The following is a 113111-nucleotide window of genomic DNA, read 5'->3' on the forward strand; positions in this document are numbered from 1 at the left end:
AAGCTGACGGGTGGCGGTTGCCAAACGCGGAAAACGGTCGCATCCTGCCGGCTGCCTGGCTCGGCCCGCGCGGCGGACGGTCGGGTGCCCTCTTCCCTCCGCACAAGAACGCTTTTCATGACGTCATCCGATCCGACACCGCGGCAGATCATCGTCTTCGTGCTGTATTCGGTGCTGTGCCTGCCCGCGAGCACGACCGTCGCCGGGTATGTCGCGACCCGGATCACGCGGAACGTATCGAACTTTGAAGGCGGGGCGGGCTATGCGGCGCTGTGGTGGATCGTCATTCTGACCTGCGCGTTCTGCGGGCTGTCGATCGCCCTCTGCGCGCTGCTGCGGAAGAGGACCGCGGTGCTCGCGGCCATGACGGTGGGGTTCGCCGTGTTGTCGGTGCCGACGTTCAGATTGATCCACGCGCTGGCGACTTAGCGCGTCGGTCAAGGTCACGCGAAAAACAAAAAGGCCCGATCTCGCGATCGGGCCTTTCGAATTCCGTTGGTGGAGCGGAGGAGGATCGAACTCCCGACCTTCGCATTGCGAACGCGACGCTCTCCCAGCTGAGCTACCGCCCCAACAGTCGATCATCATACACACGCATTTCCGCGCTTGGCAATAGGGGTTACGTCACCCCGACGCGTTATTTTGACGGCGCGCCGGCCAGCACCCATTCGACCACCGACCGGACGTCGGCGTCGCTCATGCGCGGATGCGCGGGCATCGGAATCGCGCCCCAGACGCCCGAGCCGCCGTCCTTCACCTTCTTCGACAGCTTCGCGACCGCCTGCGGATCGGACTTGTAGCGCGCCGCGATGTCCTTGAACGACGGGCCGACGAGCTTGCGGTCGACCGCGTGGCAGCCCATGCACGCGTTGCTGCGGGCAACCTTCAGGCCGTCGCCGACGTCCGCGTGCGCGGCGCCCAGCGTGCCGGCCACGAGCGCCGCGGCCGCCGCGCCCTGCGCGATCCATCGTTTGATCTGCTTCATCTGCCTGCCCGTCATTGCGCCTTCGCCTTCGGATTGCCCGGATGCACGCTCGACGAATTCGAGATCGGCGCGGGCGGCTGCAGCGGTGCGGACTGCACCGACGCATCGGGCACCGCGCCCACCGTCGCGCTGTCCGCCGGGGCGGCAGCCGCCTGCGCGCCGGATGCGCCGCTCGCGGGCGACGCGTCCTGCAGCGCCTGCGCATCCTGCGGCTTCACGTACTGGAACACCTTCACGACCTTCTCGACGCCCGGCACCTGGCTCGCGGCTTCCGCGCCGCGATTGCCTTCGTCCACCGTGACGAGCCCCATCAGGTAAAGATTGCCGCGTTCGCTGACGACCTTGTAGTAGTTCGCCGAGATGCCCTTCGTCGCGATCAGCTCCGACTTCACGCGCCCTTCGAGGTACGAGTCGTTCGCGCGCGACGACAGCGACGACGCCGGCCCGACCGACAGCTCGTTGACGATGCCGTTCACGTTGTTGATGCCGCGCACGATTTCCTCGGCGCGCTGCTTCGACGCATCGTTCGGCACTTCGCCCGTCAGCAGCACGCGGCGATTGAACACCGTCACGTTCACGTGCGACTGGTCCGGCAGCCCGTTGTTGATCTGCGTGAGCGACTTGACCTGGATCTCGCGATCCTCGGTCTGCGCGCCGAGCGTGCGGCGATCGGTCGCGATCAGCGCGCCGCCGCCGGCCGCTGCGCCCACGACCCCGAGCACACAACCCTGCAGCGACACGGCGAGGCCCGCCGTCAGCGCGGCGAGCAGCGTGGTTCTGACGAGCGTCTGTTTGACGCGGCTTTGATTCATCGACGGCTCTCCTTCGTTCAATCCTCACCCAGCAGCATCGCGTCGATGCCGTCGCACAGGCAGTGGATGGTCAGCAGATGGACTTCGTGGATGCGCGCCGCGCGAACGGCGGGCACGCTGATCGGAATATCGGTATCGGACAGCGCGGCCGCGACCGTGTGGTCGTTGCCGCCCGTCAATGCGACGACGGTCATCTCGCGCTCGTGCGCCTCGTCGATCGCCGCGAGCACGCGCGGCGATGCGCCGAGCGCGTCGAGCACCAGCAGGATGTCGCCCGTCTGGCCCAGCACGCGCACCTGCTGCGCGAACAACTGCTCGGCCGCCGCCGCGCCCGCGAGGCCGGCCTGCGATGCGTCAGTGGCCAGCGCGATAGCGGGCAGGCCCGGACGCTCGCGCTCGAAACCGCCGACGAGCGACGCGGCGAGGTACTGCGCGGCGGCGGCCGACGGGCCGTCACCGCACGCGACGATCTTGTTGCCGTTCGCCAATGCGGCGAACATCGCATCGACCGCGGCTGCGATCGGCAGCGACAACGCGTCGGCCGCTTCGGCGTGAAGCGCGGCGCTGTCGCGGAATTGTTGCTGAATACGTTCGACTGACATCGATTCCTGGTGAACTGGGCGCGCGGCACCACGCGCGCGACATCGTGGGTGCGGCGAGTTTACCGTACTCCGGCGCCCTCTCCGGGGGTCCGGCGAGAACTCTTTACATCTCGTCACAGCTCGCGGCTATGCATCGTCGGTACGAAATGCGTCGCGCAGCCACGCAAGCCGTCCGGCCTCGAACGCGACGACGTCGAAACGGCACGCGGCGCCGCCGCCGTGCCGCGACCAGAACTGCAGCGCGGCCGCGACCAGACGCCGCCGCTTGCGCCAGCCGACGCTCGCGGCCGCGCCGCCATGCCGGGTGCTGCGCCGCGCGCGCACTTCGACGAACACGAGCATGCCGTCGGGCTCGCGCATCACGAGATCGAGCTCGCCGCCGCGCATCGTCACGTTCGCGGCGACGAACGCGAGGCCGCGGCGCTCGAGAAACTGCCGCGCGCGCTGCTCGAACGCGGCGCCGACCGGTTTGGATCGCGCCGCGCCGGAAAAGTTGTCGCCCGAATGCGGCCGATCGCGCGCGCTCTCCGGCCGCGCCGGCGCCGCGTGGCACAATGCCGTCCTTGTTCCGCTCGTGCCGCGCTTGCGTGCATTGCCTGCCATGACTGCCCTCCTCGAACTCGCGCATACGCAGCACTACCCGGACGCCGCGCTCTACGTGGTCGCCACGCCGATCGGCAATACGGCCGACATCACGCTGCGCGCGCTGCACGTGCTCGGCCTCGCCGACCGCATCGCGGCCGAAGACACCCGCAACACGGGCCAGCTGCTCGCCCGCTACGGGATCTCGAAACCGCTCGTGGCCGTGCACGAGCACAACGAACGCGAGGCCGCGCAGCGCGTGATCGAACTGCTGCGTGGCGGCGAACGCGTGGCCTACGTGTCGGACGCCGGCACGCCAGGCATCTCGGACCCCGGCGCGCGGCTCGTCGACGCCGTGCGCGCGGCCGGCTTCGCGGTGATTCCGCTGCCGGGCGCGAGCGCGGCCGTGACCGCGCTGAGCGTGGCCGGCGACTGGGCCGGCGCGTTCACGTTCGCGGGCTTCCTGCCGCCGAAGGCAAAACAGCGCGCGACCGCGCTGCAGGCGCTGGCGTCGCACCCGTACGCGCTGGTGTTCTACGAAGCGCCGCACCGGATCGCCGAAACGGTCGACGCGCTCGCCGACGCGTTCGGCCCCGCGCGCCGGCTGCTGATCGCGCGCGAACTCACCAAGCTACACGAGCAGTTGTTCCAGGGCACCCTGGCCGAAGGACAGAGCTGGCTCGCCGGCGATGCGAACCGGCAGCGCGGCGAGTTCGTGCTGGTCGTCGAAGGCGCGCCGGCGACAAGTGGCGAAGCCGACGACACCGCGCACGACGCATTGCTCAGGCTGTTGCTGGAAGAGGTGCCGGTGAAGAGCGCGGCCAAGCTCGCGGCCGCGCTGACGGGCGCATCGCGCAACATGCTGTATGCACGTGCGCTCGTGCTGAAGGAAGGCAAGGAAGACTGACGCGACGACACCGCGCGGAAACGACAAAGGGCTGCCGGAAGGCAGCCCTTTGCGCATGAGCGGACGAGCCGCCGGGTGGTTACGCCGGATTGTTGCGCCGCGTTACTTCGCCGAGATCGACGCGAACATTTCGTCGCGCGCCTCGCGCGCTTCCCGCGGCGACAGCCCTTCGATCTTCACGCGGCCCGTGCCGGCGTGCACGAGGCCGATCACCTTGGCCGCCGCATACGACAGGTCGAGCACGCGGCCGCGCTTGAACGGCCCGCGATCGTTGACCTTCACGACGACCCACTTGCCGGTCGATGCGTTCGTCACCTTGATGTACGACGACAGCGGCAGCGTGCGGTGCGCGGCGGTGAACGCGTTCATGTTGAAGCGTTCGCCGTTCGCGGTGCGGCGGCCGTGGAAATCCCGCCCGTACCACGATGCGCGGCCGCTCTGGCGGAAATCGGACACATCCTTGCCGTCGATCGGCTCGGCGTCCGCCAGCGACGACTTCTTCGCGTCCTTGCTGTCGGCAGCCGGCATCGATGCCAGCGCGGAATCGAAATTGAGCGGCTGCTTGTCGTCGTCCGCCTTCGCGGCAGCGGCGGTTTTGTCGACCGCCTTCTTCTGGCTCACGCTGCCGGTGGTCTGGCTGGATGGCACCGCACAGCCCGTCAGCGCAAAAAACAATGCAATGGTTCCGAATCGGCTCGGAAAACGTAAATTCATCGACGTGTCGCCTTCTGGTTCGGGCCGCATCGATACAACGCTGCTTCACAACGCAGACACAGCGGCCCGGACGGCAAATGCGTGCACGCCCCGCTCGAATGCGAGCAGGCGGCTAGCATGGGCGCGGCGTTCGTCTAGGCCGCAACCGTCCTGATTAGCTTTCACGTCTGGCGCAACCTGTCCCCAACAGCCTGACCAGACCCCACATGCCGCCATCGAACATGGCTCCACGTTCGCGCGCGTCGCTACGACCAACGCACAGGAACGGCGGCACAGGCCTCATCCGGCGGCGCGGCAGCAGGGCCGCAGGCGGGCGCGCAGCACCCGGCCGGACAAGACGTGAGCACCGACTGCTCGGTGCTGGATACACCGCCGGACTCCCCGGCGGCTGATGCTTGACGGTGAATCGGACGCCTCGTTTAACGGGGCCAATACACCAGCGAATGGCGTGAAATTCACGCGCAATGGGGCGCATTATACATAAATCAAAACCTTGTCTCGAAAAGGGCCCCCGGCGGGCCATTGATTCTCGCTATGGTTGTAACAATCGGCATGCTCCGGGAATGCCCTGATCCGCGTGCCGCGGCATGCATCGCACGCCCGGCAGGCCGCGCGCGCGACCGGTACAATCGCTCCTTTTAGCCGCCGGTGCCTCCATGAAAGTCACGCTCATTCCGGTCACGCCGTTCCAGCAGAACTGCTCGCTGCTCGTCTGCGAGAAGACGGGCCGCGCCGCCGTCGTCGATCCGGGCGGCGATCTCGACCGGATCGAACAGGAAGTCGCGCGGCAGAACGTGCAGGTCGAGAAGGTGCTGCTCACGCACGGGCACATCGATCACTGCGCGGGCGCGAAGACGCTCGCGACGCGCTACGGCGTGCCGATCGAGGGGCCGCAGGAAGAAGAGCGCTTCTGGATCGAGAAGCTGCCGACGCAGAGCGAGCGCTTCGGCTTTCCGGCCGCCGACGTGTTCGAGCCCGACCACTGGCTGAACGACGGCGACACCGTGCGGTTCGGCGACGAGACGCTCGAGGTCTATCACTGCCCGGGCCACACGCCCGGCCACGTCGTGTTCTTCAGCCGCGCGCATCGCCTCGCGATCGTCGGCGACGTGCTGTTCGCGGGCTCGATCGGCCGGACCGATTTCCCGCGCGGCAATCACGAGGATCTCGTCCGTTCGATCAAGGAAAAGCTGTGGCCGCTCGGCGACGACGTCACGTTCGTGCCCGGTCACGGCCCGGTGTCGACGTTCGGCGACGAGCGCCGCACGAACCCGTTCGTGTCCGACAAGGTATTCGGATGAACCAGACCGCCATCCCGGAGATTTACGTCAGCACCGACGTCGAAGCCGACGGCCCGATTCCCGGCCCGCATTCGATGCTGAGCTTCGCGTCGGCCGCCTATACCGAGGACAAGCAACTGATCGCGACGTTCTCCGCGAACCTCGAGACGCTGCCGGGCGCGCACGCGCACCCGGTGCAGGAAGCGTGGTGGAAGACCGAGCCGGAAGCCTGGGCCGCCTGCCGGCGCGACCTGCAGGCGCCCGACGCGGCGCTGGTCGCCTACGTCGAATGGGTCGAGGCGCTGCCCGGCAAGCCGGTGTTCGTCGCGATGCCGGCCGGCTTCGATTTCACGTTCATGTTCTGGTACATGATGCGGTTCGCGGGGCGCTGTCCGTTCTCGTGGTCGGCGCTCGACATCAAGACGCTCGCGTTCGCGATGACGGGCCTGCCGTACCGCAAGGCGATCAAGCCGCGCTTTCCGAAGCACTGGTTCGACGATCATCCGCACACGCACGTCGCGCTCGACGACGCGATCGAGCAAGGCGCGCTGTTCTGCAACATGCTCGCCGACCTGCGTCGGCAGCAGGCCGCGCTGGCGGGCCTGGCGGTGTCGGATACCGATCGGTCGGAAAGCGCGGGGGCGGGACAAAATCCCACGGATCCGCGAGCAAATTAGCGAATCTCGCTCAACGGCGCGTCGCCAGATTGCCTTTCCTTCCCCGGCCCTCTAACATTCAGCGTGTTGTAGCTGCCGCATGGAGGCGCAGGTGACGCTCGATTCCTTTTCGCAAAAAATCCTTCGCCTGTTGCAGCTCGACGCGCGCCGCTCCGTTCAGGAAATCTCCGACCAGGTCGGGCTGTCGAGCACGCCGTGCTGGCGCCGCATCAAGGACATGGAACAGTCGGGCGTGATCCAGCGCTACACCGCGCTGCTCGATCGAGAGAAACTCGGCCTGCACGTCTGCGCGCTCGCGCATGTGCACCTGACGCGGCACAACGAAGGCGGCGTCGAGCAGTTCGAGCGCGAGATCGCGACCTGCCCGGAAGTCACCGAGTGCTACAGCACGACCGGCGAAGCCGATTACATCCTCAAGATCGTCGCGCCGGACATCAAGGCCTACGACGTGTTCCTGCACGAACGCATCTTCAAGATCCCCGCCGTGTCGCAGGTGCGCACGAGCGTCGTGCTGCGCGAAATCAAGTTCGACACGCAACTGCCGCTATAACGCGCGGACCTGCCCTGCGGCGGGCCGCGTTCGCGGCCGTCACGTCTGCACGGGCAGCGTGCGCGTGAAGCCGATCCGGCGCGCGCCGAACTCGCGCTTCAGCGTGTCGATGTCGAGCCGGCCGGCGAGCGCCGCATCGGTGTCGCGCGGGTCGCCGTCGAGCGTCACGTCGACCTCGAGCCCGGTACTCAGGTAATGCAGGTTGATCGCCGCCGCATGCAGCCCGCGCTGCGCGAGCGCGGCCTCGAGCCGTGCCGCGAGCTCCCCGCGCGGCGGCAGCGCGAGCGCCGGACGGCGCGCCGCATCGTTCTCCGGATCGACATGGATCAGCGCATCGAGCACGCGCGGGTCGGACAGCACGCGCGCCCGCGCGGTCTCGGCGATGTAGTGCCCTTCGGAGACGGAGATCTTCGGATCGACGAGGATGTGCGCGTCCACGAGCGCGGCATCGCCCATCTTGCGCGTGCGCAGGTCGTGCACGTCGCGCACGCCGGGCGTCGCGACGAGCAACGCGCGAATCTCGGCCGTGTCGGCCGTGTCGAGCGCGCGGTCGGAGAGGTCCTGCAACGCGTCATAGCCGAACGTCCAGCCCATGCGCGCGACCATGAAGCCGACGATCGCCGCCGCGATCGGGTCGAGCAGCCGCACACCGGCCAGGCTGCCGACGATGCCGATCGCGACGACGAGCGACGACGCCGCATCCGAACGCGCATGCCATGCGTTGGCGACGAGCATCGCGGAGCGCACGCGCCGCGCTTCGCGCAGCATGTAGCGAAACAGCGCTTCCTTCGACACGAGCACCGTCAGCGCAACGATCAGCGCGGAAAAATGCACGGCCGGAATGTTTTCGAGATTAACGAGGCGGTCGCCGGCACGCCAGAGCATGCCGATCCCGACCGCGATCAGGATCGCGCCGAGAAACAGCGACGCGACCGTCTCGTAGCGGCTATGGCCGTAATTGTGGTCGGCATCCGGCGATGCGCCGCTGTGCCGATTCGCAACCAGCACGACAAAATCCGAGATCAAATCGGAAATCGAATGCACACCGTCCGCAATCAATGCTTGCGAATGCGCAATCACACCGACGACGATCTGAAATGTCGCAAGTACGACATTGAGGACAATACTGACGAGCGTGCTCTTGCGCGCAACAGCGTGCTTATCTGCGCTCTGCGCGTCGCCGGAAAACGTGGACATGAAATATGAGATATCGGTGTGCGGTACGCAATTCTATCAAAGGCGCCCCGCAAGCCCTTCCAATACCCACAAATTTCTCATTTAAATCAATCGCTTATGCGAACGTGTCGCATTTTCATTCACTCGACATGCTTACAGTTTCATGACGGCGCGGCCGGGCCCGCCGGTGTCCGGAAAACAAAAAAGCCGCGCTCCTCGACGGACACGCGGCTCTTTCGAAGAGCGGGCAACCTAAACGAACGTTTAAATCGCAAACTGGTCGCGGTTCTTGCCGGCGATCCAGCGCGGCGGCTTGCCACGCCCCGACCACGTCGCGCCCGTTTCCGGATCGCGGTACTTGGCCGCCACGCCTGCGCGCGGACGACCGACCTTGCCGGCCTTCGCGCGGCTGAGGCCGAGTTCGGCGAGCGAAAAGCCGTAGTCGGCAATTTTCTGCTTCACGTCATTCAGCACTTCAGCGTATTCACGCGACTTCGCTTCTTCGATTTGCTTCTCCAGCTTCTCCCGCTGGGCCAGCAGGTCCTTGTAAGAAGACATAGTTTCCCTTTCTATCTATCTGACCAATGGCGCCGGTCTGCAGCCAGCTCACCATTCATGAAATATATGTGCCTCGGATTTTTGAAGGCAGAGATTAGCACAAAAAAGATTTGATAGAAGCGGGATTCATGAAAATCCCGAGGTCAATTGAAATTCGTACATGTCATTTTGACCGGCCGCGGCCTTTTCTCAAATTTTTACGCTCCTCCATAGAGATTAGGACATTAGCGATTGGCTATTAGGTCTTTCAACATACGCAATTACCCTGCATTCAAAAAATCAAAGCTTTCATCGGACGAGAGTTTCGCGAAAACCGCATGACGCGGTTTGCTAAACGAACAAATCACTGACCCGTGACGTCACGTCACATCCGTTGCGCCGGCGATCAGCTGTTCGCGCAGCGCACCGATGTCGGTCGACGGCGCGTCGAACGGCGTGCGCACGCGGCGGCCGTTGCATCGCCAGTCCGCGCCATGGCGATCGACGCCAAGCAGGTCGAGCCCGTCGCGGCGTGCGTCGCCCGTGTCGTATGCCGCCCACAGCGCCCGTTCGTCGTCGAACGCGAGCGGCGGCAGCGCATCGAGCTGCGCGCCGTCGACCCAGCCCATCCGCCCGAACCCGACGATATGGCGCAGCCGCTCGATCTCGAGCGCCCAGAACGCGAAATCGCCGAGCGCGAGATAGCGCGCGGCGTCCGGTTCGTAGCGCAGGTAACGCGCGGTGACGTGCGGATCGTCGCCGAGCGGCGCGAACCGGCCCAGCAGCGTCGCGCGCTCGGCGTTCAGCACATCGCCGTCGCTGGCGTCGACGACGAGGAAACCCGCACGCGGATCGGCAGCGAGATTGCGCGTGTGCTCGGCCAGGCCGCTCACCAGGATCACCGGCCGATGGCTCGCATCGGGTGCAAACGGCACGACCGTCGGATACGGAAAGCCCTGCGGTTCGCGCGCATGGGTGGCGAGCGTGCCGAACGTGCAGCGGTGCAGCAGATGCAGGGCGAGGGCGGGATCGATGTTCAAGGTGACTCCTGCGGTCGAAAGGCGGCGCGTCGGCCAGGGTTTCGATGTTACCCGCGGGCGCCGCACGCCGCGCATCGGCCAAACGGCCAATGCGCCACGGGGCCGCTGCCGCGGGACGGCCCGATCGCTCGCGCATCGGCCGAACGGCCATCGCCGGCAGGATCGTAAGCGGTTCGATAGAATCGGACAAATCCGACGGCGCCGCGTGCGCCCGCGCATTTTCCTGACGAGCCCCTTCCCGTGTCCGAATCCTCTTCCTCCGAATCGCCGTCCCCGTTCGCCGCGCCGCCCGACGCGCATCGCGTGCTGCCGCTGCCGGCCCGCCAGCGCGCGCGCACGGCGTCGATGGCGCTGTTCTTCGTCGCCGGCATGATGTACGCGTCGTGGGGCGTGCACGTGCCGACCGTGCGCGACAAGTTCGCGCTGAGCCCCGGGTTGCTGTCGATCGCGCTGTTCGCGGTCGCCGGCGGGTCGATCGCCGCGATGCTGACCATCGCGCGCTGGATCGCGCGCGTCGGCTCGCGCACCGCGTGCCTCGCCGGCGGGCTCGTGATGTCCGCGTGCGCGGCGCTGATCCTCGTCGTGCCCGACTACTGGATGCTGCTCGTGGTGCTCGCGCTGTTCGGCTTCTCGATGGCGACGCTCGACGTCGCGATGAACGCCGAGGCCAGCGCGGTCGAGATCGCGCTCGGCAAGCCGATCATGTCGTCGCTGCACGGGATGTTCAGCATCGGCGGGATGGCCGGCGCGGCGGCCGGCGGCGCGCTGCTGTCGGCCGGCATGGCGCCGGTCGCGCATCTCGCGCTCGCGGCGGCGGCGAGCGCCGCGGTGCTCGTGGCCGCGAGCCCGGCCGTGCTGCCGCACGTGCCGCACCACGAACAGGCGCACGGCGGCGGCAACCGCTGGCGCTCGCCCGCGTTGTGGATGCTCGGCGGCATCGCGCTGATCGCGCTGATCGCCGAAGGCGCGATGTACGACTGGGCGACCGTCTACATGCGCGACGTCGTCGCGGCAAGCCCCGCGCTCGCGAGCGCCGCGTACGCGGCGTTCTCCGGCGGGATGGCCATCGCGCGCTTCGCGGGCGACGCGGTGCGCGCCCGCTTCGGCGCGCCGCAGCTCGTGTTCGCGAGCGCGTCGCTCGCCTGCGCGGGGATGATCGGCGCGCTGCTGCTGCCGAATCCGGTCGCGGTGCTGACCGGTTTCACGCTGATGGGCCTCGGGCTGGCCAACATGATGCCGGTACTGTTCGCGGCCGCCGCGCGCGTGAAGGGCATCCACGCGGCCGAAGGGCTCGCGCACGTGGCCGGGCTCGCGTATTTCGGACTGCTGTTCGGTCCGGTCGTGATCGGCGCGGTCGCACAGGCCGCGAACCTGACGATCGGCCTGTCGGTCGTCGCGCTGTGCGCGGCGCTCGTCGCGCTCGTCGCACCCCGGGTGCTCGCACACCTGAAGATCTGACGGCGCGGCGGCACAAGCCGGGCCCAAAAAGAAAGCGCGCATGCGTTGCCGCATGCGCGCTTTCACCCCTTCTGTCGACCGCTGGTGCGTTACATCTTCACTTCGTCGAGCAGCGACTTCTTGCCGCTCTTGTAGTTGTACAGCGAAATCACGCCGTGCTGCAGGTCGCCCTTCGAGTCGAAGGTCGTCGTGCCGATCACGCCCGTGTACTTCGTCGCCGGCATCGCCGCGAGGATCTTCGCCGTGTCGGTCGAGTTCGCGCGCTTCATCGCGTCGGCGATGATGTACACGGCGTCATACGTGAACGGTGCGTAGATCTGGATCGGCTGGCCGAAGCGCTTCTCGTACTTCGCCTTGAACGCTGCGCCGCCCGGCATCTTCTCGAGCGAGGCACCGGCTTCCGAGCACACGATGTTGTCGGTCGCGTCGCCGGCCAGGTCGGCCAGCTTTTCCGTGCACACGCCGTCGCCCGCGAAGATCTTCGCGCGCAGGCCGAGCTGCTTCGCCTGTTTCGCGAACGGGCCGCCGGTGGCGTCCATGCCGCCGTACATGATCGCGTCCGGGTTTTCGCCCTTGATCTTCGTCAGAATCGCGCGGAAGTCGACCGCCTTGTCGTTCGTCGCGTCATGCGACATCACCTTCAGGCCGAGCGCCTTCGCCTTCTTCTCGAACTCGTTCGCGAGACCCTGGCCGTACGCGGTCGAATCGTCGACCACCGCCACGCTCTTGATGCCCTTCGAGTGCGCGTAGTTCGCCAGTGCCGGGCCCTGCTGCGCATCGGTCGCCACCACGCGGTACGTGGTCTTGAAGCCTTGCTGCGTGTAGGCCGGGTTGGTCGCCGACGGCGAGATCTGCACGATGCCCGCGTCGCTGTAGATCTTCGAGGCCGGGATCGACGTGCCCGAGTTCAGGTGGCCGACCACCGCGACGACCTTGTCGTCGACGAGCTTCTGCGCAACCTGCGTCGCCTGCCGCGGGTCGGCGGCGTCATCCTGCGGGTCGAGTTGCAGCGTGATCTTCTGGCCGCCGATCGTGAGACCCTTGGCGTTGATCTCCTCGACTGCGAGACGCGCGCCGTTTTCGTTGTCCTTGCCCAGGTGTGCAATGCCGCCCGTCAACGGCGCGACGTGGCCGATCTTGACGACTTGATCGGCGGACGCGTTGCTTGCAGCTGCAGCGCACAGCATTGCCGCTGCGGTGATCGGCAACAGCTTTTGCATCTTGATATTCATGTAAGTCTCCAGTTCGGTCCCAAAAAACGCCATCGCCCGGTGCCCCGCTGCCATCCCCGTGTTTGCAATCACTGGACGATTCGCCGGTTGCATCCTTCATGCACTTGGCCTCAAGCACGTGAAAACCGCCGCTTTTAGCAGCCGCCCGCTCGTACTTGCGCGCAAGTGTAGGTGATCAAATTAATTTGTGGGACTTTTTTAGGATAGTGGTAACACTACCGATATGCGCGCGCTGGAAGGATGTCTCGAATCGCGCTGTAAGCCCCGGCGGATAAGGGTTTCCGCTAATTTCGACACACTGTCGAAAGGTTGTTTCAATCGATTCGCGCGGATATTTCGATTCGGTATTTTGTGACCTGGATCATTGAATGAAACGCGCGTGACACCCCCGCGCGTTTCGTCGCCCGACATGGACGGTTCAAGCGGCGGACACGGTGTTCAGGCAGCCGATGCGCGCCATTCCGCATCGAGCGCGGCGACGAGCTGCGACGTCGTCAGCGCATCGCCGCGCCGCCGCGCGAGCGGCGCGCCCTGGCCGGCCCACAGCGACAGGTAGTCGCCGTCGTTCGCGCGCGCGGCCGCCTGGCGCAGCGGCTGGGTCAGTGCATTCTGCACCGGATACGGTGGGACGTCGGCCGCGTGCTCGCCGAGCCGCGCCATCAGCGTGTTGCGCAGCCCGCGTGCGTGACGGCCGGTGATCGCGCGCGTCACTTGCGTCGACGTATCGGCGCTCGCGAGCAGGCGCGCCTTCCAGTCCGCCGCGATCGCGCTTTCCGCGCACGTGAGGAACGCGGTACCGAGTTGCGCGGCCTGCGCGCCGAGCGCGAGCGCGGCCGCGATCCCGCGGCCGTCCATGATGCCGCCCGCGGCCAGCACCGGAAGGCCCGTCGCGTCGACGAGCTGCGGAACGAGCGCGAGCGTGCCGATCAGCGCGTCGTCGGCGGCACCGATGAAGGTGCCGCGATGGCCGCCCGCCTCGGCGCCCTGCGCGGAGATCGCGTCGGCGCCGGCCGCCTGCCACGCGAGCCCTTCGGCCACGTGCGTCGCGGTGCCGATCACATAGGTGCCGGCGGCTTTCAGGCGTGCGACGTCGGCCGCGTCGAGCACGCCGAACGTGAAGCTCGCGACCGGCACGCGCAGCGCGACGAGCGCATCGAGTTGCGCGCGGAAATCGGGGGCGTAGCGCGCGGGCGCCGTGCCCGGCGGCAAGCCGAGCGTGGCATTCAGCGGGTCGATCGCCGCCAGCGCGCGTGCGACGGTCGCCGCGTCGGGTGCGACTTCATCGGGCAACACGAACAGGTTGATCGCGAACGGGCGACCGGTCGCAGCGCGGATCGCGGCGACTTCGGCCTCGATACGTTCGGGTGCGAGCGCGCCGGCGCCGAGGCTGCCGAGCGCACCGGCATTCGACGCGGCGGCGACCATCGCGGTCGTGGTCGCGCCGACCATCGGCGCCTGCACGAGCGGCAGGCGCAGGCCGAAGCGTTCGGAAAAGGGGGTGGAAAACGAGCGGGCAGACATGGCGAATCCTTCGATGACGATGCGCGAAAGCGCTTTGTAAAGGCCGACGCATCGACTCTATCGAAGCGGCGCGGCGCCGAAAAATGAAAAATCGAGATCGAAACGATCGCTGCGCGAGAAGTGCCCGCGTGCGCTGCAGCAGCGGGCGATTGGTGGCACACTAGGCCGCCTCTTTTCACCTCGGGGCGCCTCGCGCACCCCGCACGCCAGGAGTTCAGAACGTGACTGCCCAATGGATCGACATCCCGACCGGTAACGACAGCTTCGGCGGCTATCTCGCACTGCCCAAGCGCGGCAAGGGCCCTGCCGTCATCATCATCCAGGAGATCTTCGGCGTGAACGCGCACATCCGCGCGGTCGCCGACCAGTACGCGGCCGACGGCTTCGTCGCGCTCGCGCCGGACGTGTTCTGGCGCACGCAGCCGCGCGTCGAGCTGACCTACGAGGGCGCGGATCGCGACAAGGGCATCGAGCTGCTGAAGAAGACCGACGTGGGTCTCGCGGTCGCGGACATCGTCGCGGCGGCCGACGCGTTGCGCGCGCGCCCCGAAGTGGCCGGCAAGCTCGCCGCGATCGGCTACTGCTTCGGCGGCCAGCTCGCGTATCGCGCGGCCGCGACCGGCAAGCTGGACGCGGCGGTGGCCTATTACGGCGGCGGCATCCAGAACGCGCTGGACCTCGCCGGCCAGGTCACGCAGCCGATCCTGTTCCACTACGCGGAAAACGACCACGGCATTCCGCTCACGGCCGTCGACCAGGTGAAAGCCGCATTCGCCGGCCGCGGCAACGCGTCGTTCCACGTGTACCCGGGCGCCGAGCACGGCTTCAACTGCACGGATCGCGCCTCGTACAACCAGCGCGCCGCGGCGCTCGCGCACGGCCGCACGCTGACCTTCCTCGCCGAGCATCTCTAAACAGGCCCTGCCGCGGGCCCGCCACGCCGGGCCCGCGTTATGCTCGCACCATCGCCACGAGTCACAACGGGGGTGACCGCGATGCACTCGGACTATCTCGCGCATGACGCAATCGGCCTCGCCGCGCTCGTGCGCGACCGCCACGCCAGCCCGCGCGAACTGCTGGACGCCGCGATCGGCCAGGCCGAAGCGGTGAACGGCGCGATCAACGCGATCGTGCTGCAGGACTACGAAGCCGCGCGCGCGCGTGCGGCGGCCGCGCCCCAACCCGGCGCCGACGCGCCGTTCGCGGGCGTGCCGTATCTCGTCAAGGATCTCGGCGCGGCGGTCGCCGGGCTGCCGCTGTCGATGGGCAGCCGGCACTACCGGTACTTCGTGCCGGCCGACGATTCGCCGGTGATCGCGCGCAGCCGCGCGGCTGGCCTGAACGTATTCGGCAAGACCAACACGCCCGAGATCGGCCAGATGCCGTACACGGAACCGGAACTGTTCGGCGCGTGCCGCAACCCGTGGAATCTCGACCACACGCCCGGCGGGTCGAGCGGCGGCGCGGCGGCGGCCGTCGCGGCCGGCATCGTGCCGCTCGCGCATGCATCCGACGGCGGCGGCTCCATCCGCATTCCGGCGTCGTGCTGCGGGCTGTTCGGGCTGAAGCCGAGCCGCAACCCGGTGCTCGTCGACCTGCCGTCGAACGGCGAACTCGTCGTCCAGCACGCGGTGTCGCGCAGCGTGCGCGACAGTGCGCTGCTGCTCGACGTGACGACCGGCCAGACACTGCCGCCCGGCGCGCCCGGCACCTTCCTCGGCGCGCTCGATACGCCGCCCGGCCCGCTGCGGATCGGCCTCGTCGTCGATCCGATGCTCGCGCCGGCGCTCGCCGACGACACGCGCGCGGCGCTCGACGACGCGGCCGCGCTGCTCGAATCGCTCGGCCATCACGTCGAGCCGGCGACGCTGCCGATCGACTACGCACGCGCGGCCGAAACCTTCCTGACGCTGTGGGCGACGATCGCCGAGGACATGGTGCTCGGCGCGCGCGCGCTGACCGGCCGCACGCCGCGGCGCGGCGAATTCGAGGCGGCGACATGGGCGATGGCGGTGGTCGGCCGGCGTCTCGCGCGCACGCGGCTGCCGGACGTGCTCGAATGGCAGCGCCAGCTCACCGTGCAAGTCGCCGGTCTCGTGTCGCGTTACGACGCGATCCTGTGCGCATCGCTCGCGGGGCCGCCGGTGAAGATCGGCGAACTGCAGCCGACGCCGTTCGAATCCGCGCAGATGAAGCTGCTCGCCGCGCTGCCGGTGAAGCCGCTGCTGAAGGAAATGCTCGCGAAATCGTCGGAGAAGGCATTCGCGTGGGCCGGCTGCACCGAGCTGTTCAACCTGACCGGCCAGCCGGCGATGTCGGTGCCGCTGTACTGGAATGCGCGCGGGCTGCCGATCGGCGTGCAGTTCGCCGCGCGCCACGCCGACGACGCGTTGCTGCTGCGGCTCGCGCGGCAGCTCGAACAGGCGCGGCCGTGGTTCGACCGCCGCCCGCCGCTGATGCAGGCGCAGCGCTGATTCAGCGGCTTGCGCCACGCGGCATGCGCGGCGCTTCACGATAAAAAAGCCCCGCCGGCGCAAACCGGCGGGGCTTTCACGCATGCAACCGCGTGACGGCGCTCGTTACACCGCGAGCCGTTCGCAGATCGTCCGCGTCGCGACCGCTGCGTTCAGCGTGTAGAAGTGCAGCCCCGGCACGCCCGCGTCGATCAGGCGCTGGCACAGGCTCGTGACGACGTCCGCGCCGAACGCGCGGATCGACTCGCGATCGTCGCCGAAGCTCTCGAGCCGGCGCGCGACCCAGCGCGGCACTTCGGCGCCGCACATCTCGGAGAAGCGCATCAGCTGCGAGAAGTTCGTGATCGGCATGATGCCCGGCACGATCGGCACGTCCACGCCCAGCTTGCGCGTGTCGTCGACGAAGCGGAAATACGCATCCGCGTTGAAGAAGTACTGCGTGATCGCGGAATTCGCGCCGGCCTTCACCTTGCGCGCGAAATTCTCGAGATCGGCCTTCGGCGAGCGCGATTGCGGGTGGTACTCCGGGTAGCCGGCGACTTCGATGTGGAACCAGTCGCCATGCTCGGCGCGGATGAAGCTGACGAGCTCGGACGCATAGCGCAGCTCGCCGACCTCGCCCATCCCCGACGGCAGGTCGCCGCGCAGCGCGACGATGTGCCGGATGCCGTGCGAGCGGTACTGGTCGAGGATCGCGCGCAGGCTGTCGCGCGACGAGCCGATGCACGACAGGTGCGGCGCGGCCTCGAGGCCGTCCTTCTGCATGTCGAGCACGGTATCGAGCGTGCCCTGCTGCGTCGAGCCGCCGGCGCCGAACGTCACGGAGACGAATTTCGGCTTCAGCGGCAGCAGCTGCGCGCGCGTGGCGCGCAGCTTTTCGACGCCGTCCGCCGTCTTCGGCGGGAAGAATTCAAACGAGAGTTCGATCGGTTTCATGATTCGATGGGGTTGGGCCCGCGCCCGCCCGCGTTCAGCCGATGTCGCGCTGGCCGAAGATCAGGGCGGACAGCAGCCACGACACGATGCTGTACAGGATCGAACCGAAGAACGCGGACCAGAACCCCGACACCTCGAAGCCCTTCAGCAGCGACGACGCGAACCAGAAGCACAGCGCGTTCACGACGAGGATGAACACCCCGAGCGTGACGATCGTGACGGGCAGCGTCAGCAGGATCAGCACCGGCCGGATCACCGTGTTGATCAGCCCGAGCACGACCGCGACGATCAGCGCGGTGCCGAAGCTCTTGATGTGGATCGACGGCACGAGGTACGTGATGATCAGCAGCGCGAGCGCGTTGATGACCCAGGTGAGGATGACGCTCATGGAGGGCTCCAGTTCGGTTGTCGATCGGTACGATCGGTGAGCGCCGCCGCGCCGTGCGAGCGCAACGGGCGCGCACGGTGCGGCGGCGGCCGCGCATCAATAGCGGTAGTGGTTCGGCTTGAACGGGCCGTCCTTCTGCACGCCGATGTACGCAGCCTGCTCGTCCGACAGCACCGACAGGTTCGCGCCGATGCGCGCGAGGTGCAGGCGCGCGACCTTTTCATCGAGATGCTTCGGCAGCACGTACACCTTGTTCTCGTACTGCTCGCCGCGCGTGAACAGCTCGATCTGCGCGAGCGTCTGGTTCGCGAACGAATTCGACATCACGAACGACGGGTGGCCGGTCGCGCAGCCGAGGTTCACCAGGCGGCCTTCGGCCAGCAGGATCACGCGCTTGCCGTCCGGGAAGATGATGTGGTCGACCTGCGGCTTGATGTTTTCCCACTGGTACTGGCGCGTCGACGCGACGTCGATTTCCGAGTCGAAGTGACCGATGTTGCAGACGATCGCGTTGTGGCGCATCGCCTTCATGTGATCGTGGTTGATCACGTGGTAGTTGCCGGTCGCCGTCACGAAGATGTCGGCCTTGTCGGCCGCGTATTCCATCGTCACGACGCGGTAGCCTTCCATCGCCGCCTGCAGCGCGCAGATCGGATCGATTTCGGTGACCCACACGGTCGCGCCCAGGCCGCGCAGCGATTGCGCGCAGCCCTTGCCCACGTCGCCGTAGCCCGCGACGACCGCGACCTTGCCCGCGATCATCACGTCGGTCGCGCGCTTGATGCCGTCGACGAGCGATTCACGACAGCCGTACAGGTTGTCGAACTTCGACTTCGTGACCGAATCGTTCACGTTGAACGCCGGGAACGGCAGGCGGCCGTCCTTTTCCATCTGGTACAGGCGGTGCACGCCGGTCGTGGTTTCTTCGGTCACGCCCTTGATGTGCGCGAGGCGCTTCGAGTACCAGTTCGCGTCGACGTCGAGGTGCGCCGCGATCGACTTGTACAGCGCGACTTCTTCCTCGTTGGTCGGCTTCGCGATCACCGAACGGTCCTTCTCGGCCTTCGAGCCGAGGATCAGCAGCAGCGTGGCGTCGCCGCCGTCGTCCAGGATCATGTTCGCGAATTCGCCGTTCGGCCATTCGAAGATGCGGTGCGAGAACTCCCAGTACTCGTCGAGCGACTCGCCCTTGAACGCGAACACCGGCGTGCCGGCTTCGACGATCGCGGCCGCCGCGTGATCCTGCGTCGAGAAGATGTTGCACGACGCCCAGCGGACGTCCGCGCCGAGCGCCTTCAGCGTCTCGATCAGCACGCCCGTCTGGATCGTCATGTGCAGCGAACCGGCAATGCGCGCGCCCTTCAGCGGCTGCTGCGCCTTGTATTCGTCGCGGATCTGCACGAGGCCCGGCATTTCGGTCTCGGCGATGTTCAGTTCCTTGCGGCCCCAGCCGGCCAGCGCCATGTCGGCGACGACGTAATCGCGGGAAGCCTTGGAATCGATAATGGCGTTCATCACGCCCTCCTTTCTAAAAAGTTTCTAGATTGGTGACGTGAGCGCCGTTCAGGAAGCGGGGCCGGCGCGACGGTCGCTAAAAACGATCGACGCACGGCTGCTTGGTGAAGCCTTCCGAGCCTGGCGGACGCAGACGGTCCGTCGCAACGCTCCTCGGAAAACGGAGGGGATTGTAGCAAATCGGCGCGCGAAATGCGCAACGACGATGCGTCGGCCCGAGACGCGCGCGGCGCGGGCGCGGGCGGGCCGTGGCCGAAGGGGCAGGACGTCGGGGTCAGGACTCCGCGCCGACCCACGCCTGTTCGCGCAGCCGCGCGCGCAGGCGCGCGACGGCCTGGCTGTGGAGCTGGCACACACGCGATTCGCTCACCTCGAGCACCGCGCCGATCTCGCGCAGATTCAGACCCCGTTCGTAGTACAGCGACATCAGCAGCTTCTCGCGCTCCGGCAGCCGCTCGATCGCCTCGACGAGCGCCTCGCGCAGGTGCTCGTCGAGCAGCGCCGACAACGGATCGGCATGATCGACGCGATAGCGGTCGAGGAACGGCTCGTCGTCGGCCGCGCGATCGAAATCCTCGTAGTAGATGAGCTGGCTGCCGTGCAGGTCCTGCAGCATCCCCTGGTATTCGTCGAGCGGCATGTTCAGGTGCTGCGCGATCTCGGTCTCGCTCGCCGAGCGGCCGAGGTGCTGCTCGACCTGGTGCACCGCGTGCTCGACCTCGCGCGACGTCTTGCGCAGGCTGCGCGGCAGCCAGTCGTTGCTGCGCAGCTCGTCGAGCATCGCGCCGCGGATGCGCTGCGTCGCGTAGGTCTCGAACTGCGCGCCCTGGTCTTCCTTGTAGCGACCGGCCGCGTCCATCAGGCCGATCATGCCGGCCTGGATCAAGTCGTCGAGATCGACGCTCGCCGGCATCTTCGCGACGAGCTGCAGCCCGAGGCGGCGCACGAGCGGCGCATATTGCGCGAGCACGTCGGCCTGGGACATCTTTCCTTGAGCGTTGTACATCATGGCTCCCTCCTTCGGGTGGCGCTCACGCGGCGTGTGCCGCGCCCGCCTCATACGACGGCTTGCCGCCGGCGTGGACCGCGCGGCCCGCGCCCGAACCCGGGCGCATCGGCCAGTACAACAGGTCGGCGGCAATCTGCCGGTAGTCGCGCGCGGCAGCCGACGACGGAAACGCGTCGACCACCGCATGCATCAGTTCGCGGGCGTGCTCGACGAGCGGATCGGCGCTCACGCAACCCGCGTCGGCGATCGACACGGTCAGGTAGCGGCTCGCGACGCCCGCGAGGTTGTCGAAGGCCGTCTTCGCGTCCGCGTGGCTGCCGACCTGATTGGTCAGCACGCGGAACTGCGCGAACGCGTGCGCGAAATGCAGCCGCTTCATGCACGCATACGCCTCGGTGATCGCCTGCACGGCGACCCGCGTGACGATCAGCACGTCGTGCGCTTCGCGCGCGAGCGCCGAGAACGATCCGTCGGCGCCGAGCTGCGCGTCGACGAGGACGATGTCGGCCGGGCCGTCGATGAAGTCGCTCAGCTGCGCGTCGCTGTAGCCGGCGCGCGCGAGCCGCGCGGCGCCGCACAGCCCGAAGCCGGCCGCCACCCGCGTGCGTTCGCCGTCGCGCAGCCACGCGCCGGCGAGCGTCGCGCTGGCCGAATGCACGTCGGCGCGCTCGTCGACGACGAGCACGTCCTTGCCGAGCGACGCGAGCGCCGCCGCGAGGTTCACCACGGTGGACGTGCAGCCGACGCCGGCCGGCCCGCCCGTCACCGCGACGATGCGCGACGCGCGCCCGGCCAGCAGGCGCCGCAGCCCTTCGGCCTGGTCGATGATCCGTTTATCCAAATCGCACCTCGTGCAGCTCGGCGGTGGAACGTGCGGTCAGTGCGGAAAGCAGCGTCGGCATGTCCTCGTCTTGCGGCACGAAGGGCGAGCCGTCGCGCGGCACACAGAACGCGCTCTTCAGCAGGAATTTGGTCGACGCGACGTACAGGTTCTCCGGCACCTTCTGGCCGGTCGACACGTAGTGGACCGGCAGCTTGTAGCGGATCACCGTGTCGAGCACGCTGCCGAGGTGGGTCGCCTCGTCGAGCTTCGTGAGGATGCAGCCCGCGAGATCAGGGTGCTCGCCCGCGCTGCGGTACGCCTGCACGACTTCGTTCAGCGTGTCGCCGTGGCTCGTCGCGTTCAGCAGCAGCAGGCGCTGCACCGGCGCGTTCGCGCCGTGCAGCATCGCGATCTGGTCGGACACCGCGCGGTCGCGCTGGCTCATGCCGATCGTGTCGATCAGCACGATGTGCTTGTTGCGCAGCTCGGACAGCGCGAGCGCGAGATCGCCCGCATCCTTCACCGCGTGAACCGGCACGCCGAGGATCTTGCCGAAGATGCGCAGTTGCTCGTGGCCGCCGATCCGGTAGCTGTCGGTCGTCAGCAGCGCGACCTTGCTCGCACCGAAGCGCATCACGCAGCGCGCGGCCAGCTTCGCGGTGGTGGTCGTCTTGCCGACGCCCGTCGGCCCCATCAGCGCGAACACGCCGCCGCGCTCCATCAGCGCGTCCTCGCTGTCGAGCACCGGCAGGTTCGATGCGAGCACCGACTGCGCCCATTCGGCGGCCTGCTCGAACGTCTGCGCGCCGTCGCCGGACGGCAGGTTGTCGACCAGCATCCGCACGAGCTGCGCGGAGAAGCCGGCCGCGAACAGGTGTTTCGTCAGCGCGCCGTGGACGGGGCTGCGACGCTGGCGGTCGTGCCACATCAGGCTGTCGAACTGCTCTTCCATCATCCCGCGCAGCTCGCCCAGCTCCTGCATCACCGTGTCGTTGACGATCCGCTCGATGCGCGACTTCACCGCATCGGCCACCACGGCGGCCGCGTCGGCGGACAGGCGCGTGCGTTCGGTCGCCCTGGCGCCGTACGCGGCGCCCGTGTCGGCCGCGCGCTTCGCCGCGGCCGGCGCTGCCGCGGCCGGCATCCGGCGTTCGGCGTCGCGCACGATGTCGCGCGCCCATTCGGGCGGCGTCGCGCGGGCGGCGGCTTGCGGCGCGGGCGCGGCCGCCTGCGGCTCGGCGGGTGCCTGCGCACGGGCGATCAGCGCGTCGCGCTGTTGCGTCAGGCGCTTCGCGTGCTCGACCAGCCACGGCGCGGGTTCGGAAGTGGCGGCCGGCGATCCGGCGGCCGGCGAACCGGCGGCCGGCGACCCGGCGGCACGCGATCCCACTGCGACGGATGCCGCGCTCGACGGCGCTGCCGCCGCGGGCGCGTCCGCATCGATCGACGCAGCGTGCGCATCCGCGTCTTGCGTGTCGGCGCTCGCGCCGAACACGGACGAGAACACGTCAGGCAGCCCGCCTTCGTCCGCCGCATATGGATTGACGGCCGGGCGCGAAGCGATGCCCGGGCGCGACATGATGCCCGGCACGGCGGCGGCCGGCACGGATTCCGGCACGCGCGACGTGGCAAGGCGCGAACGCGCGGCCGGCGGCGCCACCGCGGCGAGATCCGAATCGGCGAGTGCAACGATTTCGACGCTGCCGTCATCGAGCGTGCGGTTCGACAGCACGACCGCGTCGGCGCCGAGCGCCTCGCGCACGAGACGAAGTGCGTCGCGGCTCGTTGCGCCGGTGAATTTGCGAATGTTCAAGCGGAACCCCCGATGACGTTAACGACTTTGATCGTGCGTGTGTCCGGCACTTCGGCGTACGACAGCACTTTCAGTTGCGGCAGGCTGCGGCGCAGGAAACGCGCGAGCATCGCGCGCAGCGCGTGCTGCACGAGCAGCACGGGCGGCAGCCCGAGATTCTGTTGACGCAGCATCGCTTGCTGCGTGCCGGTCAGAAGGTTGTGCGCGAGGCCGGGTTCGAGGCCCGGGTTCGCGCCGGTGGCGAGCGCTTGCGACAGCACGCGCTCCAGGTTCGCGTCGAGGCCCATCACCTGCATTTCGCCGTTGCCCGGATACCACTGCTGCGTGATCGCGCGGCCGAGCGAGAGCCGCACCGCGGCCGTGATCTCGAATGCGTCGCCGCGGCCCGCATGCTCGGACACGGCCTCGAGGATCGTGCGCATGTCGCGGATCGGCACGCCTTCCTCGAGCAGGTTCTGCAGCACCTTCTGCAGCGTGGTGAGCGAGATCGTCTTCGGCACCAGGTCCTCGACGAGCGACGGCGCGTCCTTGCCGGTACGCTCGACGAGCGCCTGCACTTCCTGGCGGCCGAGCAGCTCGGCCGCATGCTGGACGACGAGATGGTTCAGGTGCGTCGCGACGACCGTGCTCGCGTCGACCACCGTGTAGCCGTACACCTGCGCCTGCTCGCGCAGCGCGACGTCGATCCACACGGCCGGCAGCCCGAACGCCGGATCCTGCGTGACGGCGCCCGGCAGCGCGGCCGTCACCTGGCCCGGGTTGATCGCGAGCCACTGGCCCGGGAACACTTCGCCGAAGCCGATCTCGACGCCCTTCAGCGCGATCCGGTACGCGTTCGGCCGCAGTTCGAGGTTGTCGCGGATATGGATCACCGGCGGCAGGAAGCCGATTTCCTGCGCGAATTTCTTGCGGATGCTCTTGATGCGCTTGAGCAGCTCGCCGTCGCTGTTCTTGTCGACGAGCGGGATCAGCCGGTAGCCGACTTCGAGGCCGAGCGGGTCGATCAGCTGCACGTCGTCCCAGGTCGCTTCGTGGCTGTCGGCCGGCAGCACGGCGGGCGGCGCGATGTCGGTCACGTCGCCGGCCGCCTTGCGGGCCGCCGCGCGCTTGGTCTGCGTGCGCGCGAGCCAGATCGCGCCGCCGCCGAGCGCGAGGAACGCGAAGTGCGGCATGCCCGGGATCAGCCCCATCAGCACGATGATCGCGCCGGTGATGTTCAGCACGCGCGGATTCGTGAACAGCTGGCCGGTGATCTGCGTGCCGATGTCCTCGTCGGTCGCGACGCGCGACACGATCACGCCGGCCGCGGTCGAGATCACGAGCGACGGGATCTGCGCGACGAGGCCGTCGCCGATCGTCAGCAGCGTGTAGTTGGTGCCGGCTGCGGCGAAGCTCATGTCGTGCTGGACCATCCCGACGATCAGCCCGCCGATCACGTTGATCGCCATGATGATCAGGCCGGCGATCGCGTCGCCGCGCACGAACTTCGACGCGCCGTCCATCGACCCGTAGAACTCGGCTTCCTGCGAGACGGCGAGGCGGCGCTTGCGCGCCTGTTCCTCGTTGATGAGGCCCGCGTTCAGGTCGGCGTCGATCGCCATCTGCTTGCCGGGCATCGCGTCGAGCGTGAAGCGCGCGGACACTTCGGCGATCCGCCCCGCGCCCTTCGTGATCACCATGAAGTTGATGATCATCAGGATCACGAACACGACGATGCCGACCGCAAAGTTGCCGCCGACGAGGAAGTGGCCGAACGCCTCGATCACCTGACCGGCCGCGTCGGGCCCGGTGTGGCCTTCGAGCAGCACGACGCGCGTCGACGCGACGTTCAGCGACAGGCGCAGCAGCGTCGAGAACAGCAGCACGCTCGGGAACGCCGCGAAGTCGAGCGGCTTCATCGTGTACATGCTGACGAGCAGCACCATCACGGACAGCGCGATGTTGAACGTGAACAGCAGATCCAGCAGCATCGGCGGCAGCGGCAGGATCATCATCCCCAGGATCATGCAGATGAGGATCGGGCCCGCGAGCGCGCGCAGGTTCGTGCCTGCCAGCAGGTTCGGGCGCTTCGCGAACAGGCCGGTGGTCGGGGTGCTCATGCTGCGTTCCCTTGCTGGCCGAGGGCGTCCTCGGCTTCTTCACGTTCGTCGTCGGCGGCGACCGACGTGCCCTTGTCGAGTTCGGCCGGCACGTCGAGATCGACCGGCATCGCCGGGAACGCGCCGCCTTCCGAGCGGAAGCGCTTGAACTGGTAGACCCACGCGAGCACTTCGGCCACGGCCGAGTACAGCGAGCCGGGGATCTCGCGCTCGAGTTCGACGTTGTGATACAGCGCACGCGCGAGCGGCGGCGCTTCGAGCAGCGGCACGTTGTGTTCGGCCGCGAGTTCGCGGATGCGCGCGGCGACGAGGTTCACGCCCTTCGCGACGACCTTCGGCGCGCGCATCTCGCCGTCCGTGTATTGCAGCGCGACCGCGAAGTGCGTCGGGTTCGTGACGACCACGTCGGCCTTCGGCACGGCCGCCATCATCCGGCGGCGTGCGATCGCGCGCTGCTGCTGGCGGATCCGCCCCTTCACGTGCGGATCGCCTTCGTTCTCGCGATGCTCGCGCTTCACTTCTTCCTTCGTCATGCGCAACTTCTTGTTGTACTGCCAGAGTTGGTAAGGCACGTCGAGCCCGGCGACCACCAGCATCCCGGCGACCGTCGTGCCGCAGCACACGGCGACCAGATGCAGCGCATCGGGCAGCGCGGCGCCGAGCGGCTGCGTCGCGAGGCCGAGCAGTTCGTCCTTGCTGCGCCAGATCGCGATGCCGCCGATCCCGCCGACGACCAGCGTCTTCGCGATCGACATCCCGAGCTGGATCGGCCCCTGGATCGAGAAGATCCGGCCGAGGCCCGAGATCGGGTTCAGGCGGTCGAACTTCAGCTCGAACGTCTTCTGCGAAATCAGCCAGCCGCCGAGCGCCATCGGCGCGAGCAGCGCGGCGACGCCGGTGAGCGCGAGGAGCGGCAGCAGCGCGGCGAAGCCTTCGAGGCTCGCGCTGCCGGCCGCCGACAGCATCCGGTGGGTGTCGAACGCGGTCGCGCGATCGAACGTGAACGCGCCCCGCAGCATCGCCTGCAGATGCCCGCCGGACGGGCCCGCGAGCAGCCACGCGCCGTAGAAACCCGCCGCGAGCAGCGCGAACGAAGCCAGCTCGCGCGAACGCGCGACCTGCCCCTCCTCGCGCGCCTTCTCGCGGCGCCTGGGAGTGGCGGCTTCGGTCTTGTCGAGATCGCTCTCGTCTGCCACGGGGCCTCCAGTCGGGTACGGCGGAATGCCGCTTTCCAGTGACACCGATTATTCATGGAGGCGTCAAACGCCGATCGGTCGAGCAAAGCCGGGAAAGGGGGGTATTTCGGGGAATCGGGCGAGCGCCCGCGAACGCGGCTGGAACGGGGGCGGAACGACGCGCGGCGTGGCGAAATACGGGGCCGGCCGGCGCATTGGCGAGACGGCGGCCGCAAGCGGGACGGCAGCGGCGGCATGCGCGGGGAACGGTGAAACGACGGGCGGGAAAAACGAAGAAACGCGAGCGGCGGGAGAAACGCGAGAAGCGCGGCAAGCAGGCCCCGACGCAACGACGTCGCGCGTCGGTCGGGGCAGGCGGCGGTCAGGCCGCCGGGATCGGGTCCGCGCCGAAACGGTTCGGGCCTTCGGTGCCGCGCGAGCACATCCACACGAGCAGCAGGATGCCGCCGACGATCGGAATCAGCGCGAGCAGCAGGAACCAGCCCGAGCGGCCCGTATCGTGCAGGCGGCGCACGCTGACCGCGATGCCCGGAATGATCAGCGCAAGCGACACCAGGAAGATCACGCCGAGCAGCAGCAGCGTGATCAGGCCCGCATCGCGGCCGGCCGCGCCGACGATCTGACCGGCGACCGACAGCACGGAGGTCAGCAGCGCGAAATACCAGTATTCGGCACGACGCGCACGGCCTTCGAATGTCGCGTATTTATTCAGTGCGGTACGAACGGCTTCGGAAAAATTCATTTTATTACCCTCCTGTTTTATATTGGCGCCCCGGAAACAACGCCGGAATTATATGATTGAATTTCGGCGGACTCCATCTCTTTTCGCAGCCCCGACAATACGCGCACGTGGCCGCATCACGCGCCCATATGACGCAGGAACAGCTGCAAGAACGGATTTCGGCGTGCCCGACTTGCATGCCGCGTCATTTTAATAATCGTGAAGATCTGACAGAAACGACTGCCGCGAATAATCCGGCCTTGATTACACCCGAATGAAATCGCACGAATCGATAATCGACTCGAGTGTCCGGCATTCGATTAACCAACCGGCCGGCGATACGCAGGCGCGCCGGCCGCGGCGCCTGTCGGCATCGCCATTCCGTCCGAATCGCACGCTACGGCGTCGGGACGGGCCGGCCGACCCTCGTCGGCCCGAATGGCCCGACCGTCCGGCGACCTAGCCGGCCGCCGCCCGCTGCAACGCGCCGAGGTCGAGCTTCTTCATCGTCATCACCTGCGCCATCACGCGCTCGGCGCGGGCCGGGTCGCCCGTCATCAGTTCGGCCATCTGCACGGGTACGACCTGCCACGACACGCCGAAGCGGTCGCGCAGCCAGCCGCACTGCTGCGCGCGCTCGTCGCCGCCTTCGGACAGGCGCGCCCAGTAATGGTCGATCTCGTCCTGGTCGCGGCAGTTGACGACGAACGACACGGCCGGCGTCATCTGGAACACGGGGCCGCCGTTCAGCGCGACGAACGCCTGCCCGTCGAGCTCGAACGCAACGGTCATCACCGCGCCCTCGGCGTTGCCGGACGCGTGCGCGCCGGTCTTGCCGTAGCGCGCGACGTGCACGATGCGCGCGTTGTCGAACACCGATACGTAGAAACCGGCCGCCGCCTCGGCGTCGCGGTCGAACCACAGGAACGGCGTGATGCGCTGGATACGCGGGTTCATGCGCTGTCTCCTTCGATGTCGTGCCGGCACCGGTGCCGGTCTTACATCGTAGGCGCTATGCCGGCGCGTGGCAGCGATCCGGTCCGTCGCGCGCGCACGGCGCGCCGGAATAAAAAAGGGGGCGATCGCTCGCCCCCTCGTTCCCGCGTCCGGCGACGCCGCGTCAGAACGCGACGAACGGCTGCGCGCCGCCGCTCGCGGTCTTGTCCATCCCGAAGTAGATCGTCTTGCCGTAGAAGTGCGGCATGCCGATGTCGAGCCAGTTGGACGAGCCGAACGGCCCCGCGATGTCGTTGAACGCGAACGTCGACGCGTTCGAGAACAGCGAATCCGCGTTCGCGACCGGCAGCGACACGGTGCCCGACGCGCCGTTCTGGCCGCTCAGCGTGGCCGAGTAGGTCGTCGTCGCCGACGGGCAGTAGAACTCCGTATTCCTCGAACAGACCGTCTGCGCCGAATCGTTGAAGAAATACGCGTTCGAGCCCGTGTCGAAGAACGCGGTCACGTTGCGCCCCTGGAACGTCGCGCTGACGTCGCCGGTCGTGGTCGACGTCAGCACCGTCTTGCCGCTCAGGTTCGGCAGGCCGAACGTCAGCGTGCCGGTCGCGCTTGCCTGCCCGTTGTTCGAGATAGCCGGCATCTGCACGCTCACGCCGTCGCTGTTCGCGAACCGGTGCACCGGGTTGGCCACCTGCTGCGCCAGCGGCACGAGCGCCACCGTGCAGCTCGCGTTGTCGCCGTTCGGGCACGCGTAGTAGTTGTTGCTCGTCGACGTCGACGTCGCGCAGGTCGTGCCGCAGTCGTACGGCGCCGGCCCGATGCCGAGGATCCCGTTCGCGCCGAGCGCGCTCGTCGAATTGGCCGATGCGCCGCCGTTCGTGCACGAGCTCGGCACGTTCGTCGTGCCGAGGTCGCCGATGATCTGCACGGGCAGCGACGCGGCCTGCTCGGTGCCGATCGACAGGTCGACGGTGCGCACCGATCCCCACGTGTAGCTCGACACGAACTTGCCGCATTCGGCGACCGGCGCGCCGCCGCTCTTCACCTGCGGCAGGCTGTCGTGCACGCCGGCCACCGCGCTGCCGACGAGCCGCAGCCCGTAGGACGCGGTATCGACGAGCACGTTGTTGACGATCTGGCAGTTCGACGTGCCCGGCACGCAAACCTTCACGCTGATGGTCGGGATGTTGATCACGTTCGCGGCGCCAGCGGCGACCGTGACGACGGCCGTGTTGCCGCTGTTGCCGTCGGATCCGCCCGAGCCGTTGTTGCCGCCATTGCCCGAACTGCTGCCGCCGTCATCGCCGCCGCCGCAGGCCGTCACGAGCACGGCCGTCGCGGCCAGGAGGCCCAGCACGCCGAACCAGCGCTTGAATGTACGAGTCATGCTCAAGATCGCTCTCCCGCTGTCACTGGATATCGGTGCCGGCCACGCCGGCCGGCAGCGCCGACGGCAGCCATGCCTGGCCGGAGAAGGCGCCCATGTGGCCGCCCGTCCGGATCACGAGGCCGCTCGTCTCGACGGCCACCGGCGCACGCCAGCCGCGCGCCCGGTGCGCCGCCTGGACCCCGGCGGTGTACTGCGGGAAATAGCTGCCGAGCAGCGACGCGAGATCCGGCATCGTCGGCCCGCGCCACGCGAGGCCGAACACGCTGCCGGCGGCCGACGTGTATTCGTGGATGACGGTGCCCGATCCGAGCGTGATCTCGCGCACGGTATAGGCGGCCGTGCTCGCCTGCACGCCGTCCGCCGAGCGCATCGCGCGCTGCAGCGCGCGCACGGTGGCGGCCTGATCGTCCGCCGGCGGCGACATCGGCGCGCCGCCCAGTTCCGCGTGTGCGTGGACGGCCCACAGCACACCCATTGCAGCCGTCGCCTGCGCGACGGTCCAGCCCAAGCGTTTCAGCTTCACGTTCCCCCCCAAGGGACTGGCTTCGGTGCCGACGGCGCCGCCATCGGCCCGCGCCGCCTGCCCACTTATGAATCGTACGAATGACGCCACATTGCTGCTGACGCGTAGTATGCCTGCGGAGTGTGTCGAAGTGTCAATTCGGCGCAGGATCACGCTGCGCCGCGCAGCGGCGGCGGGCGGAGGAAACGAGACCGCGACGGGGATGCGCGCATCGGGCTGCCCCGCGGAACGGGGCGCCCGGCAATGGGGCGCCCGGCAACGGGCGCGCGGATGCGCGGCGGCAGGATCAGAAGCCGAGGCTCGCGAGCAGGTCGTCGACCTGCCCCTGGTCCTGAACGACGTCGGATTTGCCTTCCGGCGCGATCTGCGGGCCGTTCAGCAACGACTCGGGGCTGCCGGTCGCGCTCATCGCTTCGGCCGCGAATGCCGCCGCGGTGGCCGCGAACTGCTCGCGCCGCTCCGGTGCGATGTTCTCGACGAGCACGGTGAGGAGCTGCTGCTCGATCAGGTAGACCATGTCCATGATCTTCTTGATCACCTGCCCGGTCAGATCCTGGAAATCCTGCGCGAGCATGATCTCGAGCAGTTGCGCGCGGGTCGCCGCCGTCGATTCGGGCAGCGTGCGCAGGAACGCGCGCGTGTCGTCCATCAGCTCGCGCACTTCCGCGTGCTCGATCGGCGCGGCGTACCACTGCGCCCAGCGCGCGTCAAGCGCCTCGGCCTCGTTCTGCACGCGCTCCTGCATCGGCTTCGCGATCTCGATCGCATTCAGCACGCGCACCGCGGCCTGTTCGGTCATCGTCGCGACGTAGCGCAGCCGGTCGCGCGCATCGGGCACGGCTTCCGCCGCGCGCTCGACATGCTTGTCGAGCCCGAGTTCGCGCATCGAATCGCGCAGCGTGCGCGTGACGTGGCCGATGCGCGCGAGGATCCGGTCGCTCGCGTAATCGGCGCCTTCGGCATGGCCGTCGGCATTGACCGCCGCGCCGGCGAGCGCCGCATGGATCGGCTCGTTCACGTTCAGCTCCCGGCCTTGGCCATCTTGTCGATGATCTTGTTCAGCTTCTCGTCGAGCGTCGCGGCCGTGAACGGTTTCACGACGTAGCCGCTCGCGCCGGCCTGCGCGGCCGCGATGATGTTCTCCTTCTTCGACTCGGCCGTGACCATCAGCACCGGCAGGTGCGTGAGCGTCGCGTCCGCGCGGATTTCCTTGAGCATCGCGAGACCGTCGAGGTTCGGCATGTTCCAGTCCGAGATCACGAAGTCGAAGCCGCCGCCGCGCAGCCGCGCGAGGCCGGCCGCGCCGTCCTCGGCCTCATCGACGTTCGTGTAGCCCAGTTCCTTGAGCAGGTTGCGGACGATCCGGCGCATCGTCGGGAAATCGTCCACCACCAGGATTTTCATGCTCTTGTCCATCGTCGTTCCTTTCCAGATTCGTTTCCGTCGGGACGCGTATCGTGGCACGCGCCCCGTGACAGTCCATTCACACGCGCTGCACGCGGTCGCCCATCGTCGCCAGGCGCGCCATCACGCGGCGGCTCATGTCGGCGAGCGGCACGACCTCGTCCGCACCGCCGAGCGCGATCGCCTCGCGCGGCATTCCGAACACGATGCAGCTCGCCTCGTCCTGCGCGAACGTGTAAGCGCCCGCGCGTTTCATTTCCAGCAGGCCGGCCGCACCGTCGCGGCCCATCCCGGTGAGGATCACCCCGATCGCGTTCTTGCCCGCGTGCGTCGCCGCCGAGCGGAACAGCACGTCGACCGACGGGCGGTGCCGGTTCACCGGCGGCTCGTCCGACAGTTGCGCAATATAGTTCGCGCCGCTTCTCGCGAGCAACAGGTGCGCATGACCCGGCGCGATGTACGCATGGCCCGGCAGCACGCGTTCGCCGTGCTCGGCTTCCTTCACCGCGATCCGGCACAGGCCGTTCAGCCGCTGCGCGAACGATTTCGTGAAGCCCGGCGGCATGTGCTGCGCGATCAGCACGGCCGGCGCGTCCGGCGGCAGCGGCGTCAGCACTTCGCGGATCGCCTCGGTGCCGCCCGTCGACGCGCCGATGATGATCAGCTTCTCGGTACTGACGAGCGGGTTGTTGATCATCGGCGCGGCCGCGGCGCTGTCCGCCGTGCGGGCAACGGCCTGCGGCTGCGGCGCCTGGCGCACGCGCGCGCGCGACGCCGCGCGGATCTTGTCCGCGAGCTTCTCCGCGTAGTCGAGCATCCCGTCGCGAATCCCGACGCGCGGCTTCGTGACGAAATCCACCGCGCCGAGTTCGAGCGCGCGCAGCGTGATTTCCGAGCCGCGCTCGGTCAGCGACGACACCATCACGACCGGCATCGGCCGCAGGCGCATCAGCTTCTCGAGGAAGTCGAGCCCGTCCATGCGCGGCATTTCGACGTCGAGCGTGAGCACGTCGGGGTTGTGCTGCTTGATGAGCTCGCGCGCGACGAGCGGATCGGGCGCGGTCGCGACCACCGTCATGTCGGGCTGGCTGTTGATGATCTCGGTCATCAGGCTGCGGATCAGCGCCGAATCGTCGACGCACAACACTTTGATCTTCTGCACTGCGGTCATGCCTCCTGCTTTCTTGATAGGTTCGCCGTCCGCGCGGCGCCGGCGAGCGCCGCGCTACCGCTGCCGGCCGGCGCGGCGCCGCGCCCGCCGAACAGCTCGATGCGCGGGCGCGCCGGCTGCGGCGCGGCAGGCCGCTTCGCGGCAAACAGCTCGACGTGCGCGCGGCGGGCGCGCTCGGCCTCGCGTGCGAGCGCGGCCTCGCGCTCGGTCACGCCCGGCACCTGCAGCCGCAGCTTCTTCACCATCGCGCGCCCGCTGCGCGGCATGAACGCGACCTTGCGCGGATGCACGCCCTGCAGGTCTTCCGCGGTGATGCGGATGCGCTCGAGCGCGAGGTAGCGGCGCACGAAATCCGCGTTGCGATCGCCGATGTTGATCGTCGTCATCCCGGCCAACACGGCCGCGCCGCCGAACACCTTCGCCTCGAAGCGCTCGCGGCGCCCGCCGGCCTTGATCAACTCGTTGATCAGCACTTCCATCGCATACGCGCCATAGCGCATCGATTCCGACGCGGCCGCGCCCGGGTCGGCGCCGTCGTCCGGCAGCATGAAATGGTTCATCCCGCCGATGCCCGCGTACGGGTCGTGCAGGCACGCGGCGACGCACGAGCCGAGCACGGTCATCAGCACCATGTCCTCGGCGGTCGTGTAGAACTCGTTCGGCAACAGCTTCACGCCGGGGCGCTCGAAGTGATTGTCGAAGTAGCGATTGGTCGCGATCGGCAGTGCGCTCATCCGCGCTCTCCATAGGCGGGCGCGCCGCCCACGGCCCGCGCGCGGCCGGGCGACGGCATCGCGGCCGCCGCGCTCGCCTGCGCGCCGCGCGAGCGCGCACCCTGCTCGGCATCGCGCGTCAGTTCGTACACTGTCTGCCCGCGCAGCCGGAACGCCTGCGTCACGTACGTGAAGTTCTCCGAATGGCCGGCGAACAGCAGCCCGCCCGGCTTCACGAGCGGCTCGAAGCGCGACAGCACCTGCCCCTGCGTCGGCTTGTCGAAATAGATCATCACGTTGCGGCAGAAGATCGCGTCGAACGGCTTCGCGATCCCGTAGTCCGCATCGGTCAGGTTCAGCTGCTCGAAGCGGATCATCGCGCGCAGCTCGGGGCGCACCTTCACGCGGCCGGCCTGCGCGCCCGTGCCCTTCAGGAAGAAGCGCTTGAGCCGCTCCGGCGACAGGTGCTTGACCTGGTCATACGTGTAGATGCCGGCTTCGGCCTTCGCGAGCACCTGCGTGTCGAGATCGGTCGCGAGGATCGTCGCGTTGCGCGCGGCCGTTTCGCCGAGCGCCTCGATCAGCGTGATCGCGATCGAGTACGGCTCCTCGCCGGTCGACGCCGCGGAGCACCAGACCGAGACCGGCGCCGGCCGCGATTTCACGAATTCCGCCAGGATCGGGAAATGGTGCGACTCGCGGAAAAACGCGGTCAGGTTGGTCGTCAGCGCATTGGTGAACGCTTCCCACTCGAGCGGGTCGTCTTCCTGCTCGAGCAGGTCGAGGTAGTCGCGGAACGTGTCGAGGCCGCGCGCCCGCAACCGCCGCGCGAGCCGGCTGTAGGCCATGTCGCGCTTGTGCTCGGACAGCGAGATGCCCGCGCGTTGATGGATCAGCGCGCGGATGCGTGCGAAATCCGCGCCGGTGAACGCGAAGTCGCGCCCCGGCTCGCCCGCGCGAGGCGAGGCATCCGGTGCATCGGGTCGAAACGGCGCGCGCGCGTGCTGCATGGCTTAGAAGGTCTCCCAGTCGTCGTCGGACGCGCCGGCGGTCGCCGGCGCCGGCTTCTCGCCGTTCAGCGCCGGGCGCACGAGCGCGGGCTTCACGGCCGGCTTGTCCGCCGGCGCGGCCGTCTTCGCGAGACGCGGGCCGTAGCCGCCCGCGGCGGTGCCGCCACGGGAGGCCGGTGCATCCTTCTGCGTCCGCGCGGCGGCATCGGTCGCACGCGTCGGTTCGGACGCGGCGGCCGCGGCGCCCGAGGCAGCCGCACGCGACGCCGGCGCGGCGCGCCGTGCCGCCGGTTGGGCCGCAGGCTGCGGCGCCGGCAGCGCGGCGACCGGTGCATCGTGGCGCGACGCCGACGGCAGCGCCGCCGGTTCGTGCGCGACCGGCCGCGCGACGCTGCGCGCCGGCGCGAGCGCGATGCCGCCCGCGACACGCCAGCCCGACACGATCGCCTTCATCTGGCGCGTCTGCTCCTCGAGCGACGCGGCCGCGGCCGCCGCCTGCTCGACGAGCGCCGCGTTCTGCTGCGTGACCGCATCCATCTGGCCGACCGCGCGATTGACCTGCTCGATGCCGGTCGACTGCTCGTCGGACGCGGCGCTGATCTCGCCCATGATGTCGGTCACGCGGCGCACGGCCTGCACGATCTCTTCCATCGTCGAGCCGGCGCGCGCGACGAGCGCCGACCCGCTGTCGACCTTCTCGGCCGAATCGCCGATCAGCTGCTTGATTTCCTTCGCGGCGCTCGCGCTGCGCTGCGCGAGCGAGCGCACCTCGCCCGCGACCACCGCGAAGCCGCGGCCCTGCTCGCCGGCCCGCGCCGCCTCGACGGCCGCGTTCAGCGCGAGGATGTTGGTCTGGAACGCGATGCCTTCGATCGTGCCGATGATGTCGACGACCTTGCCCGAGCTCGCCGCGATGTCCTGCATCGTCGACACGACCTGGCCGACCACGTCGCCGCCCTGCGTCGCGATGTCCGACGCGTTCACCGCGAGCTGGCTCGCCTGCCGCGCGTTCTCCGCGTTCTGCCGCACGGTGCCCGTCAGCTGCTCCATGCTCGACGCGGTTTCCTGCAGCGACGCGGCCTGCTCCTCGGTGCGCTGCGACAGGTCGATGTTGCCGGTCGCGATCTCGCGCGCGCCGACGTCGATCGATTCGGTGCCGCGATGCACGGCCTGCACCATCGTCGTGACGGCTTCCTGCATCCGTTTGATGCCGCCGAACAGGCGGCCGATCTCGTTCGTGCTGGAAACGTTGACCGGCTGCGTGAGGTCGCCGCCGGCAATGCGCTCGAAATGCGCGATCGCGTCCTCGATCGGCTGGACGATCAGCCCGCGCAGCACGAAGCGGATCGCGATCACGACGACGAACGCGATCGCGATGCCGGCCGCGATCAGCGCGATCATCATCGAGATCTGCGACTGCGTCTCGGTCTGACGGTCCTGCGCGCGCTTCTGCAGCGCGGCGATCACGGCCGCCGCCGTCTGGTCGAACGCGACGAACATCGGGCTGATCTTCGTGTCCGCGACCGCGTGGTACGCGGCCATGTCGCCCGCGCGCGCCGCGGCGAACTCGGGCTCGACGCCTTCCTTCACGATCGTCGTGTACCGTGCGGCGAGTTCGTCGAGCAGCGCCTGATCGACACCGAGCTTCGGCGTCGACTGGAACGCCTGCCAGTTCTGGTTCGACTTCGCATACAGCTCCTGCGCGCGGTCGAGCACCTTCGTCGCGTCGGCCGCATTGCCGCCTTCGGTCAGCGTGCGAAAGCGATCGAGCGCGACGCGCGAGCGCAGCAGCTGCGCGGCCGTGTCGTCGAGCGTGTGGATCGCCGGCAGGTCGACGTGCGCGATCTCGTCGAGCGAGCGGCTCGCGTGATCGAGCGCGTAGAGGCCGAGCCCGCCGACCGCGGCGGTCAGGCACACGAGGATGAGTCCGACCGCCGTGAGCGTCGTGCGGATCGACCAGTTATGCAACATTGCAGATTCTCCCGAAATTGCTGCGCGCGCGGCGCGCTTACCCGCCGAGCGTCTCGATCAGCGCCATTTCACGGCTCGACATCAGCTTCTCGATGTCCATCAGGATCAGCATCCGGCCATCGACCGTGCCGAGGCCCGTCAGGTACTCGGTCGTCAGCGTCGCGCCGAATTCCGGCGCCGGCATGATCTGGTCGGTCTGCAGCGTCAGCACGTCCGACACGCCGTCGACCACCATCCCGACCACGCGGTTCGACACGTTCAGGATGATCACGACGGTCTGGTGGTCGTATTCGACGCGGCCGAGGTGGAACTTGATCCGCATGTCGACGATCGGCACGATGATCCCGCGCAGGTTGATCACGCCCTTGATGAACTCGGGCGCGTTCGCGATCCGCGTGACGCTGTCGTAGCCGCGGATTTCCTGCACTTTCAGGATGTCGATCCCGTATTCCTCGTCGCCAAGCGTGAAGACGAGAAATTCCTGGCCCGTCGCATCGCCGTGTTCGGCGTCACGGCGGCTGGTCGCCGCCGCGTTCGCCGCGGCCGTATTGATCATTTGGACTTCAGCAGACACGTTTGCCCCCAATCGGTTGAATGGCGAGAGTCAGAAGACGGCGAGCTCGGCGCCCGCACGGGCGCCGTGCGTCGCACGGGTTTCGCGGTTCAGCGCCGCGACGTCGACGATCAGCGCGACGCTGCCGTCGCCGAGGATGGTCGCCGCCGAGATGCCGTGCACCTTGCGGTAGTTGGTTTCGAGGTTCTTCACGACCACCTGCTGCTGGCCGACCAGCTCGTCGATCAGCATCGCGAAGCGGCGCCCCTCGGTTTCCATGATCGTGACGATCCCCTGGGTCGGGTCGGTGCGCGCGTCGTCGACCGAGAACACCTCGTGCAGCGCGACGAGCGGCAGGTATTCGCCGCGCACGCGCACCACGCGCTCGCCGTTGCCGACCGTGTAGATGTCGTCGTTCGACGGCTGCAGCGACTCCATCACGAAGTTCAGCGGCAGGATGAAGATCTCGCTGCCGACCTTGACCGACATCCCGTCGAGGATCGCGAGCGTGAGCGGCAGCACGATCCGCGTGGTCGTGCCGCGGCCGGCCTGCGACGAGATCTCGACGTGGCCGCCCATCGACTGGATGTTGCGCTTCACGACGTCCATCCCGACGCCGCGGCCCGACACGTCGGTCACCGTCTCGGCGGTCGAGAAGCCCGGCGCGAAGATCAGTTGCCACACTTCGTCGTCGCTGATGTTCTCGGAGATCTGCATGCCCTGCTTCGCGGCCTTCGCGAGAATCCGCTCGCGGTTCAGGCCCGCGCCGTCGTCGCTCACCTCGATCACGATGTTGCCGCCGTGATGCGCGGCCGACAGCACGAGCTGGCCGACCGCGTCCTTGCCGGCGGCGACGCGCTTGTCGACGGTTTCGATCCCGTGGTCGAGGCTGTTGCGCACCAGGTGCGTGAGCGGATCGATGATCCGTTCGATCAGGCTCTTGTCGAGCTCGGTCGCCTGGCCGAACGTCACGAGCTCGACCTGCTTGCCGAGCTTGCCGGCGAGGTCGCGCACGAGCCGCGGGAAGCGGCTGAACACGTAGTCCATCGGCATCATGCGGATCGACATCACCGCTTCCTGCAGGTCGCGCGCATTGCGCTCGAGCTGCGCCATCCCGTTGAACAGGCGGTCGTGCAGCGCCGGATCGAACGCGCTGGCCGTCTCGGCCAGCATCGCCTGCGTGATCACCAGTTCGCCGACGAGGTTGATCAGCTGGTCGACCTTCTCGACGCCGACGCGGATCGAGCTGCCTTCGGCGCCGCCTGCCGCCGCAGCGGCCGGGCGCGCGCGCTTGTCGTCGTGATGCGCGGCGGCGGCCGGCGCCGCGTGTTCGGCCGGCTGCGGCTGAGCGGGTGGTTGCGGCTGCGGCTGCGCTGCGGCGGCCGGCGCCGGGGCGGGCGCCGCGGCAGCCGGTTGCGGCGCGGCTGCCTGCGGCGCGAACACCTCGACGCGCGCGGGCTGCGGGGCGGCGGCCGGTTCAGGAGCTTCGGCCGCCACGGCTGCGGCGGCCGGCGCGACGGCCGGCGCCGCCTGGGCAGCCGGCGCCGTGCCGCGCGCGACGCGGATCTGGCTTTCGTCGATCACGAAGCAGCACACCGCGACGATGTCGTCGGAAGGCACGTCCGATTCGACCCACAGCGTCAGGTCCGCGCCCACTTCCTCGCGGCCGACGATCCGGCCGAGATTGCCGAGTTCTTCGGTGAGCAGCGCCTGGTCCTTCGCGTCGATGCCGACCAGCGTGATCTTCAGATGCGGGCCGTCGGCATCGGCATCGGCATCGGCGTCGGCCGCCGGATGCGCGGCCGCGACGGCCTGCTCGACCACATGGTCGGGCGCACGGTCGCCGCCGACGGCGGGCGCGGCAGCCGGCGCGACGGCGGCGGCAACCGGCGCGGCCGGTGCAGGCGCGGCGGCGGCAGGCGCGCCTGCGCCGCTTTCGGCCTTCAGCCGTTCGAGCTTCGCGCAGATCGCCGCGGCGGCGGCGGCGTCCGGCTCGGCGCTCGCGCGGTAGTCGACGAGCTGGTCGGACAGCACGTCCTTGGTTTCCAGGAACGCGTCGACCATCTCCTTGGTCAGCGTCAGCTCATGGTTGCGCGCACGGTCGAGCAGCGATTCGAGGATGTGCGTCGTATCGGTCAGCGCGGAAAAGCCGAACGTCGCCGCGCCGCCCTTGATCGAATGCGCGGCGCGGAAGATCGCCGCCAGATCCTCGGGATCGGGCGAATCGACGTCGAGGTTCAGCAGCAGCTGCTCCATCTGCGCGAGCAGCTCGTCCGCTTCGTCGAAAAAGGTCTGGTAGAACTGAGTGATGTCGAGAGTCATGCCCGGTCACCGGTTGAAATCGTCGCGTTCATGTCAGGAGGCAGCCGGCTCGGACAGCGTGGCGACCAGGTCGACCAGCACGCCCGGGTCGATCGGCTTTTCGATCCAGCCGGTCGCGCCCGCGTCGCGTGCGGCGTCCTTGAACGCGTCGCTGCCTTCGGTCGTCAGGATGAGGATCGGCGTGTCCGCGTACGCGGTCAGCTTGCGCAGCGCGGCGATCACCTCGAGCCCGCTCTTGCGCGGCATGTTCTGGTCGGTCAGGACCAGGTCGTACGGCGTCGTGGCCGCCATGTCGAAGCCGGCTTCGCCGTCCGGCGCCACCGTCACGTCGTAGCCGGCCTGCGCGAGCGTGGCCTGCAGCAGCGCACGCATGGTCGCGGAGTCGTCGATGGCGAGAATGGTTCGGATCATGTCTGTCTCGGAAACGTCAGGGTTTCGGCGCCACGGCGACGGCGCTCGCCACGACCGGACGCGCCGCCGGCGTCGGGCCGCCGAGCTGCTGCGCGAGCAGCTTCGAGCCGGCCGCGTCGGCGGACAGCGTCGTCGTCGTCGCGTCGTCGCGCATCAGCGCTTCTTCGGATTTGCGATTCAGCACGATCACGCTGATCCGGCGGTTTTCCGGATCGAGCGGATCGGCCTTGTTCAGGTTCTGCGTCGACGCGAGGCCCAGCACGCGCAGCACTTTCGCCTCGTCCATGCCGCCGGAGATCAGTTCGCGGCGCGATGCGTTCGCGCGATCGGCCGACAGCTCCCAGTTGCTGTAGCCGCCCTCGCCGCCCGCGTACGGCACGGCGTCGGTGTGGCCCTGGACGATGATCCGGTTCGGCACGTCGTTCAGCGTCTTGCCGATCTCGCGCAGGATGTCGCGCATGTACGGCTCGACGTGGTCGCTCGACATCGCGAACATCGGTCGCTTCTGCGAATCGACGATCTCGATGCGCAGCCCCATCAGCGTCGAATCGATGCGGATCTGCTGCTTGAACTGGCGCAGCGTCGGATTGGCCTCGATCGCGGCCATCAGCTTGATCTGCAGGTCGTGCAGGCGCGTCTGCTCGAGCCGGTCCTGCGCGCCCTGTGCCTGCGACCGCGAATGCTCGTCGCCCGCCTTCGCGAGGCGCTCGGCGAGCGACGTCGTGCCGTCGGTGCGGCGCAGCGTGCCGGCATCCGTGCTCGACAGGTCGCGGCCGCCGCCGTTGATGATGCTGGAATCCTGCGAGCTGCGGTCGCCGCTGCCGAGAATCGCGGCCTTCAGCGGCATGTTGAAGTATTCGGCGATCCCCTTCAGCTGCACCGGCGTGACCGAGCTCAGCAGCCACATCAGCAGGAAGAACGCCATCATCGCGGTCATGAAGTCCGCGTACGCGAGCTTCCATGCGCCGCCGTGGTGGCCCTTCTTCGCCGGGGCCACCCGCTTGACGACGATCGCGCGATCCTTGCTCTTGCTCATCGGTGGCTCCGCATCACTTCGCCTTCACGCGGCGCACGTGCTCTTCGAGCTCGGAGAACGACGGACGCTCGGTCGAGAACAGCACCTTGCGGCCGAACTCGACCGCGATCGCCGGCGCATAGCCGTTCAACGTCGCGAGGATCGTCACCTTGATGCACTGGAACATCTTGGTCGACTCGGCCACGCGCTGCTCCGCGAGGCTCGCGAGCGGCCCGATCAGCCCGTACGACAGCAGGATCCCGAGGAACGTGCCGACCAGCGCCTGCGCGATCATCGCGCCGAGCACCGCGGGCGGCTTGTCGGCCGAGGCCATCGTGTGCACGACGCCCATCACGGCCGCGACGATCCCGAACGCCGGCATCGCGTCGCCGACGCGCATCAGCGCGTGCGCCGGGCCTTCGCCTTCCGTGTGGTGCGTCTCGATCTCCTCGTCCATCAGGCTTTCGATCTCGAACGCGTTCATGTTGCCGCCCACCATCAGGCGCAGGTAGTCGGTCAGGAATTCGACGATGTGATGATCGGCAAGGATCTTCGGGTATTGCGTGAAGATCGGGCTCTTTTCCGGATCGTCGATGTCGGCTTCGAGCGTCAGCGTGCCTTCCTTGCGTGCCTTCGCGAGCAGCACGTAAAGAAGCGCCATCAGCTCCATATAGACGTCCTTCGTGTATTTCGAGCCCTTGAAGAGCGTCGGCAGCACGCGCAGCGTGGCCTTGATGGTCTTGCCGCCGTTGCCGAGGATGAACGCGCCGACGCCGGCACCCACGATCATCAGGATCTCGATGGGCTGGATCAGGGCGCCCAGATGCCCGCCTGCCAGCGCATAACCGCCGAAGACGGACAACAGCGTCACGAGTGTTCCCACGATAATCAGCACTGCCTGTCCCTCACGAAAGACCGGCGGGAAGACCGCCGTTAAACAGGTTTACGGCAGTCGGCAGGAAAACTTTCGCGGCCGCCCGGCGGCGGCCCGACGGTGTTTACCAGCAATGCGCGGACGATTCGCGCGGCCCGCGGACGTCGCTCGCGCGCCGCTCGCGGCCCGTCCGGCCCTGCCCGGGCCGGCGCTCAGGCCACGGCGGCGGCCAGTTCGGCGCGCGCGGCGGCGGCCTTGCGGGTCTTGCCGGCGCGCGACGGCGGCTGGCACAGGCCGCACACGAAACCTTGATGCGGATCATGCGCGTGGGCGACGAAGTGGCCGCCGCAGCGCGTGCACGGCGTCATCTGCAGCATCCCCGAATCGAAGAAGCGCACCAGCGTCCATGCCCGCGTGAGGCTCAGCGCGGCCTCGTCGCCGGACAGGTTCACGTGCTCCAGATACAGCCGGTACGCCTTCACGATCGACTGGATCGGCTCGCAGCGGCCGTGGTCCTGCATGAACCGGTACATGTTGTAGAACAGCGACGAGTGGATGTTCGGCTGCCACGTCATGAACCAGTCGGTCGAGAACGGCAGCATCCCCTTCGGCGGCGACACGCCCTTCAGTTCCTTGTACAGCTTGATCAGACGGTCCCGCGACAGGCTCGTCTCCGCCTCCAGCAGCTGCAGCCGGGCGCCCAGTTCGATGAGTTCGATGGCGAGGGTGATTTCCTTCACCTCGATCACGACGCTTTTGCTTGCCATGGTGATAACCGTCCGCTTGACGTTATGCGAATGAATGGCCAATACGCTGCCGGCCGGCGCGGCACGCCGGGACACACGCAAGGCGGGATGGATCAGCGGACGCCTTCGACCTGCTGCCCGGCCATCAGGATGGCCGAGTGGGCGTGCGCGACGACATCGCTGCGGCCCTTGTCGGCGAGCGACGAGAGCAGCGCGTGATCGTCGAAGCGGAAGCGGCACAGCATCTGGTTCGACGCGGCCAGCTTCACGGTCTGCGCGAGCGTGAGGTTGGCGAGCACGTCGGCGAGTTCCTGGGAAATGCCCATGCGAAACATGCCCATCGCCTTGTCTTCCCGCAGCAGTCGCTGCGCGAGGAGGAGGTACGACAGGTTGACCTCTTTGATCTCACTGAGCATTTCACTGGTAGCGCTCATGATTCCCCCGTTAAAAAGCTGTGCTTTGGCCATTCATGTTATGAAAACGTTTGCTCGATCAGCGCGCACCGGGCGCTCAGTCGGCTCGTTTATAGTCTTACAGGGCGAATTTTGGCCAAACGGGATTTATGTCGGTATCAGCGAAGTGGCGTATGCCATGCAGGATTTGTCTGTAAACCGTGTAGGAATTTTTCCGACAAGGCGAATTGAAAGGGGCCATCGGAAAAACGGGGTGCAACGCGGATTCGGTTGCGAGGGGAGCCCGATCGCCGCCGCGCCGGTGGCGGAAGGCTTGCCGGCAAGGCGCCGGCAATCGGATCGGTAAAAATTATAGTGGTTTTTCACGATAGCGCAACAATAGTTATGGCTGTCGCGATTCACGATTCCGTGCCCTTTTTCTCGGGGTTTTTGCGTATTTCATCGTGTAACAAGCCTTAAGTGTTTGAAAAAACACTCGAACCCCTCAGGGCGATATCGATAATGGACTCCAATGGGCGGCGGCGCGAGCCGTGCCGGCCCGCCCCGCAGCTTGCCGTCCGGCGCTCCGCGCAGCCCGCCCAGGGCCCGGCCACGTAGCGCGAACCGCGTGCGTCGGCAAGTTCCGCAACCTTGTACGGGATCCGCATCGGCGCCGTCGCGCGCTCGGATCGACACAGGAGAACACCCATGCGAATTGCCCAGATCGCGCCGCTTTACGAAGCCGTTCCGCCGAAACTCTACGGCGGCACCGAGCGAGTCGTGTCCTACCTCACCGAGGCGCTCGTCGAACTCGGCCATGACGTGACGCTGTTCGCCAGCGGCGACTCCGTCACGTCGGCCCGTCTCGAGGCGGCGTGGCCGCGCGCACTGCGGCTCGACCCGTCGGTCCGCGATTCGATGGCGCCCCATATGCGGCTGCTCGAGCAGGTCGCCCGGGTCGCGCACGAATTCGACGTGCTGCACTTCCACCTCGACTACCTGCCGTTCCCGCTGATGTCGCGCCTCGACACGCCGTACGTGACGACGCTGCACGGCCGTCTCGACCTGCCGGAGCTGCAGCCGGTGTTCGACGCGTTCCCGGATTCGCCGGTCGTGTCGATCTCGAACAACCAGCGCAAGCCGCTCCCGCAGGCCGCGTGGGCCGGCACCGTGTACCACGGGCTGCCCGACACCCTGCTCATGCCGCAGCCGGACGTGAAGCCCGAATACCTCGCGTTCCTCGGCCGGATCTGTCCCGAAAAGCGTGTCGACACCGCGATCCGGATCGCCGCGCAAAGCGGGCTGCCGCTGAAGATCGCCGCGAAGGTCGACAAGGCCGACGCCGACTACTTCAAGGAAGTGATCGAGCCGCTGCTCGGCCAGGCGCATGTCGAATTCATCGGCGAGATCAACGAAGCGCAAAAGCCCGCGTTCCTGTCCGGCGCGAAGGCGCTCCTGTTCCCGATCGACTGGCCGGAGCCGTTCGGCCTGGTGATGATCGAGGCGATGGCCTGCGGCACGCCGGTCGTCGCGTTCAACCGCGGCTCGGTGCCGGAAGTGATCGAGGACGGCGTGACCGGCTTCATCGTCGAGGACGTGCAGGGCGCGGTCGGCGCGCTGCACCGGATCGACAGCCTGTCGCGCCCCGCGATCCGCGCGCGTTTCGACACGCGGTTCAGCTCGAAGGCAATGGCGCAGCGCTACGTCGAGACCTACGAATCGCTTTGCGCGGCAACCAAGCAACCGGCATTGCGCCGGGTCGCGGGCGCCTGACACGGAAATCCGCGCGGAAATCGGTGGTAAATCCGCGCGGAAATCGACGCGCAAAACAAAAGAGCCGCATCGTCGATGCGGCTCTTTCCATTTGGCTTTCCGTCACTCGATCAGGAAACGATCGCGGTTTTTGCCGACGATCCAATTCGGCGGCTTGCCGCGCCCGCTCCAGGTTGCACCCGACTTCGGATCGCGGTATTTCGGCGGCAGCGGCGCCTTCTTCGGCGGACGCCCGCGCCGCGCTCGTTCCGCGAAGCCCAGATCCTGGGCCGTCAGGCCATATTCGGCAATCATTCGCTGGACATCGGCGATCACCGCCGCCACTTCCTGGCGCCGCACGTCGTCCGCCTGCGCTTGCAGATCGGCGATCTGCGCCTTGAGTTTCGCGTATTGAGACATTTTTCGACTCCCCTTTTCGATGATGCGGCCCCGGCGAATCCGGCCGGGACACCAACATCCGTTACGTCATCCGCACTGCCGCCCTGCCCTTCGAAATTAATGCTGCCATCTTTAACCGAATCGCCTATATCGAGAATGCGGACTTATTCTAATAAAAGGCATTCGTCAGCCATTCAAATTTAACAATCGTTTACCCTCCCGCGCCCGATTCATTTCCTATAATCCAGACCAATTCCCGGTAGCGCAATAAATTCGGTGCGTCGCCCCGGGTCTTCAATCCACTTGGACGAGGTCCTTACATGAATCTTTCTCAGCGTCTCGCTGCAGAGGTATTCGGCACGTTCTGGCTGGTGCTCGGCGGGTGCGGAAGCGCCGTGCTGGCCGCCGCCTTTCCGGGCCTCGGCATCGGCTTTGCCGGCGTCGCACTCGCCTTCGGCCTGACCGTGCTGACGATGGCATTCGCAATCGGCCACATCTCGGGTTGCCACCTGAATCCGGCGGTCAGCGTCGGCCTGACGGTCGCCGGCCGCTTCCCGGTACGCGATCTCGCGCCGTACATCGTCGCGCAGGTCGTCGGCGCCACGCTGGGCGCATTCGTGCTGTACCTGATCGCAACCGGCAAGCCGGGTTTCGACGTGGTCGGCAGCGGCTTTGCGACGAACGGCTTCGGCGATCGCTCGCCCGGCCACTACTCGCTCGCCGCATCGTTCATCTGCGAGGTCGTGATGACGGGCTTCTTCCTGTTCGTGATCCTCGGCGCGACCGACAAGCGCGGCGTGCCGGCCGGCTTCGCGCCGATCGCGATCGGGCTGTGCCTGACGCTGATTCACCTGATCTCGATCCCGGTCACCAACACGTCGGTGAACCCGGCGCGCTCGACCGGCCCGGCGCTGTTCGTCGGCGGCGACGCGATCGGCCAGCTCTGGCTGTTCTGGGTCGCGCCGCTGATCGGCGCGGTACTCGCCGGGATCATCTACCCGCTGGTCGCCGGACGTGACGACGCCGTCGACCTGCTGCCCGCATCCGCTCGCACAAGCGAATAAAACACTACGGGGTCAAGCGAGCAGAGCAGCGAGCCTCACGCTGTCGAAGAACACGAGGCAAGTCATTTCGACGGGCGCCCCTGCGGCGCCCGTTTTTCATTTCCGCGCACGGAAACAGCGCCGGGGCGGGCGCTCAGGACGCGACGACGTCGTCTTCGAGCGAGAACAGCGTGCGCAGGTGGCGGGCGACGCCCGCGTCGAAGTTGTTGCCGATCCGCGGGACGTGCGGCAGCCGCGCCACCAGGTCGGGGTTCGCGTTGTTCATCATGAATGCATGACCGGCGGTTTCGAGCAGGTCGATGTCGTTCATGTTGTCGCCGAACGCGATGCAGTGGCCGGTATCGACGCCGAGCCGCGCGAGCACGGTGCGCAGCGCGCGCCCCTTCGACACGTTCGCGGTCATCACTTCGAGGCAGTCAGGCAGCGAGTACGTGACGTACAGCGTATCGCCGAACCGCACGCGCATCTGCTCGGCGACGAGCGCCAGATCGGCCGGTTCGCCGATATACAGCACCTTCGCGATATTCGCGCCGTCGTGCGCGGCCATGTCGATCACGTCGTACCGGAAGCCCGAATCCTGGTGGAATTCGAGCAGGTGCGGCGCTTCGCGGTCGATCAGCCAGCCGTCGTTGGTGAACAGGTTGACGATCACGCGGCCGTGCGCGCCGACGACTTCCGGCTGCACGAGGCGGCGAACGATCGCTGCGTCGACGTCCTGCGAATGGATCGTCGTGTCGTCCGGCGCATGCACGCGCGCGCCGTTCGACGTGATCAGGTACGGCCGGATGCCCAGCACGTCGCGAATGCCGGCGACGTCCGCATAGTGGCGCCCCGTGGCGATCACGAACTGCACGCCGTCGCGGTCGAGCCGGCGAACGGTGTCGATCGTGTACGGGTCGAGCTGGTGGTCGCTGTTCAGCAGCGTACCGTCGAGATCGGTGGCGATGACTTTGTACATGGGACGGGAGAGCGGCGCTCGCGGCACGGAGGAAGCGTCATTTTAACGTCGTGCCCCGCCGCGCGCCGGACGGTTGCCGGCCACACGCGGCCCGAGGTGCTGCTGCGGCGCGGCATCCATCCCGCTCGCGCTCAGCTCAGCCACCCTCCGTCGCCCGCAGCGCACGCAGCGCGAGCCGCAGCGCACCATGTGCCGAATCGTCGAGCGGCGCGCGCAGCCGGGCGGCGTGCCGTGCCGGCACGGCGGGCGCAAGCGCGTCCGCCAGCCCGCCGCACAGCGCGACCGGCAGCGCCTGCTGAGGATCGAGCGCGTCGATCATCTTGCCGATCTCGTCGCCGGCCTGCGCGATCAGCGCGCTCGCGACCGGATGCGTGCGGTGCGCGAACACGATCGGCGCGAGACGCGCGTAGATCGTCTGGTTCGCGTCGCACGACCACTGGACGAGCGCGTCGCGATCCTGCGCGCCCGTTTCCGCGAGCAGGGCCGTGGCGAACGCGTCGCGCGGCACGCGGCCGTCGAGCGCCTGTTGCGCATAGGCGAGCGCGCGCACGCCGAGCCACGCGCCGCTCGCCTCGTCGCCGGACGGAAAGCCGAAACCGCCCGCGATCCGGCACGCGCCGTCCGCATCGAGCGCCGCCGCGATGCTGCCGGTGCCGAGCGCGACGATGAGCCCCGGCGCGCCGCCATGCGCACCGACGACGGTCGTATACGCGTCGCTCTCGATCGCGAGCGCGCCGAGCGGCGCCTGCGCGCGGAATGCGGCGAGCCATGCCGCGTTGTTGACGCCGGCGAGCCCGCAGCCGAGCGCGCACTGCGACCAGTCGAACGCGAGGCCGGCGTGCATGAACGCGTCCGCGCACGCCGCCCCGATCGACGCCCATGCGCGCTCGATGCCGAGACCGAGCCCGGACGGGCCGCCGCGCCCCTGCGCGAGCTCGCGCCCGTGCCGATCGGCCAGCACCGCGCGCGTGCCCGTGCCGCCGCCGTCGATGCCGATCGCAAAAAGTAATGCCGCCATGCCTTCATCCCGCTGATTCGAACAGGCGCCAAGCTTAACCGGATCGGCGCCGCGCGCCCATCTGCCGTTCGGCCGACTATTCCGCCAAAAGGGCTTCCGCTATGCTGGCGCGATCGAATCGATACTGAAAACGAGGCAGACGATGTCGCAGCGGTGCAACTGGGTGAAGACGGAAGCGGACGCTCACTACCACGATACCGAGTGGGGCGTGCCGTCGCACGACGATCGCCACCTGTTCGAAATGCTGATCCTGGAAGGCGCGCAGGCCGGGCTGTCGTGGTCGACGATCCTGAACAAGCGCGCGGGCTATCGCGAAGCGTTCGCCGATTTCGACGTCGATGCCGTCGCGCGCTTCACGCCCAAGCGCATCGAGAAATTGCTGGAGAACCCGGGCATCGTACGCAACCGCGCGAAGGTCGAATCGGCGGTGACCAACGCGCGCGCGGTGCAGCGCATTCGCGAGGAGCATGGGTCGCTCGCCGCGTTCCTGTGGTCGTTCGTCGGCGACACGCCGATCCAGAATGCGTGGCAGTCGTACCGCGACGCGCCCGCATCGACCGAGCAGTCCGACGCGCTCAGCAAGGCGCTGAAAGCGTACGGTTGCAAGTTCGTCGGCTCGACGATCTGCTATGCGCTGATGCAGGCAACCGGTATGGTCAACGATCACGAAGCCGGCTGCCCGTGCCACGCGCAGTGCGCGGCGCTCGGCGGCAAGCAGCCGGCACGCCGGCGCAAGGCGGGCTGACAGCGCCGGCCCAAACGTGGCATCGGCGCCGCGCTGCTGCCCCGCGGCGGCGGCGCCGTCCGCTTGCCGCTTGCCGCCTGACCTTTACCGCGCGGCGCGCGACGAAGACGCCGCCGGCACGACCGGCCGCCCGCTCCGCGCGGCCCGCACGCGTGCGCTGCGCTTCTTCACCCAGATGCAGACGCCCGTCACGCTCAGCATCGCGATCACGATGCCGAGCATGCTGACGGCGACCCGTCCGGCGACCCCGGCGATGCGCCCCGAGTGCAGCGGAAATTGCGCCTGCATGAACAGGTCGCCGGCCGAACCGCGGCCCGGCACCTGTGCCGCGACGGGCTTGCCGGTCACCGCATTCCAGTACAGCCACGCATTGCCGAGCCCGACGTCGCCATGGTCGTTGCCCGGCGTGAAGAACCCGACCGCATAGGCGTTCATCGCCGGCGCGAACAGCAGCGCGCCCGGCGGCGCGACGATCCCCGCGTCGCGGCCGGCCGAGCGCGCGATCTCGACGATCCGTTCGCGCGGCAGCACCTGGCTGCCCGGCCGGGCCGGCGGGAAATGTTCGGGATTCGTATACGGCGTTTCGGCGAGCGGCGAAACCAGCGACACCAGCGGGCGCACGACCGGAACGGCGAGGTTCATCGAGATCGACGTGACCGCGACGACGAGCAGCAGCCCCCACACCCACACGCCGCCCGAGCGGTGCAGGTCGAACACGAGCGGATAGCCGCCGCGCCGCAGGCGAAACACGAACGACTTGCGCCAGCTTTTCAGGTTCGGAAACGCAAGCACGAGCGCGATCAGGCTGTCGATCGCCCACACGATGCCGACGACGCCCATCACCCAGAACCCGAAATTGATCCCGCCATACACGGGCAGGAACAGCGAGTAGTGCAGCCGGTAGATGAACGGCATCAGGTCGAGCCGCGCGAGCGACGGCGCCCCCCATTCGCGGCGGCCCTGCACCGCGCCGGTCGCGGGATCGATGGCGATCTGGCTGAAACCGAGTGCGTACGGCTGGCCGGTCGCCGGATCGAGACGCGGCATCACGCCCGCCTGCAGCGTGTGCCCCGGTTCGACCGCGAGCGGCAGATAGGTCACCTGCACGCGCGGATCGGCGGCCTCGATGCGCGCCGCGAGTTCGAGCGGCGCAAGCGGCGTCGCGCCGCTGCGCGCGGTATAGAAATCCGGGTTCAGCGCCGCGTCGAGCTCGTGGTCCCACGCGATCAGCGCGCCGGTGAGCCCCGCGACGAACAGGAACAGCGCGATGGCGAGCCCGAACCAGCGGTGCAGGCGCACGAGAAACGGTCGCACGAACGCATTCATCGCGTGCGCAGCGAACGGAAAGCGGGCCGGCACGAGCGGCGGCCCCGATTCGACGGGATGCAGTTCATTGGATGTCCGGGCGCCGCGCGGCGGTCGTCCGGCCCGATCAGGCGAGGCCGGATGCCCTTGTACGCGGCGTGGAATTGTTGCGCGATCAGCAGGTTTTGATACGATGCGCGACATTTTAACTCAATGCGAATGATTCTTACTCGCATTTTTGCTCGCTCGCCATGACCGTCAGCCTCGCCCGCCCTCCTGTCCGTCCACGCCGCGTGGCCGCCGCCCTCGCCTGCGTTGCCGCGTCGCTCGCGCATGCGGACGATTCGCCCGGCGACGCCGCGGTGCTGCCCGCCCTCGACATCACGGCCGCGCACGATTCGCCGCAACACTTGACCGACACGATCTCGACGGGTGCGCTCGGCACACGCCGTCAGCTCGACACGCCGTTCTCGACGACGATCGTCACGTCGGAAGATCTCGAGGCGCGCCAGCCGTACAAGCTCGGCGACGTGTTCGCGAACGACGCGTCGGTGTCCGACAACAGCGGCGCGTACAGCGCGTGGGCCAGCTACATGACCGTGCGCGGCATGCAGCTCGACTGGCAGAACGGCTACAAGATCGACGGACAGCCGTTCGTCACGTACGGCATCACGATGCCGTACGAGCAACTGGAACGCGTCGAGTTGCTGAAGGGGCTCGGCGGCTTCCTGTACGGCTTCGTGACGCCGGGCGGCGTCGTCAACTACGTGACGAAGCAGCCGGGCGCCGAACCGGTACGCGGCGTCGACATCGGCTACCGCAGCACCGGCGTGTGGACCGAGCATGTCGATCTCGGCCAGCGCTTCGGGCCGGACAACATGTTCGGCGCGCGGCTGAACGCGACGCACGAGGAAGGCAAGACGTACAACGACGGCAACATCCGCCGCGACAGCGTGTCGGTCGCGCTGCAGGCGAACCTGACGCGCGACCTCTCGGTGTCGTTCGGCGCGCTGTACCAGGATCGCCGCACGACCGGCCAGACGCCGTCGATCTTCACCGGCAGCTATCCGGGCGGCGCACTGCCCGCCACGATCAGCGGCGGGTCGACGAACCTGGGCGGCAAGGACCAGTACCTGAACACGAACCTGCAGCTCTATACGGCCGGGCTGCAATACCAGCTCGCCCCCGACTGGCAGCTCGACGTCGCGTACAGCTACAGCAAGGCGACGCGCCGCCGCAACGAAAGCACGCTATACCTGCAGGACGCGGCCGGCAACTACACCGACAGCCGCTACGTCGGCATGGAGGATCACCGCTTCAGCCAGTGGCGCGCGATGGTCGAGGGCAAGGTGCGCACGGGCCCGTTCGGCCACCAGATCGTGCTCGGCGCGTCGTGGCAGAAGCAGGCGAACGACTATTCGGCGAACAGCGTATTCGTGCCGCTCGGCGCCGGCAACCTCTATGCGCCGAATCCGTACCGCTACGAGAGTCCGCACGGCTTCATCCAGTACCGCACGAGCGAGATCGTGCAGAAATCGCTGTTCGCGAGCGACACCGTGCAGTTGACCGAGCGCTGGTCGGTGCTGGCCGGCGTGCGCTACATGAACTACGCGCAGCGCGCGTTCCAGGCGAGCGGCGCCGAGGATCCCGGCTATCGCCAGAACGGCGTGGTGACGCCGACCTTCGCGGTGATGTTCAAGCTCGCGCCGACGGCCACCGCGTACGCGAGCTACGCCGAATCGCTCGAGCCCGGCAGCCGCGTGAACGACGTCTACGCGAACGCGGGCCAGGTGCTCAAGCCGCTGCGCAGCAGGCAGTACGAGCTCGGGATCAAGAGCGAGCAGGCGCGCTGGAGCGCGACGGCCGCGCTGTTTCGCATCGAGCGCAGCGCCGAATATGCGAATGCCGCGAACGTCTACGTGCAGGACGGCGAATCGGTCATTCAGGGGATCGAGGTGGGCGCGCGCGCGAAATTCGGCGCGCGCTGGAGCGCGGGCGTCGACGCGATGCTGCTCGACGCGTGGTACGCGAACGGGATCGGCAACAACGGCAACCGTGTTGCCGGCGCGCCGCGCTTCGTGCTCGCCGGCGACGTCGGCTATGCGGTGCCGGGCGTACCGGGGCTGACGCTCGGCGTCGACGCGAAATTCACCGGCGCGACGCCGCTGCGCGCCGCCGGCGGCCTCGACGCGCCGGGCTTTCTCGTCGTCAACGCAGGCGCGCGCTACCTGACGCGGGTCGGCCGCCGCGACGTGACGCTGCGCGCGTCGATCGACAACGTGCTGAACCGCCGTTACTGGGAATACCAGTACGCGGACTACGTGAAGCCGGGCGACCCGCGCACGGTGAGCCTGAGCGCGAAGATCGACTTCTGAACGCCGCGTCCGCCGGTCGAAAACCGCCGGACGTGGGCCGAAAACATCGCGCGGCCCATCGGCCGTCGCGACATCGGGGCTTTCCCGGCCCGCAAAAGCAAAACGGCGGAGCGGCCTCTGTCGAGGCACACTCCGCCGTTTCGCGGCGAACCGTCAGACGCGCTTAGTGGAGCTTCTTCGGCAGCATCTGGCTGCGCAGACGCTTGTGCAGGCGCTTGACGGCTGCTGCCTTCTTGCGCTTGCGGACTGCGGTCGGCTTTTCGTAAGACTGGCGCTCACGCAGTTCAGCGATCAGGCCATTTTTTTCGATAGCGCGACGAAAGCGGCGAATCGCCACTTCGAACGGCTCGTTTTCTTTCAGAAGAATCGTCGTCATGTCGTTCCTAAATTGCTTAAACGGTCAAAAACGTAGCGGCCAAGCGCCACGCACCGGCCATCCGAGCGTCCCCACAACAGGCGAAACGAGCGGAAATACGGCCTCGGAGGCCGGAAAAGAGAGGCGGAAAGCACCGCGAGTACGCTTCACAACCGCGTGCAGCGCCGCGTTTGACTGCCAGCAGACATGCCGAAACCGGCAAAGGCGTGACAGAAAATCTCAATTCAGCCCGCCATCATAGCAGGGAATCACAGACAAAACCACCCTTTTGTCGATCGCGGGCGAACGTTCCGCCCAACCGCGCGATTCTCGCGCCACGGCCGCCACGCCGCCCGCCATGCCCCGTGCGCCTTCCCGGCGAAACCGGTCCTTCCGTCCCGAATTTCCTCGAACATCCCTCTAAAGTTTTCGCCGGGTGCCGCCGTCAACCAGGAAAGGCGGGCAGCGCCAGACGCAAAAAAGCGCCACGCCGAAATCAGAACCTGTCTGTATCTCAGGCATTTTCCAAAACGAGGAAGCAAATGCTGAACATCAACACCAACATCCTTTCGCTGACGACGCAGACGAATCTGTCGGGCTCGCAAAGCGCACTGTCGCAAGCAATCAACCGCCTGTCGTCGGGCAAGCGCATCAACACCGCTGCTGACGATGCAGCAGGCCTGGCGATCTCGACGTCGCAAACGGCGGCAATCAATGCGCTGACGCAAGGTGTTGCAAACGCGAACAACGGCATCTCGATGATCCAGACCGCCAACGGCGCGCTGCAATCGACGGTCGACAACCTGCAGCGTATCCGTACGCTGGCACAACAAGCGGGCGACGGCTCGCTGGATTCGAGCGCCCGCGCGAACCTGCAAGCTGAAGTGACGACGCGTCTCAGCGAAATCGACCGTGTCGCATCGCAAACGACGTTCAACAGCCAGACCATCCTGGGCGGCGCCGGCAGCGTCACGTTCCAGATCGGCGCAGCAGCAAACCAGGTCGTTACCGTCGACTTCGGCACGGCGAACTGGAACAGCACGGGCATGAGCGTGAACAGCCTGAGCGTCGCCACCCAGTCGGGCGCGCAATCGGCGATCACGGCGATCGACGCGGCACTGAAGCAAGTCAACACGTTCCAGGCAACGCTGGGCGCAGCACAGAACACGTTCCAGGCTGCGATCTCGACGACGCAAACCCAGGCAACCAACATGACCGCCGCTCGCTCGCAGATCACCGACGCGGACTTCGCGACGGAAACGGCGAACCTGAGCAAGGCGCAAGTGCTGCAACAAGCTGGTATCTCGGTTCTGGCGCAAGCGAACTCGCTGCCGCAGCAAGTCCTGAAGCTCCTCGGCTAATCGAGCAGCACCCGCGGCGGGCCACGTGCCCGCCCGCCTCCGGGCACGGCGGCGTCGCCATGCGACGCATCGAGACGCCGCCGAAACCGCCCGGACCGGAATTCTTCAGGGAGGCACGCCTCCCTCTTTGCATTGAACCGCGGCGCCCCGCCGCATCGCGCACGTTGATTGCGCGGACGACCGGAGCAACGGCATGGCCACCACGACCCCCGTCAGCAGCACGGACATCAGCACCATCCTGGCGAATGCAGGTCAATCGATCATCAGCGGCGCGACCAATTCGACGCTCGACGTCAATACGCTCGTCACGACGCTGGTGAACGCGAAGACGGCCGGGCAATTGCAGGCCCTGCAGACCCGGCAGACGAACGACAATACGCAGCTGTCCGCGATCGGCCAGCTGAAGGGCGCGCTGTCCGCGCTGCAGACCGCGCTCACCGGCCTCTCGGACGGCACCGCGCTCGGCAGCCTGGCCGCGACGGCGAGCGGCACGGGCATCGCGACGACGATCAAGAGCGGCAGCGGCGCGGTGGCCGGTTCGTATTCGGTCAATGTCACGCAGCTCGCGACCGCCAACAAGCTGTCGTCGGCCGGCGTGACGTCGGCGGACACGATCTCGGCCGGCTCGCTGAGCATCACCTTCGGCAGCAACCCCGCGTTCAACGTCAACGTGGCGGCCGGCGCGTCGCTGTCCGACATCGCGTCGTCGATCAACTCCGCGTCCGGCAATGCCGGCGTCACCGCGTCGGTCATCACCGGTTCGGACGGCCAGCATCTCGTGATGCAGTCGAACCTCACCGGTGCAGCCAGCACGATCTCGATCACGGGCACAGGCGTCAACTCGAAACTGACGTCGGGGTACACGACCGTCACGCCGGCCGCCGACGCGAAGCTGACGATCGACGGCACGCCGGTGTCGAGCGCGTCGAACAACGTGTCGGGCGCGCTGACGGGTGTCACGCTGGCGCTGTCACAGGCCGCAGTCGGCACGACGCAAACCATCACGCTGTCGCAAGACACGGCCGCGGCGACGACCGCGATCAACAATTTCGCGACCGCGTATACCAACTTCGTGAATACCGCGAAATCGCTGTCGAGCTACGACTCGACCGCGAAGACCGCCGGCCCGCTGCTCGGCGACGCGATGCTGAACACGATCAGGAACACACTCGCGACGACGCTCAGCAGCGGCGTCACGACGGGCGGCACGACCTATGCGCTCGGCAGCATCGGCATCAACGTGGATTCGACCGGCGCGATGTCGGTCGACACCGCCGCGCTGACCACCGCGCTCAAGTCGAACAGTTCCGCGGTGACGGCGATCTTCAACCAGACGAACGGCATCGCCCAGGCGCTCAATGCGAACATCAACTCGTACACGCAGACGTCCGGCCTGATCGACCAGCGCACCAACGCGATCAACGCCGATCTGAAGAGTGTGCAGGGTCAGGCGACGCAGCTACAGAGCTACTCGGACCAGTTGACCAAGCAATACAATGCGCAGTTCACCGCGCTGAACACGCTGATGGCGACGATGGCGAACAACACCCGCTACCTGACCCAGCTGTTCGGCGGCCAGAACAGCGCCGGCGCGATGGCCAACAACAAGTAAGCGTTGGCCGCCCCCCCTTCGGAGCAGAACCATGACGAACGACACGCTGTCCCGCGCCTTCGACCTGACCCGTGCCATGCAGTCGGCGGCCGATGCGCGCGACTGGGTGCGCGTCGCGGCCCTCGCCGACGAACGCTCGCCGCTGCTGATGAACCTGTCCGGCGAGCAGACCCCGGACGTGCTGGATCAGGTGCGGCAGATCATGGCGATCGACGCGTCGATCACGGAGCATGCGCAGACGGACCGTGACCGCCTGGCCGCGGAATTTGCGCAGTCCCGGGAGCGGATCGAGGCCGCGAGCCAGTACCAGAAAGCCGGCATGCTGTGACCGGCCGGGCGTCTCGGCCGCCGCGCATTTCGAATTAAAAGACGCCGCCAGTCGAGCGGTCCGTTGTCGCCGTACCGTCGAGCCGCTTCAATGCGGCTTTTTTTTCGCCTGCAGGCGGGAGCGCGCGCCGGATCGCGCCGGCTACGCCCGCGTCGCCCGCTCGACGGCCGCGTCGATCATCTCGGGCGGCCGGCCCGACGATGCGCGAGCGCGGCTTCCAGCCGTGGCGCGATCCCGCTCGTCACGCGTCCCGGGGTGCCGTCTCGCCGGCCGCGTAGCGGGCCCACATGCCGTGCAGCGCGTCCTCGAGGTTGCGTGCGAAGCGCGACGCATCGCACAGCGGCGACGCCAGCGCGCGTTCGCGCAGCGTTGCACGCAGCGTCGCCAGCCCGTCGCGGTCGCGCGCGAACGCGACGGCCTTCGCGAGGTACGCATCCTCGTCTTCCGCGATCCAGTCGCCCATGCCCGCCGCGTGCAGCAGGCTTTCGCAAATGTGCGTGACGAACCGGCCGCCCTTCATCCCGAGCACCGGCACGCCCATCCACAGCGCTTCGGCCGTGGTCGTGCCGCCCGGGTACGGGAACGGGCTCAGCGCGATGTCGATGCGGTTATACGCGGCGAAGTACTCCGCACGCGGCGAACCGCCTTCGAGCATCAGCCGATCCGCGCCGATGCCGTGCCGCGCGAAGCGCTCGAGCGTCGCCTGGTTCACGTCGCCGGCGCCGAGCTCATGGGCCTTCAGCAGCAGGCGTGCGTCCGGCAGTGCGTGCAGGATGCGCGACCACAGCGCGACGACCTCGTCGCTGATCTTGATCAGCTTGCCGAAGCAGCCGAACGTGACGCCGCCATGAACCCCCATCGGCGGCGGGCCGACCGCGACATCGTACGGCGGCGGCGTGAAGCAAAGGTAGCTGTCCGGCAGCCGCCACGGCCGCTCGGTGAAGTGATGCGCCTCGTCGGCCGGTAGCGTATGCGCATCGCCGATGAAATAGTCGATCGCGCGGCAACCGGTCGTCGCGAAGAAACCGAGCCAGCTCGCCTGCACCGGCGCGGGCTTGTGCCCGAAGATCGGCAAGCCGCTCCAGTTGGTATGGCCTGCCATATCGATCAGGATGTCGATGCCGTCGTCGCGAATCAGTTGCGCGGCCTCCTCGCGGCCCAGGCTGACCACCTTCTTCCAGCTCGCGAAGTTCGGCCTGAGCCGCGCGGTCACGTCGTCCTCGCCGACGAAGGTCACATAGGCATGCGGCTCGATGCGCGACCGGTCGATCCGCGCGAGCACGCTTTCAAGGAAGATGCCGACCGGATGCTGCCGCAGGTCGCCCGACACGAAGCCGACACGCAGCGGCCGCCCCTGCGCCTGCGCGACGCGCTGCGCGCGGTCGTGCTCGAACGGATGCGCGTCGCGCTCGAGATGCTCGCCGTAGCGGCGCGCTTCGGCGACCCACTCCTGCGGTTCGAACGCGGGTGAGCTCGACATGTTGAACAGCATCCGCGAGTACGCGCGATGCAGGTCGTGCCGGATCGCCGAGCGGAACGCATCCAGCGCGCCGGCGAGATCCCCTTTCGCCCACAGGATGTCGCCGAGCGTCATCTGGACCTTCAGCGGATCGATGCCGAGCGCCCTCGCGATCTCGGTGTGCTTCATCGCCTCGTCGAGCTTCTCGAGCCGAAACAGCGCGGCGGCGAGGTTGTGATGCGCGTCGGCATCGTCCGGGTTCAAGTCGATCGCATGCCGGTGGCTCAACTCCGCGGCGGCCAGCAAGTTGAGGTTGTGATACGCGAAGCCAAGGAAGTTGTATGCGTCGGCCAGTTCGGGATCGAGCTCGATCGCACGCCGGCACACCTTCACCGCCTGCCCGTATTCGCCCTGCTGGTTGCGCAAATCGCCGAGCCACGCCCATGCCTGTGCATGCGCGGGGTCGATCGCGACCGCCTGCTCGAGCAGTTCGAGCGCCTTGTCGAAATCGCCGATGCGCTGCAGCAACCTTGCCAGCACGCAGTGCGCGTCCGCGTCGCCCGGATCGAGCCCTTCGCGCGCATGGTCGATCGCGCCTTGCAGATCGCCGGCCGCGCGCAGCGTCGCGCTCAGCCCCCGGTGCGCGACACGGAAGCCCGGTTGCAGCGCGATGGCGCGACGATAGGCATCCGCAGCATCGTCGAATTTCTCCTGCGCATGCAGCGCGTTGCCGAGATTGCAGTACGCATCCGCGTACCGCGGCTGGTGCGCGACGGCCTTGGCGTAGCTCGCGGCCGCCGCTTCGTGCTCGCCCAGGTCCTGCAGCGCGTTGCCGAGATTGTTGTACGCCTCCGCGTAACCGGGGCGCAGCTCGATCGCGCGCGCGCAGCTCTGCATCGCGGCCGCCGGCTCGCGTGCGTCACGCAACGCGTTGCCGAGGTTGTTGTGCGCCTCCGGATAGTCCGGTCGCAGCGCCACCGCGCGCCGATAGTGCGTGATCGCGTCGTCGAGCCGGCCGCTTTCGCGCAGCATGTTGCCCAGGTTGTTGAAGTACGACGCATCCGGCCGCTCGACGAGCGATTGCTCCATCAGCGCGAGCCCCGCGTCGTACTGCTTCAGCTGGCATGCCAGCAGCCCGAGGAAATGCAGTGCATCCGGCTGGCCCGGCTGCGCGGTGAGGATCGCGTCGTACAGTGTCTTCGCTTCCGCGAGACGCCCCGCCTGATGATGCGCGAGCGCGGACTGCAGCGTGTCGTGGATATCGTTCATGCTTCCTGCTCCGGGTTCGTATAGCGTTGCCACATGGCGAGGAACGCCGCTTCGAGATGCGCCGCGAACCGGCGCGCGTCGCACAACGGCGACGCGAGCAGCTGCGCACGCAGGCTCGCGCGCAGCGCCGCGAGGCGCTCGCGATCGTGCACTGCCGCGATCGCCTTCGCGACATAGCCGTCCTCGCCGTCAGCAACCCATTCGCCCATGCCCGCCGCGTGAAGCACGCTTTCGCAGATGTGCGTGACAAAGCGCCCGCCCTTCATGCCGAGCACCGGCACACCCATCCACAGCGCTTCGGCCGTGGTCGTGCCGCCCGGGTACGGGAACGGGCTCAGCGCGACGTCGATGCGGTTGTATGCGCCCAAGTATTCCGCGCGCGGCGAACCGCCCTCGAGGATCAGCCGGTCCGCGTCGATGCCATGCCGCGCGAAGCGCGCGGCGGTCGTGTCGCGCACGCCCTCGCGACTAAGTTCGTGCGCCTTGAGCAGCAGCCGCGCGTTCGGCAGCGCGTGCAGGATGCGCGACCATGCGCGCACGACGTCGTCGCCGATCTTCACGAGCTGGCCGAAGCAACCTAACGTCGGATGGCCGCTCGCCGCCATCGGCAACGGGCCGACCTCGACGTCGCAGGCCGGCGGCGTGAAGCACAGGAAGCTGTCCGGCAGCCGCCACGGCTTCTCGACGAAGTGATGCGCTTCGGCGTCCGGCAGCGTGTAGCGGTCGCCGATGAAGTAGTCGATCGCGTCGCAGCCGGTCGATGCGAAGAAACCGAGCCAGCTCGCCTGCACCGGCGCGGGTTTCCAGCCGAACACCGGGAGCCCGCTCGACTGCGTATGGCCGGCGAGGTCGACGAGAACGTCGATTTCGTCGTCGTGAATCATCCGCGCGGCCACGTCCGGACCCAGCGCGGCGATCGAGCGCCAGCCGTTCGCGTGCGGCTTCAGTTTCGCGGTGATCGCGTCCTCCTCGTCCGTGGTCACGTACACGCGCAGGTCGATGCGTGTGCGCTCGAGGTGCGCGAGCACGCTTTCCAGGAAGATCCCGACCGGGTGCAGGCGCAGGTCGCCGGACACGAAGCCGACGCGCAGCGGCCGCCCTTGCGCGCGCGCGTCCCGCTCGCGCGGATCGTGCACATGGCGCGTCGAACGCCCGGCCAGGTGCCGGCCGTAGCGTCGCGCGTCGGCCAGATAGTCGGCGGGGCTCACGCAAGCGGACGCCGCCGCGCTGAACAGCAGCCGGTTCAGCACGGTCGCCGCCACGTCGTCGGCATCGTCGCGCACCAGCGCGAGCGCGTCGCGATAGGCCTGGACCGCGGCATCGACGTTGCCCTGCGCGCGCAGGATGTCGCCGAGATTGACGTGCATCAACACGGCCGGCGGACCGGCCTGCAACGCCTGCCGGCAATACACGAGCGCCTCGTCGAGCCGCTGCAGCTTCAGCAGCACGACGGACAGGTTGTGGCATGCGCCGGCGTCCGCCGGATTGAGCGCGACGGCCATGCGATGGCTCGCTTGCGCATCCTCGAGCCGGTTCAGTCCGTGATACGCGTTGCCCGCGTGGTTATGTGCGTCGCCGAGGTTCGGCGCGAGCCGGATCGCGTCCTGCGCATGCGCGAGCGCTTCCGCGCAGCGCAGTTGCTTGTGACGCACGGCGCTCAGGTTCGCGTGAGCCATCGCCATCGACGCATCCAGCTCGATCGCGCGGCCGTAATGCGTGGCGGCGCCATCGAGGTCACCCAGATCCTGCAGTGCATTGCCGAGGTTGTTGTACGCCTGCGCATAGCCGGGGCGCAGCTCGATCGCGCGCGCGCAACTCTGCATCGCGGCCGCCGGCTCGTGCGCGTCGCGCAACGCGTTGCCGAGGTTGTTGTGCGCCTCCGGATAGTCCGGCCGCAGCGCCACCGCGCGCCGGTAGTGCGCGATCGCGTCGTCGAGCCGGCCGCTTTCGCGCAGCATGTTGCCCAGGTTGTTGAAGTACGACGCATCCGGCCGCTCGACGAGCGATTGCTCCATCAGCGCGAGCCCCGCGTCGTACTGCTTCAGCTGGCATGCCAGCAGCCCGAGGAAATGCAGTGCATCCGGCTGGCCCGGCTGCGCGGTGAGGATCGCGTCGTACAGCGTCTTCGCTTCCGCGAGACGCCCCGCCTGATGATGCGCGAGCGCCGCCTGCAATGCCTGTCCTGTTCCGTCCATCTCGTCTGTCCTGCTCAATAGGGATGCGGTTCGCGTCGGAAGTCGATCAGCCTGCCGCCGTGCCCGATCATCACGGCCGGCGCCGCAATCCCATCGCGCGCCATCCCGACGACGGCGGCGCGGTGCTCAGCGCGAGGGGCGCCGTGTTCCGCTTGCCGCCAACGTGGAAAGGCCCACGCACGTCAAGTCGTGAGCGGCCTCACGCGGATGCGACGTGCTGCGCCCACATGCCGTGCAGTGCGTCCTCGAAGTGGCGCGCGAAGCGGGGCGCGTCGCACAGCGGCGACGCGAGCACCTGCGCGCGCAGCGTCGTGCGCAGCGCCGCCAGCTCGGCGGGCTGGCCGACCTGCGCGACGGCCTTCGCGACATACGCGGCGTCGTCGTCCGCGATCCACTCGGGGAGCCGCGCCGAATGCAGCAGGCTCTCGGCGATGTGCGACAGGAAGCGCTCGCCGCGCCGGCACAGCACGGGCACGCCCATCCACAGCGCTTCGGCGGTCGTCGTACCGCCCGGATACGGGAACGGGCTCAGCATCAGGTCGACACGCCCGTACGCGGCCAGGTATTCGGCGCGCGGCGAGCGGCCTTCGAGGATCAGGCGCTGCGCGTCGATGCCGTGCGCCGCGAAGCGCGCGGCAAGCGCCTGCTGCTCGCGCGGATCGTCGAGATGCTCGGCCTTCACGAACAGCTTCGCGCCCGTGACCGATTGCAGCACGCGCGACCAGACCGCGACGACGTGATCGGTAATCTTCGCGAGCTTGCCGAAATAGCCGAAGGTCGGATGGCCGTTCGCGAGCATCGGCAGCGCGCCGACGTCGACAGGCTCGGCCGGCGGCGTGAAGCACAGATAGCTGTCCGGCAGATGCCACGGCCGCTCGGTGAAATGCGCGGCCTCGGCGGGCGGCAGCACGTGACGGTCGCCGATCACGTAGTCGATCGCGCCCACGCCGGTGCTCGCGAAATAACCGGGCCAGCTCGCCTGCAGCGGCGCCGGCTTCCACGCGAACAGCGGCAGGCGGTTGTAGACCGTGTGGCCCGCCGCGTCGAGCAGCACGTCGATGCGGTCCGCGCGGATACGCGCAGCCGCCGCTTCGTCGCTCAGGCCGGCGATGCTGGTCCATGTCGAGAAGGCCGGCTTGATGCGGGCGGTCACGTCGTCCTCGACGTCGCGCGTCGGGTACGCATGCATCTCGATCCGGTTCGCGTCGAGATGCTTCAGCATGCTCTCGATGAAATAGCCGACCGGATGCGACTTCAGATCGCCCGACACGATGCCGACCTTCAGCGGCCGCCCGACCCGGGGAGCCAGGTCGACGAGCCAGTCCGTCCACGGCTTCGCGCACCGCGTGACGAGTTCGTCGTAGCGCGCGGCCTCGGCGAGATAGGCGTCGTGGTCGAACGCTTCGCTGCAGTGGCTCGCGAACAGCAGGTTGCTGCGCGGCTCCGGCAGTTCGGGGCGCAGCGCGACCGCGTGCCGGTAAGCCTCGAGCGCGGCCGGAATCTCGTTCAGGTCGAACAGCGCATTCGCAAGATTGTTGTAGGCCTGGCCGTTGTCCGGCTTCAGCGCAATGGCCTGGCAGAACGCATCGACGGCCGCGCGGACGTCGCCGGCGAGCCGCAGCGCGTTGCCGAGGTTGTTGTACGCATCGACGTAGTCGGGTCGCAGATCGATTGCGAGACGGAAGCACTCGACGGCGGCGGCGTGACGGTTGTCCGCCTGCATCACGTTGCCGAGGTTGTAGTAGTACATCGCGTCCGGCCGGATCTCGATCGCCGCCATGATCAGGTCGGATGCCTCCTGATAGCGCCCGTACTGATGGCCGATCAGGCCAAGGAGGTGAAGCGCGTCCGCGTGCCGGGGATCGGTGTCAAGGATCTGCCGGTACAGCGTCTCGGCCTCTTCCAGCCGTTCGGCCTGATGGTGCGCCAGCGCCTGTTCGATCGTGGCGGCGGCGGGGGAGGTGGGCATCATGAGCTATGTCGTCCTGGTAGCCAATACGGGATTCGAATCGCGGCCGGCGCCGCTGCGTCGGCACACGCCTTCGCCCGCGGACGCACGCACCGACGGTCTCCGACGTGTCCGAATTCTCCACGCGCACGCCGCGTTCCAATTTGGCGAGCAGGTGCTGGAATTGGTCGCTATTCCCACGACTGCAAGCCGCACCCGCGGGCGCCTCGAATTCGCGCCGGACACGCGCGCATCCATCGAAATGCGGGGTGAAACCACCCGCTAATCCGACATTCGATCCTGGCGGCGCTCGCTAGACTTGATCGTAGAAAGATGTCCGACCTGCGACGCCAGGACGGTTGCGCATTCCGATGCCACCGCGCCGACACGCGCTCGTCCGGTCACACCCTTTGTGCCTGGAGCCCTGTGTATGCACGAATCAGCGATCATCACCAACGCAGATGGCGATCAGCTCGCGGCGCGCCGCGAACTGTTCGACCTGATGCAGACCTACCCCGCGACGCGCGAGGAACTGGAACGGTCGCTCGGCCTGTTCGTGCGCGGCTCGCTCCTCGCACGCATTCTCGCGACCTTTGAGATTTATCAAAAAATCGTGCCGCTGCCGGGCGCGATCCTCGATCTCGGCACGTGGCGCGGGCAGACCGCCGTGCTGTGCGAGAACTTCCGCGCGATTCTCGAGCCGCTGAACTTCCAGCGCCGGATCCACGCATTCGATACGTTCACGGGCTACACGGGCTTCGCCGAGCACGACACGCGCGACCGCAAGCTGTTCTCCGACGGCACGTACTCGCTGTCCGGCGAGTACGCCGACCTGCTGCGCAAGCTGCTGAACCTGCACGAGCGCAGCAACGCGATGGGACACGTGCATGACAAGCACCACGTGTGGGAAGGCGACTGCCGCGACACGCTGGCGGCGTTCGACGAAGCGCATCCCGGCGAGATGGTCGCGCTCGCGTGGTTCGACCTGAACGTGATCGAGCCGACCCGGCACGCGTTCGACGCGGTGATGGAGCGGCTGGTGCCCGGCGGCGTCGTCGCGTTCTGGCAGCTCACCCGCGGCGGCCAGCTGCCCGCGGAAGGCGTCCATTACCTGCGCGACCTGCTCGGCAACCGTGCGCACCAGATCCACAAGGCTGCAGCCTATCCGTCGCTCTGCTACCTGTCATTCCCGGAAGGTGGGGGCACACGCAAATGAAACTCGCAATCCTCGGCAACGGCATTCTCGGCCTGATGACGGCTCGCGCATGGCAGCAGGCCGACGCGGGCGTCGAACTCGTGATCGTCGGCCACGCGCATCGGCCCGGCTCGGCCACGCGCGCTGCGGCGGCGATGCTCAATTCGTTCACCGAGCTGGAAGGCGACTCGCTCGGCACGCCGATCGACCGCTTCAAGTTCGAGCTGAGCCGCGGCGCGACGGCGGCCTGGCCCGCCGTATTCGCTGAAATCTGCACGCCCGAGCGCGCGGTCGCGCACGGCTTCGGCACCTTCGTACTGAACAACGCGGCGACCGACGCGCTCGACGACGAGAACTTCGCGGCCATGCAGCGGTTCTGCCGCGAATTCGAAGAGCCCTGCGAGGCGGTCGATCCGTCAGGCATCCCGAACTATCATCCGGACCCGCGCTATCGCGCGCTGAAGGCGGTCTTCCTGAAGCGCGAAGGCTGGGTCAATCCGAAACAGTTTCTCGACGCGCTGAGCGCGTCGGTCGCGCAAGCCGGCAACGTGCGCTTCATCGACGCCGAGGTCGAGCGGCTCGACACCGCGGCCGGACGCGTCACCGGGGCGCGCCTGTCCGATGGCAGCGTGCTCGGCGCGGACCGCTTCATTCTCTGCAACGGCGCCAACGTGACGCGCGTGCTGCAGGCGAGCCTGCCCGATCTGCCGGTGCAGCGGATGTTCTACGGCATCGGCATGTCGATCGAACTGCAGAGCACGGAGAACGTGCACACGCACTGCGTGCGCACGACCAACCGCGGCCTCGCGTGCGGTGTGTATTCGGCGCCGTACGGGCCTGACCGGACCCTCGTCGGCGCCAGCAACTACATCAGCCCGGTGCCGCACGAGCACGGCCACGCCGGCAGCGCGTACACGCTGCTCAAGTCCGCGATGGACCAGATCAACACCCGCTTCTCGCGCGCGAACCTGGTCAACGTCAACGTCGGCTGGCGACCGACGACGTCCGACCTGTATCCGCTGTTCGGCGAAACCAGCGTGCGCGACCTGTGGATTCTCGGCGGCACCAAGCGCGACGGTTTCCACCTGTCGCCGGTGCTGTGCCGCGATCTCGTCGCGGCGATGCGCGGCGAGCCGATCGATCCGCGCTACGCGGAACTCGCGCCCGAACGCCCGCTGATCCGCAACATGACGCGCGAGGCCGCGATCGCGAAGACGGTACGCCATCAGATCAATGCCGCGTACCAGCACGACTTCGTACCGGCGCGCAACCGCATGGTCGAACAGCTTCGGAACGCGATGCGCGCGGACCTGGAGGCGCTGCACGACAAGCTGGGCGCAACGGACTGGGGCATTCCGCCCGAGCTCGTCGACATGTACCGGTACGGTCACATTCCGGCATGAGCGGTGCGACCATGAACCGCGACGCGAAGCGGGTGGCGATCGTGCAGTCCAACTACATTCCGTGGAAGGGCTACTTCGACCTGATCGCCGCCAGCGACGAGTTCATCCTCTACGATGACGCGCAGTACACGCGCCGCGACTGGCGCAACCGCAACCAGATCAAGACGCCGCAGGGCGTGCAATGGCTGAGCGTGCCGGTGAAGGTGAAGGGCAAGTATCACCAGTCGATCCGCGAAACCGAAATCGATGGCGCCGACTGGGCGCCGCTGCACTGGAAGGCCCTGCAGCAGAACTACGCGCGCGCACCGCACTTCGCGCGCTATGCGGACGAGCTCGAAGCGCTCTACACCGGTCGCACCTACGGGATGCTGAGCGAGCTGAATTTCGCGATGCTGACGTGGGTCCTGCGGCAACTGGAGATCGGCACGCGCGTGTCGTCGACGTCGGACTATGCGCTCCACGGCGACCGCACCGAGAAGCTGCTGAACCTGTGCGTGCAGGCGGGCGCGTCCGAGTACCTGTCCGGCCCGGCCGCGCGCAGCTACCTCGACGAGAACCTGTTCGCCGATGCCGGCGTCGCGGTGCGCTGGTTCGACTATCCGAGCTATCCCGAGTATCCGCAGCAGTGGGGCGACTTCGTCCACGGCGTGACCGTGCTCGACGTGCTGTTCAACTGCGGTCCCGAAGCGCGTCGGTACGCGCTGACCTCGAAAGACTGAGGCGATGTCCATGAGCGAATCCCGGCATGCGAGCCTGCTGGAAGAAGTGGCCGCGTACTACAGCGCGCGGCTGGCGGAGCACGGCGCGACCGCGCGCGGCGTCGACTGGAACGGCGAAACCAGCCAGTTCCTGCGCTTCGAACAACTGACGAAGATCCTGCCCGAGTCCGGCGGCCACTCGGTGAACGACATCGGCTGCGGCTACGGCGCGCTGGTCGATTTCCTGAAGGCGCGTGCGCTACCCGACGGCTTCGCGTATGCGGGCTACGACATCTCGTCCGATATGGTCGACGCCGCGCGGCAGCGCTATCGCGAAGACGCGAACGTCGCATTTCATGTCGGCGCGGTGCCGCAGGCCGCGTCGGACTACGGGATCGCATCCGGCATCTTCAACGTCAGGCGCGGTCACGGTGACGACGCATGGCTCGACTACATCCACGCGACGCTCGACACGCTGCACGCGACGAGCCGACTGGGCTTCGCGTTCAACTGCCTGACGTCGTATTCCGATCCGCCGTTCATGCGCCCGGACCTCCTGTACTACGCGGACCCGTGCGCGCTGTTCGATCGCTGCAAGCGCCGCTATTCGCGTCACGTCGCGCTGCTGCACGACTACGGCCTGTACGAATTCACGATTCTCGTCCGCAAGGACATCTGAGCGGCGCCGCGCGCGAGCCGCGCGGCCGAACGTCCCCCTTACTGCGGAGCCTGACCATGTTCGGCCCACCCAATCTCGACGTCATTCCGTTCGGCCGCCCGTTCGTGGTCGGCAAGGAGCTCTACTACATCGCGAAAGCGGTCGAGCAGGGCGGCCTCGCCGGCGACCAGGCGTTCACGAAGCTCTGCCACCGCTGGCTGGAAGCGCGCATCGGCTGCCAGCGCGCGCTGCTCACGCACTCGTGCACGGCCGCGCTCGAGATGGCCGCGATCCTCGCCGACGTGCAGCCCGGCGACGAAGTGATCATGCCGTCCTACACGTTCGTGTCGACCGCCAACGCGTTCGTGCTGCGCGGCGCGACGCCGGTGTTCGTCGACATCCGCCGCGACACGCTGAACCTTGACGAGACGCAGATCGCCGCCGCGATCACCAAGCGCACGCGCGCGATCGTGCCGGTGCACTACGCGGGCGTCGCATGCGACATGGACGTGATCGGGCAGCTCGCGGCGGACCACGACCTGTGGGTGATCGAGGATGCCGCTCAGGCGCTGCAGTCGTCGTGGAACGGCAAGCCGCTCGGCAGCCTCGGCCACCTCGCGTGCCTCAGCTTCCACGAGACCAAGAACGTGATCTCGGGCGAAGGCGGCGCGCTGCTGGTCAACGACCCGCGCCTCGTCGAGCGCGCGGAGATCATCCGCGAGAAGGGCACCAACCGCAGTCAGTTCTTCCGCGGGCAGGTGGACAAGTACACATGGGTCGACGTCGGGTCGTCGTTCCTGCCGGGCGAGCTGATCGCGGCGTTCCTGTACGCGCAGTTCGAGCACGCGGACGTGATCACCGCGCAGCGGCGCGCGACCGTGCAGCGCTACCAGGACGCGCTGCGGCCGCTGCACGCGGACGGGCTGATCGAGTTGCCCGCGATTTCGCTCGCCGAGCGCGGCAACGGCCACATGTTCTATTTCCTCGCACGCGACCTCGCCGAACGCACCGAGCTGCTGCAGCAGATCCGCGCGGTGGGCGTGAACGCGGTGTTCCACTACGTGCCGCTGCACAGTTCGCCGGCCGGGCAGCGCTATGGGCGCTGCGGGTCCGGCATGACGGTGACGGACCTCGTCGCCGACCGGCTCGTCCGGCTGCCGCTGTACCACGACATGACCGAAGCCGAACAGGATCGCATCCTCGACGTGGTCTTCGATTTCTACCGCACCCGATAACGATGACGACTCCCAAACCCGGCCTGGCGCACGGCGGTTCGCGCATTTTTACGCGACTCGGCCACCCGTACTACATCCTCGCGCCGAATTTCCGGCAAACCTCCGGCGGGATCCGCGCGATGCACTATCTGTGCCACGTGCTGAACCTCCTCGGCCAGGAAGCGTACGTCTGCACGCCGGTCGTGCATCCTGACCTGCGCACGCCGCCGCTGACCGACGACATCGTGCAGGCGCACGCCCGCGCGAATCGCAGCCCGATCGTCGTCTACCCGGACGTCGTCACCGGCAATCCGTTCAACGCGCGCTGCGTCGTACGCTACCTGCTGGCCGAGCCCGGCCGCATCAACGGCGAACCGATTACCCTGCAGCCGAACGACCTCATCTTCACGTTCGGGCCGTCGCTGGTGCCCGAAGAATGGAAGGCGGACCTGCTGCGCATACCGCTGGTCGACACGCGCATCTTCAACAGCGACGGTGTCGATGACGCACGCCGCAACGGCACGGCCGTCTTCATCAATCGCCACCTGCGGCGCGGCGGCACGCTGCATCCGGTCACCGCCGAGTCGATCGAAATCTCGACCCGCGTGCCGGAACGTTCGGCGCACGAACTCGCGGCGCTGTTCCGACAGGTCGAGTGCGTGTACATGTACGAATGGTCTACCGCCGTGTTCGAAGCGCTGCTGTGCGGCTGCCCGGTCGTGTGCATCATGAATGACGCGTCGCTGTCGGAGCCGACCCGGTGGGTGATGGACGGCAAGGGCATCGCGTGGGGGCTCGACGAACACGAGATCGCGCACGCGAAGGCCACCGTTCACGAAGCGCGCGGCGTCTACCTGAAGGAAGAGGACGCGTTCTGGCAGCAGCTGCAGAACTTCGTCGAGCGAACCCAGGCACACGCGGACAAGCTGGATGCGCAGGCCGTCGCGACGGGCGCCGCCGCCCAAGGACAGCCCGCGTCCGCGCCGCGCTCGTGCATCGCGGTCGTCACCGCCGAACCGGCCGACCACGCGCGCACCAGCCTGCGCTTCGCGCAGCCGTTCGCGCGGCTGGACCGCGAATGGGCACTGACGTTCCCTGTCACGCCGGCCGGCATCGATCCCGACGCGCTGCAGCGCGCTGACCTGATCGTGCTGCAGGGCGACACGCCGGGCCTGCTGTCCCCCGCCACGCTGGAACACCTGTTCTCGCTCGGCAAGCCGGTCGTCCTCGAGATCGACGCGCCGCTCGACACGCTGCTCGCCGACATCCCCGGCGCGGCCGACAACGCGCGCCGCAAGGCGGGCATCCGCAGCGCCGTGCAGCGTGCGCATGCGCTCGTCGTGCCGTCGGAAGCGCTGGTGCGGCAGTACCGTCATGTCAACGCATCGGTCCACGTGCTGCCGACCGGCGTCGATCTCGAGCGTCTGCACCGCGCGGCGCCCGGCGTGCGCGACCACGTGAACCTCGCGGTTTCCGGCACCGGTCTCGACCGCGTGCGTCTCGAGCAGGTCCGCCACGCGCTGGCCGAGCTCCGCCGCCGGTTTCCGGGGAAGCTCCGGGTGTCGTTTGTCGGCGCGGCGCTGCCGGCCGGCTGGGACCGCGAACCGGACGTCACGCTGATCGCGGAGCCTGCCCCTTACGACAGCTACGCCGACGCGCTGAAGCGCGCGGACCTCGACATCGCGCTGGTCGCGGCGCCGGTCACGTTGCGCGACGATGCGCCGCCGCGCGCATGGCTCGAATGCTCGGCGGCCGGCGCGGCCACGGTGCTCGTCGCCACGCCGGCGGAAGGTTGCTCGGTTGTCCACGGCCGCACGGGCTGGCTCGTCGCCGACACCGCCGACGCGTGGGTCGACGCGATCGCGCACCTGATCGAGCATCCGCAAACCCGCGCGCGACTCGCCGCGGCCGCGCAGGATGCGATCCGTGCGCAGCACGACATCGGCCGCAACGCCGCGCGCCACGGCGTGCTGTACGCGCGGCTGCTCGCGGAGAACCGGACGCGGGCGCCCGTCGCCGCGATTGCGGACGCCGCACCGCGCCGCAAGCGCCTGATCGTGTATTCGATCGATCCGGACACGTGCGCGTCATCGCGAATTCGCCTCACGCTGCCGTTCGGTCTGCTGAACGACGAATGGGAACTCGTCCCGGGCATCCGGGACGGCCAGATCGACAGCAGCGTGCTGGCCACGGCCGACGCCATCCTGCTGCACCGGCTGACGCCCGGCATCCTGACCGGCAACGACCTGTATACGATCTTCAAGCATGAAAAGCCGGTGATCTACGAGACCGACGACCTGCTGACCGACCTGCCGGCCGCGCACCAGCTCGCCGCGCAAGGCGGGATGGCCCGCGCGGGGATCGAGCTCGTGCTGCGCAACGCGGACGCCGTGATCGTATCCACGCCGTTCATCGCCAGCCGCTACCGGCTGTCGCACCCGCGCGTTCACGTGCTGCCCGACAGCGTGGACTTCGACCGGTTCTACCGCCCCGTGACGGCGCGCGGCGACGACTGCGTGACGATCGGCATCGCTGGCGCGTCGCTGCGCGCCGACAACTTCGCGCTCGTCGACGCGGCGCTGCAGGCGATCTGCGCGCGCCATCCCGGCAAGGTGAAGGTGAGTTTCGTCGGCGCGGACGTCCCCCCAGGCTGGGCCGGCCACCCGGACGCCGGGTGCGAGCCCGAGCTTCACGACTACGACGCGCACGCACGACGCCTGCCGGAACGGTGCTGGGACATCGCGCTGCTGCCGCTCGCCGACCACGACTACAACGCCGGCACGAGTACGATCCAGTGGCAGGAATACGCGGCGGCCGGCATCGCCTCGATCGTCAGCGACCGGCCAGCCTATCGCCTCGCGCTGCACGACGGCTGCGACGGCCTGCTGGTCCCGGATGAGCCGCAGGCCTGGGTCGACGCGCTCGACCGGCTGATCGCGAACCCGGCGCTGCGCCGCGGGCTCGCGCGCACGGCGCAGGCGAAGGTCCGCAAGCATCACGCGCTACAGCAGGCGCTGCCGCGCTATCGCCATGTGTATCAGCAGTGCATCGACAAAGGCGCTGTCGGCAACCCGCCCGGCCGGCCGGATGCGCCGATCCCCGGCGCGCTGATCCTGGACGCCGAGGGCGACCTCGACAAGGTCCGGCTGAGCCTGCAGGAAATCGCAAGGCGGCCGGAACAGGATCTGCTGGCGGTCGTGCTGACCACGTCGCAGGCGACGCTGCCCGAATGGACCGACAAGGTGCGCTACCTGCACGCGCCCGCGCACGAATACACGGCCACCGTCGAGCAGCTCTGCGCACTGTCGGCGTTCGACTGGACGCTGATCGTCGAGGCGGGCGACGGGCGTGCCGCGCAGGCACGAACGCCCGCCGATGCCGCGATCGCATAGTTCGACGCGCGCCGTGCCGCTTGCCTGACGCTGGCGGCCCGGCGCGCTATCCCGGCAGCGCGCCCGGTGCTCAGTTGCTCGAACAGCCGCCGCAACTGCTCGAGCTGCATGAGCTCGACGAACTGCACGAACTCGAACTGCTGCTGTCCCCGGCGCCGGAGTCGGACGAACCGCTCGACCCGCCGGTGTTCACGGCGACGGGCGGCGGCGCCATCAGCACTTTCGAATGCGCGGCCCACACGGTGCCGGCGAGCGCGCCGGCGCCGAACAGCGCGGCCGTCCACAAAAGCCCGTCCGGCGTCGCGCGGTCGCCCCGGCGTTCGTCGCGGTGCGCGGCGAGCGCCGCCTCGCCGCCGCGCGTCATGCCGCCGCGCCCGAAGCCGGGCAGGCGTCCGACCATGAAATGGTACGCGACCATGAACGCCGCCATGAAAATCATCAGCAGCAACACGGGCCGGCCGCGGGTCAGGCCGACCGCGAGCTTCGCCGCGCCCGCGCCGAACACGAGCAGCAGGATCGCGTGCGCGGCCATCCGCGTCGCCCGCATCTCGCCCGGCGCCCAGAGCCAGCCTTTGCGCTGCAACGCTGCGGCGCAGTCGGCTTCGCGCCACGCGAGACGCTGACCGAACGCGTGGCAGCTCGTCTCGCCGCCAGGTTGCCTCCTCAGCCATTCCCAGTCGGCGCCATAAGCGCCTGCATGTCGCGGATCGTCGATCCGCACCCGCGCGCCGTGGACCTTGCTCATCCGCAGCTCGATCGCACCGGCATGCGCGAGCGACAGCATCGCGACCTGCGCCATCCGCGCGCCGCCGCCCGCGAGATACGCCGCTTCCTCCGCGCTCAGGTCGGGCGACGATTCGGGGGCACGCGTTCCCCACGCACGGTGACGGTATTCGATCCACTGCAGGCCGGCGATCAGCAGCAGCGCGGCGATGCAGAGCGGCACGTAGAACAATCCGAGAAAGTCCGGCCCAGAGAAGTCCAGCACATTGAAATCGCTCGCGCTCGCGCAGGTCGCCGCGACGCTGATCGCCGCCGTTGGCCACGCGAACTTCGCGAAGCGCCGCCAGAGTCGCGGGCGCGCGGCGGCCGCGCTCGAAGGGCCGTCGTGCAGTGCCGCGCGCTGCACCGGGGCGTCGGCGGGCACGGCCGGCTCGGCCACGGGGCGCGGCCATATCGCTTCGGGCGGCTCGCAGCCGAACAGCCTGCGGTAGCTGTCGAGCGTCTGCCGGTAGTGCCGCGCGTACTGCGCGGCCTCGCCGGGCGCGCCCGCGCCCGGCACGTGATGCAGCGGCGCGCGCAGCACGTCGGCACAGAACACGTCCCAGTATTCGCGCGTGTATTGCAGGTGCAGGTGCCATGCGGCGTCCACCGCGACCGACGGCGTGACCGGATGGCCGGTTACCTGCGCGAGGAACGCGAAGCGCTTGTATTCGTCGAATACGGCCAGCGCGTGGTCATGCGACCAGCCTTCGGCTTCGGCAAGACGCCGGCTGTACGGCAGCGGCGCGTGCGGATCGTCGGGGGAATATGCGCGCAGACGCGCGAGCAGCGCCTGCTGCGCATCGGTCAGCGCGCAGGCAGCGACTGCGGTCGAGGTGGACGGAATGGCAGCCATCGGAGTCGGCGCGATGCGCGGACGGCCGCCGCGATCGACGCTTGGAGTTGTCGTTGCGGGCGATTCTCGCACAAGGGCGAATGCGCCGGCACGCCCGCCTGGAACCGGTGCTTCGCAACAACGACCGCATCCGGGATCGAACCAGCAACCCCTGCCTTCGGAGTTTTACCTACGCGTGCCGAACCCTTGTCCAGCAATGCTCTGCAGGCCAGGTCCCCGGCAAAACCAAGGCTGCACAAGATCACTCAAGCCCGCCCCGCTTCACCCAGGCTGCAATTCCGCTGCACGGCGCCCTCCCGTGAACCTCAACACCCGTCCGTGAAGCGTAAAGCGCGATGCACATCGCGACACGCGCCCCGCTGCGTGTCCACGCAGACCACGCACGCGTCTCGTTGAACCCCGCCCCGCGATGCTCGACCATGAGAACCATATTCACCGCCTCACGGCTCGGGACCTCGCCATGGCAAGCAGCATGACTTCGATACGCGTTTGCGGCACGCCGGCCAGTATCGCCACCGCCAACCCGCCACTTCAGCATCGGTGGGCCCAGCCATGATCGCGCGCACCTTGCAAGGCGACACGGTGGACACGGTGTGCTGGCGTCACTACGGCCGGACCGACGGCACCGTCGAGACCGTGCTCGAGGCCAACACCGGGCTAGCCAGCCTCGGCGTCGTGTTGCCCGCCGGCACGCCCGTCTACCTGCCGCCGATCGACACCGTGACGAGCGCACGACCGTTGCTGCAATTGTTTGAATGATTCAGGAATCACCGTCATGGCCGAACCGAACCTCACAACAGCCGCCATGCTGTCCACCGCGATTGGCGTCGCCGGGCTCGCGCCCGGCATCGACGGCAACGCGCTGATCGGCGCATTCACCGGCGCCGCGCTCGTGGTCGTCACCTCCAGGGAGATCGGCGTTGCGCGGCGTACGGCCTATCTGCTGATCTCGCTCGTGATGGGCTATCTCGCCGCCCCGGAGATCGTCGGCGCGACGCCGATCCACTCGACCGGTGTCGCCGCGTTCTTCGCGGCCGCACTCGTGATCACCGTCACGCTGCAGCTGATCGAGCGGATCAAGACGCTGGATCTCCTGTCGCTGTTCCGCAAGGGGGAGTGACGTGCCCCTTCCGCTCGCACTGATCGCGCTCGCCGCCCACGTCGCCGTGCTCGTGCGCGTGCTCACCTATCGACGCAACGGCGCACGACACCGGCGCCACGCATCATGGTTCGCTTGGATCCTCGTCGCCGTCGCCGGCGGTGCGTCGATCGAGCTGCTGCTGCATACCGGCTCCGTCGGCTTCTTCGATGCGGCCACCGCGGTTTTCCTGGCGATGTTCGTCTGCGGCACGCGTGGCAACGTTGCGCGCCTCCTGAGGAGCGAATGACGATGAAGACCCGCCGCCTCGGCGACCACGGCGACGACGTGGGCCTGCTGCAACGCAGACTGGTCCGCGCCGGCTATGCGGTGCAGATCACGCACGTCTATGACGCGGCGACCGATGCCGCCGTCATCGCACTGCAACGCAAGACCGGCCTCGTCGACGACGGTATCGCCGGCCCGAAGACCTATGCCGCGCTGGCCACCGGCCAACGTGATCCGAAGCACCTGGCACTCGCCGATCTCGAGCGTGCCGCGCGCACGCTCGACGTGCCGCTCGCCTGCATTCGCGCGGTCAACGAAGTCGAGTCGCGCGGCACCGGCTTCCTGCCCGATGGTCGCCCCGTCATCCTGTTCGAACGCCATGTGTTCTGGAAGCGGCTGCAGGCGCGCGGGATCGATCCCGCGCCGCTCGCGGCCCGACAGCCGGACATCGTGTCGCGCACACGCGGCGGCTATCGCGGCAGCGCCGCGGAATATATGCGTCTCGCCATGGCCGAGTCGATCGATGCCGGCGCCGCGTGGGAATCCGCGAGCTGGGGAGCGTTCCAGGTCATGGGCTATCACTGGGAGCGCCTCGGCTACGCAGGCATCGACGCATTCGTCGCGTGCATGGAAGACGGCGAAGCACAGCACCTCGACGCGTTCGTCCGCTACATCGCGGCGAACGACGCGCTGCGCCGCGCACTCGGCGCACGCCAGTGGGCCGCATTCGCCCGCGCGTACAACGGACCCGACTATGCGGCGAACCTCTACGACGTGAAGCTCGCGCGTGCCTTCGATCGCTATGCGTCGCAAGCAGCGACATCGACGCAGGCCGCATCCCGACCGACCGACGCCACCGCCGCGCCCCCCGCATGAACGAACTCGCCGCGAAATTCGTCGTATGCGTCGTCGCACTCATCGCGTGCGCCGCCGTCGCGCTGTACGTGCATGGGCTCCGCGCCGACCTGGCGAATGCGCAGCAGCAACGCGTCGATGCGCAACAGGCGCTCGCCGCGCGCGACGGCGTCATTTCGCGCCTGCAGCAGGACGCCGCCGGGCGCGCGCAACAGCAGGCGCGGCTCGATCGCGCGCAAACCGCCATCGCGTCGAAGCTCGACGCCATTCGACTTGAAAACCGGAGATTGACCGATGAAAACGCCGCGCTTCGTGCCTGGGCTGACACTCCTCTGCCTGACGATGTTGTCCGCCTGCAAGCCAGTCCCGCTCTCACCGGCGCCGGCGATTATGTCGAACACGTGCCAGACGGTGAAACCGTGCACGCTACCGATGCTCGCGCCGCGCACCAACGGTGAACTCGACGGTACGCTCACGCTCGTCAAGGCAGCCTGGGCGACGTGCGCGGCGACCGTCGACATGATCGCGGCGTGTCAGGCCGGCACGGCCACCCCCGACCAGGGAGCCCATCCGCATGATTAAGCCGGACAGCCTGCGGCGGGCGCTCGCCGTCGCCATTCCGTCGATCGCCGCCGAACCCGGCGCGTTGACCGTGCTCGTCGAGCAAGGAGCGATCGCAACGACCGGCACACTGACGCCGTCGTTCGAATACCGATACACGGCCCATGTACTCGCGACGAACTTCTCCGGCGACACCGATCCCGTGTTCGTCGCGCTGATCGAATGGGTGCGCGCGAACCAGCCGGATCTCGTGACGAACCCGGCCGCACGTGCAAGCGGCATCACCTTCGAGGTCGGCATCCGCGACCAGGCCGCGGTCGACCTGTCGATCCGGCTGGCGTTGACGGAAAGCGTCGCCGTGACGACCGGTCCGGACGGCCGACAGGTGATCACGCACGTCGACGACACACGCGTCGACCCGGCCAATACGCTGACCTGGGTCGCGCTGCCGCAGATCCGCTGAACCGGGCGGGCACCCGCCCGCTTTCCCGCGCGCCGCGTCATGGCGCCCGGCGACGGCCGCACGTCGCGGCCAGCCAGCTCGCCTCGCGCGCCACCGCGAAATCCCCCCCCGATCATCACGCCCGGCACCAGGCCTCCATCCTCCTGTCGAACCGGCCATCGCCGACGACACGCATCCTCACGACGCCCTTGCTCCGTGACCCGCCACGCCAGGCCACGCGACTTCCCTGCAGAACGCCCGTCCGGCGATTCACGCGGCATCCATGCCCCCTCGTCGCGAGGGTCGATTCACCGAATCGCCCGCGCCGTCGCCTCCATCCCGACATCGATCGGCACACCTGCGTTCAGACCTCGTGACGACGTCGCGAAGACGCACGACTCCATCCTCATGCGAACCGGTGCTGCGATTGTCGACGCACGACTTCATGCCGGCATCCGGTGCGTGCTGTCCCCGCCGCGACGACACAGGCCATCGCTCGCGCCGCGATCACCCGGCCGGCACCATGACTGCATGGACGCAAATGAAATTCAACGGCAGGCACGCAACGCAGTGCGCAAGGGCACGATCCTCGCGGTCGACCATGCGGCGGCGTTGTGCCGCGTCTCGGTCGGCGACGCTGATTCCGACGGCAGCGGTCTGCAAACCAACTGGATTCCGTGGGTGGCCGGCACCGCCGGCGCGACCCGCGACTGGCTGCCGCCGACGCCCGGCGAACAGGTCGTGCTGCTGTGCCCGATGGGCGACCCGGCGCAAGGCGTCGCGCTGCGCGGTGTCTATTCGAACGCCGCGCCGGCACCGGCCTCGAGCCCAGATACCCATGCGCGCGTCTATCCCGACGGGGCCAGCATCACGTACGACCATGCCGCGCATGCGCTCACGGTCGAGTTGCCGGCCGGCGCGACGGTCCGCGTCGTCGCGCCGGGATCGGTCGTCGTACAGACCCGGGACGCAACCGTGCTGGCCGACCGCATCACGCTCGATGCGCCGCAGACGACCTGCACCGGCGCGATGACGGTCAAGGGGCCGTTCGCGTTCGAATCCGGCATGACCGGTACGGGCGGCGCCGGCGGCGGCGCCACGATGCAGATCGACGGCGCGGCCACCTTTACCAGCGAAGTGACATCCCGAGGCATCAGCCTCCCGCATCACACGCATCGCGAACAAGGCGATGGACAACTCGTGAGCGAACCGCAATGAAAGGCATGAACGCGAACACCGGCCGCTCGATCTCGGGCCTGGATCATTTCTACCAGTCGATCGGGAGAATCGTGACGACGCCGCTTGCGTCGTGCGTGAAGCGCCGTACGTTCGGCTCCGAGCTGCCCGATCTGATCGACGCACCGGGCAACGGCGCCGTGCGCACGCGGCTGTATGCAGCGGTCGCAACGGCACTGATGCGCTGGGAACCGCGCCTGACGCTGACCCGCGTCGTGCTCGCCGCGGACGACGCGAACGCGGCCGCCGGCTCGCTCTATCTCGACATCGAAGGCTGGACCGGCGAGAGCGGTACGGCCGTGTCGACCCGCGTGCCGGTTGCGAACGGGAGCCCGGCATGAGCGGGACACCGATCGACCTCTCGCAACTGACGTCGCCCGACGTCGTCGAAACGATCGACTACGAGACGTTGCTTGCCGCGCGCAAGGCACGGCTCGTATCGCTCTACCCGGCGGCCGAACAAGCCGAGATCGCCGCGACGCTCGCGCTCGAGTCGGAGCCGCTCGTGAAGCTGCTGCAGGAAAGCGCATACCGCGAGATCGTGCTGCGTCAGCGCGTGAACGACGCCGCGCGTGCGGTGATGCTCGCGTACGCCGTCGGCACGGATCTCGACCATCTGGCGGCGCTGTTCGGCATCCGGCGCCTGACGATCTCGCCTGCCGATCCGGAACACGACCTCGCGGCCATCATGGAAAGCGACGCCGACCTGCGGGCCCGCACGCAGCTCGCCCCGCAGAGTTTCTCGGTCGCCGGCCCCGAAGGCGCATACGTCTCGCACGCACGCAATGCGGACGGACGCGTGCTCGACGCATCGGCGATCAGCCCGGCCCCGTGCGAGGTGCTCGTCACGGTACTCGCACGCGATGGCGACGGCACGGCGACGCCGGCGTTGATCGACGCCGTGGCCGCCGCGCTGCAGGCCGACGACGTGCGGCCGCTCACCGACAAGGTCACGGTACGCGGCGCGGACATCCTGCGCTACCAGGTACGCGCACGACTGGTGTTCTTTGCCGGCCCGGATCGCGCGGTGGCGCTCGCGCAAGCCAACCGGGCGATGAAGCAGTACACGGAATCCATGCACCGCCTCGGGATGGAAGTGACGCTCGACGGCATTTATGCGGCCGCCCGCGCGGCCGGCGTGCAGAAGGTGATCCTCGAAAGCCCGCTTGCCGGCCTGCCGGCGACGAAGCAGCAGGCCCCGTATTGCACCGGAATCGAGCTGATCGACGGCGGGGTGTACAGCAATGAATGACATCCTGCCGCCGAACGCGACGCGGCTCGAACGCAGGCTTGCCGCGACGAACGCCCGTCTCGACGACGTGCCGACGCCGATCGCGACGCTGACGAACCCGGACACCATCCGGTCCGACCTGCTGCCGTGGCTCGCCTGGCACCTCGGTGTCGATGCGTGGAAGGACTACTGGCCCGAATACGTGAAGCGCGCCCGCGTCGGCCAGGCGATTCCGATCGCCCGACGCAAGGGTACCGCGGCGTCGGTGCGCGAGGTCGTCGCGGCGTTCGGCGGAAACATCGTCCTGCGTGAATGGTTCGGGCAACACCCGCCGGGCCCGCCCGGCACGTTCGACCTCGTGATGACGGTCAGCGGCCAGGACGGCGAACCGCCGACCGCCGAATACGTGGCCGACATCCTAGCGGAAATCGACCGCACCAAACCTGTCCGGGCGCACTACACGTTCACGCAGGGCTTCGAGATGCGGGGCCGACAACCGATCGGCGCCGCCGCGCGCGTGGCGGCCTATCGCCGCCTGAACTTCACCGACTACTGATCGCACATGGCAACCCAGATCATCATCACCGACGCCGGCCGTGCGGCGCTCGTCGCCGCCGGCAACGGCGGCACGAACGCCCACCAGGTCGTGGAAATCGGCCTGGCGAACGCCCCGTTCGTCGCCGACAAGGGGCTCACCAAGCTGCCGAACGAGCTGAAGCGGATCAAGTCCTTTGGCGGCGCCAACGTCGCGCCGGACACGATCCATACGACGCTGAAGGACGACTCGGCGGACCAGTATTCGTTGTACGGCTTCGGCCTCTACCTCGACAACGGCGTGCTGCTGGCCGCGTACGGCCAGGCGACGCCGATCATGGAGAAATCGCCTGCCGCGTTGCTGCTGCTGTCGACCGACATGCAGTTCGCGACGATCGACGCGACGCAACTCGTCTTCGGCGATGCGTCGTTCCTCAATCCGCCGGCGACGACGGAGCGGCAGGGGGTGGTCGAGCTGGCGACGCAGGGGGAAGTCGACGCGGGTGGCGATGACACGCGCGCCATCACGCCAAAGACCGCTGCGTCGCGATACGCAGCGTTGACCGGCGCGAAGTTCACGGGCCCGGTCGCCACGGAATTCGATGCGGGTCCGGACACCGCGCACGTGTCGATTCGCCCTCCGTCGGGCAAGAACGGCCGCGAAAGCCGCGTACGCTTGCACGGCACATTCGGAGGCGACAGCCCGGACACCGGATCACGCCTGGTCGCAACGATCCGCTCCGGTTTCGACAATGGCGGTTGGGGCCGTGAGTACGTCGACCTGTGGCTGAACCGCACGGTCAACGACATCCAGGCCGATTCGTACCAGGCGCGCGCCATGCGCATCACCTACGGCGGCCGGATGCTCGTTGGCGACGTCAAGAACGACGACGGAAATTCGCGACTGCAGGTCGACGGCAACGCTCGAACCTATGGCACGACCATCTCGGGAGGCCAAGGCAGCGTCAAGGCCTGGGTTGCTGCCGACGAGGCCAATGGTTATTTCCGCACAGCGGGCAACGCCAGCATCGGTTCCGAAGACGTCGACGGCTCCTGCGATATCGTCGCGGGTGGCGCAGCGCGCGTTCGCGTGCTGCCGTCTGGTCGCATGTTGATCGGGACGTCGGTTGACGACGGCCGCAACGCGATTCAGGTCGGCGGCACCGCAACTTTCAGCGGTGGATTGACCGCGCGTGACATGGACACCACCGGTGCGCATTTCCGGGCGATCTCCAATGGCTACGGCGCCCTATTGCGCAATGACGGCAAGGACGTCTATCTGCTGTCGACCAACAAGGGGGATCCGGACGGCCAGTGGAACGATTTCCGCCCGTTTGCCTGGTCGCTCACCAGCGGAAATGTCATCATCAACGCCAGCGGAGCCTCGACGAACATCGGTGGCGAACTCGTGGTCGGGCGCGGTACCGGCGAAGGGCACATCCGACTCGGTCCCATCGACGGATACCTCTTCGGCAACGACAAAGCGATTGGATGGGGGGGCGGGAACGCCGGCTCGTTCCAGTATCGGACCGATGACCATACGTTCCGCGTCGATGACAAGCCGGTCTGGCACACCGGCAATCTGACGCCGCTCGACCGCACGAAGGGCGGCACGATGTCGGGCGATCTCTGGTTCGATTCCGGCAAGCGAATCTACCTGTCGGAAGGCAGTGCGCAAGCGCCCTCCCTCACGTTCCTCAACGACGGCGCGCCGGACACCGGCCTGTACCACATCAACGACGGATCGTTCGGCGTCACGTGCAACTCGGTTGCGCAAGCATCGTTCACACCGGGCGGCACCGTCTTCAAAACTCCGGTACAGGGTCCCACGCCGGCGGCAGGCGATCGTTCGACAGCGCTCGCAACGACCGAATGGGTACTCGCTGCTCTGTCAACGACCTCTATCGGCCAGATCGTCTTCGAGCCTCGCACGTCGGTGCGCGCGGGCTTCCTGAAAGTCAACGGCGCGCTCGTCAAGCGCGCCGATTACCCGGCGCTGTGGGCCTACGCACAGGCCAGCGGCGCGCTGGTGACGGAGGACGAATGGACGAAGGCCCTCTGGGGCTGCTTCTCGTCCGGCGACGGCACGACGACGTTCCGCCTGCCGGAGATGCGCGGCGAATTCGTCCGGTGCTGGGACGACGCCCGAGGCATCGACACCAATCGCATCATCGGCTCATGGCAGGACAGCACGAACCGCTGGCACAGCCACGGCGCAAGCGCCAGCGGCGTGGGTGATCACGCTCACAGCGCATGGACGGACACGCAAGGCTGGCACGGTCACCCCGTCGGGCAGGACGCGCACGCACACGGTGTCGGCCTCGGTGCCGATGCGGCCTACGGGACCAGCGTCGGTCGCGCCTATGGACCCGATAACGGCCGCCAGTTCAGCGTCGGGACCGACGCCGCGACAATCAATGTCTGGGTCGGTGGCGACGGCAACCACGCGCACAACGTCGGCATCGGCAACGCGGGCGCGCACTCGCATGCGATCACCGTCAATGGCGACGGCGCCGGTGAAACGCGACCGCGCAACGTCGCACTGCTCGCAATGATCCGCGCTTACTAGAAACAGGGACAACCATGCTGATTCACAACTTCGACGCAGTGACGGGGCAATACCTTTCGAGTTGCCTAGCCGACCCCGATCCGATGAACGCCGATCGATGGCTGATACCGGCGTTCAGTACGCCCGACCCGCTGCCGGAGCGTCCGCAAATGACCTGGCCGTTTCGCCGGAACGATGCGTGGATATTGCTGCCGGATCATCGCGGGCAGGTCCTGTACCGGCAGGACAACGGCGAACCGACCGAGATCATGGCGGCCGGTACGGCACCCGACGAACTGCGCCTGACGGACAAACGTCGCCCCTCCGATGACCACGTATGGCGAAACGGGGAATGGGTGATCGACGCGGCGCGCATCGCGAACAAACAACGTGCTGCTGCGATGAATGAATTCGAAACCCGGATGGCACGCGCCCGCGACATGAATCGCGGCAAAGCCGACGCATTCGCAGCGCGGCGGTTGTCTCGTGAAGAAGCCTACTACTTCCTCGCCTGGACTGACTACCAGCTCGACCTTGTGCGCGTGATCGAGTCCGAGCGCTTTCCCGACGTAGCGGAGTGGCCGGCCGAGCCCGGATCGTTCGACGTCGTCTGCGGGCCGATGCTGTCCGAATACGAAAACCGGATCCGACGGGCACGAGCGTTCCTCGATGAGAACGGCGACGCATTTACGAATGGCACGTTGTCGGCGGTCGATCAGATCAACTATCGCGCGTGGAAAACCTACGCGGATGCGCTGGAGCGCGCAGTCGACAACGCGCTCGGCGACCGGCAGGTGGTCTGGCCCGACGAACCGGCACCGCTCAAGAATCCGGCTCACGACTCGCCGGAGAATCCCGAACGAACTGCGTAAGGCGGCGGGCCGCATGATGCGCGCCCGCAAGCGAACGTGATCTCGTTTCCGTTTTCTATTCATCACAGGAGTCACACACCATGCCGCAGGATTACCACCACGGCGTACGCGTCATCGAAATCAACGAAGGCAGCCGCCCGATCCGCACGGTGTCGACGGCCGTCGTCGGCATCGTCTGCACCGCATCCGACGCCGACGCCACCGCCTTCCCGCTCGACACACCGGTCCTTCTGACCAACGTCGTCGCCGCGCTCGGCAAGGCCGGCACCAAAGGCACGCTGCGCCGCACGCTGGACGCGATCGGCCGGCAAACCAAGCCCGTCACGATCGTCGTGCGCGTCGCCGAAGGCAAGGACGCAGCCGAAACGGCGACCAACGTGATCGGCAGCGTCACCGCCGACGGCAAGTACACCGGCATGAAGACGCTGCTCGGCGCGCAAGCGCGCTTCGGCGTGAAGCCGCGCATCCTCGCGACGCCCGGCCTCGACACGCAACCCGTCGCCGCCGCGCTGGCGTCGATCGCGCAATCGCTGCGCGCGTTCGCGTACGTGTCGGCCAACGGCTGCAAGACGAAAGAAGAAGCCGTCGCCTATCGCAAGCAATTCAGCCAGCGCGAGCTCATGGTGGTCTGGCCGGACTTCCTTGCCTGGGACGATACGACCAACATGACGGTCGTCGTACCGGCCACCGCGTATGCCGCCGGTCTGCGCGCGAAGATCGACAACGACACGGGCTGGCACAAGACGCTGTCGAACGTCGGCGTGAACGGCGTCACCGGCATCAGCGCCGACGTGTCGTGGGACCTGCAGGATCCGGCGACGGACGCGGGTTTCCTGAACGAACAGGACGTGACCACGCTCGTGAACCGCAATGGCTTCCGCTTCTGGGGTTCGCGCACGTGCTCGGACGATCCGCTGTTCGCGTTCGAGAACTACACGCGCACCGCGCAGGTCATCGCGGACTCGATCGCCGAAGCGCAGATGGCCATCGTCGACGGCCCGCTCAACCCGTCGCTGCCGCGCGACATCATCGAGACGATCAACGCCAAGTTCCGCGAATGGATCTCGCAGGGCTACCTGATCGGCGGCTCCGCCTGGTACGACCCGGAGCCGAACACGACCGACGTGCTGAAGGCCGGCAAGGCGTATCTCGACTACGAATACACGCCGGTTCCGCCGCTCGAAAACCTGATGCTGCGCCAGCGCATCACCGACCGTTATCTCGCCGATTTCGCCGCGCGCGTGAGCGCGTAACGATCGGCCTCACCAGGAGTCAAACACGATGGGTATGCCTCGCAAACTCAAGGGATTCAACCTGTTCCAGAACGGCGAGAACTTCGTCGGCCAGGTCGTCGAAGTCACGCTGCCGAAGCTCACGCGCAAGATGGAGGACTATCAGGGCGGCGGCATGAGCGGCCCGATCAAGGTCGACTTCGGGCAGGAAGGGATCCAGCTCGAATGGACCTGCGGCGGCTTCATGCGCTCCGTGCTCGGCCAGTATGCGATCACGAAGCACGACGGCGTGCTGCTGCGCTTCGCCGGCGGCTATCAATCCGAGGATTCGACCAACGTCGACGCGATCGAGATCGTCATCCGCGGCCGTCATAGCGAAATCGATCCGGGCACCGCGAAGTCGAAGGAGGACACCGCGTTCAAGGTCACGACGGTCGCCAGCTACTACAAGCTGTCCGTGAACGGCCAGGACGTGATCGAAATCGACTTCGTCAACATGATCGAGAAGGTCAACGGCAACGACCTGTTCGCGGCGCTGCGCAACGCGATCGGCCTGTAATCGGCCACCGGCCGGTTACGCGGCCGGGCCTGCCTTCACCTTTCCTTCCGACTGATCACGCACAGGACCACCATGAACCCGATCCAATCCGACGCCGCCGTTACCGACCTGCAGGCCGATGCGAGCGCCATCGAGACACCCGAGCAGGACGATCCGGCGACGCATACGCTCGACACGCCGCTCGTGCGCGGCACCCAGACGATTACGTCGATTACGCTGCGCAAGCCCAAATCCGGTGAGTTGCGCGGCGTGTCGCTGTCCGACCTCGTCAGCCTCGACGTGGTCGCGCTGTCGAAAGTGCTGCCGCGCATCAGCTCGCCGATGCTGACTGAAGCCGACGTCGCCAGCATCGATCCCGCCGACCTCGTGCAGCTGGGGGGCATCTTCGCCGGTTTTTTGATGCCGAAGGCCGTGAAATCCCGACTGGCCTCCCAGACCGCATAGAAGACCCGATGGCGGACATCGCGACGGTGTTCGGCTGGACACCGCCCGTGATGGATGCCTTCAGCCTGGCCGAGCTGATGGACTGGCGCGAACGCGCGCGAGTGCGTGCCGGCGCCCAATGAGCGAAACGATCGACGATGGACAACACCCTGAAACTGCGCGTCATGGTCGACATGATCGACAACATGACGAAGCCCCTGCAAATGATGCTGACCGGCAACAAGGGGCTGGCCGACTCGCTGCGCGCAACCCGCCGCGAGCTGGACGACATGGCGAAGACGCAGAAGCGCATCGGCGAGTTTCGCGACTTGCGCAGCGGTGTGGCGAAAACCGCGACCGACCTCAAAACGGCGAAGCTGCGCGCCGGGGAGCTGAGCGTGGCGCTGCGCGCGTCCGGTCCGCCGTCACGCCAGATGATCGACGACCTCGCCAAAGTGCAACGCACGGCCACGGATTTGACGGCCACGCAAGGCAGGCAGGTCGCGCGCATCCGCGAACTGCGCACGCAGCTCGTCGGCGCGGGCATCGACACGCGTCATCTCGATCAGCACGAATTCGCGCTGGCCACGAACAGCGCGCGACGCAAGGCGAAGATGACGGCCGACTCGCTCGCGTTCGACGACGCGCGACGCAAGCGCGCCGATGCCCGGCGCGCGAAGATCGACGCATTGAGCGGCGTCGGCAGGCAATGGGCGGAGCGCGGCAAGACGGTGACGGGCGCCGGCAAAAGCATGTTCGGCATGCTGTCGGAGCCGCTCGACGTCGCGAAGCAGGCCGAAAGCGAAACGCTGCGTCTGCGCGCGCAGGGCGCCTCGGCCGACGCCGTGAATTTCGCCCGCGCGCAGCAGATCGGCGGACAGTCGGTCGTCGACAACCTGGCGCTGATGCGCGAATCGCTGTCGGCGCTGGGTGGCGACGAGCAACGCGCGCGCGTCGCGCTGCCGATGCTGGCAAACATGAGGTCGGCGAACGAGGCGCTGTTCGGCAAGGACGACGCCAAGGCGAACGTCGACAAGTTCATGGGCATGCTGAAAGTCATCGACCTGCGCGGCGGCACGAAGAGCGAAGCCGCGTTCGGCGTCGAAGCGAACATCGTGCAGAAGATGCAGACGGCAACCGGCGGCAAGGTCAGCGGCGATGAGTGGAACAACTTCGCCGAATCGGGGGGCGGCGCAGCCAGGAAGTTGCGCACGGACGCGTTCTATTACCAAATGCAGCCGCTCATCGAGAAGCTCGGCGGCAAGGCGGCCGGCGAAGGCCTCGCCGCGCTGTCCGGCAGCCTCTTCGACGGCAAGATGACGGCTCTCGCCGCACGGCAGTTGACGGCGCTCGGCCTGGTCGATCCGAAAGGGGTCATGCACGCGAAGAACGGCGCGATCCGCGGGCTCAAGCCGGGTGCGCTGGCGGGCAGCGACATGCTGCAGGCATCGCCGCTCGAATGGCTCGAAAAGGTGCTGCTGCCGAAGCTGGCCGCGAAGGGCATCACCCAGCCCGACAAGGTGAAAGCCGCGCTGGCAAAGCTGGTCCCCGACAAGGCCGCAGGCACCCTGCTCACGACGATGTATGACCAGCGCGAGCAGATCCACGACACCGAAAGGCAGAGCGCCGCCGCCGACGGCGTCACCGGAATGCGGGCGAAGGCCGCGGATTCGACCGCGGGCCGGGAGCTCGTCGTGCTCGCGCAATTGCGCGACCTTAAACTCGAGATCGGCGAGAAGATCACGCCGGTCTACAACGCGGCGCTGGACGTGACGGCCAAGGTGCTCGAGAAGATCGTCCGGTTCGTGCGCGAACACGGCACGGCCACCCGGATCCTCGTCACGACCTTCGCGGCGCTGGGCGGTGTACTCACCGTCGCCGGCACACTGGCGAGCGTCTTCGGCAATATCCTGGGATCGGTCAATGTGCTGCGCTTCGCGACGTCGATGGTCGGCGCGTTCAGGCTCGTCGGGCAAGCGCTGCTGACGCTCGGCCGGCTGGCGATGGCGAATCCGCTGTTGGCCGTGATCGGACTGATCGCGATGGCCGGCGTCTACGTCTGGCAGAACTGGGACACGCTCGGGCCGAAGTTCATCGCGCTGTGGGAAGCGATCAAGGGCGCGTTCGGCGCTGCCGGCGACTGGATCACCGCGAAATGGGACGCCACCGTCGAGTGGGTGAAAACCACGCTCGGCAGCATCGGCGACTGGTTCGGCGACATCGGCACGCGTTTCCAGGAAATCGGCGCCAGCGTCGTGTCCGGCCTCGTCGACGGCATCACGAATCGCCTCGGCGCGCTGAAGGATACGGTCGGCAACCTGGGCAGCTCGACGCTCGGCTGGCTCAAGGAAAAGCTCGGCATGCAGCCGTCGGCCACGTCCGACGGCGGGATGGGCGGCACCACCGGCACCCCGACCCGCATGACGCGAACCGCGGCCACGCTCACGACCGCCGCCGCGCTGGTCGGGCCGCCCGCGTTTGCGGCAAGCCCGGCGATCGGCTCCGCCGCGCCGCTCGAACGCTACAACGTGTCGCTCGACTATCGCCCGCCGCTCACGGCGCCAGCCGCCGCAGCAAGCGCCGCGCCCGCGGGCGGCCCCGTCACCATCAACATCGCACCGCCGCCCGGCGCCGATGCGGCCCAGATCGCCCGCATGGTGCGCGCCGAGCTCGAACGCGCCGAACGCGCGAAGGCGTCGCGCAGCGCGTCACGCCTGTCCGATTGATTGTCCGCTCGAGGAAACCCGCCCATGATGATGTCGCTCGACCAGTTCGTTTTCAGCCTGGCGACCACGCCGTACCAGGAACTCCAGCGCCAGCGCAACTGGAAGCATCGCAGCAGCTCGCGCGTCGGCGTGCGCGACGCGAGCCAGTTCACCGGCGCGGGCGATGACACGATCACCCTCACCGGCATCGTCGCGCCCGAGAACGGCATCGGCGAGATCGCGTCGATCGAGGCGCTCGCACGCATGGGCGACGCCGGCGACGCCTACGTGCTCGTCGACGGCAACGGCAACGTGTACGGTGCCTACGTCATCGACAGCCTCAACGAAACGGCCACGTATCACACGAAGGAAGGCACGCCGCGCAAGATCGCGTTCACGTTGACGCTGAAGCGCGTCGACGACGGCGTGCTCGCCGAAGCGCAGCAGGACGTCGAAAGCGGAGCGGCCGAGCAATGAGCACGCAGGAACGCAAGCCGGGTAGCGTACAGGCCCGCGCGGGCCGCTTGCAGCCGCAGGCGGACTACCGGATCACGCTCGACGGCCGCGATCTGTCGCGCCTGATCGCCCCCAACCTCATCAGCCTGTCGCTGTCGGAATCGCGCGCGGACGAGGCGGACATGCTCGACCTGGTCCTCGACGACGCGCAGGGCACGTTCGCGATTCCGAAACGCGGTGCGAGCATCAAGCTGTCGATCGGATGGGTCGGCGAGCCACTGGTCGACAAGGGGACGTTCACGGTCGACGAAGTCGAGCATGGCGGTGCACCGGACGTCATCACGATCCGCGCCCGCTCCGCATCGATGACGAACGACATGCACGAACGTCGCGAGAAAAGCTGGCACCGGCAGACGATCGGCGCGATCGTGCGCACCATCGCCGCGCGCTACGGGCTCACGGCTGCCGTCGACGCGACGCTCGCCGCGACGCGGATCGATCACGTCGACCAGACGCAAGAGTCCGACATGTCGTTCCTGACGCGCGTCGCGAGGCGTTACGATGCGGTGATGACCGTGAAGGACAAGCACCTGCTGTTCACGCCGATCGGCAGCGGCAAGACGGTCCGCGGCAAGCCGCTCGACGTGCTGGCCCTCACGCGCGCGAGCGGCGACCAGCATCGCTATCACGTCGCTCAGCGCGACAGCTACACGTCGGTGCGCGCGCACTATCACTCGAACGGCAGTGCGCGCCGGCTCTCGGTGATCGTCGGCGATGCCAAAGGCAAGAACGTCAAGGTGCTGCCCGAGGACTACGCGACCGAGGCCGAGGCGCGCGCGGCCGCGCAAGCCGAATATGCGCGCACGCAGCGCGGCGAGTCCACGCTGAGCTACACACTCGCGCTCGGTCGGCCCGAGCTGTTTCCCGAGATGCCCGTCACCGTGACGGGATTCAAGCCGGACATCGACGACACGCCGTGGCTCGTGAAGAAAGCGACGCATACGATCGGCGACGGCGGCTTGACCACCGCGCTCGAGCTCGAGGTGCGCGACGCGCCGAAGAAGAAGCCGCACGCCGGCCAGCGCTGACCGGAAGGCTCCGCCGGCGACCGATGCGCGACCGTGCCGCGACGCGCGATTGCAGGTCGTCGATCGCGGGGGCGAAGGCAGGATGTCGCGGGAGGGGGAGTGAGGCCACGCGCGAGAGGGCGCGGCCCGGATTCGTTGCAGCGGCCGAAGCGAATGCCGGCCTGCGGGGGATCAGTGTGGGGCGCCGGTTCAGCTCGATTGCTGACGCCCGCCGAGCGTCATGCGCAGGTCGCGCGCGTCGCCACATTGCTGCAACGTGGCGCGCGCATCGCGCAGATTGGCCATCGCCTGCAGCGCGGCTTCGAGCACCTGCCCGACCGACAGCATCGCGTTGTCGATCGCTGCGTGCGCATCGGCCCGCTCATCGTCGGTCAGGTCCGAACGATATCGCGGCGGCCCCATCGTCGCTCCACGCGCGTCCGCGCGATAGTCGGCGTGCGCCGACGCGCCGATCGTCCCGTTGTCGTGCTTCCTGTTGGTGTCCATTTTTCCGGTCTCCGCAAACTCAGTCATCAACCGGGGGCCGCCTGACACGACGGGCCGCCTCGGAACGCCCCGCCGCCAGCTCACCGGCTTTCAGAATGCTAAACCAATACTGTATGGATATACAGTATTTCATCCGATTTTATCCGATGCCCTCGTGCAGTGCGCCGAGCGCACCTGGGCGACAGCGGAAAACGGGAAATGCGCTGCTCCGCCGTCGCACCCCGCAACGGTTCGGGAAGAGAGACGGCCACGCAGGTTGCGCCGCATGCATGCGCGCCGGGTGATGTGGCGGGGCGCCACCCCGCGGATGCATTACTTCTTCGGCTGCTTCGCCGCGCGCTCGGCCTTCAGCCGTTCGATCTCGGCCATCGCGCGGTCGACGTTCTCTGCCGTACGCTGATCGAGCGCCGCGCGGCGCTTCTCCGGCAGACGCTTCGCACGCCGCGGCGTCACGGTCTGCACCATCGCGCCGGTGCTGATGCAGCTCGCGAGGAACGCATGCAGCGAGGCCTTGCCGGTGTCGTTGAGCTGCCGATACATCGCGAGCACTTCGGCTTCGTCGGCGTCGCGGATCCTTTCCGCCGGCGCCGCTTCCCCTGCGGCGGACCGCTCGCCGGTCAGCACGTAGCCGATATCGACGCCGATCTCGCGAACGGCCAGCAGATAGGCCGCGTCGGGAGCGCGCTCGTCCGACTCGTACGCCGACTGCGAGCGTCTAGCCACGCCACCCACGGTCGCAAACTCGTCCTGGCTGAGCCCGATCCGCAAGCGCTCATCCCGCAGGCGACTCCCAATTTGTGCCATAAATTACCCATTAACAATTGACGAGCCGTTTTTTGCTCATTAGACTAGCCTCACCGTAACGCAAGACTATCTCCGCAAAGTATACCGACCATGAATACTCCCAAAGGTCCGCGCCGTTCGCCGCGCGGCACGATGTCGGACAAGCCCGTCTACGTGGGCCTGACGCCTGTCGAGCGCGGCGAGCTCGAGCAGCTCGCCGCCCAGCGCAACCGCTCGATCTCGAGCATGGCGCGCGAACTGATCCGCCTCGGCGCCAGCCATCTGCGCGCGATCGCGGCGCCTCGCTCGCGCAGCGCGCGCCAGTGAGCCGGAGCGCGCTCATGTTCCCCGCTTTCGAACGCGCCCGACCGTCCGTGCCCGCGGCATCGATTGTGAGCCGTGCGAGCGCCCGCATCCATCCGCCGATCGGCCAGTGCCGCAGCGCGGCCGCGGACGCTACCCGGGACGGCCCCGGCCATCTGCAGTCTTTCGCCCGGAGTGAGCCCTCATGCGAATCCTGAACCGCTGCCCGCACTGCCGCACCCGCGCCACGGCGCGCAGCAGCCGTGAAATGTCGCTGACCTTCCGCGAAATCACGTTCCAGTGCTCGAATCCCGAATGCGGTCACACGTACGTCGTCAACATGGAATTCGCGCGCACGCTGTCGCCGTCCGCGATCCCGAACCTGTCGTTGCAGTTGCCGCTCTCGCCGCACGTGCGCGAACGCCTCGCCGCGCAGCTCGAGCTGCCCGTCTGACGCCCTAACCCGTCACCTTCTCCCGTTTCCCTCGCATCGTGCTTGAGCGGCGCGAGGGATCGTTTTTTCTATTGAAAGGATTCCTCATGAACTTGAACCGTTCGAGGCATGGCGCAGGGGCACTCACATGAACCGCTACGCCGAACCCGCACCGCACGACGTCGCGCTCCGCGCCGCCATCGCGGCCGCCGCCGACACATTGCGCCGCGACCACGCATCCGGCAGCGTCGCGCGCCAGCACATGCTCGGCCACTTCGTGTCGGCGCTCGCCGATCGCCTTGCGCTCGGCTTCCCGCAATCCGCTGCCGCGCTGCACGCCCTCGTCGCGCCACCGGCCTCGGCCGGTACCCCCGCGCAGCCCGCCCAACCGGAACGACAGCAATAAAGAAGATGGCTTCGATCGACGAACTGAAACGACACATCGACCTGCACGATCTTGCGAGCCGTCTCGGCCTGAAGCGCGGCCGCGGCGGCGACCGCGCGCTCTATCACTCGCCGCAGCATGCGGACCGCAGCCCGTCACTGTCGATCTATGCGAACCACCCGAAGTACGGCACCGGCTGGCGCGACCACAGCGCCGATGCCGGCGGATCCTGCATCGACCTCGTGATCCACGCGCGCGGCGGCACCGTCGCCGACGCCGTCCGCTATCTCCACGACGCATACGGTCTCCCGTCCGAGCGGCCGGCGCCGGCCGAGCGCCGCGAGAAATCGACCGTGGAATACATCGCCGATCGGTGCGTGACTGAACGCGAACGCGTGCGCGACTACCTCGGCAGCCGCGGCATCGCAGTCGCCGCGATCGATGCGGCGCTCGCCGCGCGCACCCTCGGCTTCAATACGTGGACGAGCCCGAAAATCACCGCCGGCGAGGTCGGCCACGGCGGCCCCGCGGCCGCGTTCGTCGTGCGCGCGCCGGGCGATGCACGGGTCGTGGCGGTCGACATGCGCTACGTCGATCCCGCGCTCAACGGCGGGGTGAAGACCCAGACCCAAGGCGACAAGGCCGGTTACGCGTGGACCGCCGACGCGCGCCGGCTCGAGCGCGCGAAGCGTGTGGTGATCGTCGAGAGCGCGATCAACGCGCTGTCGATCGACACCTGCGCGCTGCCCGGCACGGCCGCGCTCGCCCTGCGTGGCCTCGCGAACGTCGAGCGCATCGACTTCGCGTTCCTGCGCGGCAAGCAGGTCACGATCTGCCTGGACAACGACGAACCATTCGCCGACGGCCACCCGCGTGCCGGACAGCGGCCCGGCCCGGAGGCCGCGTGGGCGCTCTACGAACGGCTGACGGCACTCGACATCAGCGCCGTGCTGGTCGATCAGTCGGAGTGGTTCGCAGATCTGGCGGACGGCGACACCACGCGCACGCCGATCAACGACGTGAACGACTACCTGCAGCTGCGCGGTCCGGCCGAGCTGGCGCGCGCGCTCGACCAGCTCGAACCGTGGCTGCTCGCCGGGCTGCCCGGCGACGCATCGCGCCGCGGCCGGCCGCGCCTGTTCCTGCCGCCGCACGACTTCGCGCAGTACTGGCGGTTTCGTGTGCGCCCGGATTTCACGAGCTACATCACCAAGATGGATCGCAACGAGGAATCGGGCGTCGATACGCCCGTGATGACGGACCTGTGCGGCTTTCGCATCGCCGGCATCAGCCGCGTGGCCGTCGCGAGCGCGACCTCGACGATGACGGGCGACGCCGATCAGGCGCCCACCGTCTACTTCGCGGTGTCGGTGCAGGCGCCGCGGCACGGTGCCCAGCTGATCCGTCGCGTGATGCTCGACGACCAGTTGCACAACGTCGATCAGTGGAGCAAGTTCGGTCCGATCTGGGCACCCGCGCCGTTCAAGCGGATGGTCAACATCCTCGAGCGCGGCGCCGACCTGGGCGCACGCCGCGCCGCAAACTTCGTCGGGCTCGCCTGGCGCGACGGCCGGCTGATCGTCAACGAAGGCCCCGACTGCTACTTCACCGAAGCGGACAAGCAGTGCCCGTATCACAACCTGACCTTCCCGGGCGGCCCGGTGAGCGACGCGCGCCGCGTGATCGCGGCCTACCAGACGACGTTCCGGCAGAACGCCGCGACGATCCCGCTCGTCTGGGCGCTCGGTGGTCATCTGAAAGCGCTGCTCGGTTTCTGGCCGCACCTCACGATCCAGGCGAACAAGGGCGCGGGCAAGTCGACGCTCATCAAGCGGCTCGAGCGCTCGCTCGCGTTCACGATGTTCTCCGGGCAGTCGCTGCAAACGGAATTCCGGCTGCTAACCAGCATCAGTCATACGAGCCATCCGGTCGGCTGGGAGGAACTGTCGGCACGCCGGCAGGATGTGATCGACAAGGCGGTCGGGCTGCTGCAGGAAAACTATCAATACACGGTGACGCGGCGCGGCACCGACATGACCGAATACCTGCTGTGCGCACCCGTGATGCTGGCCGGCGAGGATGTGCCGGTGCGCAGCCTGCTCGGCAAGCTCGTGCGTACGACGCTGACCGGCAAGCGCGGGCCGCTGCTGCCCGACGACCTGCCGCGCTTCCCGGTCCGGCAATGGCTCGAATTCCTGACCGGGCTCGACCGGCGCACGGCGCTGGATCAATACGCGACACTGCGCGACCAGGCGCTCGGGGGCTGCCGCGCAAGCGGCGAGGACGACGGCGCGCGGCGCATGGCCGCCAATTACGCGGCGGTCGGACTGGCATGGCGCTACCTGTGCGAATTTGCCGGAATGGATCCCGGCGAAGGCGAGTTCCCGCGCGATCTGATCGCCGAGATGAACGGCCACGTCGCCGAAACGAGTGCCGACCGCGAGCCGTGGGTCTGGATCATGGAGACGGTGCTGTCGGAAATCGACGGCGGCAACTACAAGCATCCGTACACGTTCGACACCGTCGACGGCGAGTTCTGCCTGCTGCTGCGCACCGGGCACGTGATGGATCACCTCGCCCACACGAGCGCCCTGCGCGACAAATGGAACGGCCTGCCCGTGAAGTCCGACCGCGTGTTCAAGGCGCAGCTCAAGCACGCCGGTGTCGTGGTCGGCGAGAAAGAGGTCGAGCGCCGCATCTACATGCGCCGCGTGCCGTACCTGACGCCGGTGTCGCTCGAGCGACTGGCCACCTTCGGCCTGCACGTGTCGGTGCGCGAGGACCTCGCGACCGACGCGCTGCACGGACGCCGCGCATGAGCCGCGATCAAGCCAACCGGCTGGTGCGCTCCGGCGATCGCGAGGGACCGGCGGGCGGCGCAAGCGAGTCGTGGATTTCGCCGGTCATGGTTCGCAAGTCCTTGATTGTCGAGGAAAGTACCGCCGCGCATTGCCCTCGGATCGCCATGGGTCCGGCCGCTTTTGCCACGGGTCCGGCTTGCTCGCGGGCTGCTGCATCCCCTTCTCCTTCTCTCTTCAAAGCATTGAAAGAAAAGAAGAAAGCATACGGGGAGGCCGCGGCAGGCCGCCGCCGTCGAGCACCACGAGTCAGGCGCGCGACGCCATCGGTCGCGAGCGGTACCGCAGCTTCGCGCCACGAGTTCCACGCGGCCGCCACGTCTGAATGATGGCGACACATGGCAAACAAAACTCTTGAATATCAACGTGTTATGCGCCCTTCACACGCCCTCCACCATGCCACCGGTTGCGCTGCGTGTCCGCCCGCCGCGCGGCCTGCCGCCGATACGAACCCGGCGACCGTTGACCTGTCCGGCGCAGCCGCCCTGCTCGGCGCGCATCCCGAAACGGTGCGCCTGAAGGCCCGGGCCGGCATGCTGCCCGGCCGCAAGGTCGGCAAGCGCTGGATCTTTTCCATCATGGCCCTGCAGCGCTACCTCGCCGGGGAATGGCTCCCGCGAGCGGCGCAGGACGATCAGCACGAGGAAGCCCACTCATGTCGCTCTACAAACGAAAAACCAGCCCGAACTGGCAATACAAGCTGTACCCCCCTGGCGGCGGAACGCCGGTACAGGGAAGCACTGGCACCCGCGACAAAGCGCAGGCCCAGGAATTCCACGACCGGCTGAAGGTCGACCTCTGGAACCAGGCGCGGCTCGGCACGAAGCCGCGCCATTCATGGAACGACGCGGTCATCCGCTACGTCGGAGAACGATCCGGCCTCGCGAGCCTGGAGACGTCGAAGATCCATCTGCGCTGGCTCGACCGGCACCTGTCCGGCGTCGCGCTCGCCGACATCGACCGGAACCGCATCGATGCGATCGCCCTCGCCAAACGTCGAGAACCGCGCACCGTGCGCACGCGACACGGTATCGTCGCAACCGACCGGCCCGTCAGCGACGCCACGGTGCGCCGCGTGATCGGCGTGCTGAAAGCCGTGTTGAACGCGGCCGTCGAATGGGAATGGCTGGCGCGCGCGCCGGTCACGAAACGCGCGAAGGTCGTCTCGAAACGCATCCGCTGGCTGGCGCCGGCCGAGGCCGAGCGGCTGCTCGCTGAACTGCCTGCGCACCTCGCCGACATGGCGCGCTTCAGCCTCGAAACCGGCTTGCGGCGCGCCAACGTGACAGGGCTGCAGTGGTCGCAGGTCGATCTGACGCGGCGCGTCGCGTGGATTCATCCGGACCAGGCCAAGGCCCGGAAGGCGATCACGGTGCCGCTGTCGGACACCGCGATCGCCGTGCTGCAGCGCCAGCGCGCGAATCGGCGGGCGCCGGAATGCGCGGATAGCGTGTTCGTCTATCGCGGCAAGCCGGTCTACCAGACGGCCACGGCCGCCTGGACCAAGGCGCTGCGGCGCGCCGGCGTGCACGATTTCCGCTGGCACGACCTGCGCCACACCTGGGCGAGTTGGCACGTGCAACGCGGCACGCCGCTGCAGGTGTTGAAGGAGCTGGGCGGCTGGGAAACGCTGGAAATGGTGCAGCGGTACGCGCACCTGTCAGCCGATCACCTGGCGCATTGGGTCACGCCGCTGACGGCCGAGCCGGCACCGGTGCTAGCTGCAATTTAGCTGCAATGAGTCTGTCCGACGAAGGGAGGAAACCGCTGAGAGCCTTGATAGGCTTGGCGCGCCCGGCTGGGATCGAACCAGCAACCCCTGCCTTCGGAGGGCAGTACTCTATCCATTGAGCTACGGGCGCGTGAGACAGTGAAGCGACCCCATATACAGGCCGCCCACGATTGGCAAGACGGCAAGGATACCCGGTTTCCCGAGAAGCGTCCACCTTGCCCGTCGAATCGCCGTAGGACGGCCCTGCGTGCGGGTAAACACGCGCCATCGCGCCGCTCGCCGTGATGTAAACGTTCCGTCTATAATCGTCCGTGCTTCATTGGACTGCCATTTTGCCGTTGCACCGCGCTCACAATTCCTATTCACGGAGACGAGGCAAGCATGAGCGAAGCACCCCACGAATCTCCCGTCAAAACCCCCGGGCAGCTGATTGCCGTCATCATCGCGTCGTTCGCGATTCCGATCGTCCTGATCGTCCTGTTCGCCAATTACGCGAACCATGCATTCCGTTCCGGCGCCGGCACCGATGCGCTATCCGACCAGCAGGTCGCCGCCCGTATCGCGCCGATCGCGAAGGTCGACGTGAAGGACGCCAACGCGCCCCGCACGTACAAGACCGGCGAGGAAGTCTACAAGGCCGTCTGCGTGACCTGCCACGGCACCGGCGCCGCCGGCGCGCCGAAGTTCGGCAACAAGGACGACTGGGCGCCGCGCATCTCGCAAGGCTTCGACACGCTGCTGAAGACGGCCCTCGCGGGCAAGGGCGCGATGCCGGCGCGCGGCGGCACGAGCCCCGACGACGTCAGCGACTATGAAATCGCCCGCGCGATCGTGTACATGGCGAACAACGACGGCGCGAACTTCCCCGAACCGGCCGCGCCGGCCGCCAACGCGGCGCAGCCCGCCAGCGGCGCGCCCGCGTCGGGCGCCGACGCATCGAACGCGCAGGCCGCCGCGGCCATGGCCGCGATCGCCGCGATCCCGAAGGCCGGCGAAAAGCCCGCGGCCGCCCCGGCCGGCGCCGATGCGGCAACGGCCGGCAAGGCGCTGTACGCGTCGACCTGCCAGGCCTGCCATGCGGCCGGCGTGCTCGGCGCACCGAAGTTCGGCAGCAAGGAAGACTGGGCGCCGCGCCTGAAGGAATCGATGGATACGGTCTACAACTACGCGCTGCACGGCAAGGGCGCGATGCCGCCGAAGGGCGGGTCGAACGCGTCGGATGCCGACGTGAAGGCGGCCGTCGACTACATGGTCAACGCGGCGAAGTAACGCGCCCGCACGGCCGTCCGTAAAAAACCCCCGCGACGCACGCGCATCGCGGGGGTTTCGTTTTGGGGTTGCCGGTTCGGCGCGCCATCGTGCTCGCGGCAGCGCCGCCGCGTCACTTCTGCAGCAATGCCTTCAGGCTCGCGAGCCGGTCCTTCGGCGACATCGGCGCTTCTTCCGGCGTCGGCGGCGGCGCTTCGTCGAGCCCCATCTCCGGGATGAAGCGCGACGGTTCGCACACGACCGTCTCGCGCGCCCGCTTGCGCTTCTTGCACCAGTTCAGGTGCAGGCTGCGCTGCGCGCGCGTGATCGCGACGTACATCAGCCGGCGCTCCTCCTCGATCCGCTCGTTGTCGATCGGGCCGTCGTCCTCGCTGCCGCCGCGGTGCGGCATGATGCCCTCCTCGACGCCGACCAGGAACACGTGCGGATACTCGAGCCCCTTCGACGCATGGACGGTCGACAGCCGCACGGCGTCCGGATCCTCGTCCTTGCCTTCGAGCATCGACATCAGCGCGACGGTCTGGATCAGTCCGAGCAGGTTCTTGCCCGTATCGGCGAGCCCGTCCGCGTTGTGGAAGCCGTCGGCCTCGCCGTCGACGGCCTCCGTCTCGGGCTTGGTGCCCTTGCGCTTCAGCCATTCGAGGAATTCGAGCACGTTCTGCCACTTCGACTGCGCCTGCCGCTCGTCGAACGCGTCGTACAGGTACGCCTCGTAGTGGATCGCCTCCATCATGTCGTCGAGCACGACGGTCGCGGGCTCCTTGTCCGCGCGCTCGGTCAGGCGCTGGATGAAGTCGCAGAACATCCGCAGCGGCTCGACCTGGCGCGCCGACAGCCGCGCCTCGATGCCGCCCATGTACACGGCCTCGAACAGCGACACCTTCGCCTGCCCCGCGAACGAGCCGAGCGCCTCGAGTGTCGTGTTGCCGATGCCGCGGCGCGGCGTGGTGACGGCGCGGATGAACGCGGGATCGTCGTCGGCGTTCGCGATCAGCCGCAGGTACGCGCACAGATCCTTGATCTCGGCCTTGTCGAAGAACGACTGGCCGCCCGACAGCACGTACGGGATCCGCTCGCGCCGCAGCACCTGCTCGAAGATGCGTGCCTGGAAGTTGCCGCGATACAGGATCGCGTAGTCGCGGAAGTGCGCGCGCCGCTCGAACTTGTGCGCGGACAGCCGGAACACGACCGATTCGGCCTCGTGCTCCTCGTCGTTGCACGCCGTGACGGTGATCGAGTCGCCCATCCCGTGCTCGGACCACAGCTTCTTCTCGAACAGCTTCGGGTTGTTCGCGATCACGTTGTTCGCGGCGGTCAGGATCCGCACCGTCGACCGGTAGTTCTGCTCGAGCTTGATCACGTGCAGTTTCGGGAAATCCTTGCCCAGCTGCGCGAGGTTCTCGAGCGTCGCGCCGCGCCAGCCGTAGATCGCCTGATCGTCGTCGCCGACCGCCGTGAACGCGGCGCGCGGGCCCGCGAGCTGCTTCAGCAGCTCGTACTGGCACGCATTGGTGTCCTGGTACTCGTCGATCAGCAGGTAGCGCAGCTTGTTCTGCCAGCGGTCGCGCACCGGCTCGTTCTTCGCGAACAGCTCGGCGGGCAGGCGGATCAGGTCGTCGAAGTCGACCGCCTGGTACGCATGCAGCGTCGCCACGTAGTTGCGGTAGACCAGCGCGGCCTGGTGCTCGTCCTCGTTGGCCGCGATCGCCATCGCCTCGTCGGGCATGATCAGGCCGTTCTTCCACAGCGAGATGATGCTCTGGATCTTGCGGATCAGCCCCTTGTCGGTCGTGCCGAGCTGCTCCTGGATCATCCCGAAGCAGTCGTCCGAATCCATGATCGAGAACTGCGGCTTCAGGCCGACGTGCTCGGCCTCCTGGCGCAGGATCTGCACGCCCAGCGAGTGGAACGTGCAGACGGTGAGCTGGTTGACGGGCACCTTGCGGCCTTCCTTGCCGGGCGTGGTGAGCGTCTTGCCTTCCAGCAGCTTCGACACGCGCTCGCGCATTTCGGCGGCCGCCTTGTTCGTGAACGTGACGGCGGCGATATGGCGCGGCTCGAAGCCTTTCGCTTCGATCAGGTGCGCGATCTTCTGCGTGATCACGCGAGTCTTGCCGCTGCCCGCGCCGGCGAGCACGAGACAGGGACCGTCGAGGTAGCGCACCGCTTCATTCTGAGCGGGATTGAGGCCTGCGGACATGATGGCGGATGGTGTTGCTGGTTGACGGCGGAATGCCGGGAGGATGCCGTACGCGACAGGCTGGCGAAGCAGGCGGACACGCGGGCAGGACGCGCATGTTAACACGTCGGCGGCGCGTGTTTCGGGCGCGCGGCCGGACGGGCGCGCGCAGGCTTGCCGGGCGGGCGCCCCCTGTCCGTTCGGCGGGGTCGTGCCTGTCCGCTCGGCCAATCTGGCCCCGTCCGCGCGGCGATCGGACACAATACGCACTCCCCCGGCACCACCCGCGCCGGCCCGCTTCAATTCGCCTGAACCGTCACCGGATCGACCTCATGGGATACCCGTTCGCCATCGCCGCCCTCGGCCCGCTGCTGTTCGCGCAGGGGCGCTACGTGCGCCGCGTCACGCCGCGGCTGCCCGAGGCGGCCGGCCCGCGCGACGGCGTCGCCGGCGGCGGCCCGCCGCTGCGCGTGCTGGCGGTCGGCGATTCGGCCGCCGCGGCTTGCCGCGCGGCGCGCGGCGCAGAAAGCCGCGAGCGGAGCCGAGGGCCGAAAGCCGCAAGCCGGATAGTCGCGCGCATGGCGCCCGATCCCGCGCAAATGCCCGCACCCCTTGCGCAGTTGCCGCATCGCCTCGCGCGTTTCGCCCGACGCGTCTGTGCAAGCAGCGGCGCCATGCCAAAATAGCCAGTCGTCTTCGCGCCGCTCCGGCGCGCCATCCTTTAGTTTCCTTCGCAGCCAGGAATTGCCATGTCGTCATTGCTCAGGATTGGTTTGATGGGTTTCGGTTTCGCCGGCGCGACGTTCCACGCGCCCGTGATCGCCACGAGCGGCCGCACTGAAGTCGCCGCGATCGCGACGGGTCAGTCCGATCGCGCGCACGCCGCGTATCCGGGCGCGCGCATCGTCCCCGATCTCGACACGCTGCTCGGCCTCGACGATATCGAGTGCGTGGTGATCGCCACGCCGAACGACACGCACTTCACGCTCGCACGCCAGGTGCTCGAAGCGGGCCGCCACGTGGTCGTCGACAAGCCGGTCACGCTCACCGCCGACGAGGCGCTCGCGCTCGCGCGGCTCGCGAACGCGCGCAGCCGGCTGTTCGCGCCGTTCCACAACCGCCGCTGGGACGGCGATTTCCTCACCGTGCGCCGCGTCGTCGAATCGGGCGAGTTGGGCCGCGTCACCTACTTCGCGTCGCACTTCGACCGCTTCCGGCCGACGCCGCGCACGCGCTGGCGCGAGGAGCCGGCCCGCGGCGGCGGCCTGCTGCTCGACCTCGGCCCGCACCTGATCGACCAGGCGCTCGCGCTGTTCGGCACACCGGACACGGTGAGCGCCACCGTCAAGACGCGCCGCGACAACGGCACGGCGCCCGATTTCGTGCACCTGCTGCTCGGCTATCCGGACAAGGACGTCGCGCTGCATGCAAGCGCGCTGTCGGCGATCGAGCCCGCGCGGTTCACGCTGCACGGCACGCGCGGCAGCTATCAGAAGTTCGGGCTCGACACGCAGGAAGACCAGCTCAAGGCCGGCCTCACCGCGGACGACGTCGAATTCGGCGGCGGCAACCCGCCCGGCCTGCTGCGCGTGCTCGACGGCGACCTTGAAGTCGAACGTCCGGTACCGACGCTCGACGGCCAGTACGCGGAGTTCTACCGCGCGCTCGCCGCGTCGATCCGCGACGGCGCGCCGTTCCCCGTCACCGCGCAGGACGCGGTCGACGTGATGACGATCATCGAGCTCGCCGCGCAGAGCGAACACGACGGCCGCCGGGTGCCGTTCGTGCGCCGTACCGTCTGATGGCCGCCGGCCGGGTCGGTGTCGGCCCGGCCGCCCACCGCGCCACGCCGCCCCGCGTCGGCGGCGGCGCCGGGTCTGCCGCCACACCGACCGCCGGCCGGCCCGGCCCAGCCCCAACATTCCGTTACAAATGGTGCGGGAACGAAAGTCAGCGGTCGTCCGGTCTGACGCGTTTCTCAAAAAGTCGATTCGACACTTATCCGTCAGGAGAATGTGATGCAACGGTTGATTCGCGCAGCGGCATGCTGCGTCCTGGTTTCCTCGCTCGCGGCATGTATCGTGCAGCCGCAGCGGCCGGCCCGGCAGGCGCCTCCGCCACCGCGACCGAATCCGCAGGTCGTCGCGAACGACCGCATGCAGGAGGTCCAGGGCCGGATCGACAACCTGCATCGCCGGATCGACGCGCGCGTGAACGGCGGCTACTACCCGCCGCCGTACGGCGCGCAGCTTCACCACCGCCTCGACGTGATCCGCCAGGAAGCGAACGACATGTCGGCCCAGCACAACGGCGGCCTGTCCGGCGACGAGCAGCGGGTGCTGAACCAGGAACTCGACACGGCCGCGCGCGCGATCGGCGAGTAACGCGCCCGGCGCCTGCCGGCACGAATGAAGCGGCGGCGCCGGCCGCCGCCGCTTGTCGCGAAGCGACATTCTTTTGCTCAAATTGACAATGCCGACCCGCTCGCGTACAGTCGCCCGCACGCGTCGGGAGAGCGTGTGACCGGGTCGTTCCGACACCGGTTGCGCCGCCGAAGGGGCACACCCGCAAACTCTCAGGCAAAAGGACCGACCGCGTCGGGGAACCGCGTCCGCGCACTGCGCGCACGACGCTCCCCGCACTCTGGAGAGCGGCAGTAGCCCGCAGCGCATTGGCTGCGCGGGCAAGCTGCCCACCGAAGGGGCGCGCGTTTGCCGGGCTTTGCCCGCAGCGCAATCTCTCAGGTATCGAGGACAGAGGGGCATGTAACGGATCGCTCGAGGCCATCGGCCGCGGCGGTCGGCACATGGCCGTTCTGATCCGCGCGCAAGCGCCTTGCCTGAGGCCTCGATGACTGCACTGAATCACACCCCGCTCAACGCCGCGCACCGCGCGCTCAATGCCCGCATGGTCGACTTCGGCGGCTGGGACATGCCCGTCAACTACGGCTCGCAGATCGAAGAACACGCTGCCGTGCGCACCGACGCCGGCATGTTCGACGTATCGCACATGTGCGTCGTCGATTTCACCGGCAGCCGCGTGCGCGCGTTCTTCGAGCATGCGATCGCGAACCACGTCGGCAAGCTCAAGACGCCCGGCAAGGCGCTCTACTCGTGCCTGCTCAACCCGCAGGGCGGCGTCATCGACGATCTGATCGTCTACTACTTCACCGAAGAATTCTTCCGCGTGGTCGTCAACGCCGGCACCGCCGAGAAAGACATCGCGTGGTTCAACCAGCTGAACGAGCAAGGCGGCTACGGCCTGACGATCGCGCCGCGCCGCGATTTCGCGATCGTCGCCGTCCAGGGTCCGAACGCCCGCGAGAAGGTCTGGGCGACGGTGCCCGCCGCGCGCGCCGCCACCAGCGAGCTCAAGCCGTTCAACGCCGCGCAGGTCGCCGGCACGCCGTTCGGCGATCTCACCGTTGCACGCACCGGCTACACCGGCGAAGACGGCTTCGAAGTGATCGTCCCGGCCGTGCACGTCGTCGCGCTGTGGGATGCGCTGCGGCAAAACGGCGTGCGTCCGTGCGGGCTCGGCGCGCGCGACACGCTGCGTCTCGAGGCGGGCATGAACCTGTACGGCCAGGACATGGACGACACCGTCTCCCCGCTCGACGCGGGCCTCGCGTGGACGGTCGACCTCACCGCGCCGCGCGACTTCGTCGGCCGCGCCGCGCTGGAAGCCAACGGCACGCGCGCCGCGTTCGTCGGCCTGATCCTGCAGAAGGAGAACGGCAAGGCGGGCGGCGTGCTGCGCGCGCACCAGAAGGTCGTCACGCCGCACGGCGAAGGCGAGATCACGAGCGGCACGTTCTCGCCGTCGATGCAGGAATCGATCGCGTTCGCGCGCGTGCCGACGGCCGTCCAGATCGGCGACACAGTCCAGGTGCAAATTCGAGACAAGAATCTTCCCGCGCGCGTGGTAAAACTGCCGTTCGTGCGCAACGGCAAGGTCCTCGCTGCGTAACGACCGGGAGGCGGCCGGCGCCGCCTCCCGGCCTGCCGGGAGATGGCGCCCGGCGCAACCCCATCCGGCGCACCATGGCGGCGCGCCAGCAAAACGAACACACCCTTTTATCCAGGAGCATCCGATGAGCAACGTCCCGGCCGATCTGAAGTACACCGACGAACACGAGTGGATCCGCACCGAGGCGGACGGCACGCTGACGGTCGGCATCACCGATCACGCGCAGAGCACGCTCGGCGACATCGTCTTCCTCGAGCTGCCCGAAGTCGGCAAGTCGGTGACCGCGGGCGACGCCGTCGGCGTCGTCGAATCGGTGAAGGCGGCATCCGATATCTACTCGCCGGTGTCCGGCGAGATCGTCGCCGTCAACGAAGCCGCCACCGATGCGCCGGAAGAAGTGAACGGCGACGCATACGGCGTGTGGCTGTTCAAGATCAAGCTCGCGGCCGGCGCATCGACCGACAAGCTGATCGACGCCGACGCGTACAGCAAGCTGATCGACTAATTTTCCTTACCCGAACCGCGCGCGGCCGGGCAGCCGGCCCGCGCGGGACCAGAGTCACGCCATGAAGCTCGAACACCCGGACCGCCTGATGAACCGCACGCCCCTCTCGCTCGCCGCGCTCGAAACGCACGACGCGTTCGCAGAACGCCACATCGGCCCCGACGCCGCCAGCCAGCAGGCCATGCTCGACACGCTCGGCTTCGCGTCGCGCGCCGCGCTGATCGACGCCGTGATCCCGGCCTCGATCCGCCGCGCCGAAACGCTGCCGCTCGTCCCGTTCGCGCAGCCGAAGAGCGAGGCTGAAGCCCTCGCCGCGCTGCGTGCGCTCGCGGACAAGAACCAGGTGTTCCGCTCGTACATCGGCCAGGGCTATCACGACACGCATACGCCGGCCGTGATCCTGCGCAACGTGCTCGAAAACCCGGCGTGGTACACGGCCTACACGCCGTACCAGCCCGAAATTTCCCAGGGCCGCCTCGAGGCGCTCCTGAACTTCCAGCAGATGGTCGCCGACCTGACGGGTCTCGCGATCTCGAACGCATCGCTGCTCGACGAAGCCACCGCCGCGGCCGAAGCGATGACGCTGCTGCAGCGCACCGGCAAGCCGAAGTCGAACGTGTTCTACGTGGCCGACGACGTGCTGCCGCAAACCCTTGAAGTGATCCGTACGCGCGCGCTGCCGATCGGCATCGACGTGAAGACGGGCCCGGCCGCCGACGCCGCACAGGCGAACGCATTCGGCGTGCTGCTGCAGTACCCGGGCGTGAACGGCGACGTGCGCGACTACCGCGCGCTCACCGAAGCGATCCACGCGGCCGGCGGCCACGTGGTCGTCGCGGCCGACCTGCTCGCGCTGACCGTGCTGACGCCGCCCGGCGAATGGGGCGCGGACGTCGCGATCGGCAACACGCAGCGCTTTGGCGTACCGATGGGCTTCGGCGGCCCGCACGCCGCTTACCTGGCCGTGCGCGACGAATTCAAGCGCCAGATGCCGGGCCGCCTCGTCGGCGTGACCGTCGATGCGCAAGGCAAGCCCGCGCTGCGTCTCGCGCTGCAGACGCGCGAACAGCACATCCGCCGCGAGAAGGCGACGTCGAACGTGTGTACCGCGCAGGCGCTGCTCGCGATCATGGCCAGCATGTACGCGGTTTACCACGGCCCGCACGGCCTGAAGACGATCGCACTGCGCGTGAACCGCATCGCGGCGCTGTTCGCCGCCGGCGTGAAGCAGCTCGGCTTCGCGACCGTCAACGACACGTTCTTCGATACGCTGACGATCGATACCGGCGCGCGTACCGCGCAGATTCACGCATTCGCGAAGGCGAAGCGCATCAACCTGCGCCGCGTGAGCGACACGCAAGTCGGCGTATCGGTCGACGAAACGACGACGCGCGACGACCTCGCCGATCTCCTCGACGTGTTCGCGCAGGCCGCGGGCGGCACCGCGCCGGCCGTCGATGCGCTGGACGCGGGCCTCGCCGGCGTCGCCGCGCTGCCGGCCGGCCTCGAGCGCACGAGCGCGTACCTGACTCACCCCGTGTTCAACCGCCACCATTCCGAAACCGAAATGCTGCGCTACCTGCGCAGCCTGTCGGACAAGGATCTCGCGCTCGACCGTTCGATGATCCCGCTCGGCTCGTGCACGATGAAGCTGAACGCGACGTCGGAAATGCTGCCGGTCACGTGGCCCGAGTTCGGCGGCATCCACCCGTTCGCGCCGGCCGAGCAGACCGTCGGCTACCGCGAAATGATCGACCAGCTCGAACAGATGCTCGTCGCGGCCACCGGCTACGCGGCCGTGTCGCTGCAGCCGAACGCGGGCTCGCAGGGCGAGTACGCGGGCCTGTTGATCATTCACGCGTACCACGCATCGCGCGGCGAAGGCCATCGCGACGTGTGCCTGATTCCCGCATCCGCGCACGGCACGAATCCGGCGTCCGCGCACATGGCCGGCATGAAGGTCGTGGTCGTCGCCTGCGACGCGCAGGGCAACGTCGACATCGCCGACCTGAAGGCGAAGGCCGAGCAGCATTCGGCGAACCTCGCGGCAATCATGATCACGTATCCGTCGACGCATGGCGTGTTCGAGCAGAACGTCCGCGAGATCTGCGAGATCGTCCACGCGCACGGCGGCCAGGTGTACGTCGACGGCGCGAACATGAACGCGATGGTCGGCCTGACCGCGCCGGGCCAGTTCGGCGGCGACGTGTCGCACCTGAACCTGCACAAGACCTTCTGCATCCCGCACGGCGGCGGCGGCCCGGGTGTCGGCCCGGTCGCGGTCGGCGCGCACCTCGCGAAGTTCCTGCCGAACCAGCGCTCGACCGGCTACGCGCGGGCGGAAGACGGCATCGGCGCGGTGTCGGCCGCGCCGTACGGCTCGGCGTCGATCCTGCCGATCTCGTGGATGTACATCGCGATGATGGGCGCGAAGAACCTGACCGCCGCGACCGAAGCCGCGATCCTCAACGCGAACTACATCGCGAAGCGCCTCGCGCCGCACTATCCGGTGCTGTATTCGGGCCCGGGCGGGCTGGTCGCGCACGAGTGCATTCTCGATCTGCGTCCGATCAAGGAAACGAGCGGCATCAGCGTCGACGACGTCGCGAAACGCCTGATGGACTACGGCTTCCACGCGCCGACGATGAGCTTCCCGGTGCCGGGCACGCTGATGGTCGAGCCGACCGAATCGGAATCGCAGGAAGAACTCGACCGCTTCATCGCCGCGATGATCGCGATCCGCGAGGAAATCCGCGCGGTCGAGGAAGGCCGGGCCGATCGCGAGGACAACCCGCTGCGTCACGCGCCGCACACGGCGGCCGTCGTCACCGCGAACGAATGGCCGCACGCATACTCGCGCGAGCAGGCCGCGTACCCGGTCGCGTCGCTCGGCACGAACAAGTACTGGCCGCCGGTCGGCCGCGCGGACAACGCGTACGGCGACCGCAACCTGTTCTGCTCGTGCGTGCCGATGTCGGATTACGCATAACGCCCGTCCCGCACCGGAGCGTCCGACCGTGACCCCACCGCACGCAGCCGCCGGTTGCGTGCGGTTTTTACGTTCGCCGCCCGGCCAACCGTTTCACGCTCGCCCGCCAATCCGGCTAACATCACACGCGATCCAGCCAATGAAGGAGTTCCGCATGGTGCGTCCGATGTTTCCGGGCCAAGGTGCAGCGGCGCGGCGGCCGCGCCCGCGCGCAGGCCGCTACGTGCCGATGCTCGTCGCCGCGCTGTCGCTGGCCGCTGCCGGCCTCGGCATGTCCGGCAGTGCGCGCGCGGCGATGAATTTCTGCGCGGCGCCGGCGCTGCAGTCGAGCGAGACGACGCACGCCGAGCCAGGCGTGCAGGCGCTGATTCGCAGCGTCGACGCGCGTATCGGCGAGCAGCCGAAGGCGATGGCGCGCGTGCACACCGAGGGCACGCTGCCGCATGAAGGCATCTACGACCAGAGCGAAGCCGCGCTCAAGGACATGGACCTGATGCGCGATGCGGCGCTCGCGTGGCGCGTGACGAACGCGCCGCGCTACCTGCAACTCGTCGACCGCTTCCTGTCCGCGTGGGTCTCGACCTACCAGCCGAGCTTCAACCCGATCGACGAGACGCGCTTCGACAGCCTGATCGTCGCGTACGACATGACCGCGAGCGCGCTGCCGGTGAAGACGCGCAACGCGACGGCCGCGTTCATCGCGAAGCTCGGCGCCGGTTATGTCGCGCAGGTCGACGCGCAGAAGCGCCCGCTCACCGGCACCTGGCGCAACAACTGGCAGAGCCACCGGATCAAGCTGATCGCGCTGTCCGCGTTCACGCTCGGCGACCGCAAGATGATGAACGCCGCGCAGCGGCTGTTCGTCGAGCATCTCGCCGACAACATCGGCCCGGACGGCAAGACCTGGGATTTCGAGGAACGCGACGCGCTGCATTACGCGGTCTACGATCTGCAGCCGCTGGTGACGGCCGCGCTCGCCGCGCGCCGCTTCAACCGCAACTGGCTGCGCGAGCGCGGCGCGAACGGCGCGACGCTCGCGGCCGCGCTCGACTGGCTCGTGCCGTACGCGCTCGGCGAGAAAACCCACGAGGAATTCGTGAATTCGCCGGTGCCGTTCGACGCGAAGCGCCGCGAGGCCGGCTTGCCGGGCTACACGGGGCAGTGGGACCCGAAAAACGCCACCGAACTCTTTCATCTGGCCGCGCGGCTCGACGGGCGCTACGCCCGCGTCGCGCAGCAGCTTTCCCCAACGCCGCCCGCATGGCTCGCCGCGTGCCTGCCATTGCAGGCGCGCTAGCACCATTCTTACAGCAAGGCAGGTATCGAAATGGCAGTCAGCGTGTTTGACCTCTTCAAGATCGGCATCGGTCCGTCCAGTTCGCACACGGTGGGACCGATGCGCGCGGCGCTGATGTTCGTCCAGGGCCTCGAGCGCGACGGGCTGCTCGACGCGACGGCCCACGTGAAGGTCGAGCTGTACGGCTCGCTGGGCGCCACCGGCAAGGGCCACGGCACCGACCGCGGCGTGATGCTCGGCCTGCTCGGCGACGCGCCCGACACCGTCGATCCCGACACGATCGACGCGCGGCTCGACGATGTCCGCAAGACGAAGCAACTCGCGCTGCTCGGCACGCATCCGGTGCCGTTCGTGCTGAAGGAGAACATCGCGTTCTACCGCCAGGCGCTGCCCGAACACCCGAACGCGATGAAGCTGCGCGCGAGCGACGCGAACGGCGCGGTGCTGGTCGAGCGCACCTACTTGTCGGTCGGCGGCGGCTTCGTCGTGACGGCCGGCGCCCCGAACACCAAGGTGCTGAGCGCGGCCGAGCAGATGACGCACCCGTTTCGCACCGGCGCGGAGTTGCTCGCGCTGACCGCGTCGACCGGCAAGTCGATCGCGCAGCTGATGTGGGAAAACGAGCGCGCGTGGCACACCGACGAAGAAACGCGCGACGGGCTGCTGAAGATCTGGGCCGTGATGCAGTCGTGCGTGTCGCGCGGCTGCGGGATCGGCAATCCCGACGCCGACGGCAACCTGCCCGGCCCGTTCCAGGTCAAGCGCCGCGCGCCGCAGCTATACCGCACGCTGACGGGCAGCCCGGAGCGCGCGCTGCAGGACCCGCTGTCGATGATCGACTGGATCAACCTGTACGCGATCGCGGTCAACGAGGAAAACGCGGCCGGCGGCCGCGTCGTCACCGCGCCGACCAACGGCGCGGCCGGCATCATCCCGGCCGTGCTGCACTACTACACGCGCTTCACGCCCGGCGCGAACGAACAGGGCGTAATCGACTTCCTGCTGACGGCCGCCGCGATCGGGATCCTTTACAAGCTCAACGCATCGATCTCGGGCGCGGAAGTAGGCTGCCAGGGTGAAGTGGGCGTGGCCTGCTCGATGGCGGCCGGCGCGCTCGCGGCCGTGCTCGGCGGCACGCCGCAGCAGGTCGAGAACGCGGCCGAGATCGGGATGGAACACAACCTCGGCCTGACCTGCGACCCGGTCGGCGGGATGGTGCAGATCCCGTGCATCGAGCGCAACGCGATGGCGTCGGTGAAGGCCGTCAACGCGGCGCGCATGGCGCTGCGCGGCGACGGCTCCCACTACGTGTCGCTCGACTCCGTGATCAAGACCATGCGCGAGACGGGCGCCGACATGAAGACCAAGTACAAGGAAACGTCGCGCGGCGGGCTGGCGGTGAATATCGTCGAGTGCTGATGTCCGGCCCGGCGGCGGCGCGGGGTGGATCGATACCCCGCATTGCCGCCGGGCATGGCGCCCGACGCTAGTCGTTCAGCCAGTTCTCCAGTCGCAACCCCGGATAGCTGACGAAATCCCGCTCGTTGTTGGTGACGAGGACGACATCGAGCGACACCGCATGCGCGGCGATCAATTTGTCGAGGTGATCCTTCTTCCGCTCGCGAGTCGCCTCCCGGATCGGACCATACGCTTGCGCTGCCGGGGCGTCGAAAGGCGCGACGGGAATGTCCTCGATCAATGCGGCGAGATTGCGGCGCTCCCGGGTGGGGCTCGCACATGCGGTCACGCCGTACTCGAGTTCCGCATAGGTGATCGCCGACATGACGACGTCGCCCGTGTAGCACTGCGCAAATCGTCTCGCGACCTGCTCCGGCTGATTTTTCATCAGATAGATGCACATGTTGGTGTCGAGCATGAAGCGCGGCATCACAAACCCTCGCGTTCGGCCTGCTCCTGGTCGCCGCGTCCTTCTGTCATGAAGTCCGGCCCGAATTTCGCGAACTTCTCCAGTACCTGAGTCAAAGGCCGCCGCATCGGCCGAATGCGGATTTCGTCACCGACGCGCTCGATTTCCAGTTCGATATCGCTGCGCTCATAGGCAAGGTCCGCAGGAATACGCACGGCCTGCGAGTTGCCGTTCCTGAATACCCTCGTGGTATGCATGTCGATCTCCGATCGGATGTACATTGTATGTACATTATCCGATGCGGGCCGAGATGTAAATCCATGTGTGTACATAACAGGTACTCCTTCGGCTGACGAGCCGGCAATGAATACGCACATCACGGCCACTGCCGCCGCGCATGCAGCACGCGGAGAATCTCCACGATGCCCTCGGCCGGCCGGAGGCGATAGACGAGCACATAGTTCGGCGCGATCACCAGCTCGCGCGTGCCGGCCACCCGCCCTTGCCGATACAACTCGGTATGGGCCGGTAGCGCCGCCGCCCTTTCTTCCAGCAGTTCGTCGAGTTCGAGCGCGGCCAGCGGGTCGTCCTCGGCGATGTATTCCATGATCGCGGCGCGATCCTCGTACGCCTTCGGATTCCAGTGCAACGCGAGGGTCAAGAAGCATCCCCGCGCTTGCCCGCAAGCCGCTCACGCAACGCCGCACGGCGCGATGCGAAGTCGGCGCTGACTTCGGCGTCCGGAATCGACGCACGCGGGTCATCCAGCGCCTGCTGCACCTGCTCGCGAAACCAGCGATCGTGAGCCACCGCCTCGTGTGCCGCCTTCAACGCCGCCGCACGATCGGGTCGGGTCGCCCGCCCGGCCGCGTCCGGGTCGAATGCCGACGCATCCACATCGAACCGGTTGATGCCGATGTCGCGCAGAAAGCCGACCAGCGTTTCAAAACGGCGAAACACCCGCACGTCGCCGCGCTTGGCCGACAGGAAGCGCTCGTGCGCGCCGCACCGGGCCGACAGCGCCCAGCCGTTGCCGCAACCGACCACGCGGGCCGCACGCACCGCGCCGGCTTCGATCAGCTCCGTCAGCGTCTTTTGATCGATCGTTTCGGTCGTCATGGCTCTCGCCCCTTCTCCACTCGTTCGCTGAAATTTTACTATTGAACGGAACCCCACTTTATTGTTATTTGGGATGCCCTCTTTTCGGATCGAGACAAGCGCCAGCCCGCCATCCATAGCGCTCACTTTCCGTCTTCGCACAAGCATGCACAAGCTGGCCGGATGGCCAACCGAAGCCAGCACGCAATCCCCGAACCGCCCAGCGTTCCGACACTTTTCAGCCGCCGTCGCACCGGCCCACGGCCAACCGGCGTAAGCTGTACGTCCCGCTACCCAGGGAGACGGCAGCCCATGTCGCATTCCAAGGATCTCGAGCCGCGCGCCACCACCGGTGCGCGACTGCTCGTCGATGCGTTGCTCGCCAACCACGTGGAACGCGTGTTCTGCGTGCCGGGCGAGAGCTTCCTCGCCGTGCTCGATGCGCTCGCGGACGACACCGCCCGCATCCAGACGGTCGTCTGCCGCCACGAGGCGGCCGCCGCGAACATGGCCGAAGCGGTCGGCAAGCTGACCGGCCGCCCCGGCATCGCGTTCGTCACGCGCGGGCCCGGCGCGACCCATGCGTCGATCGGCGTGCACACCGCGTTCCAGGATTCGACGCCGATGATCCTGTTCGTCGGCCAGTGCGCACGCGAACACCTCGACCGCGAAGCGTTCCAGGAAATCGACTACCGCCGGATGTTCGGCCAGATGGCCAAATGGGTCGCGCAGATCGACGACCCGCGCCGTATCCCCGAATACCTGAGCCACGCGTTCCACGTCGCGACGTCCGGCCGGCCCGGCCCGGTCGTGCTCGCGTTGCCCGAGGACGTGCTGTCCGACGCATGCGCGCCGCAGCCCGTCGTGCCGGCCGCGAAACGCATCGCGGCCGCGCCGTCGGCCGCGCAGCTCGACGAGCTGCGCGAGCGGCTCGCGCGCGCGGAGCGGCCGTTCGCGATCGTCGGCGGCAGCGGCTGGACGCCGGACGCGTGCGCGAACCTGCGCACCTTCGTCGAACGCTGGCAATTGCCGGTCGCATGCGCGTTCCGCTTCCAGGACACGATCGACAACGCGCACCCGAACTACGCGGGCGACGTCGGGCTCGGGATCAACCCCGCGCTCGCGAAACGCATCCGCGACGCCGACCTGCTGCTCGTGATCGGGCCGCGCCTCGGCGAAGCGACGACGGGCGGCTACACGCTGCTCGACATCCCGAAAACGCGCCAGACGCTGATCCACGTGCATCAGGGCGCGGACGAGCTCGGCCGCGTGTACGCCGCCGACCTGCCGATCGTGTCGGGCATGCCCGAGATCGCCGCGCCGCTGGCCGCGCTCGAACCGCCCGAGCGGCCTGCATGGGCCGGCGCGGCCGCCGACGCGCACCGCGCGTACCGCGAATGGCATGCGCCGCTGCCGATGCCCGGCAACGTGCAGCTCGGCGACGTGATGGTGCAGTTGCGCGAGCGCCTGCCGCACGACGCGATCCTGACCAACGGCGCGGGCAACTATGCGATCTGGCTGCATCGCCACTTCGCGTACCGGCATTTCCGCTCGCAGCTCGCGCCAACGAGCGGCGCGATGGGCTACGGGCTGCCGGCCGCGCTCGCCGCGAAATCGCTGTATCCGCAGCGCGCCGTCGTCGCGCTCGCCGGCGACGGCTGCTTCATGATGGCCGGCAACGAGCTCGCGACCGCGATGCAATACGGGCTGAACATCGTCGCGATCGTCGTCAACAACGGCCATTTCGGCACGATCCGCATGCATCAGGAGCGCAATTACCCGGGCCGCGTGCACGGCACGGGGCTCACGAATCCGGATTTCGCCGCGTATGCGCGTGCGTTCGGCGCGCATGGCGAGACGGTCGAGCGCACCGCCGATTTCGCGCCCGCGCTCGAACGCGCGCTGACCTGCGGACTGCCCGCGGTGATCGAGATCCGCATCCCGCAAGACGCCAGCACGCCGGCCGCGACGCTCGAGCAGATCCGCGAGCAGGGCCGCCGCGCGCGCGGCGCATGACGATGGTGAACATG

General features: G+C 68.0%; 110 protein-coding genes, 2 tRNA genes, 1 pseudogene and 3 riboswitches (1 of these 116 running past the window's edge). Of the genes and pseudogenes, 60 read left to right on the forward strand and 53 right to left on the reverse strand.

Annotated features, from left to right (window positions below; translation table 11 throughout):
* Positions 1-429 (forward strand): hypothetical protein (locus tag A9Z05_RS14325; protein WP_256121997.1); only part of this gene is annotated, 429 nt, incomplete at its 5' end.
* Between the two features lie 67 nt (positions 430-496).
* Here A9Z05_RS14325 and A9Z05_RS14330 read toward each other — a convergent pair.
* From A9Z05_RS14330 to A9Z05_RS14350, 5 genes are all read right to left on the reverse strand, one after another.
* Positions 497-572: transfer RNA gene (locus A9Z05_RS14330), tRNA-Ala, on the reverse strand.
* A 65-nt stretch (positions 573-637) separates the two neighbouring features.
* A complete protein-coding gene (locus A9Z05_RS14335; protein ID WP_069618678.1) occupies positions 638-1000 on the reverse strand; it encodes a c-type cytochrome in 363 nt (120 codons plus the stop codon).
* Complete coding sequence (locus A9Z05_RS14340) at positions 997-1797, reverse strand: BON domain-containing protein (protein ID WP_050011839.1); 801 nt, start codon at positions 1795-1797, stop codon at positions 997-999. The genes A9Z05_RS14335 and A9Z05_RS14340 overlap by 4 nt, the downstream gene beginning before the upstream one ends.
* A 17-nt stretch (positions 1798-1814) precedes the next feature.
* Positions 1815-2399: an SIS domain-containing protein gene (locus A9Z05_RS14345; protein ID WP_050011838.1), complete on the reverse strand. Its 585-nt coding sequence runs from the start codon at positions 2397-2399 to the stop codon at positions 1815-1817.
* A gap of 126 nt (positions 2400-2525) precedes the next feature.
* Positions 2526-2954: a YraN family protein gene (locus A9Z05_RS14350; RefSeq protein ID WP_176730211.1), complete on the reverse strand. Its 429-nt coding sequence runs from the start codon at positions 2952-2954 to the stop codon at positions 2526-2528.
* Between the two features lie 46 nt (positions 2955-3000).
* Here A9Z05_RS14350 and rsmI point away from each other — a divergent pair, with 46 nt between their 5' ends.
* Positions 3001-3888 (forward strand): 16S rRNA (cytidine(1402)-2'-O)-methyltransferase, encoded by an 888-nt coding sequence (gene rsmI / locus A9Z05_RS14355; protein ID WP_069618680.1) that lies wholly within the window; start codon positions 3001-3003, stop codon positions 3886-3888.
* A gap of 102 nt (positions 3889-3990) precedes the next feature.
* Here rsmI and A9Z05_RS14360 read toward each other — a convergent pair whose 3' ends face one another.
* Positions 3991-4602 (reverse strand): septal ring lytic transglycosylase RlpA family protein, encoded by a 612-nt coding sequence (locus A9Z05_RS14360; RefSeq protein ID WP_069618681.1) that lies wholly within the window; start codon positions 4600-4602, stop codon positions 3991-3993.
* A gap of 656 nt (positions 4603-5258) precedes the next feature.
* Between A9Z05_RS14360 and A9Z05_RS14365 the strand changes: the two genes are divergently transcribed.
* The 3 genes from A9Z05_RS14365 to A9Z05_RS14375 all read left to right on the forward strand — a co-directional run bounded on the left by A9Z05_RS14365 (position 5259) and on the right by A9Z05_RS14375 (position 7109).
* Positions 5259-5903 (forward strand): MBL fold metallo-hydrolase, encoded by a 645-nt coding sequence (locus tag A9Z05_RS14365; protein ID WP_069618682.1) that lies wholly within the window; start codon positions 5259-5261, stop codon positions 5901-5903.
* Complete coding sequence (locus tag A9Z05_RS14370) at positions 5900-6559, forward strand: exonuclease (RefSeq protein ID WP_069618683.1); 660 nt, start codon at positions 5900-5902, stop codon at positions 6557-6559. The genes A9Z05_RS14365 and A9Z05_RS14370 overlap by 4 nt, the downstream gene beginning before the upstream one ends.
* Positions 6560-6638: 79 nt before the next feature.
* Positions 6639-7109 carry an Lrp/AsnC family transcriptional regulator gene (locus A9Z05_RS14375; RefSeq protein WP_006477376.1) on the forward strand — a complete coding sequence of 157 codons (471 nt, stop codon included), beginning with the start codon at positions 6639-6641 and terminating at the stop codon, positions 7107-7109.
* Between the two features lie 39 nt (positions 7110-7148).
* Here A9Z05_RS14375 and A9Z05_RS14380 read toward each other — a convergent pair whose 3' ends face one another.
* The 3 genes from A9Z05_RS14380 to A9Z05_RS14390 all read right to left on the reverse strand — a co-directional run bounded on the left by A9Z05_RS14380 (position 7149) and on the right by A9Z05_RS14390 (position 9862).
* A complete protein-coding gene (locus tag A9Z05_RS14380) occupies positions 7149-8306 on the reverse strand; it encodes a cation diffusion facilitator family transporter (protein ID WP_069618684.1) in 1158 nt (385 codons plus the stop codon).
* 243 nt (positions 8307-8549) lie between these two features.
* Positions 8550-8843 (reverse strand): H-NS family nucleoid-associated regulatory protein, encoded by a 294-nt coding sequence (locus tag A9Z05_RS14385; protein WP_034209561.1) that lies wholly within the window; start codon positions 8841-8843, stop codon positions 8550-8552.
* 359 nt (positions 8844-9202) lie between these two features.
* On the reverse strand, positions 9203-9862 hold the full coding sequence (locus A9Z05_RS14390; protein ID WP_069618685.1) for a HugZ family protein: 660 nt from the start codon (positions 9860-9862) through the stop codon (positions 9203-9205).
* Between the two features lie 345 nt (positions 9863-10207).
* Here A9Z05_RS14390 and A9Z05_RS14395 point away from each other — a divergent pair, with 345 nt between their 5' ends.
* Positions 10208-11320, forward strand: coding sequence for an MFS transporter (locus A9Z05_RS14395; protein ID WP_282983355.1), 1113 nt, complete (start codon positions 10208-10210; stop codon positions 11318-11320).
* Between the two features lie 89 nt (positions 11321-11409).
* Here the strand turns inward: A9Z05_RS14395 and A9Z05_RS14400 are convergent, their stop codons facing one another.
* Together A9Z05_RS14400 and A9Z05_RS14405 are read right to left on the reverse strand one after the other, a co-directional pair.
* Complete coding sequence (locus A9Z05_RS14400; RefSeq protein ID WP_069618687.1) at positions 11410-12552, reverse strand: branched-chain amino acid ABC transporter substrate-binding protein; 1143 nt, start codon at positions 12550-12552, stop codon at positions 11410-11412.
* 438 nt (positions 12553-12990) lie between these two features.
* Positions 12991-14073: a nitronate monooxygenase family protein gene (locus A9Z05_RS14405; protein WP_069618688.1), complete on the reverse strand. Its 1083-nt coding sequence runs from the start codon at positions 14071-14073 to the stop codon at positions 12991-12993.
* A gap of 221 nt (positions 14074-14294) precedes the next feature.
* Between A9Z05_RS14405 and A9Z05_RS14410 the strand changes: the two genes are divergently transcribed.
* Entirely contained in the window at positions 14295-14987 is a 693-nt protein-coding gene (locus A9Z05_RS14410) for a dienelactone hydrolase family protein (RefSeq protein WP_050011828.1), read from the forward strand.
* A gap of 81 nt (positions 14988-15068) precedes the next feature.
* Positions 15069-16547 carry an amidase gene (locus A9Z05_RS14415; protein WP_069618833.1) on the forward strand — a complete coding sequence of 493 codons (1479 nt, stop codon included), beginning with the start codon at positions 15069-15071 and terminating at the stop codon, positions 16545-16547.
* 105 nt (positions 16548-16652) lie between these two features.
* Here A9Z05_RS14415 and metF read toward each other — a convergent pair whose 3' ends face one another.
* The 25 genes from metF to flhD all read right to left on the reverse strand — a co-directional run bounded on the left by metF (position 16653) and on the right by flhD (position 42541).
* Complete coding sequence (gene metF / locus A9Z05_RS14420; protein WP_050011827.1) at positions 16653-17483, reverse strand: methylenetetrahydrofolate reductase [NAD(P)H]; 831 nt, start codon at positions 17481-17483, stop codon at positions 16653-16655.
* Positions 17484-17517: 34 nt separating this feature from the next.
* Positions 17518-17871, reverse strand: a complete 354-nt coding sequence (locus tag A9Z05_RS14425; RefSeq protein ID WP_011882923.1) for a phage holin family protein — start codon at positions 17869-17871, stop codon at positions 17518-17520.
* A gap of 96 nt (positions 17872-17967) precedes the next feature.
* Positions 17968-19386, reverse strand: a complete 1419-nt coding sequence (gene ahcY, locus A9Z05_RS14430; protein WP_069618689.1) for an adenosylhomocysteinase — start codon at positions 19384-19386, stop codon at positions 17968-17970.
* A gap of 32 nt (positions 19387-19418) precedes the next feature.
* Positions 19419-19547, reverse strand: a riboswitch (S-adenosyl-L-homocysteine riboswitch).
* A gap of 113 nt (positions 19548-19660) precedes the next feature.
* Positions 19661-20395: an RNA polymerase sigma factor FliA gene (locus A9Z05_RS14435; protein WP_006484033.1), complete on the reverse strand. Its 735-nt coding sequence runs from the start codon at positions 20393-20395 to the stop codon at positions 19661-19663.
* Positions 20396-20417: 22 nt separating this feature from the next.
* Entirely contained in the window at positions 20418-21236 is an 819-nt protein-coding gene (locus tag A9Z05_RS14440; RefSeq protein ID WP_069618690.1) for a flagellar biosynthesis protein FlhG, read from the reverse strand.
* A complete protein-coding gene (gene flhF / locus A9Z05_RS14445; protein ID WP_069618691.1) occupies positions 21229-23031 on the reverse strand; it encodes a flagellar biosynthesis protein FlhF in 1803 nt (600 codons plus the stop codon). The genes A9Z05_RS14440 and flhF overlap by 8 nt, the downstream gene beginning before the upstream one ends.
* Positions 23028-25130 (reverse strand): flagellar biosynthesis protein FlhA, encoded by a 2103-nt coding sequence (gene flhA, locus A9Z05_RS14450; RefSeq protein ID WP_069618692.1) that lies wholly within the window; start codon positions 25128-25130, stop codon positions 23028-23030. The genes flhF and flhA overlap by 4 nt, the downstream gene beginning before the upstream one ends.
* Positions 25127-26326, reverse strand: a complete 1200-nt coding sequence (gene flhB, locus A9Z05_RS14455; protein WP_069618693.1) for a flagellar biosynthesis protein FlhB — start codon at positions 26324-26326, stop codon at positions 25127-25129. Before flhB ends, flhA begins: the two co-directional genes overlap by 4 nt.
* Positions 26327-26687: 361 nt before the next feature.
* The gene (locus tag A9Z05_RS14460) at positions 26688-27068 is read right to left on the reverse strand and encodes a DUF805 domain-containing protein (protein ID WP_069618694.1); all 381 of its coding nucleotides are present in this window, start codon (positions 27066-27068) and stop codon (positions 26688-26690) included.
* Between the two features lie 438 nt (positions 27069-27506).
* Positions 27507-28004 (reverse strand): VOC family protein, encoded by a 498-nt coding sequence (locus tag A9Z05_RS14465; RefSeq protein WP_069618695.1) that lies wholly within the window; start codon positions 28002-28004, stop codon positions 27507-27509.
* A 163-nt stretch (positions 28005-28167) separates the two neighbouring features.
* Positions 28168-29397 carry a DUF3443 family protein gene (locus A9Z05_RS14470; RefSeq protein ID WP_069618696.1) on the reverse strand — a complete coding sequence of 410 codons (1230 nt, stop codon included), beginning with the start codon at positions 29395-29397 and terminating at the stop codon, positions 28168-28170.
* A 16-nt stretch (positions 29398-29413) separates the two neighbouring features.
* Positions 29414-29917: a DUF2844 domain-containing protein gene (locus A9Z05_RS14475; protein ID WP_069618697.1), complete on the reverse strand. Its 504-nt coding sequence runs from the start codon at positions 29915-29917 to the stop codon at positions 29414-29416.
* A gap of 286 nt (positions 29918-30203) precedes the next feature.
* Positions 30204-30935, reverse strand: coding sequence for a protein phosphatase CheZ (gene cheZ / locus A9Z05_RS14480; protein WP_069618698.1), 732 nt, complete (start codon positions 30933-30935; stop codon positions 30204-30206).
* A 2-nt stretch (positions 30936-30937) separates the two neighbouring features.
* Positions 30938-31333 carry a chemotaxis response regulator CheY gene (gene cheY, locus A9Z05_RS14485; RefSeq protein WP_006754880.1) on the reverse strand — a complete coding sequence of 132 codons (396 nt, stop codon included), beginning with the start codon at positions 31331-31333 and terminating at the stop codon, positions 30938-30940.
* A 67-nt stretch (positions 31334-31400) separates the two neighbouring features.
* Positions 31401-32492 carry a chemotaxis response regulator protein-glutamate methylesterase gene (locus tag A9Z05_RS14490; protein WP_069618699.1) on the reverse strand — a complete coding sequence of 364 codons (1092 nt, stop codon included), beginning with the start codon at positions 32490-32492 and terminating at the stop codon, positions 31401-31403.
* On the reverse strand, positions 32489-33226 hold the full coding sequence (gene cheD, locus A9Z05_RS14495; protein ID WP_069618700.1) for a chemoreceptor glutamine deamidase CheD: 738 nt from the start codon (positions 33224-33226) through the stop codon (positions 32489-32491). Before cheD ends, A9Z05_RS14490 begins: the two co-directional genes overlap by 4 nt.
* Complete coding sequence (locus A9Z05_RS14500) at positions 33223-34215, reverse strand: CheR family methyltransferase (RefSeq protein ID WP_069618701.1); 993 nt, start codon at positions 34213-34215, stop codon at positions 33223-33225. Before A9Z05_RS14500 ends, cheD begins: the two co-directional genes overlap by 4 nt.
* 3 nt (positions 34216-34218) lie before the next feature.
* Positions 34219-36186 carry a methyl-accepting chemotaxis protein gene (locus A9Z05_RS14505; RefSeq protein ID WP_069618702.1) on the reverse strand — a complete coding sequence of 656 codons (1968 nt, stop codon included), beginning with the start codon at positions 36184-36186 and terminating at the stop codon, positions 34219-34221.
* A gap of 37 nt (positions 36187-36223) precedes the next feature.
* Positions 36224-36742, reverse strand: a complete 519-nt coding sequence (cheW, locus tag A9Z05_RS14510) for a chemotaxis protein CheW (protein ID WP_050016005.1) — start codon at positions 36740-36742, stop codon at positions 36224-36226.
* Between the two features lie 48 nt (positions 36743-36790).
* Entirely contained in the window at positions 36791-39061 is a 2271-nt protein-coding gene (gene cheA, locus A9Z05_RS14515; protein WP_069618703.1) for a chemotaxis protein CheA, read from the reverse strand.
* Between the two features lie 33 nt (positions 39062-39094).
* Positions 39095-39472, reverse strand: a complete 378-nt coding sequence (locus tag A9Z05_RS14520; protein WP_050016002.1) for a response regulator — start codon at positions 39470-39472, stop codon at positions 39095-39097.
* 16 nt (positions 39473-39488) lie between these two features.
* Positions 39489-40508 carry a flagellar motor protein MotB gene (gene motB, locus A9Z05_RS14525; RefSeq protein ID WP_069618704.1) on the reverse strand — a complete coding sequence of 340 codons (1020 nt, stop codon included), beginning with the start codon at positions 40506-40508 and terminating at the stop codon, positions 39489-39491.
* Between the two features lie 13 nt (positions 40509-40521).
* Entirely contained in the window at positions 40522-41382 is an 861-nt protein-coding gene (gene motA, locus A9Z05_RS14530) for a flagellar motor stator protein MotA (RefSeq protein ID WP_050015994.1), read from the reverse strand.
* Positions 41383-41573: 191 nt separating this feature from the next.
* The gene (gene flhC / locus A9Z05_RS14535) at positions 41574-42128 is read right to left on the reverse strand and encodes a flagellar transcriptional regulator FlhC (protein WP_069618705.1); all 555 of its coding nucleotides are present in this window, start codon (positions 42126-42128) and stop codon (positions 41574-41576) included.
* A gap of 92 nt (positions 42129-42220) precedes the next feature.
* Positions 42221-42541: a flagellar transcriptional regulator FlhD gene (gene flhD / locus A9Z05_RS14540; protein WP_011350590.1), complete on the reverse strand. Its 321-nt coding sequence runs from the start codon at positions 42539-42541 to the stop codon at positions 42221-42223.
* Positions 42542-43207: 666 nt separating this feature from the next.
* Between flhD and A9Z05_RS14545 the strand changes: the two genes are divergently transcribed.
* The gene (locus A9Z05_RS14545) at positions 43208-44272 is read left to right on the forward strand and encodes a glycosyltransferase family 4 protein (RefSeq protein ID WP_069618706.1); all 1065 of its coding nucleotides are present in this window, start codon (positions 43208-43210) and stop codon (positions 44270-44272) included.
* Positions 44273-44374: 102 nt separating this feature from the next.
* On the opposite strand, the gene A9Z05_RS14550 is transcribed toward A9Z05_RS14545, so the two are convergent.
* Positions 44375-44671, reverse strand: a complete 297-nt coding sequence (locus A9Z05_RS14550) for an H-NS histone family protein (RefSeq protein ID WP_006489320.1) — start codon at positions 44669-44671, stop codon at positions 44375-44377.
* Between the two features lie 299 nt (positions 44672-44970).
* On the opposite strand from A9Z05_RS14550, the gene aqpZ reads away from it, so the two are divergent.
* Positions 44971-45714, forward strand: coding sequence for an aquaporin Z (gene aqpZ, locus A9Z05_RS14555; RefSeq protein WP_069618707.1), 744 nt, complete (start codon positions 44971-44973; stop codon positions 45712-45714).
* A gap of 133 nt (positions 45715-45847) precedes the next feature.
* Here the strand turns inward: aqpZ and A9Z05_RS14560 are convergent, their stop codons facing one another.
* Both A9Z05_RS14560 and A9Z05_RS14565 read right to left on the reverse strand, forming a co-directional pair.
* Positions 45848-46672, reverse strand: coding sequence for a Cof-type HAD-IIB family hydrolase (locus A9Z05_RS14560; RefSeq protein WP_069618708.1), 825 nt, complete (start codon positions 46670-46672; stop codon positions 45848-45850).
* 136 nt (positions 46673-46808) lie between these two features.
* Positions 46809-47690, reverse strand: coding sequence for a BadF/BadG/BcrA/BcrD ATPase family protein (locus A9Z05_RS14565; protein ID WP_069618709.1), 882 nt, complete (start codon positions 47688-47690; stop codon positions 46809-46811).
* Positions 47691-47832: 142 nt separating this feature from the next.
* Here A9Z05_RS14565 and A9Z05_RS14570 point away from each other — a divergent pair, with 142 nt between their 5' ends.
* Positions 47833-48435: a DNA-3-methyladenine glycosylase I gene (locus tag A9Z05_RS14570; protein WP_069618710.1), complete on the forward strand. Its 603-nt coding sequence runs from the start codon at positions 47833-47835 to the stop codon at positions 48433-48435.
* Positions 48436-48519: 84 nt separating this feature from the next.
* Here A9Z05_RS14570 and A9Z05_RS14575 read toward each other — a convergent pair whose 3' ends face one another.
* Entirely contained in the window at positions 48520-49761 is a 1242-nt protein-coding gene (locus A9Z05_RS14575) for a PepSY domain-containing protein (protein WP_069618834.1), read from the reverse strand.
* A 230-nt stretch (positions 49762-49991) separates the two neighbouring features.
* Here A9Z05_RS14575 and A9Z05_RS14580 point away from each other — a divergent pair, with 230 nt between their 5' ends.
* Positions 49992-52115 carry a TonB-dependent siderophore receptor gene (locus tag A9Z05_RS14580; RefSeq protein WP_069618711.1) on the forward strand — a complete coding sequence of 708 codons (2124 nt, stop codon included), beginning with the start codon at positions 49992-49994 and terminating at the stop codon, positions 52113-52115.
* 163 nt (positions 52116-52278) lie between these two features.
* Here the strand turns inward: A9Z05_RS14580 and rpsU are convergent, their stop codons facing one another.
* Complete coding sequence (gene rpsU / locus A9Z05_RS14585; protein ID WP_006401410.1) at positions 52279-52491, reverse strand: 30S ribosomal protein S21; 213 nt, start codon at positions 52489-52491, stop codon at positions 52279-52281.
* A 521-nt stretch (positions 52492-53012) separates the two neighbouring features.
* Between rpsU and A9Z05_RS14590 the strand changes: the two genes are divergently transcribed.
* The 3 genes from A9Z05_RS14590 (at position 53013) to A9Z05_RS14600 (ending at position 55771) form a co-directional block, all read left to right on the forward strand.
* Positions 53013-53831 (forward strand): flagellin domain-containing protein, encoded by an 819-nt coding sequence (locus A9Z05_RS14590; RefSeq protein WP_027783219.1) that lies wholly within the window; start codon positions 53013-53015, stop codon positions 53829-53831.
* A 193-nt stretch (positions 53832-54024) separates the two neighbouring features.
* Positions 54025-55443 (forward strand): flagellar filament capping protein FliD, encoded by a 1419-nt coding sequence (gene fliD, locus A9Z05_RS14595; protein WP_069618712.1) that lies wholly within the window; start codon positions 54025-54027, stop codon positions 55441-55443.
* Between the two features lie 31 nt (positions 55444-55474).
* Positions 55475-55771, forward strand: a complete 297-nt coding sequence (locus tag A9Z05_RS14600) for a flagellar protein FliT (RefSeq protein ID WP_069618713.1) — start codon at positions 55475-55477, stop codon at positions 55769-55771.
* A 241-nt stretch (positions 55772-56012) separates the two neighbouring features.
* On the opposite strand, the gene A9Z05_RS14605 is transcribed toward A9Z05_RS14600, so the two are convergent.
* From A9Z05_RS14605 to A9Z05_RS14615, 3 genes are all read right to left on the reverse strand, one after another.
* A complete protein-coding gene (locus A9Z05_RS14605) occupies positions 56013-58499 on the reverse strand; it encodes a tetratricopeptide repeat protein (protein ID WP_069618714.1) in 2487 nt (828 codons plus the stop codon).
* Complete coding sequence (locus tag A9Z05_RS14610) at positions 58496-60694, reverse strand: tetratricopeptide repeat protein (RefSeq protein WP_069618715.1); 2199 nt, start codon at positions 60692-60694, stop codon at positions 58496-58498. Before A9Z05_RS14610 ends, A9Z05_RS14605 begins: the two co-directional genes overlap by 4 nt.
* Positions 60695-60893: 199 nt before the next feature.
* Complete coding sequence (locus A9Z05_RS14615) at positions 60894-62666, reverse strand: tetratricopeptide repeat protein (protein ID WP_069618716.1); 1773 nt, start codon at positions 62664-62666, stop codon at positions 60894-60896.
* Between A9Z05_RS14615 and A9Z05_RS36200 the strand changes: the two genes are divergently transcribed.
* From A9Z05_RS36200 to A9Z05_RS14645, 7 genes are all read left to right on the forward strand, one after another.
* Positions 62665-62928 (forward strand): hypothetical protein, encoded by a 264-nt coding sequence (locus tag A9Z05_RS36200; protein ID WP_124504389.1) that lies wholly within the window; start codon positions 62665-62667, stop codon positions 62926-62928. The two genes, A9Z05_RS14615 and A9Z05_RS36200, sit on opposite strands and share 2 nt — an antisense overlap.
* A gap of 144 nt (positions 62929-63072) precedes the next feature.
* Positions 63073-63858, forward strand: coding sequence for a class I SAM-dependent methyltransferase (locus A9Z05_RS14620; RefSeq protein WP_069618717.1), 786 nt, complete (start codon positions 63073-63075; stop codon positions 63856-63858).
* On the forward strand, positions 63855-65240 hold the full coding sequence (locus A9Z05_RS14625; protein WP_069618718.1) for an FAD-binding oxidoreductase: 1386 nt from the start codon (positions 63855-63857) through the stop codon (positions 65238-65240). The genes A9Z05_RS14620 and A9Z05_RS14625 overlap by 4 nt, the downstream gene beginning before the upstream one ends.
* Entirely contained in the window at positions 65237-65959 is a 723-nt protein-coding gene (locus A9Z05_RS14630) for a WbqC family protein (protein ID WP_089434369.1), read from the forward strand. Before A9Z05_RS14625 ends, A9Z05_RS14630 begins: the two co-directional genes overlap by 4 nt.
* Positions 65960-65969: 10 nt before the next feature.
* On the forward strand, positions 65970-66617 hold the full coding sequence (locus tag A9Z05_RS14635; RefSeq protein ID WP_069618720.1) for a class I SAM-dependent methyltransferase: 648 nt from the start codon (positions 65970-65972) through the stop codon (positions 66615-66617).
* A gap of 56 nt (positions 66618-66673) precedes the next feature.
* Positions 66674-67831, forward strand: coding sequence for a dTDP-4-amino-4,6-dideoxygalactose transaminase (gene rffA / locus A9Z05_RS14640; protein ID WP_069618721.1), 1158 nt, complete (start codon positions 66674-66676; stop codon positions 67829-67831).
* Between the two features lie 2 nt (positions 67832-67833).
* Positions 67834-71202, forward strand: a complete 3369-nt coding sequence (locus A9Z05_RS14645) for a glycosyltransferase (RefSeq protein ID WP_069618722.1) — start codon at positions 67834-67836, stop codon at positions 71200-71202.
* A gap of 70 nt (positions 71203-71272) precedes the next feature.
* Here A9Z05_RS14645 and A9Z05_RS14650 read toward each other — a convergent pair whose 3' ends face one another.
* Positions 71273-72820, reverse strand: a complete 1548-nt coding sequence (locus tag A9Z05_RS14650) for a TIGR04222 domain-containing membrane protein (protein ID WP_069618723.1) — start codon at positions 72818-72820, stop codon at positions 71273-71275.
* Between the two features lie 552 nt (positions 72821-73372).
* On the opposite strand from A9Z05_RS14650, the gene A9Z05_RS14655 reads away from it, so the two are divergent.
* The 20 genes from A9Z05_RS14655 to A9Z05_RS14745 all read left to right on the forward strand — a co-directional run bounded on the left by A9Z05_RS14655 (position 73373) and on the right by A9Z05_RS14745 (position 88928).
* Positions 73373-73579 carry a tail protein X gene (locus tag A9Z05_RS14655; RefSeq protein WP_069618724.1) on the forward strand — a complete coding sequence of 69 codons (207 nt, stop codon included), beginning with the start codon at positions 73373-73375 and terminating at the stop codon, positions 73577-73579.
* Between the two features lie 16 nt (positions 73580-73595).
* Entirely contained in the window at positions 73596-73940 is a 345-nt protein-coding gene (locus tag A9Z05_RS14660) for a putative holin (protein WP_069618725.1), read from the forward strand.
* Between the two features lies 1 nt (position 73941).
* Positions 73942-74208 (forward strand): phage holin family protein, encoded by a 267-nt coding sequence (locus tag A9Z05_RS14665; RefSeq protein WP_069618726.1) that lies wholly within the window; start codon positions 73942-73944, stop codon positions 74206-74208.
* A gap of 2 nt (positions 74209-74210) precedes the next feature.
* The gene (locus A9Z05_RS14670) at positions 74211-75062 is read left to right on the forward strand and encodes an N-acetylmuramidase family protein (RefSeq protein ID WP_176730205.1); all 852 of its coding nucleotides are present in this window, start codon (positions 74211-74213) and stop codon (positions 75060-75062) included.
* Positions 75059-75499: an Rz-like lysis system protein LysB gene (lysB, locus tag A9Z05_RS37790; protein ID WP_069618728.1), complete on the forward strand. Its 441-nt coding sequence runs from the start codon at positions 75059-75061 to the stop codon at positions 75497-75499. The genes A9Z05_RS14670 and lysB overlap by 4 nt, the downstream gene beginning before the upstream one ends.
* Positions 75384-75623: an Rz1-like lysis system protein LysC gene (gene lysC / locus A9Z05_RS37280; protein WP_256121998.1), complete on the forward strand. Its 240-nt coding sequence runs from the start codon at positions 75384-75386 to the stop codon at positions 75621-75623. The genes lysB and lysC overlap by 116 nt, the downstream gene beginning before the upstream one ends.
* The gene (locus A9Z05_RS14685) at positions 75616-76065 is read left to right on the forward strand and encodes a phage tail protein (RefSeq protein WP_069618730.1); all 450 of its coding nucleotides are present in this window, start codon (positions 75616-75618) and stop codon (positions 76063-76065) included. The genes lysC and A9Z05_RS14685 overlap by 8 nt, the downstream gene beginning before the upstream one ends.
* Before the next feature lie 510 nt (positions 76066-76575).
* On the forward strand, positions 76576-77262 hold the full coding sequence (locus A9Z05_RS14690) for a phage baseplate assembly protein V (RefSeq protein ID WP_069618731.1): 687 nt from the start codon (positions 76576-76578) through the stop codon (positions 77260-77262).
* Complete coding sequence (locus tag A9Z05_RS14695; protein WP_069618732.1) at positions 77259-77621, forward strand: GPW/gp25 family protein; 363 nt, start codon at positions 77259-77261, stop codon at positions 77619-77621. Before A9Z05_RS14690 ends, A9Z05_RS14695 begins: the two co-directional genes overlap by 4 nt.
* Positions 77618-78532 carry a baseplate J/gp47 family protein gene (locus A9Z05_RS14700; RefSeq protein WP_069618733.1) on the forward strand — a complete coding sequence of 305 codons (915 nt, stop codon included), beginning with the start codon at positions 77618-77620 and terminating at the stop codon, positions 78530-78532. Before A9Z05_RS14695 ends, A9Z05_RS14700 begins: the two co-directional genes overlap by 4 nt.
* Positions 78525-79067 carry a phage tail protein I gene (locus A9Z05_RS14705; RefSeq protein ID WP_069618734.1) on the forward strand — a complete coding sequence of 181 codons (543 nt, stop codon included), beginning with the start codon at positions 78525-78527 and terminating at the stop codon, positions 79065-79067. The genes A9Z05_RS14700 and A9Z05_RS14705 overlap by 8 nt, the downstream gene beginning before the upstream one ends.
* Before the next feature lie 6 nt (positions 79068-79073).
* Positions 79074-81614, forward strand: coding sequence for a phage tail protein (locus tag A9Z05_RS14710; protein ID WP_069618735.1), 2541 nt, complete (start codon positions 79074-79076; stop codon positions 81612-81614).
* A 14-nt stretch (positions 81615-81628) separates the two neighbouring features.
* A complete protein-coding gene (locus A9Z05_RS14715) occupies positions 81629-82465 on the forward strand; it encodes a tail fiber assembly protein (protein WP_069618736.1) in 837 nt (278 codons plus the stop codon).
* A gap of 80 nt (positions 82466-82545) precedes the next feature.
* Positions 82546-83718, forward strand: coding sequence for a phage tail sheath protein (locus tag A9Z05_RS14720; protein ID WP_069618737.1), 1173 nt, complete (start codon positions 82546-82548; stop codon positions 83716-83718).
* 28 nt (positions 83719-83746) lie between these two features.
* Positions 83747-84256, forward strand: a complete 510-nt coding sequence (locus tag A9Z05_RS14725; RefSeq protein ID WP_048251463.1) for a phage major tail tube protein — start codon at positions 83747-83749, stop codon at positions 84254-84256.
* Between the two features lie 72 nt (positions 84257-84328).
* Complete coding sequence (locus A9Z05_RS14730) at positions 84329-84700, forward strand: phage tail assembly protein (RefSeq protein ID WP_069618738.1); 372 nt, start codon at positions 84329-84331, stop codon at positions 84698-84700.
* An 8-nt stretch (positions 84701-84708) separates the two neighbouring features.
* Positions 84709-84822: a GpE family phage tail protein gene (locus tag A9Z05_RS34715; RefSeq protein WP_006484104.1), complete on the forward strand. Its 114-nt coding sequence runs from the start codon at positions 84709-84711 to the stop codon at positions 84820-84822.
* Between the two features lie 15 nt (positions 84823-84837).
* The gene (locus A9Z05_RS14735; protein ID WP_069618739.1) at positions 84838-87405 is read left to right on the forward strand and encodes a hypothetical protein; all 2568 of its coding nucleotides are present in this window, start codon (positions 84838-84840) and stop codon (positions 87403-87405) included.
* Between the two features lie 24 nt (positions 87406-87429).
* Complete coding sequence (locus tag A9Z05_RS14740; RefSeq protein ID WP_069618740.1) at positions 87430-87861, forward strand: phage tail protein; 432 nt, start codon at positions 87430-87432, stop codon at positions 87859-87861.
* Positions 87858-88928, forward strand: coding sequence for a phage late control D family protein (locus A9Z05_RS14745; protein WP_069618741.1), 1071 nt, complete (start codon positions 87858-87860; stop codon positions 88926-88928). The genes A9Z05_RS14740 and A9Z05_RS14745 overlap by 4 nt, the downstream gene beginning before the upstream one ends.
* Before the next feature lie 189 nt (positions 88929-89117).
* Here the strand turns inward: A9Z05_RS14745 and A9Z05_RS14750 are convergent, their stop codons facing one another.
* Positions 89118-89414, reverse strand: a complete 297-nt coding sequence (locus tag A9Z05_RS14750) for a hypothetical protein (RefSeq protein WP_069618742.1) — start codon at positions 89412-89414, stop codon at positions 89118-89120.
* Between the two features lie 312 nt (positions 89415-89726).
* On the reverse strand, positions 89727-90218 hold the full coding sequence (locus A9Z05_RS14755) for a helix-turn-helix domain-containing protein (protein ID WP_371090893.1): 492 nt from the start codon (positions 90216-90218) through the stop codon (positions 89727-89729).
* 90 nt (positions 90219-90308) lie between these two features.
* Between A9Z05_RS14755 and A9Z05_RS14760 the strand changes: the two genes are divergently transcribed.
* The 7 genes from A9Z05_RS14760 to A9Z05_RS14785 all read left to right on the forward strand — a co-directional run bounded on the left by A9Z05_RS14760 (position 90309) and on the right by A9Z05_RS14785 (position 95908).
* Positions 90309-90524, forward strand: coding sequence for a hypothetical protein (locus tag A9Z05_RS14760; RefSeq protein ID WP_069618743.1), 216 nt, complete (start codon positions 90309-90311; stop codon positions 90522-90524).
* 181 nt (positions 90525-90705) lie between these two features.
* Positions 90706-90954 (forward strand): ogr/Delta-like zinc finger family protein, encoded by a 249-nt coding sequence (locus A9Z05_RS14765; protein ID WP_006485448.1) that lies wholly within the window; start codon positions 90706-90708, stop codon positions 90952-90954.
* A gap of 127 nt (positions 90955-91081) precedes the next feature.
* On the forward strand, positions 91082-91339 hold the full coding sequence (locus A9Z05_RS14770; RefSeq protein ID WP_069618744.1) for a hypothetical protein: 258 nt from the start codon (positions 91082-91084) through the stop codon (positions 91337-91339).
* A gap of 5 nt (positions 91340-91344) precedes the next feature.
* A complete protein-coding gene (locus A9Z05_RS14775; RefSeq protein ID WP_069618745.1) occupies positions 91345-94137 on the forward strand; it encodes a toprim domain-containing protein in 2793 nt (930 codons plus the stop codon).
* Entirely contained in the window at positions 94134-94505 is a 372-nt protein-coding gene (locus A9Z05_RS34720) for a hypothetical protein (RefSeq protein ID WP_084044258.1), read from the forward strand. The genes A9Z05_RS14775 and A9Z05_RS34720 overlap by 4 nt, the downstream gene beginning before the upstream one ends.
* Positions 94506-94547: 42 nt before the next feature.
* Positions 94548-94964 (forward strand): helix-turn-helix domain-containing protein, encoded by a 417-nt coding sequence (locus tag A9Z05_RS38430; protein ID WP_371090894.1) that lies wholly within the window; start codon positions 94548-94550, stop codon positions 94962-94964.
* Positions 94877-95908, forward strand: coding sequence for a tyrosine-type recombinase/integrase (locus A9Z05_RS14785; RefSeq protein ID WP_371090895.1), 1032 nt, complete (start codon positions 94877-94879; stop codon positions 95906-95908). The genes A9Z05_RS38430 and A9Z05_RS14785 overlap by 88 nt, the downstream gene beginning before the upstream one ends.
* A gap of 54 nt (positions 95909-95962) precedes the next feature.
* Here A9Z05_RS14785 and A9Z05_RS14790 read toward each other — a convergent pair.
* A tRNA-Arg gene (locus A9Z05_RS14790) sits at positions 95963-96038 on the reverse strand.
* 251 nt (positions 96039-96289) lie between these two features.
* On the opposite strand from A9Z05_RS14790, the gene A9Z05_RS14795 reads away from it, so the two are divergent.
* A complete protein-coding gene (locus A9Z05_RS14795) occupies positions 96290-97177 on the forward strand; it encodes a cytochrome c5 family protein (RefSeq protein ID WP_050015913.1) in 888 nt (295 codons plus the stop codon).
* 112 nt (positions 97178-97289) lie between these two features.
* Here A9Z05_RS14795 and A9Z05_RS14800 read toward each other — a convergent pair whose 3' ends face one another.
* Positions 97290-99377, reverse strand: a complete 2088-nt coding sequence (locus A9Z05_RS14800) for a UvrD-helicase domain-containing protein (protein ID WP_069618748.1) — start codon at positions 99375-99377, stop codon at positions 97290-97292.
* Positions 99378-99688: 311 nt separating this feature from the next.
* Here A9Z05_RS14800 and A9Z05_RS34725 point away from each other — a divergent pair.
* From A9Z05_RS34725 to A9Z05_RS14840, 8 genes and pseudogenes are all read left to right on the forward strand, one after another.
* Positions 99689-99871: pseudogene (locus A9Z05_RS34725) on the forward strand (SGNH/GDSL hydrolase family protein); the annotation flags it as partial.
* A gap of 234 nt (positions 99872-100105) precedes the next feature.
* Positions 100106-101158 carry an oxidoreductase gene (locus A9Z05_RS14810; protein ID WP_069618750.1) on the forward strand — a complete coding sequence of 351 codons (1053 nt, stop codon included), beginning with the start codon at positions 100106-100108 and terminating at the stop codon, positions 101156-101158.
* 216 nt (positions 101159-101374) lie between these two features.
* Positions 101375-101740: a hypothetical protein gene (locus A9Z05_RS14815; protein WP_027811833.1), complete on the forward strand. Its 366-nt coding sequence runs from the start codon at positions 101375-101377 to the stop codon at positions 101738-101740.
* Positions 101741-101854: 114 nt separating this feature from the next.
* Positions 101855-101958, forward strand: a riboswitch (glycine riboswitch).
* Between the two features lie 31 nt (positions 101959-101989).
* A riboswitch (glycine riboswitch) is annotated at positions 101990-102123 on the forward strand.
* Positions 102124-102206: 83 nt separating this feature from the next.
* Positions 102207-103325, forward strand: a complete 1119-nt coding sequence (gene gcvT, locus A9Z05_RS14820) for a glycine cleavage system aminomethyltransferase GcvT (protein WP_069618751.1) — start codon at positions 102207-102209, stop codon at positions 103323-103325.
* Positions 103326-103449: 124 nt separating this feature from the next.
* Positions 103450-103830 carry a glycine cleavage system protein GcvH gene (gene gcvH / locus A9Z05_RS14825; RefSeq protein ID WP_069618752.1) on the forward strand — a complete coding sequence of 127 codons (381 nt, stop codon included), beginning with the start codon at positions 103450-103452 and terminating at the stop codon, positions 103828-103830.
* Between the two features lie 61 nt (positions 103831-103891).
* Positions 103892-106819 (forward strand): aminomethyl-transferring glycine dehydrogenase, encoded by a 2928-nt coding sequence (gene gcvP, locus A9Z05_RS14830; protein WP_069618753.1) that lies wholly within the window; start codon positions 103892-103894, stop codon positions 106817-106819.
* Positions 106820-106973: 154 nt separating this feature from the next.
* Entirely contained in the window at positions 106974-108116 is a 1143-nt protein-coding gene (locus A9Z05_RS14835; protein WP_069618754.1) for an alginate lyase family protein, read from the forward strand.
* A 30-nt stretch (positions 108117-108146) separates the two neighbouring features.
* A complete protein-coding gene (locus A9Z05_RS14840; RefSeq protein WP_069618755.1) occupies positions 108147-109535 on the forward strand; it encodes an L-serine ammonia-lyase in 1389 nt (462 codons plus the stop codon).
* A gap of 67 nt (positions 109536-109602) precedes the next feature.
* Here A9Z05_RS14840 and A9Z05_RS14845 read toward each other — a convergent pair whose 3' ends face one another.
* The 4 genes from A9Z05_RS14845 to A9Z05_RS14860 form a co-directional block, all read right to left on the reverse strand.
* Positions 109603-110004 carry a type II toxin-antitoxin system VapC family toxin gene (locus tag A9Z05_RS14845; protein WP_069618756.1) on the reverse strand — a complete coding sequence of 134 codons (402 nt, stop codon included), beginning with the start codon at positions 110002-110004 and terminating at the stop codon, positions 109603-109605.
* Positions 110004-110240 (reverse strand): type II toxin-antitoxin system VapB family antitoxin, encoded by a 237-nt coding sequence (vapB, locus tag A9Z05_RS14850; protein WP_069618836.1) that lies wholly within the window; start codon positions 110238-110240, stop codon positions 110004-110006. The genes A9Z05_RS14845 and vapB overlap by 1 nt, the downstream gene beginning before the upstream one ends.
* Positions 110241-110359: 119 nt before the next feature.
* Positions 110360-110644: a type II toxin-antitoxin system RelE/ParE family toxin gene (locus A9Z05_RS14855; RefSeq protein ID WP_069618757.1), complete on the reverse strand. Its 285-nt coding sequence runs from the start codon at positions 110642-110644 to the stop codon at positions 110360-110362.
* Positions 110641-111102 carry a hypothetical protein gene (locus tag A9Z05_RS14860; RefSeq protein WP_069618758.1) on the reverse strand — a complete coding sequence of 154 codons (462 nt, stop codon included), beginning with the start codon at positions 111100-111102 and terminating at the stop codon, positions 110641-110643. Before A9Z05_RS14860 ends, A9Z05_RS14855 begins: the two co-directional genes overlap by 4 nt.
* Before the next feature lie 291 nt (positions 111103-111393).
* Here A9Z05_RS14860 and A9Z05_RS14865 point away from each other — a divergent pair, with 291 nt between their 5' ends.
* Both A9Z05_RS14865 and A9Z05_RS14870 read left to right on the forward strand, forming a co-directional pair.
* Complete coding sequence (locus A9Z05_RS14865) at positions 111394-113097, forward strand: thiamine pyrophosphate-binding protein (RefSeq protein ID WP_069618759.1); 1704 nt, start codon at positions 111394-111396, stop codon at positions 113095-113097.
* Positions 113094-113111: the 5' portion of an ADP-heptose--LPS heptosyltransferase gene (locus A9Z05_RS14870; protein WP_069618760.1), read on the forward strand. It continues 1080 nt past the right edge of the window; the window shows 18 of its 1098 coding nt (coding positions 1-18); its start codon is at positions 113094-113096; its stop codon lies off the right edge, out of view. The genes A9Z05_RS14865 and A9Z05_RS14870 overlap by 4 nt, the downstream gene beginning before the upstream one ends.

Origin of the sequence: Burkholderia sp. A2 (assembly GCF_001729305.1) — a bacterium.
In the GTDB taxonomy this organism is placed as follows: domain Bacteria; phylum Pseudomonadota; class Gammaproteobacteria; order Burkholderiales; family Burkholderiaceae; genus Burkholderia; species Burkholderia sola.

What these genes read in the sequence shown, in the direction of transcription:
- A9Z05_RS14335 (WP_069618678.1), bottom strand. Translation starts at nt 1,000, where the DNA reads ATGACGGGCAGGCAGATGAAGCAGATCAAACGATGGATCGCGCAGGGC.
- A9Z05_RS14340 (WP_050011839.1), bottom strand. Translation starts at nt 1,797, where the DNA reads ATGAATCAAAGCCGCGTCAAACAGACGCTCGTCAGAACCACGCTGCTC.
- A9Z05_RS14345 (WP_050011838.1), bottom strand. Translation starts at nt 2,399, where the DNA reads ATGTCAGTCGAACGTATTCAGCAACAATTCCGCGACAGCGCCGCGCTT.
- rsmI (WP_069618680.1), top strand. Translation starts at nt 3,001, where the DNA reads ATGACTGCCCTCCTCGAACTCGCGCATACGCAGCACTACCCGGACGCC.
- A9Z05_RS14360 (WP_069618681.1), bottom strand. Translation starts at nt 4,602, where the DNA reads ATGAATTTACGTTTTCCGAGCCGATTCGGAACCATTGCATTGTTTTTT.
- A9Z05_RS14365 (WP_069618682.1), top strand. Translation starts at nt 5,259, where the DNA reads ATGAAAGTCACGCTCATTCCGGTCACGCCGTTCCAGCAGAACTGCTCG.
- A9Z05_RS14370 (WP_069618683.1), top strand. Translation starts at nt 5,900, where the DNA reads ATGAACCAGACCGCCATCCCGGAGATTTACGTCAGCACCGACGTCGAA.
- A9Z05_RS14375 (WP_006477376.1), top strand. Translation starts at nt 6,639, where the DNA reads ATGGAGGCGCAGGTGACGCTCGATTCCTTTTCGCAAAAAATCCTTCGC.
- A9Z05_RS14380 (WP_069618684.1), bottom strand. Translation starts at nt 8,306, where the DNA reads ATGTCCACGTTTTCCGGCGACGCGCAGAGCGCAGATAAGCACGCTGTT.
- A9Z05_RS14385 (WP_034209561.1), bottom strand. Translation starts at nt 8,843, where the DNA reads ATGTCTTCTTACAAGGACCTGCTGGCCCAGCGGGAGAAGCTGGAGAAG.
- A9Z05_RS14395 (WP_282983355.1), top strand. Translation starts at nt 10,208, where the DNA reads ATGGCGCTGTTCTTCGTCGCCGGCATGATGTACGCGTCGTGGGGCGTG.
- A9Z05_RS14400 (WP_069618687.1), bottom strand. Translation starts at nt 12,552, where the DNA reads ATGAATATCAAGATGCAAAAGCTGTTGCCGATCACCGCAGCGGCAATG.
- A9Z05_RS14405 (WP_069618688.1), bottom strand. Translation starts at nt 14,073, where the DNA reads ATGTCTGCCCGCTCGTTTTCCACCCCCTTTTCCGAACGCTTCGGCCTG.
- A9Z05_RS14415 (WP_069618833.1), top strand. Translation starts at nt 15,069, where the DNA reads ATGCACTCGGACTATCTCGCGCATGACGCAATCGGCCTCGCCGCGCTC.
- metF (WP_050011827.1), bottom strand. Translation starts at nt 17,483, where the DNA reads ATGAAACCGATCGAACTCTCGTTTGAATTCTTCCCGCCGAAGACGGCG.
- A9Z05_RS14425 (WP_011882923.1), bottom strand. Translation starts at nt 17,871, where the DNA reads ATGAGCGTCATCCTCACCTGGGTCATCAACGCGCTCGCGCTGCTGATC.
- ahcY (WP_069618689.1), bottom strand. Translation starts at nt 19,386, where the DNA reads ATGAACGCCATTATCGATTCCAAGGCTTCCCGCGATTACGTCGTCGCC.
- A9Z05_RS14435 (WP_006484033.1), bottom strand. Translation starts at nt 20,395, where the DNA reads ATGATGTACAACGCTCAAGGAAAGATGTCCCAGGCCGACGTGCTCGCG.
- flhA (WP_069618692.1), bottom strand. Translation starts at nt 25,130, where the DNA reads ATGAGCACCCCGACCACCGGCCTGTTCGCGAAGCGCCCGAACCTGCTG.
- A9Z05_RS14460 (WP_069618694.1), bottom strand. Translation starts at nt 27,068, where the DNA reads ATGAATTTTTCCGAAGCCGTTCGTACCGCACTGAATAAATACGCGACA.
- A9Z05_RS14465 (WP_069618695.1), bottom strand. Translation starts at nt 28,004, where the DNA reads ATGAACCCGCGTATCCAGCGCATCACGCCGTTCCTGTGGTTCGACCGC.
- cheY (WP_006754880.1), bottom strand. Translation starts at nt 31,333, where the DNA reads ATGGACAAGAGCATGAAAATCCTGGTGGTGGACGATTTCCCGACGATG.
- A9Z05_RS14490 (WP_069618699.1), bottom strand. Translation starts at nt 32,492, where the DNA reads ATGACCGCAGTGCAGAAGATCAAAGTGTTGTGCGTCGACGATTCGGCG.
- cheD (WP_069618700.1), bottom strand. Translation starts at nt 33,226, where the DNA reads ATGAGCGCACTGCCGATCGCGACCAATCGCTACTTCGACAATCACTTC.
- A9Z05_RS14500 (WP_069618701.1), bottom strand. Translation starts at nt 34,215, where the DNA reads ATGCAGCACGCGCGCGCGCCGTTTCGACCCGATGCACCGGATGCCTCG.
- A9Z05_RS14505 (WP_069618702.1), bottom strand. Translation starts at nt 36,186, where the DNA reads ATGTTGCATAACTGGTCGATCCGCACGACGCTCACGGCGGTCGGACTC.
- cheW (WP_050016005.1), bottom strand. Translation starts at nt 36,742, where the DNA reads ATGATCAATACGGCCGCGGCGAACGCGGCGGCGACCAGCCGCCGTGAC.
- cheA (WP_069618703.1), bottom strand. Translation starts at nt 39,061, where the DNA reads ATGACTCTCGACATCACTCAGTTCTACCAGACCTTTTTCGACGAAGCG.
- A9Z05_RS14520 (WP_050016002.1), bottom strand. Translation starts at nt 39,472, where the DNA reads ATGATCCGAACCATTCTCGCCATCGACGACTCCGCGACCATGCGTGCG.
- motB (WP_069618704.1), bottom strand. Translation starts at nt 40,508, where the DNA reads ATGAGCAAGAGCAAGGATCGCGCGATCGTCGTCAAGCGGGTGGCCCCG.
- flhC (WP_069618705.1), bottom strand. Translation starts at nt 42,128, where the DNA reads ATGGCAAGCAAAAGCGTCGTGATCGAGGTGAAGGAAATCACCCTCGCC.
- flhD (WP_011350590.1), bottom strand. Translation starts at nt 42,541, where the DNA reads ATGAGCGCTACCAGTGAAATGCTCAGTGAGATCAAAGAGGTCAACCTG.
- A9Z05_RS14545 (WP_069618706.1), top strand. Translation starts at nt 43,208, where the DNA reads ATGCGAATTGCCCAGATCGCGCCGCTTTACGAAGCCGTTCCGCCGAAA.
- A9Z05_RS14550 (WP_006489320.1), bottom strand. Translation starts at nt 44,671, where the DNA reads ATGTCTCAATACGCGAAACTCAAGGCGCAGATCGCCGATCTGCAAGCG.
- aqpZ (WP_069618707.1), top strand. Translation starts at nt 44,971, where the DNA reads ATGAATCTTTCTCAGCGTCTCGCTGCAGAGGTATTCGGCACGTTCTGG.
- A9Z05_RS14560 (WP_069618708.1), bottom strand. Translation starts at nt 46,672, where the DNA reads ATGTACAAAGTCATCGCCACCGATCTCGACGGTACGCTGCTGAACAGC.
- A9Z05_RS14565 (WP_069618709.1), bottom strand. Translation starts at nt 47,690, where the DNA reads ATGGCGGCATTACTTTTTGCGATCGGCATCGACGGCGGCGGCACGGGC.
- A9Z05_RS14570 (WP_069618710.1), top strand. Translation starts at nt 47,833, where the DNA reads ATGTCGCAGCGGTGCAACTGGGTGAAGACGGAAGCGGACGCTCACTAC.
- A9Z05_RS14575 (WP_069618834.1), bottom strand. Translation starts at nt 49,761, where the DNA reads ATGAATGCGTTCGTGCGACCGTTTCTCGTGCGCCTGCACCGCTGGTTC.
- A9Z05_RS14580 (WP_069618711.1), top strand. Translation starts at nt 49,992, where the DNA reads ATGACCGTCAGCCTCGCCCGCCCTCCTGTCCGTCCACGCCGCGTGGCC.
- rpsU (WP_006401410.1), bottom strand. Translation starts at nt 52,491, where the DNA reads ATGACGACGATTCTTCTGAAAGAAAACGAGCCGTTCGAAGTGGCGATT.
- A9Z05_RS14590 (WP_027783219.1), top strand. Translation starts at nt 53,013, where the DNA reads ATGCTGAACATCAACACCAACATCCTTTCGCTGACGACGCAGACGAAT.
- fliD (WP_069618712.1), top strand. Translation starts at nt 54,025, where the DNA reads ATGGCCACCACGACCCCCGTCAGCAGCACGGACATCAGCACCATCCTG.
- A9Z05_RS14600 (WP_069618713.1), top strand. Translation starts at nt 55,475, where the DNA reads ATGACGAACGACACGCTGTCCCGCGCCTTCGACCTGACCCGTGCCATG.
- A9Z05_RS14605 (WP_069618714.1), bottom strand. Translation starts at nt 58,499, where the DNA reads ATGAACGATATCCACGACACGCTGCAGTCCGCGCTCGCGCATCATCAG.
- A9Z05_RS14610 (WP_069618715.1), bottom strand. Translation starts at nt 60,694, where the DNA reads ATGGACGGAACAGGACAGGCATTGCAGGCGGCGCTCGCGCATCATCAG.
- A9Z05_RS36200 (WP_124504389.1), top strand. Translation starts at nt 62,665, where the DNA reads ATGAGCTATGTCGTCCTGGTAGCCAATACGGGATTCGAATCGCGGCCG.
- A9Z05_RS14615 (WP_069618716.1), bottom strand. Translation starts at nt 62,666, where the DNA reads ATGATGCCCACCTCCCCCGCCGCCGCCACGATCGAACAGGCGCTGGCG.
- A9Z05_RS14620 (WP_069618717.1), top strand. Translation starts at nt 63,073, where the DNA reads ATGCACGAATCAGCGATCATCACCAACGCAGATGGCGATCAGCTCGCG.
- A9Z05_RS14625 (WP_069618718.1), top strand. Translation starts at nt 63,855, where the DNA reads ATGAAACTCGCAATCCTCGGCAACGGCATTCTCGGCCTGATGACGGCT.
- A9Z05_RS14630 (WP_089434369.1), top strand. Translation starts at nt 65,237, where the DNA reads ATGAGCGGTGCGACCATGAACCGCGACGCGAAGCGGGTGGCGATCGTG.
- A9Z05_RS14635 (WP_069618720.1), top strand. Translation starts at nt 65,970, where the DNA reads ATGAGCGAATCCCGGCATGCGAGCCTGCTGGAAGAAGTGGCCGCGTAC.
- rffA (WP_069618721.1), top strand. Translation starts at nt 66,674, where the DNA reads ATGTTCGGCCCACCCAATCTCGACGTCATTCCGTTCGGCCGCCCGTTC.
- A9Z05_RS14645 (WP_069618722.1), top strand. Translation starts at nt 67,834, where the DNA reads ATGACGACTCCCAAACCCGGCCTGGCGCACGGCGGTTCGCGCATTTTT.
- A9Z05_RS14650 (WP_069618723.1), bottom strand. Translation starts at nt 72,820, where the DNA reads ATGGCTGCCATTCCGTCCACCTCGACCGCAGTCGCTGCCTGCGCGCTG.
- A9Z05_RS14655 (WP_069618724.1), top strand. Translation starts at nt 73,373, where the DNA reads ATGATCGCGCGCACCTTGCAAGGCGACACGGTGGACACGGTGTGCTGG.
- A9Z05_RS14660 (WP_069618725.1), top strand. Translation starts at nt 73,596, where the DNA reads ATGGCCGAACCGAACCTCACAACAGCCGCCATGCTGTCCACCGCGATT.
- A9Z05_RS14670 (WP_176730205.1), top strand. Translation starts at nt 74,211, where the DNA reads ATGAAGACCCGCCGCCTCGGCGACCACGGCGACGACGTGGGCCTGCTG.
- lysB (WP_069618728.1), top strand. Translation starts at nt 75,059, where the DNA reads ATGAACGAACTCGCCGCGAAATTCGTCGTATGCGTCGTCGCACTCATC.
- lysC (WP_256121998.1), top strand. Translation starts at nt 75,384, where the DNA reads ATGTTGTCCGCCTGCAAGCCAGTCCCGCTCTCACCGGCGCCGGCGATT.
- A9Z05_RS14685 (WP_069618730.1), top strand. Translation starts at nt 75,616, where the DNA reads ATGATTAAGCCGGACAGCCTGCGGCGGGCGCTCGCCGTCGCCATTCCG.
- A9Z05_RS14690 (WP_069618731.1), top strand. Translation starts at nt 76,576, where the DNA reads ATGGACGCAAATGAAATTCAACGGCAGGCACGCAACGCAGTGCGCAAG.
- A9Z05_RS14695 (WP_069618732.1), top strand. Translation starts at nt 77,259, where the DNA reads ATGAAAGGCATGAACGCGAACACCGGCCGCTCGATCTCGGGCCTGGAT.
- A9Z05_RS14700 (WP_069618733.1), top strand. Translation starts at nt 77,618, where the DNA reads ATGAGCGGGACACCGATCGACCTCTCGCAACTGACGTCGCCCGACGTC.
- A9Z05_RS14705 (WP_069618734.1), top strand. Translation starts at nt 78,525, where the DNA reads ATGAATGACATCCTGCCGCCGAACGCGACGCGGCTCGAACGCAGGCTT.
- A9Z05_RS14710 (WP_069618735.1), top strand. Translation starts at nt 79,074, where the DNA reads ATGGCAACCCAGATCATCATCACCGACGCCGGCCGTGCGGCGCTCGTC.
- A9Z05_RS14715 (WP_069618736.1), top strand. Translation starts at nt 81,629, where the DNA reads ATGCTGATTCACAACTTCGACGCAGTGACGGGGCAATACCTTTCGAGT.
- A9Z05_RS14720 (WP_069618737.1), top strand. Translation starts at nt 82,546, where the DNA reads ATGCCGCAGGATTACCACCACGGCGTACGCGTCATCGAAATCAACGAA.
- A9Z05_RS14725 (WP_048251463.1), top strand. Translation starts at nt 83,747, where the DNA reads ATGGGTATGCCTCGCAAACTCAAGGGATTCAACCTGTTCCAGAACGGC.
- A9Z05_RS14730 (WP_069618738.1), top strand. Translation starts at nt 84,329, where the DNA reads ATGAACCCGATCCAATCCGACGCCGCCGTTACCGACCTGCAGGCCGAT.
- A9Z05_RS34715 (WP_006484104.1), top strand. Translation starts at nt 84,709, where the DNA reads ATGGCGGACATCGCGACGGTGTTCGGCTGGACACCGCCCGTGATGGAT.
- A9Z05_RS14735 (WP_069618739.1), top strand. Translation starts at nt 84,838, where the DNA reads ATGGACAACACCCTGAAACTGCGCGTCATGGTCGACATGATCGACAAC.
- A9Z05_RS14740 (WP_069618740.1), top strand. Translation starts at nt 87,430, where the DNA reads ATGATGATGTCGCTCGACCAGTTCGTTTTCAGCCTGGCGACCACGCCG.
- A9Z05_RS14745 (WP_069618741.1), top strand. Translation starts at nt 87,858, where the DNA reads ATGAGCACGCAGGAACGCAAGCCGGGTAGCGTACAGGCCCGCGCGGGC.
- A9Z05_RS14750 (WP_069618742.1), bottom strand. Translation starts at nt 89,414, where the DNA reads ATGGACACCAACAGGAAGCACGACAACGGGACGATCGGCGCGTCGGCG.
- A9Z05_RS14755 (WP_371090893.1), bottom strand. Translation starts at nt 90,218, where the DNA reads ATGGCACAAATTGGGAGTCGCCTGCGGGATGAGCGCTTGCGGATCGGG.
- A9Z05_RS14760 (WP_069618743.1), top strand. Translation starts at nt 90,309, where the DNA reads ATGAATACTCCCAAAGGTCCGCGCCGTTCGCCGCGCGGCACGATGTCG.
- A9Z05_RS14765 (WP_006485448.1), top strand. Translation starts at nt 90,706, where the DNA reads ATGCGAATCCTGAACCGCTGCCCGCACTGCCGCACCCGCGCCACGGCG.
- A9Z05_RS14770 (WP_069618744.1), top strand. Translation starts at nt 91,082, where the DNA reads ATGAACCGCTACGCCGAACCCGCACCGCACGACGTCGCGCTCCGCGCC.
- A9Z05_RS14775 (WP_069618745.1), top strand. Translation starts at nt 91,345, where the DNA reads ATGGCTTCGATCGACGAACTGAAACGACACATCGACCTGCACGATCTT.
- A9Z05_RS34720 (WP_084044258.1), top strand. Translation starts at nt 94,134, where the DNA reads ATGAGCCGCGATCAAGCCAACCGGCTGGTGCGCTCCGGCGATCGCGAG.
- A9Z05_RS38430 (WP_371090894.1), top strand. Translation starts at nt 94,548, where the DNA reads ATGCGCCCTTCACACGCCCTCCACCATGCCACCGGTTGCGCTGCGTGT.
- A9Z05_RS14795 (WP_050015913.1), top strand. Translation starts at nt 96,290, where the DNA reads ATGAGCGAAGCACCCCACGAATCTCCCGTCAAAACCCCCGGGCAGCTG.
- A9Z05_RS14800 (WP_069618748.1), bottom strand. Translation starts at nt 99,377, where the DNA reads ATGTCCGCAGGCCTCAATCCCGCTCAGAATGAAGCGGTGCGCTACCTC.
- A9Z05_RS14810 (WP_069618750.1), top strand. Translation starts at nt 100,106, where the DNA reads ATGTCGTCATTGCTCAGGATTGGTTTGATGGGTTTCGGTTTCGCCGGC.
- A9Z05_RS14815 (WP_027811833.1), top strand. Translation starts at nt 101,375, where the DNA reads ATGCAACGGTTGATTCGCGCAGCGGCATGCTGCGTCCTGGTTTCCTCG.
- gcvT (WP_069618751.1), top strand. Translation starts at nt 102,207, where the DNA reads ATGACTGCACTGAATCACACCCCGCTCAACGCCGCGCACCGCGCGCTC.
- gcvH (WP_069618752.1), top strand. Translation starts at nt 103,450, where the DNA reads ATGAGCAACGTCCCGGCCGATCTGAAGTACACCGACGAACACGAGTGG.
- gcvP (WP_069618753.1), top strand. Translation starts at nt 103,892, where the DNA reads ATGAAGCTCGAACACCCGGACCGCCTGATGAACCGCACGCCCCTCTCG.
- A9Z05_RS14835 (WP_069618754.1), top strand. Translation starts at nt 106,974, where the DNA reads ATGGTGCGTCCGATGTTTCCGGGCCAAGGTGCAGCGGCGCGGCGGCCG.
- A9Z05_RS14840 (WP_069618755.1), top strand. Translation starts at nt 108,147, where the DNA reads ATGGCAGTCAGCGTGTTTGACCTCTTCAAGATCGGCATCGGTCCGTCC.
- A9Z05_RS14845 (WP_069618756.1), bottom strand. Translation starts at nt 110,004, where the DNA reads ATGCCGCGCTTCATGCTCGACACCAACATGTGCATCTATCTGATGAAA.
- vapB (WP_069618836.1), bottom strand. Translation starts at nt 110,240, where the DNA reads ATGCATACCACGAGGGTATTCAGGAACGGCAACTCGCAGGCCGTGCGT.
- A9Z05_RS14860 (WP_069618758.1), bottom strand. Translation starts at nt 111,102, where the DNA reads ATGACGACCGAAACGATCGATCAAAAGACGCTGACGGAGCTGATCGAA.
- A9Z05_RS14865 (WP_069618759.1), top strand. Translation starts at nt 111,394, where the DNA reads ATGTCGCATTCCAAGGATCTCGAGCCGCGCGCCACCACCGGTGCGCGA.